Source organism: Novosphingobium sp. GW835-FHT14H07 (genome assembly GCF_058793515.1).
Genome location: NZ_JBXAFX010000001.1, coordinates 1 through 111,857, shown reverse-complemented (window position 1 = coordinate 111,857; position 111,857 = coordinate 1). Strand labels below are relative to the sequence as shown.

Genomic DNA, 111,857 nt, shown 5'->3' with positions numbered 1-111,857 from the left:
GAAAGCGGAATCTGCATGCGTCGCATCAATTGCCCGAATCGCGCCTGCGCCGCGAGCAGGTTCATTCCGCGCGCGGCAAGATCGGGATCGCGCGAAGCGATGATGTCTTGAAGCAGGGGGGTAAGCACAGGATCCAGTCCGAGCCTGCCCTGCATCTTCTCCGTGAGTTGCCACTCCACGGCCAGCATGTGCAGATGATTCAACAGGGCCTGGTTGCCGGCGAGCATATCCGCCAGGCCATCGCTCGCCTCCCGCGCCCAAGCGGCAGAATTGTCATGACCCGCAGCCTGGCCGACCGCTTGCACAAGCTGCCGGGCAAGATCGGACAGCATGCCCCGGACCCGGGCAATGATCTCGTCGCTGAAGATCGAGTTATCGTCGTTCCGGAGAAGATGCTGAAGGATCGGCCCCATGTGAATCATGACCTGATCGGCATGAGCGAGGTCATCGCGCAGAAGCGCCTCGATCGCGCCGGGATCGGGGGTGAAAGGTACGGTCAGTGCCATAAGTCGCTCTTACGGCCGACTGGTTAACTGCGAGTTAGGCGATCTCTCGGTTGCTGGCGATCTTCCGAGCTGAAGCAACAGTAGGCAGGTGCCGAGGAGCGCCAGAACGGCAAGTCCGATCGTCGCATCGAATGGCAGCGCCACGCTGACGATGGCGAGCAACAAGCCAAACACCAATCGATCTTCCAGCCAGGCGGAACGGGGGAAACGCGGCAAGGCAAGGCGCACAAGGCGCGCTCCGCCGACAAGCAGGATCGGGGTGAACCAGTTGAGTCCAAATGGAATCGCGCTGGTGTAGGGCAACTCGCTGCGCCACGCGGCCAACGTCACCAGTCCAGCGTCGACAATGAGATGGAACAGGGCCACGGCCTTGCGTTCAAGACCCGACGCCAGGAGCGAATCACGCTCCACCTGCCCCATGAGGCTGGCCACGCGCTCCACCAGCCAGGATAACCCGACAAGCAGGAACCCGGTGGCGGCGTTGCCAAGCCAGCCAAGGCCCAGACCGAGCAGCCCCAGTATCCCGGCAGCAAGTCCGATCAACGCAGGCCGGGTTCCTGCATGAAGCATGGCTGGACCGAACCTGCGGACGAAGGCCATGGCCAGCAGCACCCCCGGAGACCCCTCCGCCGCGTCACCGGTAGCCGTATGCAGCCGCAGCCACTGGCGTTCTGCGGCATGGGCTTCTGGCTCGCTGCGGACCATGGTCCAGCGGCCATCTCCCAGCATGGCGGCAGATACACCGCGCAAAGGCAAGCGGGCCTGAACGGCGAGGCGCAGCAGCGCCGATTGCGCGTTCCATTCGGGCGGCAGGTCCGCGAGGCCTGCAGCGATCCGTCCCGGAAAGCGCATTGCTCCGGCAAATGCGTGGTTGATGTCGATGCGCTCGAACCCGAGCGGCAAGGCGCTTTCCGCTGGAAGAGTGAGGACACCCGGCCCTGCCTCGATCAGATCCCGAAACACATCGGGCATGGCGATCAATCCATCACCCACGACGATCACGTCGTCTTCGGGCGCGAGCAATGGCACGAGTGCGCGTGCGGTCGCTACGACATGAAACTGCGCTCCGCCTGCCTCGACAACATGCTGAAGCGCAACCAGCTCGCCACTGATCCCCTCGGCCATGACCACAAGGCGTTTGGCGCCCAGCGAGAGGGCCAGTCCGATCTGGTGGCGTAATAGCGAGCGTCCGCCTATTGGCAGATACCCGCGCAGCCCCGAAGGCGTCGTCGCCGACGCACCCGCAGCCTGCGCCGGATGGGAAGTTTCAATCAGGGAAAGAACCGCGACCCGCAACAATTGCCTCCTGTCGCACCATCGTAGGGACTGGCGACGGTCGTGCCAAGGCGGACCGCAGTCGTGTCGGGGATTAAGGTTCTATCGCCAAGTCGGCCAGCATCTGGCGAAGGCGACGAAGAATCGCCGGATCGCCGGGGGCGCCGTCCAGCGCCTCCTCTGCAAGGTCGATCAGGCCTTCGGCGTGGAAGCTTGCCGCAAGGCCTTTCAAACGCAAGGCAGCAACGTGCCAGTTGCCATCGCAGCGGGCCCGACCAAGCAGATCTACCTGCCGCTCGGCACTTTCGATGAATGCCGCGCGCAATTCGCGCACGAGTTCGGGATCGTGCCCGGCAGCAGCGGCGAGGTTTGCGTCAAGGGAGGCGCCTTCGTAGGCCATGTGAAAGCGCTACGGGCCGAAGCGTTAAGGCGGGGTTTATGGATGGGTCGAAATCGTGATATGACAGCGTCATGAACGGGGGAAGACGGATCATTCCGATCGATGGCGTCAATGAGGACGCCGGTGAGGCAACCATGGCCGGGCCAACTGCGCCCGACGATCCCGGTCTGGCATATGCGCCTCCAGCTTTCCTTGAAAAAGCGTCTGCAAGCGATTGGGATAGCTCTGAAATGCCTCCGCCTGACAAGGCTTGGCCGGTGCTCCTGCTGGCCGGTGGGGTGATCGCGGGTTGGACGGCCTTCTTCGTATGGGCCGTGATCCTTGCGCAGCCGGCACCCGCGTCCGCACAGCAATGGGCATGGTGGTCAACGCAATGGAGCGTGCCTGTCCTGCTTGTGCTCGTCCTGCTCCTGGTGGTCATGCGTACAAGCCGGCGGGAAGCGGCCCGCTTCGCCGATGCGGCGCGTCTGCTTTCGAACGAATCGGCCGACCTTGAAAGGCGCCTCGTCTCGATCAACACCGAACTCGCGCTGGCCCGCGACTTCATGGCCGCGCAAGGCCGCGACCTCGATTCGCTGGGACGGATTGCGGTCGATCGCCTTTCGGGCAGCGCCTCACAGCTTGATGGGCTGATCAGCAGGAACGGTACGCAGATCGACAGGATCGCCGAAGTTTCAGCAGCCGCTCTCGACAACATGGAGAAGCTGCGTGGACAGCTGCCGGTCATTGCCAATGCCGCCAAGGACGTAACCAACAACATCGGCAATGCCGGACGCACCGCGCATCTGCAGCTTGAAGAACTGGTCTCGGGCTTTCAGCGCCTCAACGAGTTCGGCCTTGCGAGCGAACGGCAGGTCATGTCGTTTCGCGACCGGGTCGACAGTGCTCTTGAAGGCTTTGCCAAGGCTTCCGAAGACCTCGGCCTTCTTGCCGAGAATCGCTTCGATGCGCTGACGCAGCGCAGCGCCGATCAGGCAGCCCTGGCAGCCGATGCGGAGCAGGCTGCCCTTGCGGCTTGGCGGGAGCGGAGCGATGCGCATGCGGCATCCCTCAAGGAAACTCTCGCCCAACTCGGCGAGGCGCACGAGGGACTCATCGCGGACTCGGCCGGACGTCTGGCACGCTTCGAGGAGGCCGCGCGTTCGCTCACCGCAATGCTCGAAATCCAGGGCCGCGACCTTGACGAACAGCTGGCGCGAAGGCGGGCATCTGCCGAAGCCGGCGCTGCGGAACAACGCGTGGCTCTCGAAAAGCGTCTGGCGGAAATTGACGAAGCCGTTGCCGAGCGCCGCTCTGCGATGGAGCGAGCCGCCGCTTCTGCTGCCGAAGCTTTGGCGTCCAAGCTGGCCGAGCTTGACCAAGCGATCGAGGCACAGCGCAGGACCCAACTTGTCGAGGCGGAGAATCTCGCCTCCAGATGCGAGGAAATCGGAAGCAAGGTCAGTGCTTTCTCCGAAGTACTTCGCAACTCTGGTGAACAAGGCGCGCAGACAGCGTCCCAGGTCGACCAAGCAATGGGTGACCTTAATGCGCGGTTGGGTGAAATGCGCCACGCGCTTTCGGGCACGGACCTGCAGATCGGTGAATTGACCGACTCCGCCGTAAGGCTTCTCGAACTGATCCAAGCCGGTGGCGACCACACGCGCACCCAGATTCCGGAAGCCCTGCGCAGCACCGAGGCCGGGCTCAAGGGTCTGGAGGACCGCGTGTTCACTTTGCGCGATACCTTGCGCGAGGCAGGCGACGGTGGGCGCAGCCTGGCCGAAACCGTTGGGTCTGCTCGCAATGAAGTTTCCAGCACGATCAAGGAATTGCAGAAGGCGCAGAAGACACTGTCCGAGCAAGCGGCCGAGCGCGAGAAGCAACTCGATGCGTTGCGAGAGGTGCTGGCAGGGGTGCGCGCGGAAAGCGATGCGCTTTCGCGTGACATCGAGAGCCGGCTTTCGGGAGCAATTGGCAGCTTGAACGAGGCTGCGGCCAAGGCTGGCGAAGACCTGCGCGCCAGCACTGCGGGTGAAATCGAAGGCTTGGCCGAAAGGCTTGGCGAACAGAGCAGCGCTGCCATTGCGCGCGTGCTTCAGGGGCGCGCGGCCGAACTTGTCGGTCGCCTGGAGGAAGCCATCGATGCTGCCGCGGCAGCAAGTCGGGACACCGCAATCCAGATGCGTGACCAGTTGGCCAAGGTTGATGAACTGGCCGGCAATCTGGAGGCGCGGGTCGATCGGGTTCGCGAAAAGGCAGAGGAAAAGGTCGATAACGACTTTGCCCGTCGTGCCGCCTTGATCACGGAATCGCTGAATTCGTCAGCCATCGACATCGCCAAGGCGCTTTCGACGGATGTCTCGGAAACCGCTTGGGCATCGTACCTGCGCGGGGACCGCGGCATCTTTACGCGCCGCGCCGTTTCGCTGCTGGAGAGTGCCGAAGCAAAGGCGGTTCAGGCGCATTATGAAGCCGAAAGCGAATTCCGCGAACACGTGAACCGCTACATACACGACTTCGAATCCATGTTGCGCCAGTTGCTTTCCACGCGTGACGGTAACGCTCTGGGCGTTACGCTGCTCTCGTCCGACATGGGCAAGCTCTATGTCGCACTGGCGCAGGGGATTGAGCGCCTGCGTACCTGAGTTTGCGCCTCTAATGAAAATCGCGTGACTTGGGGATGATCCTCACGTCACGCGGGTGCGTGCGGGCACCGGGTCCGGCTCTTTCAGGGATCGGCCTGTTGCACTCGTCCGCGCGCGCAATCGGCGGCAGCAGCCTGTCGGCATCTGACAGCGCATCTAGGCTGGCGCTGGCGTCGGTCAAGTTCATGGCGATGACATGGATGACCTCGTCGTCGTACTCCACCCGCCCACGCACTTCCATCAGCCGTGCGCCCATGATGACCTTGCGCTGCTTCTCCATAAGGTCAGGCCAGATCACCAGATTGACCACGCCGGTCTCGTCCTCGAGCGTGATGAAGCAGACGCCCTTGGCGCTGCCGGGGCGCTGGCGCACCAGAACTACGCCGGCCACCAGCACCGTGGCGCGATACTTGTGGCTCCTGAGGTCTGCCGCCCGCACGAAGCCACGCTCGCCCAGCATCGGTCTCAGGAAAGCCAGTGGGTGCGCCTTCAGCGACAGGCGATGCGTCTGGTAATCAGCCACGACCTCTTCCGACAGCGGCATCATCGGCAGCACGGCGCGGGTACGCTCCTCGCCTTCCGAACGTGACGTCATGGCGGCAAACAGCGGCAGTTCCTTGGGCGCGACAAGGCTGCGGGCATCCCACAGCGCCTGCCTGCGCGACAGGCCAAGCGAGCCCAGCGCATCGGCTGCGGCAAGCCGCTCAACCACTGCCGGAGACAGCCCGGCCCGTTCCTTGAGGCTGGCCGCATCGGTGAAGGCCCCGCCCGCGCCCCTCGCCGCGACGAGCATGGCAGCCGCATGTTCGGGAAAGCCATCGATCTGCCTGAAGCCAAGGCGGAGCGCGCCTCCCCCCTGCTCCAGCGTACAGTCCCAGTCCGAGTGGTTCACATCGACCGGCAGCACCGGCACGCCATGCCGGGCCGCATCGCCCACGATCTGTGCGGGCGCGTAGAAACCCATCGGCTGCGAATTGAGCAGGGCACAGGCAAAGGCCGCCGGATAGTGGCACTTGAACCATGATGAAACGTAGACGAGGTGGGCGAAGCTGGCGGCGTGGCTTTCGGGAAAGCCGTACTCGCCGAAGCCCTTGATCTGGTTGAAACAGCGTTCGGCAAAATCGGGATCATAGCCGCGCTCAACCATGCGGCCGACCATCATGTCTTCAAGTTCGTGCACCATCCCTCGCGAACGGAAGGTGGCCATGGCCTTGCGCAGGCGATTGGCTTCAAGGCTCGAGAACTTCGCTGCATCGAGCGCAATCTTCATGGCCTGCTCCTGGAAGATCGGGACGCCTAGGGTGCGGTTGAGAATCGAACTCAGTTCATCTGCAGGGCCATGTTCTGGGCCGGGCGCAGGTATCTCCACCTTCTCCTCGCCCCGCCTGCGCTTGAGATAGGGGTGGACCATGTCGCCCTGGATCGGCCCCGGGCGGACAATGGCAACCTGGATCACGAGATCGTAGAACTGCCGCGGCCGCAAGCGCGGCAGCATGTTCATCTGCGCACGGCTTTCCACCTGGAACACGCCAAGGGAATCCCCCTTGCACAACATGTCGTAGACCGCCGGATCTTCGCGCGGGACTGTGGCCAGCGTCAGATCACGGCCGTGGTGCGCACCCAGCAGATCAAGGCACTTGCGAATGCAGGTGAGCATGCCGAGCGCGAGCACATCGACCTTGAGGATGCCAAGCGCGTCGATGTCATCCTTGTCCCATTCGATGAAGCTGCGATCGGCCATCGCGCCATTGCCGATCGGCACTGTTTCCGTCAGTGGTCCTTGTGTCAGGATGAAGCCGCCAACATGCTGGGAAAGATGGCGCGGCATTCCAATCATTTGCTGGGCTATGCTGATCACGCGCCTGAGGTAGGGATCGGTACCGTCCAACCCGCTTTCGTTGACGTTCTTCTCGCCCACTTCGGTACCCCAGCTGCCCCAGACAGTGCGAGCGAGCGCGCCGGTCACGTCTTCGGAAAGGCCCATGGCCTTGCCCACCTCGCGGATCGCCATGCGCGGCCGGTAGTGAATGACCGTGGCGCAGAGGCCTGCTCGGGTGCGACCGAAACGGCGGTAGATATACTGGATGACCTCTTCGCGTCGCTCATGCTCGAAATCGACGTCGATATCAGGCGGCTCCTTGCGCTCTTCGGAGATGAAGCGATCGAACAGCAACGCATGCTTGGCGGGATCAACGGCAGTGATGCCGAGGCAGTAACAGACCGCGGAATTGGCAGCTGAACCACGCCCTTGGCACAGGATGGGTGGATCACAATTACGGGCAAAATCAACAATATCCTTGATGGTCAGAAAGTAGGTTGCGAGGTTCAGCTTGCCGATGAGGTCAAGTTCGCGACGCAAGGTTTCACCCACGCCATCGGGCACGCCTTCGGGATAGCGTCCGCGTGCCCCTTCCCAGGTTTGCATCTCCAGCCAGGATTGCGGATCGTGGCCCTCCGGGCAGATCTCCTCGGGGTATTCGTAGCGCAACTCCCTGAGATTGAACTGGCAGGAGTCCGCCAGATTGCGCGTCGCTGCGATCGCATCGGGCCAGCGTTCGAACAGGCGCACCATATCCTGCGGAGATTTCAGGTGCCGTTCGGCATTGGGTTGGAGCAAGTGCCCGGCCTTGGCAACGGTGGTCTTGTGGCGGATTGCCGTCATCACGTCTTGAAGCGGACGGCGGTTTGGTGTCGCGTAGAGCACTTCGTTGGTAGCCAGCAGGCCGAGGCCATTGCTCCGTGCCAGACCGTTCAACCTTTCGATCCGGGCGATGTCGTCGCCGACGTAAAGGTAGCTTGCAGCCAGATGGCGCATGGTCGGCAAGCTGTGGACAAGCCGGGGGAGAAAGTCGGGAAAAGGCAGGGAAAGGCTGTTCCTGACCTGTGGAAGAGCTGGGGACTCTGCTCCCGGAAAAGCATAGACATTGCTTTCGCTTTCCACCGTAAACATCTGATCCAGATCAGCAGGCGGCACGAGGATCAGGTGGATGCCCTCGGCATGGGCTGCCAGCATGGGCAGATCGATCTCGCAGGTGTCTTTCGCCTGCCACTCTCCGGTGAGCGTGCGCATTCGCCCTTCGGAGATGAGCCGACACAGCCGGCCGTACGCGGCGCGGTCCTGCGGATAGGCCAGAAAGACAAGGTCTTCGACGGTTTCGATCCGGCAACCGATAACCGGACGTAGCCGCGCAGCCTCGGCCTCGGTATGCAGGCGCACCACGCCAGCCATGGTATTGGCGTCGGCAATGCCAAGAGCATCGTATCCCAAGGCACGTGCCGTGGTGACGAGATCGATCGCGTCCGACGCGCCACGCAGGAACGAAAAGCAGGTCGCCAGGCCCAGTTCCACGAACGGTGCCGGCGGCAGGTCGCCCTCGTCCACCGGTTCGACATGGCGGCGGCGCGGTGTCAGCGGCTGTTCGGGCATGATTTATGCCGATAGTTCCGAAAGCCTCTGCGCTACCTTGCGCAAGTCTTTGGCAAACTTTGCCTCTTCCTCGGCACGACCGTGATCGTGCAGACGCAGCAGATAGCTGGGGTGCGTGGTGATCCACAGCTCGCTGCCATCTGCCAGCGCCTGAGGTTCGCCTCGCACTTTTTGCACGCTGACTGTTTTGCCGAGAAGGCTGCGTGCCGCGCTTGCGCCCAAGGCGAGAATGAGCCGGGGCTGGACCAGCGCGCGCTCGCCATCAAGCCACCAGCGGCAGATGTCGATTTCCTTGGCGGTGGGATTCTGGTGGAGGCGGCGTTTGCCGCGGGGGACAAACTTGAAGTGTTTGACCGCGTTGGTGACGTAAGTGCGTTCGTCCGAAATGCCTGCTTCTTCGAGATGCGAACGCAGCAGGCGGCCGGCCGGACCGATGAACGGACGGCCCTGCTCCTCTTCGGTATCGCCCGGCTGCTCGCCCACGATCATGAGTGCGGCGGATGAGGGCCCTTCGCCCATGACTGCCCGGGTGCCGTTGCAGCCGATCTCGCAGCGGCGGCAGCCGAGGATCGCTTCGCCAATCGCGCCAAGGCTTTGCGGCCGTTCGCCGAAGTCCTGTTCGCCCGCCTTCACCATCTGTGCCTCGCGTGCCTGCGCTCCGGCGATCAACTCGGGGATGAGCGCCGCCTCCGGCATGTTCTTCCAGTACTTGCGGGGCATTTCCTTGAGCATGGCCCCGACCTTCAAACGCGCAGGATTGAAGATCGACGCATAATACTTCCGCCACAGGGCCTCGACCGGATCGCCAGAGGGAGCATCGGCCCGGGTAGCCGGCGGGCCTTCCTGCAGCGCCTCGCCATCCCAGTGCAGGGTACCGCGCGGGGTGAGGATCGACCAGCGCATGGTGGTGAAGCGGCGCACGAAGAACCCGGCGTTGGCGCGCAGGATATGATGCTCGGGCTCGAACCAGGCGACATAGCGCTCGCTCCCCTCACCCTCGACGCTGCGGAAGCGGACGAAGGCGCGCATCTTGTGGATGTCGCGCCGGACCTGCCGCGCCAGATCCTCCATCGAGCGGACGTCGGGGTCCGCCTTGTCCTCCATCAGGCGCGGGCGGGACTGCAGGCGCCACAGCACGCGATAGAGCAGGGAAAAACGCGTGGAATCAGAATGAAGGATCGCGCTTTGGGCAAGTTGCAGGAAGTCTCGTGAAACGCGCGGTTGCGGGGCATCGGCAGGGGGCGACGGCAGGCGACGGTCCCCTTGGGCGAACAGGTCCGCTCCCGGATCGGCCGGCGATTCCCAGGTGATCCGGTCTGGCGGCACATCAGCGCGGACCATGCGACGGGCAGCATCACGCCAGCCTTCGAAATCATCGGGCGCGGCAAGCTGGATCCGGAACGCTTCGGCCAGGCGCATGTCGCGGAACGGCTTCATGCGAAGAGTTCCATCTGGGCAGGCTTGGTCGCGGGTACCAGAAGGCTGTGCAGATCTGCCCGGTCGGTCAGCATGACCGGCCGCCAATCCTCGGTGACGATGAACGGACGCACTTTGGCAATGGAGACGGTAAGCTTGCCGACATCGGCGAGACGCAGGCGGCGTTGGCGGCGCGCGGCGACGAGCGCGTTGACGGCTTTCACGCCCAAGCCCGGCACGCGCAGCAGCTTCTCGCGCGGGGCACGGTTGACGTCGACCGGGAAATCTCCGCGAAAGCGCAAGGCCCAGGCGAGCTTGGGGTCGATGTCGAGCGGAAGCATGCCATCGTTGCCGGCGGCCTGCTGCACCTCGTGCGGGGCAAAGCCGTAGAAGCGCATCAGCCAGTCGGACTGATAGAGCCGATGTTCGCGCATCAAGGGCGGACGCTTCAGCGGCAGGACTGCGCTGGCGTCGGGGATCGGGCTGAAGGCTGAGTAATAGACGCGGCGCAGGCGGAAGCGATCATAAAGCGTGCTGGCGCGGCCGACGATATCGGCATCGGTCGCGGCATCGGCACCGACGATCATCTGGGTGGACTGGCCGGCGGGGGCGAATTTCGGCGCATGGCGGAAGCGCTTGCGGGCGTCCTTGGCCTCGACAATCGCTTCCTTCAGCGACCCCATGGCCCCTTCGATCTGCGGTGCGGACTTGTCGGGCGCGAGGCGGGTCAGGCCGGCTACCGTTGGCAACTCGACGTTGATCGAGACGCGATCGGCATAGAGCCCGGCCTGGGCGACCAGCTCGGGATCGGCTTCGGGAATCGTCTTGAGGTGGATATAACCCCGAAAATCGTGTTCTTCGCGAAGGATACGGGCGACTTCTATCAACTGCTCCATGGTGTGGCTGGAGCTTTTGACGATGCCGGAGGAAAGAAACAGGCCTTCGATATAGTTGCGGCGGTAGAACGACAGGGTCAGGTCCACCACCTCCTGCGGGGTAAAGCGCGCGCGGCGGGTGTTCGAACTCTTGCGGTTCACGCAGTAATGGCAATCGAACACACAGTGATTGGTCAGCAGGATCTTGAGCAGCGAGATGCAGCGACCATCGGGCGCATAGGCGTGGCAGATGCCCATGCCCTCGGTCGACCCGATGCCTTTTCCGCCCTTGCTGTTGCGCTTGGTGGTGCCCGACGAGGCGCAGGAGGCATCGTACTTTGCGGCATCGGCCAGGATTTCGAGGCGTTCGAGAACGGTAAGCTGCGACATTCGTTCCTTATATGTTCTTTCAGCCTCCAGTGCCAGCCCGTACCTGTGGGCAGACGGGCATCGGAACGCGAAACGGGACGAGCCGTTCAGGCACCACACGGGCGGGGCCTGAGGAGACAGTTTGATGCCGATGATCGAGACCCGGGATGGGACCCGCCTTTATGCCAAGTCGTGGGGCGATGGGCCGCCGGTGGTGCTGATCCATGGCTGGCCACTCTCTGGCGACAGCTGGGACCCGGTGAGCAACGCACTGGCCGATGAAGGCTTCCGTGCGATTGCCTATGACCGGCGCGGGTTCGGACGGTCGGACCAGCCTTCGGATGGCTATGACTACGATACCTTTGCCGACGATCTGGCTGACGTCATGGCAGCAATGAATGCCAATAACGGCGCGGCTCTGGTCGGATTCTCGATGGGCGGTGGCGAGATCGCGCGCTACATGTCGCGCTATGGCGGGCAGGGCGTTTCGCGCGTGGCGCTGGTGTCATCGGTCGTGCCCTACATGCTCCAGACCGACGACAATCCCGAGGGCGTGCCGCAATCGACGTTCGATGAGATGACCGAAGGCATGCTGGAGGACCGTGCGAAATTCTTCACCGGCTTCTTCCGCGATTTCTATGGCGTGGGCATGCTGAGCAAGCCGGTCAGCGACGAGACGCTGAAGCTGTCCTGGGCGACCGCCATGCAGGCAGGCCTGAGGCCCACGCTGCTTTCGGCGAAGGCTTTTGCCACCACCGATTTCCGGGGTGACCTGCCCTCGTTCAGCGTGCCGACGCTGGTGATCCACGGGACTTCGGACGCCACTGTACCGATCGAGGCAACCGGACGTGCCGTGGCCAGGGCCGTACCACACGCGACGCTGATCGAGTACGACGGCGAGCCGCATGGCCTCTTTGCAACGCAGACCGAGCGTCTGACCAAGGACCTGCTCGATTTTGTTTCCGGCCGTCCGGCAGAGACCATGCCGCAGGAAGTGATCGATACCTTGACGGCGCAAACGATCGTTGCGCCATCGATCTGATGCTTCAGGCAAAGAGCCCCTGGATGAACCATTCGGGGGCTCCACCGCGGCCATCGCCGATCACGCCGTGGCGATAGATCCAGTAACGGCGGCCGACTTCGTCCTCGATCCGGTAGTAATCGCGCAAGCGCACGGTAGAGCGTTCACGCCACCATTCGGGGGCAATGCGTTCAGGCCCCTCGGCGCGGACGACCTTGTGCAGCTGGCCGCGCCATTGGAACTGGCGAGGTAGACCGTCCGGAGTTTCATAAATAACCGAAACTGATTCCGGTTTATCCAATATTTTCAGTGGCCTGCGATGAAAACGCAATTCTTCCTGTGAAGATGACATATCTGCCAGTGGAGGCTGCCAGCGCTGGGCGCGTTCAGGCACATGGCTGCCATGAACGACCGGGCGGCGCACCGCTTCTGGCCCGAGCCGTACGGTCAGGCGATCGATACAGGCGGCAAGGCTGGTACCATGGCGCTCAGCCGCGGCATCGAGATCGGCCTGGGACAGATTCAGGGGTTCGGCCCATGGCACGCGCAGGCGCACGAGTTCTATCCCGAACCCGGCATCGAGATCATCGAGCCGCGCGGCAAACAGGCGGCAGATATGGGCCGGATCGCGCGAGGCGGCGGCCATCTCGAGCCGCCGCACCATGACCTCGCCATCGACCTTCCACATTCCGAGCTCGAGGCGACGTGCGCCCTGCCCCAGTCCTTCGAGCAAGCGCGCCAAGTCGGCAGCGAGGTCCTCGACCACGCGATCGAGCAGAGTGCGGTGGCGGATCGGTTCCATCAGACGGCGCTGAACCATCGGGGCGGGCACGCCCACGACAGGCAGCAGCGGTTCGGGCCGCAAACCGAAGATCTGATCAAGCCGCAACAGCGGGTTCGCTGCAGCCGATCGGTGGTTGCGGAAGCGACGGGCGAGGTTCTCACGCGTCAGGCCTTCGATCTGACCCAATCGCTTGAGGCCGAGCCGGCGCAGCAGCAGGATCACATCGGCATCAAGACGCAAGGCGGCTACAGGCAGATCGGCAAGGAATGTGCGTGGGTCTGCCTCTGGGGGCTGGATTGCAGCCACAGGTCCGTGCCGCGCAAGCGCCCAAGCCGCGCCTGCAGTGGGGGCGAGCGCAGCACGGGCCGTCAAACCACGCTTGTTCAGCAGGGCCAACGTGTCAGCGATCAGGGCTTGCTCGCCGCCGAACAGGTGAGCCACGCCGCTGGTGTCGACGAGCAGGCCATCGGGGGGATCAAGCGCGCTCCATGGCCCCCAGCGTTGCGCCCACAGGGCAAGGTTTTCAAGAAAGGCGAGGTCGCCCGCAGCATCAGCGGGGCGCACGGCGAGCGCGGGACAGAGCGTACGCGCATCGGTGAGGCGCATTGACGGCACAGCCCCCGCGGCATGGGCAGCAGCGTTGGCGGCAGCAATGCGCGGGCCGTGGGCGGTATCTTCGATCAGAGCGAGCGGGGTGGCGTCGAGCCCTTCTCCGTGAGCCAGCCCCTCAACCAGTCGCCAGCGATCGATCGCCAGATTCGTGCACCAGATCGCCATGATCCGGCGTGAAGGGTTCGGCGACGAGGAGAGCGTCGTCATCGCGCAAGATCCATTGTCCGGGGTGGAAGGTGTGGGCACGAAACAGATCGGCCCGCCATGTGGCGATGCCCGGCGCATGGGCATTCCAGCGCGGGCGTGGCGAAGGCGCGGGCGCAATCTCCCAGCGCATTCGCGCTGCGCCGAGATCGCGCCTGGCATCGAGCCGGACCAGCCATAACGGCACGCCATGCTTTTCCGCCGCGAGGCTGAGGCGGCGCGACGCGGTGAAATCGAGGGCGCGAGGATTGCCTGCAATCTCGCCAATCACGAAAGCCATATCGTGGCAGCGCAAGCCCTCTTCCAGCGCGAAGAGGGCATCTTCGGGCGTGGCGGCGGCAACGTGGACAAGGCGATGGCGCAAGTCGGCCGCCAGACCGGGCAGGTAAGGCCTGCCGGAAAGACGCAGCGCCGCCTTGTCCTGCACCCACAGGAAGGGGCGGCGATCGTGCAGCTCTGCGGCGCGCTGCTGGCGCAAGGCATCGCGGGCCAGTGCCAGCGCCATTCCTGCCCCGCAGGCATCGCGGGCCCGCGCGAACAGTTCGACATGGGGGCAATCGAGGGCCAATCCCGGTGTCCAACGATGCGTCCGGTCCGACGCGCCGATACCGCGCACAAGGCCTGGAGCAAGAGTGCCGAGGGCTGCGACTGGATCGCGGATAGGGGCGTGTTCGATCATGCGATTCGTTCCTTTGTTCTTATTATGTTCTATTTTGAGGAACGCGCAATCCATGCATCCTTTCCCTTTTGTGCACAGCCTTGGGGAAAAACCTGGGGGGAACCTCACCCGCCTCGTCCCGTTCATCAGGCAACTGCCGACAAGCAAAGGACATTCCAGCGATGAAGTACGATCAGGGCAATCCCGAAGAGCTGCGCGAAAAATTCTGGAAGGCGATGTCGTCGTCGCCATATGTCATGCTCCAGCTCGACAACGATCCGGATTCGGCCGCGCCCATGACCGCGCAGCTCGACAAGGACGCCAACAGTGCGATCTGGTTCTTCACGAGCCGTGACAATCGCTTCGCCAAGATGGGCGGCGCCACCGCCACGTTCTCTTCAAAGGGACACGACGTGTTCGCCCGCTTCCACGGCATGCTGGTCGAGGAAACCGATCGCGCCGTACTGGAGAAGCACTGGAACAACTTTGTCGAGGCCTGGTTTCCCGGCGGGCCGGATTCGCCCAACCTGCTGTTCATGCGCATGAACCTGGGAGATGCATCGATCTGGGCTGGCGAAATGGGCCTGATCGGAACCGCAAAGATGGCGCTGGGCATGGACGTCACCAACGACGTCAAGGGCGGCTACACCGACACCCAACTCTAAGTCGTTCCATCGACAAAACGAAAAGGGCCGCCCCGGAAGGAGCGGCCCTTGTCATTTGCTCGAAGCAAAGGATCAGTCGATCGGCGGCACCGGCTGCGGCGGTGCGTCAGCGTCAGCTTCGTGCACTTCGACCGAACCGCGGCCCACGTGGCTGCGGCTGCGGCTGTAAGCATAATAGACCACCAGCCCGACCGCAGCCCAGATTACGAACAGCAGCTGGCTCTTCGCGTCGAGCTTGTAAAACAGGTAAAGGCAACCTGCGAACGCCAGCGGCGAAGTCAGGTAGATCGCCGGAGTACGGAACGGCCGATGACGGCCCGGTTCGCGGCGACGGATCACCAGAACCGCGATGGACACGGCGGCAAAGGCGAACAGCGTGCCCGAGTTCGAAATGTTGGCGAGCAGCCCGACCGGGAAGAACGCCGCGAACAGCGCCACGAAAACGCCAGTAATGATCGTGATCACGTGTGGCGTGTTGTAACGCGGATGAATCTTCGAGAACGAAGCAGGCAGCAGACCGTCGCGGCTCATCACGAAGAAGATGCGGGTCTGGCCGAACATCATCATCAGGATGACCGACGGCAAGGCAAGACCAGCGGCAAGGCCAATCAGGTTGCCGATCTGAGGCCAACCGATTTCACGCAGCGTCCATGCCAGCGCTTCCTTCGAGCAGACGACAGCCTGATCGCCCATGGCCATGCACTGCGCAGCAAGTTCCCGGCTCCCCGGCTCCATACCAAGACCGTTGGCGTCAAGCACAGGCTGTGCGCCGACCGAACCGATCACGCCCGCTGCAACCAGCAAGTAGAACACGGTGCAGATTGCAAGGCTACCGATCAGGCCGATCGGCATGTTGCGTTGCGGGTTCTTCGTCTCCTCCGCCGCTGTCGAGACAGCGTCGAAGCCAACGTAGGCGAAAAAGATCGAGGCCGCAGCCGCGCCGATCCCACTGAAGCCGAGCGGTGCGAAGGGCTCGAAGTTTTCCATCTTCATCACAGGCACGGCCAGAATGATGAACAGGGTGAGCGCCGAAACCTTGATCGCCACCAGCACCGCGTTGACCGAGGCGCTTTCCTTGGTGCCGATCACCAGCAGCCAGGTGACGAGCCCGGCAATCAGCATCGCGGGAAGGTTCACCACGCCGCCATCATAGGGCCCGCGCACCAGAAGGTCAGGTATGTCTATGCTGAAGGCGTTCTCGATCAGCCCGACGACATAGCCAGACCAGCCCACGCTGACCGCACCTGCCGCCACGGCATACTCGAGAATAAGTGCCCAACCTACCATCCACGCGATAAGTTCACCCATCACGGCGTAGCTGTAAGTGTAGGCAGAGCCCGAAACCGGGACCATCGACGCCATCTCGGCGTAACACAATGCCGCTACGGCGCAGACGAAGCCGGCGATGATGAAGCTGATCATCATCCCGGGGCCAGCCTTCTGCGCGGCCTCGGCCGTCAGCACGAAGATCCCGGTGCCGATGACAGCACCAACGCCGAGCATGGTAAGCTGGAAGGCTCCCAGCGAGCGATGCAACGATTTCTTTTCAGCAGTTGCTAGAATGGCGTCGAGCGGTTTGACGCGACCGAACATGAAATTCTCCCGCCTTGGTCCGGCACCTGAAACCAAAACGGTTGCGCCGGAAACCAGGTTATGGCGCGCAACGCTAGCGGGAACGTCCTTTCGCGCAAGCCATTTTTCCCCAGACTTGCATCAAAGATGTGCCACACATCGGGCCACCTTGCGGGTTTTCGACAAGCAAGTAGAAGCATCTGCCCGCTTCAGAGGATGCGCAACGATGTCCACGACCTTCCAGCTCGACACCGCCACCAGCCGCGCGAACCCTACGCCCGCACCGATGAAACGGCTGACGATCCCGGCGATCCGCCAGCGCAAGAAGGATGGCGTGACGAAGGAACCGGTCGTCATGCTCACCGCCTATACCGCGCGGCAGGCGCAGCTGCTCGACGCTCATTGCGACCTGCTGCTGGTGGGGGATTCGCTGGGCCAGGTGATCTATGGCTTGCCCTCCTCGGTGCCGGTCACGCTCGACATGATGGCCGCCCACGGCGCAGCGGTGGTGCGCGGATCCTACCATGCCGCTGTCGTGGTCGACATGCCGTTCGGTTCCTACGAAGCCTCGCCGCAGCAGGCATTCGAAAGCGCCTCAAGGCTCCTCAAGGAGACCGGTTGTGCCGCGGTCAAGCTCGAGGGCGGGGAAGCCATGGCCGAAACCGTCGCCTTCCTGACCAGACGCGGCATCCCGGTGATGGGTCACGTTGGCCTGACCCCGCAGGCGGTCAACGTGCTCGGCGGCTACAACGCGCGTGGTCGCAGCGAAGCCGAAGCCGCCAAGATCGTCGGCGATGCGCAGGCGCTGGCCGAAGCCGGCGCCTTTGCCATCGTGATCGAGGGCGTGGTCGAACCCATCGCCATCGCCATCACGCAGGCCGTGCCCTGCCCCACCATCGGCATCGGCGCATCGGCGCAGTGTGACGGACAGGTGCTGGTGACCGAGGACATGCTCGGCATGTTCGAGCGGGTGCCGCGCTTCGTGAAGATCTACGAGAATATCGCCGAGACCATCTCCGGCGCAGCCGCCCGCTATGCTGCCGAAGTGCGCTCTCGCGCGTTCCCCGGTATTGAACAGACCTATCAGCCGAAGTAACGCGCCGCGACACGCCAACAAGGGAATTCCGCTTGCTCCGCTTCTACAAGGGTTCGATCCTTTTCACGCTGGTCTGCCTGGCATTGGCCGTCGCCTATGGCTGGATGCAGACCGGCACCGCCAGTGGCACCATGTCCCTGCTATGGATCGTGTTCGTCCTTTCCATCCTCGAAATCTCGCTGTCGTTCGACAACGCGGTGGTCAACGCGGCCGTGCTCGAGGAAATGGACGAAATCTGGCAGAAGCGCTTCCTGACCTGGGGCATGATCATCGCCGTGTTCGGCATGCGCATCGTATTTCCGCTGGCCATCGTGGCGATTGCAGCGGGATTGGGGCCGGTAGAGGCCTTGAACCTCTCCCTGAACGATCCCAAGCGCTATGAAGAGATCGTCAGCAGCGCGCACGTTGGCATTGCCGGTTTTGGCGGCGCGTTCCTTGCAATGGTTGGCCTGAGCTTCTTCTTCGATGGCGAAAAGGAAGTGCACTGGATCCGCTGGGTCGAGGAAAAGCTCGCCGTCGTCTCCAACGTCAAGGCTGCCGAGATCGCGCTGCTGCTGCTCGGAATTTATGGCATCTCCCTGATGCTGCCTGAAGCCGAAGCCCTGACATTCATCGTCTCGGGCGTGCTTGGCCTGGTGACTTTCATCGCCGTCGAGGCGCTGGGCACCATCCTCGAGATGCGCGACGAGGCACAAAAGGCCGCAGGCGTGGTGGTGCGCTCGGGCCTTGGCGGTTTCCTCTACCTCAACGTGCTTGACGCATCATTCAGTTTCGACGGCGTGATCGGCGCATTCGCCCTGTCCAACAACATGGTCATCATCGCGCTCGGCCTGTCGATCGGCGCAATGTTCGTCCGTTCGATGACGATCATGCTGGTAAAGAAGGGCACCCTCTCGGAATACCGCTACCTCGAGCATGGCGCGTTCTGGGCGATCATCGCGCTCGGAGCGATCATGCTGCTGTCCGCGAAGTTCCATATTCCCGAAACGATCACCGGCCTGATCGGCGCAGCCCTTATCGGACTGTCGCTGTGGTGGTCGGTCCGCCACAAGCGCAAGTACCCGGACAGCGAGATCGACGCCGCCATCCGGGCAGACTGACCTCTCAGCCCCGCCCGGCCAGTGAGGGCTTGGGCGCGGGCGTACCGAGGAAACGCGGCGCCGGCGCAGGCATGACCATCCCCTCGTCTTCGACGAACGTCTCGCGCGCGGTGTTGTGGGGATGCTTTGGAGCCTCGCGCAAGCTGAGAACCGGAGCGAAGCAGATGTCGGTGCCATCCATGATCGCGCACCAGTCGTCTCGCGTCTTGGTCAGGAACAACGCGGCAAGTCGCGCCTTCAGGTCCGGCCAGACGCGCGGGTCCATCTGCGGGGCAAAAGCGGGATCGTCCTTCAGGCCGGTCTTTTCCAGCAGCAGGGCATAGAACTGTGGCTCGATCGAACCGATCGAGATCCACTTGCCGTCGCTCGTTTCATAGGTGTCATAGAAGTGCGCGCCGCCATCCAGCAGGTTGACGCCGCGCTCGTCTTTCCACCGGCCAAGCCCCAGGAAAGTATAGGTCATGGCCGAAAGGATCGCCGCGCCATCCACCATGGCGCAATCCACCACTTGCCCCTTGCCAGTGCGCTGCGCCGAGAACACGGCCGCCATCACGCCGAACGCCATCAGCATGCCGCCCCCGCCGAAGTCTCCGACAAGGTTGACGGGGAACTGCGGCTTTCCGCCCGCCTGACCGAAGCTGTGAAGTGCGCCGGCCAGCGCGATATAATTGATGTCATGCCCGGCAAGCGGAGCCATCGGCCCTTCCTGCCCCCACCCGGTCATGCGCCCGTAGACCAGCCTGGGATTGTCGGTGAGCAACACATCCGGTCCCAGGCCAAGCCGCTCCATCACACCGGGGCGATAGCCTTCGACTATGGCATCGGCGTCCTTCGCCATTTCGCGGATCCGGGGGATCGCGTCGGGGGCCTTGAGGTCAAGCTCGATCCGTTCGCGATTGCGGTTCAGGATATCGCGGTTGCCGCTGTCCCCAACACGGTCGCCCTTTGCGGGTCGGTCGATGCGGATGACGCGCGCACCATGGTCCGCCAGCATCATGCAGGCAAACGGTCCAGGGCCGATCCCTGCGAATTCGAGTACCGTCAGCCCTTCGAGCGCGCCTGCCATGATCCGTCTCCGCATTTAATCGTTCGATTGAATTCGGATTAAGGTCATGGCGCTCCTCTGTCGAGGACAGAGTTCATGACGGATTGCGCAATGCTCGCTGCTGCAGGATGCCCTCGATCGCGTCCTGCCCGGAATTGTCACCCAATGCAGCGCGTCCCGCAGACAGCAGCTTCAGGGCCTGCGGACTGCGAGGGTTCTGCCGCAAGTAGCGGGCGAGAACGCCGTTTGCTTCCACGGGCTTACCAATTGCACGCAAGGCGTAGTCTATTCTCTGCAGTGTCGGCAGGTTGAAGCGAATGACCGCTGCCCGACCGTACTGGTCAAGCGCCCCGGCTTGATCCCCAGCCATGAGCCGGGCATCGCCTGCCAGCAGCCACGCCTCAGCTGCGCCGGGATTGGCAAGCCGGAGACGGTCCGCAACCGACACAGCCTGACCAGCATTGCCGCTCGCGATCAGTCCGCGGATGTAGGGCACGGCGTTCGCCGCAAAGTTTGGCGCATCGCCATACGCCAACGCGAGCACAGGCAATGGCTGATCTGCGGAAATAACCGTCGCAGTGCGTTGGCCAGTTGCCTTCGATCGTTCCCGGTAGGACGCGGCGGCGAGCTTGTTCCCAAGACCCGCCTCGGCATCGCCAGCGAGCACCAGCAGATAAGGCGTGGCAAAGTCCTGCTTCGCCCAGGCAGACGCAATCTCGCTCGCCTGCTGATGAAGGCCCTGTCGTTCCAGAGCCCGCACCAACAGCATTCGCGCCTGCAGGTTATCGGGCTGCACGCGCAGCAGCCGGTCGAAATGGCCGACGGCAAGGTTGGCGTTGCCGGCGCGATATTCGAGAATGCCGTTGAGCAGCATAGCCGCAGGCATGTCGCGCAAGGCAGTGCCAGTCTGCAGCAGGATCTTGCGGGCCAGATCGGTCTGCCCTGCCCTAGCCGCCAGGACCGCCTGAAGATAGAGCGCGCGGACGTTGCCGGGATCGACCTTGGCCAGCTTGCGGCAGACGACCAGCATGGCTCGGTATTGCCCCATGTCGCCAAGCGTTGCAGCATATTCGCCCAGCAGCCCCACGTCATTGGGCGCAGCGCGAAGCCCTGCCTCGAACCAGGGCAATGCAGCCTGCAGGCCAAACTGTTCGCGTATCAGCAACCCCCGCAATTCAAGCGCGCGTGGGTCTTGGGGCGCCAACTCTACCGCACGCTCTGCCGCCTCGATCGCCTGGGCCTGCTCGCCGCCGCTGAAACGCAGCCGTGCAATGTCGACCCACAACGAAGCATTGTCCGGCGAGAGGCGATAGGACTGGTCCAGCGCCTGCCCGGCCGCTGCCAGCCGGCCGTCCATTAGCTCGATGCGTCCGCGCAGTTGCCAGCCATGCGCAGCGCTTTCGGCCCGGAAGTCACCGCCGTAAAGCACCTTGCGCGCCTCGCGCCGGTCCCCTTGCAGGAGCAGTGCCTCGCCGAGTTCCGCCCGCACGTCATCGGGGGACGCTCCCTGCCGAATCGCCGCCCGTAACGGCGCCTCGGCTGCGATGCCGTCGCGCTTCGCGATGGCATCGCGCGCCTTGGCGAGCAGGTCCGCTGGCACGTCGCCCCGCACCGGTCCGCCAAGGACCAGTGCAATCAGCGCGGCTGCGATGAACCTAGTTATGGAGATCGTACTGCTTGAGCAGGTCATAAAGCGTGGGCCTGCTGATGCCAAGCAGCCGCGCGGTGCTGGAGATGTTGCCCTCGCTTCGCGCAAGGGCATGGCGAATGACCTTGCGATCGGTCACTTCACGCGCAGTCTTGAGATTGAGAGGTGAGGCCTCCTGCGACTCGCCCGTCGGCAGATCGAGGTCGGCCGCAGAGACGAGCTTCCCGTCGGCCATGATTACCGCGCGCTTTACCCGGTTCTCAAGCTCGCGCACGTTACCCGGCCAGTTCCACCCATCGATGGCGGCCAGCGCATCGGGCGCGAAGCCCTTGACCGAAGGATTCATCTCCTTGGCAAAGCGCAGCAGGAATGACTTGGCGAGAAGCGTCGCATCGCCCGGACGCTCGGCCAGCCCCGGAATGCGCACCACGATCTCGGCCAGGCGATAGTAAAGGTCCTCGCGGAAGCGGCCGTCAGCGATCATTGCCTCGAGGTTCTGGTGCGTTGCGCAGACGATGCGCGTGTCGACCTCGATCGAACGTCGCCCACCGATCCGCTCGATGGTTCGCTCCTGCAGGAAGCGAAGCAGCTTCACCTGCAACTGCAGCGGGATGTCGCCGACCTCGTCGAGGAACAGCGTGCCGCCGCTCGCCAGTTCGATCTTGCCCTCGGTCGTCTTTACCGCGCCGGTGAACGCACCCTTTTCATGCCCGAACAGTTCGCTTTCCAGCAGGTTTTCGGGGATGGCCGCGCAATTGATCGCGACGAACGCGCCCTGTGCCCGGCCCGAGCAATCGTGCAGACCGCGTGCAAGAAGCTCCTTGCCGGTACCGCTGGCACCCAGCAGCATGACCGAGACATTGGTGTTGGCCACGCGCTCGATCGTACGCGCCACCTTGATCATCTCCGGTGCAGCCGTGATCATGCGACCAAGCACCTTGTTGTCCGACGAGGCCCGCGTCGCCAGGACACGGTTTTCCGCTTCGATCTGGGACAAATGCAGTGCGCGCCGCACGATCAGGCCCAGCGCGTCGATGTCCACTGGCTTCTGGTAGAAATCGTAGGCGCCCTTCTCGATCGCCTTCAGGGCCGATTCCCGCGCACCGTGCCCGCTGGCAACAATCACCTTGGTCTGGGGACGCAGCGCCATGATCTCGTCAAGCACGGCAAACCCCTCGGTCGTTCCATCCGGATCGGGCGGAAGGCCGAGATCGAGGGTCACGACAGCGGGCTCTTCCGACCTAAGCAGCGTCAACGCCGTTGCCCGGTCGCCGGCGATGACGACCTCGAAGTCCTCGTAGGCCCATTTGAGCTGAGCCTGCAGACCCGGATCGTCCTCGACGATCAGCAGCACCGGTCGCTGTCCGGACTTTGCGTCACTCATCATGCCACCTTTTTCCCATGGGGGGTGCTTTCCCCCTCAATCGAACTGATCAGCCCCTGCGCTGCCGCCAGCGGCAGGCGCACCGTAAAGCGGCTGCCCAGCCCTTCGCGGCTTTCAACCTCAAGCTTGCCGCGCATTGCCCGCACCATTTCGCGCGCTTCGTAGGCACCGATGCCGAACCCGCCTTGCTTGGTCGATACGAATGGCCGGAACAGCCGATTGCGGATGAATTCAGCGCTCATTCCGCAACCGGTGTCGATGACTTCGATCGTGCCGTAGAGCCCGTCGACGTTGCATTGCAGGAAAACCGCCATGCCCTCGGCGCTGGCGTCGATCGCGTTCTGCACCAGATGCAGGACCACCTGCTCGAGCACTTCACGGTTGGCCAGGACACGGCACGGCGCATCATGCGTGACGTGGACCTGCAACTGCCCCGGCGCATTGTAGCGATTGGCCACTGCGCGGATCACTTCGCTCGCATCGATGTCTTCGACGCGCTCTGCAGCATTGCCACCATAGCGCGAAAGCCTGGCCAGAAGAGCGTTCAGCTTGTCGGCGGAATTGCGCAGCGTGATCAGCATGTCCGCCCGGAATGCCGGATTTTCCGCATGCTTCTCGGCATTGCGCGAAAGCAGGCTCAACTGGCTGGCAAGGTTCTTGATGTCATGCATGACAAACGCCATGCGACGGTTGAATTCCTCGAACCGGCTCGCCTCGAGCAGCGCCGACTGGCCCGCATGCTCGGCGAGGTAGCTGGCCAGCTGCATGCCGACGACGCGCAGCAGGTCGAAATCCTCCCAATCGAGCTTTCGCGCCACTTGCGGGCGCCCGAGCACCACCAGACCGACGAGACGATCAAAGTGAAGCAGCGGCACCAGAGCCCAGGCGGAATGCTCTTCCACCAGCCACTGGGGCACGGCAGCATCCTCGCCCTGATGGTTCACGCCGGCACGCAGTTCGTCGAGGTCGACAATGAACCCCCGTTTCTCGAAAAAGTCGACCCGGTCGATCGACAGCGCCTCGGCAGGAACGTCGGCAGTCGGCCATTGCCAGCGCGCGGAAAGCACCATCTCGCCATTCTCGCCCTGGCACAGAAGCAGGCCCGCTGAACTGTCGGTGATGTCGGCGACCGCCTGGACCACGCGCTCATGCAATGACGGCGCATGCGTGCCACCGCGGCCGATCGTTCGGGTGAAGCGCAGCCACTCCGAGCGATAGTCGTAGCGGTGCTGGAAGAAGTGCTTGGCGAGCATGACCTTCATCCAGCCACGCAGGCGCCCCGAGGGCAGAATGGCCAGCACGAGCACGCTGGTCACGAACACGAAGCCCAGCTGCGCAAGCTGCCCGGCGTCGCCGCCGAGCCAGGTCAGCGATTGGGCTGCGCCAACCATCAGGATCATGTAGGCGCCGATCACCAGCAGCGAGAGCGACTGGAACGCCACCGCGCGCGACGGTGAGAAGCGCAGCGCCGACCGTCCTCGCACCGCACCAATGGCAAGCAACAGGGCGACGCCGATCTGCGCCACGCCGCGCATGGCTTCGAGTTCGACCGGCAAGGTCCGCGCGAGATAAGCAATCGTGTAAAGGTTGAGGTCGTATCCCCAAACCGTTGCCATCGCGATGCAGCTCCAGCGCAGCGCCACGCGCTGTTGCGCCATGGCCCCGGCATAGAGGTTATGCACCAGCACCAGCGCGCCCGTTGCAACCAGCAGCCGGAACAGCATCGAGATCTGGAAGATCATCGCCTGCGCCGCAGCGTTGCCGCCATAACGCACATTCAGCATGAGCAGGATGAACTGCAGTGTTTCGACGAAGATCAGCGCCGCCATGACCGGCCTGATCGGCGCCACACTCGTATGGCGCCCATCGCGGGAAAACAGCACGAACGCGAGGCTGAGCCAGGCGAAAGTGCGGAAGCTTTCGAATACCTGCGCGACCAGCGTCGCATATCCGGTGCCTGCGACCACAAGCGCCCAGGCACCGCTTACGATGAAGGCACCAAGCTCTGCCCGGGCAGACCCCTCCTGCGCGTTACGCCGGCGCTCCCAGCGCCAGCCTGTCAGCATCAGGAAGCAGAACGCGGCAATGAGAAATGCCCATTGCCCGAAGCCCTGCCATGACAAGGGGGTCTGCATCACGGCGCCTCCTTACCTAGCGCCCTCGTGCCAGAGCACGACGCGCAGAGTCTGAAGAAGGATCAGCAGGTCCAGGAAAGGGGTGTAGTTCTTGGCGTAGTAAAGGTCGTACTCGAGCTTGTGCCGCGAATCCTCGATCGATGCACCATAGGGATAATTGATCTGCGCCCAGCCCGTGATGCCGGGCTTCACCATATGTCGCTCGGCGTAATACGGCAGCTTTTCCTCAAGATCCGATACGAACTCGGGCCTCTCGGGACGGGGGCCGACAAAGCTCATCTCGCCTTTCAAAACCGACCATGTCTGTGGCAGTTCATCGATGCGGACCTTGCGGATGAAGCGGCCGATCCGGGTCACGCGGGGGTCGTTCTCCTGCGCAAACTGCGCACCGTTCACCTCGGCATCGGTACGCATCGAGCGCAGTTTGATCACATCGAACGGCTCGCCATAGAGGCCGACGCGGCGTTGGCGGAAGAACGCCGGCCCCTTGCTGTCGATCTTCACCAACAACGCAAACAGCACGATCACCGGCAGGGTCAGGACCAGCAGCAACAGGCTCGCCGTGATATCGAAGATACGCTTGGCCGCACTCGACAGGGCGCGGCCCGACGAAAACCCGTCCGAGAAGATCAGCCAGCTGGGGTTGACCGTGTCGAGATCGACCCTGCCCGTCTCGCGTTCCATAAACGTCGAGAAATCGTTGACGTGCACCCCCGTGGTCTTGATCCGCAGCAGATCCTTCAGCGGCAGCGCATTTCGGCGCTCTTCCAGCGCCAGCACGACTTCGCTTACACCCAGATTCTCCACATAGCGCGTGAGGTTATTGATCGCGTCGCGGTGTATCGCTTCCTCGACAACCGGTGCGGCGCTGCTCATGCCGATGTACCCGACAATGGCGAAGCCTGCCTCGGGCCGCTCGCCCAGCTTGCGCAGGCGATCCGCTCGCGCTCCGGCGCCCAGCACCAGCACGCGCCGACGGAATGCCGATGTCCCGAGAAGTCCTCCCAGCAGCAGACGGATTAGGACCAGGAAGGCCATGGCGATGAACATTGCGTAGAACAGGTTCGATCGCCACAGCGTGCGCCCCGGCAGCATGAAGTAGACGACGGAAAGGGCTATGATCCCGAGGCTCACCGCCACCAGCAGGCGGGCCGTAGCGTAGCGCATCGAACGCAGCGCGTCCGAGCCATAGACACCGACTGCGATCATCGCGGTCTGCACCAGCACCGCAAACAGCAGCAATGGCGTCAACCGCATGGGCACCATGCCCGGGTCGATGCCGATCTGGTGCGCGCGCAGTTGCCACCCCAGTTCGCCGGCGCCGATCAACAGGACAAAGTCCAGCAAGCCCAGCAGCAGGACGGAATGCGGTATGTAATGCTTGAACAGGCGGATCATTTGCCCGGCACTCGTCACCCCACTCGGGCACGGAATGGCCCAGTGGGGCGGTCTTACACCGCAAAGGGTAAAGCGTCGGTTACTCTGACACCGGCAAGCTCATAATCCGGAGTTCACATCTATCTGAAATATATAGAGAAAACTCCGCCCACAAAAACAATCTGTCGGCGGAGTTTACATTCTTGGCTGATCCGAGCGGATCTATTTGCCGTCGGCAACGTCCTTCGCCGCGTCTCCAATGTCCTTGGCCGCGCTCCCTACGTTATCGGCGGCACGCTCGATCGCAGTGTCGCGGCTCGCGCGGCTGTCCGCCATCTGCATGATGAAATAGCCACCAACGACCAGCGCGATCAAAAGGATAATGGCAACCAGCCAGCCACTGCCGCCGCTGCGCGGGCGTTCGTCATAGACTGTCGTATGCGTGTGTGCGGACCCGTCAGGTTCACGCACTTCTACCGTACGTTGCTCGACCATGGTTTCGTCCCTTCTGATGAAGCTTTTCCGTCCAACGCGCAGGCAAACATGACGTTCCTTTCATCCACATCCGCGCCTTCTCGCCAAAGCCTCTGGTTCGCGACGCGCTGGCGTGCCAATGTGCCTCAATGCGGCAGAAGGAACTGCGTCTCGCCCTCATCTGCTACGGCGGCATCAGCCTTGCCGTGTACATGCATGGAGTAACGAAGGAACTCTGGCACGCCACGCGCGCAAGCCGGGCATTCCACTGCCCGCATGAACCGAGCCCCGGTGGTGTCGAGGCGGTTTACCTGAGATTGTTCGAAGAGATTGCCCTGACCCGTGATCTGCGGCTGCGTCTTCTGCCCGATATCGTCTCCGGGGCCAGTGCCGGCGGGATAAACGGCGTGTTTCTGGCGCAGGCCATTGCCACGGGGCAAAGCCTGGAACCTCTCACGGCAATGTGGCTTGAACGCGCCGATATCGACGTCCTGCTCGATCCCGACGCAAAGCCGTGGAGCCGGTTCGCCAAGTTCTGGGCGCAACCTCTTGTCTGGTTCGTGCTGAAGCGGCCGGGAAATGTCGTCAGCAGTACTGTCGCGCCCGAGACTCGCTCCGAAGTGCGCCGCAAGGTCTCACGCCTGATCCGTGCGCGCTGGTTCGCTCCGCCTTTCAGCGGCATCGGCTTTTCCCGAATGATCGCCGATGCGCTCGACGCCATGGCAGCCACGCCGATGGGCGATCCGCTTTTGCCCGAAGGCCATCCCATGGACCTGCTGGTAACGGCGACCGACTTCAACGGCCATCTCGAAGAACTGCGCCTAAACAGCCCCGAAACGGTGGTCGAGAGCGAGCACCGCCTCTCGATAGGTTTCCGTCGATCGACCAGCAGGCATGGCAATCGGGACCTCGCACCATGCCCCGAACTGGTGCTTGCCGCCCGATCCACAGCCAGTTTCCCCGGTGCATTTCCGCCCCTAGTCATCGATGAGATCGATCAGCTCGTCGCCGAACGTGGCGCCACTTGGCCGGGACGCTCGCAGTTTCTCCAGCGCATCATGCCCAGCCATTGGAAGCGCGGCGACCTTGGCAGCGTGGCGCTCGTCGATGGCGCGGTGCTCGTCAATCGTCCCTTCGCGCAAGCCATCGGCGTCCTTCGTGACAGACCCGCGCGTCGTGAGGTCGATCGACGCTTCGTATATGTCGATCCCAGTCCCGATCACATGCGCATCGCGCCGAAGGGCGGGCGCACGATCGGCTTCTTTTCGGCCATCTTCGGCTCGCTATCCTCGATCCCGCGCGAACAGCCGATCCGCGACAACCTGGAATCGCTCGAGCGGCAATCACGACAACGGCAACGCCTTAGAACCATCGTCGATGCCCTTCGCCCCGAGATCGAGGAGACCGTGGAAGGGCTATTCGGCCGAACCCTGTTTTTCGATCACCCCAACCAGCGACGGCTCACCGCATGGCGCAACAAGGCCCAGCAAGCTGCTGCCGAGCGTGCGGGATATGCCTTCCACGGCTATGCGCAAACCAAGCTGGCCGGAATCGTCACCGATCTTGCGGCGCTGATCCACGAAGCCGCGCCAGCTGCAGCCTCGCTTGACAAGGTCGAGGCTGCCTTGTGGGATCACCTTGCCAGTACGGGGCTCGACCGCCTGTCGGCCTTGCGGGGGGGCGCAACCGACAAGGCCATTGTCTTCTTCCGCACCCACGATCTTTCTTTTCGTATCCGCCGCCTCAAGCTGCTCGCCCGCCGCCTGACGCACGATTGGGAGGAAGGTGAGAACGTCAGCATTATCGACCGCGAGGCCGCGCGAGATGCTGTCTACCGTGCCCAGGCGCTCTACCAGGGTCGAGAGACTTTCGAGGGTCTCGGCCCGGGCTTTGCCGAAACAGCTGCCTTGGTCACGGTCGATCCCGGCGCGGTTCTCAACGCAATCGCCACGCGGCGCGATCTCGTCGGGCTGGACCTACAGGTCGATTCCATGCTCGTGGCCGCACTTGAAAAGATGGACAAGTCGCTCCGCCGCCGCTTCCTCCACGCCTATCTGGGCTTTCCGTTCTACGACACCGCCACTCTGCCCCTGCTGCAGGGTGAGGGGATGGGCGAGTTCGATCCGGTAAAGGTCGATCGCATTTCACCAGATGATGCCACGTCCATCCGCAAGGGCGGCACGTTCGCGTGTCTGCGCGGGGTCGAATTCTTCAACTTCGGCGCGTTCTTCAGCCGCGCCTACCGCGAGAACGACTATCTGTGGGGCCGCCTCCACGGCGCCGAGCGCATGATCGACCTGATCTGCTCCACGGTAGAGAACCCGCTACCACACGAAGTGATCGCAGCCTTCAAGCGCGACGCCTTCCTGGCGATTCTGGAGGAGGAGCAGGGGCGGTTGATGGCCGAGCCGGGACTGGTGGACCGGGTCCGCACCGAAGTCCTTGCCGCATTTCAGTGAGCTGAACTGCGCCCCCGCGCAGGCGGGGGCCTCAGTCGGTTCAAGCAGCCGGTCTGTAACAGCGCCCAGGTCCCCGCCTGCGCGGGGACGCGGCAAGCTTACTCCGTCAGATCCGTCCAGGCATCCTTGATGCGCTCGAAGAAGCCCCTTGACTGCGGGCATTCCTCACCGGTCTCGGTCGCCTGGAATTCGCGGAGAATTTCCTTCTGGCGCGCCGAAAGCTTGGTCGGGGTCTCGACGTGGATTTCGACGACAAGATCGCCGATGCCGCGGCCCTGCAGCACGGGCATCCCGCCGCCACGTTTGCGCAACTGCTTGCCCGACTGGATGCCGGCCGGAATTTCAATCGTGTGGACCTTGCCGTCGAGGCCCGGAATCTCGATCTCGCCGCCCAGCGCTGCGGTCGTGAAGCTGATCGGGCAGCGTGTCAGCAGCGTCGTGCCCTCGCGCTCGAACACTTTGTGGCGCTGGATATGCAGGAACAAGTAGAGGTCACCCGGAGGCGCGCCGAACGGCCCAGCCTCGCCCTTGCCGGCAAGGCGGATGCGCGTGCCATTGTCGACGCCCGCCGGAATGTTCACCTGCAACCGCTGCTCGGCATCTACCCGGCCTTCGCCGCGACAGGCCTTGCACGGGCTCTCGATCACTTCGCCGCGGCCATGGCAGTTCGGGCAGGCCCGCTCCACCATGAAGAAGCCCTGCTGCGCCCGCACCTTGCCGTGCCCGCCGCAAAGGTTGCAGCGTCGCGCCGAAGTGCCCGGTGTTGCGCCAGAACCACCGCAAGGATCGCACTTCTGCGAAACCTCGACCGCGATCTCGGTCTCCTTGCCGTGGAATGCGTCCTCAAGGCTGATTTCCATGTCGTAGCGCAGGTCCGCGCCGCGCCGCGCCTGCTGACGGCCACCGCCGCCAAACGCACCGCCGAAGATCGTCTCGAAGATATCGCCAATATCGCCGAAGTCTCCGCCACCGAAGCCACCTTGGCCGCCACCTGCGCCCTGCTGGAACGCGGCGTGACCATAGCGGTCATAGGCTGCCCGCTTCTGCGGGTCGGAGAGGCAGGCATAGGCCTCGTTGATCTGCTTGAACTTGGCCTCGCTCTCTGCACAGCCCGGATTCTTGTCCGGGTGGAACTTCATGGCGAGTTTTCGGTATGCAGACTTCAGGACCTTCTCGTCCACAGTCCGCTCAACTTCGAGCAATTCGTAGAAATCGATCTCGGCCGACATTGCGCTTCCCTAACGCGAAGACCCGCCGCCAGCGCATTCGCGCGAGCGGCGGGCCGGTTTCATCGCAACATCACTTGTTATCGTCGACTTCCGAGAACTCGGCGTCGACCACGTCGTCATCAGCCTTCGGAGCCTCGGCGCCCGGAGAAGCCGCAGCAGCCTGCTCCTTCTCGTAGATCGCCTGGCCCATCTTCATGGCCTTTTCAGTGAGCGCCTGGGTCTTGGCGGTCATCTCTTCCGAGTTACCACTTTCGACAGCCGTCTTGGCCTCGGCGATGGCGGCTTCGATCTCTGCCTTCAGCGATGCGTCGATCTTGTCGCCGTTCTCTTCAAGCTGGCGCTCGGTCGCGTGGATGAGGCTTTCGGCGTTGTTCTTGGCTTCCGCCTCGGCACGACGCTTCTTGTCCTCTTCGGCGAACTTCTCGGCATCGCGGACCATCTGGTCGATGTCCGCATCCGACAGACCACCAGACGCCTGAATGCGGATCTGCTGCTCCTTGCCGGTGCCCTTGTCCTTCGCGCTCACGTTCACGATGCCGTTGGCGTCGATGTCGAACGTCACCTCGATCTGCGGCACGCCGCGCCGGGCTGGCGGAATGCCGACTAGGTCGAACTGGCCGAGGAGCTTGTTGTCCTGCGCCATTTCGCGCTCGCCCTGGAAGACCCGGATCGTCACCGCCTGCTGATTGTCCTCGGCAGTCGAATAGACCTGGCTCTTCTTGGTCGGGATCGTGGTGTTGCGGTCGATCATCTTGGTCATGATGCCGCCCAGCGTCTCGATACCCAGCGAAAGCGGGGTCACGTCGAGCAGCAGCACGTCCTTGACGTCACCCTGCAGAACGCCAGCCTGGATTGCGGCACCCATGGCGACGACTTCGTCCGGGTTCACGCCGGTGTGCGGATCCTTGCCGAAGAAGTCCTTCACCACTTCGCGGACCTTGGGCATGCGGGTCATGCCGCCGACGAGAACGACGTCATCGATGTCCTTGGCCGAAAGACCGGCGTCAGCCAGAGCCTTCTTGCAGGGGTCGAGCGTGCGCTGGATCAGGCCTGCGACCAGCTTTTCAAGATCGGCGCGGGTGATCGTCTCCACCAGATGGAGCGGGGTGGTGCTGCCACCTTCCATGCGGGCGGTGATGAACGGCAGGTTGATTTCGGTCGTCTGGGCAGACGACAGCTCGATCTTGGCCTTTTCCGCGGCTTCCTTCAGGCGCTGCAGGGCAAGCTTGTCGCCGCGCAGGTCCATGTTTTCCTTCGACTTGAACTTGTCGGCAAGGAATTCCACCAGCGCCGTATCGAAGTCCTCACCACCCAGGAACGTGTCGCCATTGGTCGACTTTACTTCGAACACGCCATCGCCGATCTCGAGGATCGAGATGTCGAAGGTCCCGCCACCGAGGTCATAGACCGCGATCGTCTTGCCGTCCTGCTTGTCGAGGCCATAGGCCAGCGCCGCAGCCGTCGGCTCGTTGATGATGCGCAGCACTTCGAGACCCGCAATCTGCCCGGCGTCCTTGGTCGCCTGGCGCTGTGCGTCGTTGAAGTAGGCCGGCACGGTGATCACCGCCTGCGTCACGGTCTCGCCGAGATAGGCCTCGGCGGTTTCCTTCATCTTCTGCAGGGTGAAGGCCGAGATCTGCGACGGGCTGTAGTCCTGGCCACCGGCCTTGACCCAGGCATCGCCGTTCTTGCCCTTGGTGATAGTGTAGGGGACGAGTTCCGTGTCCTTCTGGGTCAGCGGATCGTCAAAGCGGCGGCCGATCAGGCGCTTCACCGCGAAAATCGTGTTGTCGGGGTTGGTCACCGCCTGGCGCTTGGCCGGCTGGCCGATCAGGCGCTCGCCATCCTTGGTGAATGCGACGATCGACGGCGTGGTGCGCGCACCTTCCGAGTTTTCAATGACCTTGGGCGTGCCCCCGTCCATAACAGCAACGCAGCTGTTGGTCGTGCCAAGGTCGATGCCAATAACTTTAGCCATGAGTTCCCCAGTTCCTTCCATTCAAGACACCGCGTGGGAAAGCGATCCCCCTGCCGGGCAGACCGCCATGTGCGGCTCGATTGTCCGCGATATAGGTGCGCTTCTTCTTGGCACAAGGCCCCCACGCGCTTACCTCGGGACACATATTGGCAACAGGAGTCGCCCTTCATGCGCAAGCTTGCAATCATTGGACTTTCCGCCCTCGCCCTGTCGCTCGGCGCCTGCGGCCAGAAGGCAGAAGATCCGACGGATCAGGCCAGCAGCAGCGCCGCAGCCGGTCCCGAAAGCGCACCCGGCGTCACGGTGACCGACGCGATGGTCCGCCTGCCCGCAGTGCCGGGCACGCCGGGCGCTGCCTACTTCACCGTCTCGCAGGGCAGTGGCGCTCCGCGCAAGATCGCCTCGGTCTATGTCGAAGGCGCGCAGCGCGCCGAGATGCACGAAACCGTCACGAAGAACGGCATCTCCTCAATGCAGCAGGTCAAGGACGTGCCGATCGAAGCGGGCAAGAGCGCGGAGTTCAAGCCGGGCGGTCTTCACGTGATGCTGTTTGACGTGGCTGACAGCCTCAAGGCCGGCGGCACCACGGAACTCACGATCACGCTCGACAATGGCGACAAGGTCAGCGTTCCCGCCAAGGTCGAAGCGCTCGGCGGTGGCAGCGACGCCGACGCGATGGAAGGCATGGACCATTCCGGCCACGACATGAGCAAGATGTGAGAAAAGCCGACGCTCCCTGCCCGCCTGGCGGGGAGCGCCGCCTCACGCCAGGCGAATGCGCGCTGGTTTTCGAAGTGTTTGGCGCCGCCGTAGACACCCGCCCCGTCCGCATCCGCCGCCGCCGCTGGTTTCCCTTCCAGCCGGCGGCCACGGTCATGGCCCCGATGGGGCACCTCCACTTCGCTGCCGCCAGCCCGCACTACGAGCACGACTTCGCAGACGCACCGCTTCCGGCCCAAGGGATGTTCATCCATGAAATGGTCCACGTCTGGCAGGCCCAGACGCGCGGCCGATGGTGGCTCCCGCTGATGCGCCACCCGTTCTGTCGCTACAGCTACACCTATGATCCCGGCCGCCCGTTCGAACGCTACGGCATCGAACAGCAGGCTGAGCTTGTCCGCCACTGGTTCATGGCAAGACGGGGCGCACCGTCACCGGCCGCCCCGCCATTGCAAGCGCTCGACGCGCTTGTTCCGTTCAATCCAGGCTGATCAGCAGCGCACTTCGTATTCCCGGCCATAGCGATCGACCTGATAGCAGCGATTGTCACGCTTGCGGATCTGCGAACCGCCAACCGCGCCAACTGCGCCACCGATGGCCGCACCCTGCACAACGTCGCCGCCAGTCGCTGCGCCGATTCCTGCACCAACCGCGGCGCCCACAGCAGCACCCTCGCCTGCATAGTTCCTCGCGCAGCCGCCCAAAGTGACGGCCGAACCCATGATAAGCGAAGCAATGATGATCTTGCGCATAATATATCTCCGTTTCCCGGAGACGACGCGCCGACCTTCTTCGCGTTCCATGCCTTGCGATGAAGCGTTTTATCCAGCGTTTCTCCTGCCGAAACCGCGAAAGCCTGTTGAGGACAGTCGGCATGCGAACAGGCAAGATGGCCGGCAGCAGGAGATCTGACCGCCATGCCTCATGCCGTTGACCATCGCGCCATCCTTGCCCGCTTCGCCCCCACGCGCGGTGGTGATGGCAATATCTTCCAAGATATCGAACCCGCGCGGCTCGCCCATATCGTCGTCGACATGCAGAACGGCTTCATGGAGGAAGGCGCGCCGGTAGAAGTGCCGATGGCCCGCACCATCGTCGACAATATCAACCGCATCAGCGCCGCAATTCGTGCCAGCGGCGGCCACAACGTGTTTCTCCGCTACACCACACCGCCCGATGGCGGCCCGAGCTGGTCGAATTTCATGGTTCGCATGGGGAGCAAGGCGCAAGGGCACCAGGAGGCCTTCACCCCGGGCGCGCATTACTGGCAGCTCTGGCCAACGCTCGAAGTAGCCGCGAACGATACGGTGATCGACAAGCACCGCTTCAGCGGTTTCACGCCCGGAACCTGCATGCTCCACGCCGTCCTGCAGGATCGCGGCATAGATACGGTGCTGATTACGGGCACCCTCACCAACTGCTGCTGCGAAAGCACTGCCCGCGACGCGATGCAGCACAACTACCGCGTGCTGATGGCGGGCGATGCCATGGCCGCACTGTCAGACGAGGAACACGCTGCGACGCTCCACAACATGGCCTTCGTATTCGCCGATCTCTATTCGACGGATGAAATTGTCGGATTGCTCGGAGGGTAAAAAGCTCTGCGCCCCTGCGAAGGCGGGGGCCTCGGTGGTTTCACGAACCATCAAAGCAAACCGGCTGAGGTCCCCGTCTCCGCGGGGACGCATCAGCGTGCGATAAAATCAGTCCGGCTTCTTGGCCACTGCCACCATTGCCGGTCGCAGCAGACGGTCCTTGATCATATAGCCTGCCTGCAGCTCCGAGATCACCGTGCCCGGTTCGGCATCGGCCGAGGGCATCTCGATCATCGCCTGGTGCTGGTGTGGATCGAGCGGGAGGCCCATTGCGGCGATGCGGGTGATGCCGTGGCTGCCGAACACCTTCTCGATCTCGCGCCCCGTGGCTTCAAGCCCGGCGACGAGGTTCTTGAACTTCTCGTCCTCGCGCAGGTCAGCCGGGATCGATTCCAGGGCGCGCGCCAGATTGTCCGCTACCGAAAGGATATCGCGGGCAAAGCCGGTCGCGGCATAGGCGCGGGCGTCGGCGATGTCCTTCTCCATGCGACGGCGCACGTTCTGCGTTTCGGCCTTGGCATAGAGCACGTCCTGCTTGGCCGCCTCAAGCTCCTCGCGCAGCCTGGCCGCTTCATCGCCTAAAGAGGAATCCTTGGCGGAAGACTGGTCGATCATGTCCTCGGGCACACCCTTCAGTTCCGCCTCGACTTCAGCGTCAGTGGGGCGCGTCTCGTTATCGCTCATTTTCTCGAAAATCCGTCTTGTCCGATGAATCTGCCCAGCGTCTGGGCGGTGAAATCAACCATGGGGACGACGCGCGCATAATTCAACCGCGTTGGGCCGATCACGCCGACCACGCCGACCACCCGCCCCTCGCTGTCGCGCCATGGTGAGGCAATGACCGACGACCCCGAAAGCGAGAACAGGCGGTTCTCGCTCCCGATGAAAATACGCGTCGCTTGCGCCTCGCGCGCGGCATCCAGCACCCGCGCGATCGCCTCGGCGCTCTCCAGTTCGTCAAGTAGCTGGCGGACGCGTTCGATATCGCTCAGCGCCGCTTCGTCGAGCAGGTTGGCCTGCCCGCGCACGACCATCACTGGTCGCGCCGCGGCATCCTGCGTCCACACCACCAGCCCGCGCTGCACCAGATCGGCACTGGCTGCATCCAGCGCCGAACGTCCCCCATCGATCTCCGCTCGCACCACGCCAGACGCTTCGCCAAGCGTGCGACCCTGCAACCGGCTCGTCAGATAATTGCCAGCCTGCTCAAGCACCGCAGCACCCACCGGCTCGGGCAAGTCTATCACCCGGTTCTCGATCCCGCCGTCCTCGCTGACCAGCACGGCGAGCGCCCGCACGGGCGAGAGCGGCACGAACGAAATCTGCACCAGCCGGGGCTCGCGCTTGGGCACCATGACCACCGCAGCCCCCGCTGACAGTTCGGACAGCGCCGAGCTGGCCGCTGCCAGTGCATTCTCGATGGTTCCGCCATGAGCGAGCCCGCGCTCGATCTGCGCCCGCTCGGCCACGGTGGGCTCGGCCACCTGCATGATGCCGTCGACGAAGAGCCTCAGGCCCACCTCCGTCGGCATCCGTCCTGCACTGGTATGCGGCGCAGCAAGAAGCCCGGCGTCCTGCAGTTCCTGCAATACAGAGCGGATCGAAGCGGGCGACAAGTTCACGCCCCCCGGCCCCGCCAGTGCCTTGGAGCCCATCGGCTGTCCACTAGCGATATAACCCTCCACGACGAGACGGAAAATCTCGCGTGCGCGGTCGGTCAGATCGGAGAGCGTTGGGCCGTGCATGGTGACAATCTAATCCACGCTCTTGCAGGCTCAAGCCCGATGCGCCAGAGGCTGGCCAAACTTTTGAGGGAAAATCCATGCGACCTTCCGGCCGTGCGCCCGATGAAATGCGCCCCATCATCATTGAAACCGCCTTCACCAAGCACGCCGAAGGCTCGGTCCTGATCTGCTTCGGCGATACCAAGGTGCTCGTCACCGCCTCGGTGGAAGAGCGCGTGCCGCCATTCCTGCGCGGCAAGGGCGAAGGCTGGGTCACGGCGGAATACTCGATGCTTCCCCGCGCCACCCACACCCGCGGCAGCCGCGAGGCGGCGAAGGGCAAGCAGTCCGGCCGCACGCAGGAAATCCAGCGCCTGATCGGCCGGAGCTTGCGCGCCGTCACCGATCTCAAGAAGCTGGGCGAGCGCCAGATCACGCTCGACTGCGACGTGATCCAGGCCGACGGCGGCACCCGCACCGCCTCGATCTCCGGCGCTTGGGTCGCCCTGCGTCTCGCCGTACAGAAGCTGCTTGATAGCGGCGCGATCAAGGAAGACCCGCTGACCGAAAAGGTCGCCGCGATCTCCTGCGGCATCGTCAATGGCCAGCCGGTGCTCGACCTTGATTACATTGAAGATTCCTCGGCAGATGCCGACGCCAACTTCGTCCTGATCGAAGGCGGCAAGATCGCCGAGGCGCAGGCCACGGCCGAAGGCGCGACCTACGACGAAGAAGGCCTCCTGCGCCTCCTCCGCCTCGCCCGCATCGGCTGCAACGAGATCTTCGCGGCGCAGGAAAAGGCGGTTCGCGGCTGATGTCTTCGCCCCGTCTCGGCACCGGCAAGCTAGTTATCGCCACGCACAACGCCGGAAAGCTCAAGGAAATTCAGGCCCTTCTCGCGCCCTACGGGATCGAGTGCCTGTCCGCCGGCGCACTCGGCCTGCCGGAGCCTGCCGAGACGGGCACGACCTTCGTCGAGAACGCGCTGATCAAGGCGCGGGCAGCGGCGGAGGCTTCGCAGATCCCCGCCCTTGCCGACGACTCCGGCCTCTGCGTCGACGCCCTCGGAGGAGCACCGGGGGTCTACACCGCGGATTGGGCCGAGGCGGACGTGTTCGAGGGAGGGCCCGGTCGCGACTGGTACATGGCGATGGGCAAGGTTGAGGGAAAGCTCGCGGGAGTTGAGGCCGAGTTCGCGAGAGTTGCGGCAGAGTCCGGGGAGAGTGCCCCAGAGTTGGAAAGAGGCTGCCACTTTGCCTGCGTGCTCGCCATCGCCTGGCCAGAAGGCTCCCACGCGGTCTACGAAGGCCGGGCGCATGGCACTCTCACCTGGCCTCCGCGCGGAACAATGGGCTTCGGCTATGACCCGGTGTTCGTGCCCGTGGGCGACACTCGCACCTTCGCAGAACTCGATCCGGCCGAAAAGCACGCGATCAGCCACCGCGCCGACGCCTTCGCCAAGCTGGTAGCGGACCAGTTTTCGGCCTAAGGCTCTGGCCATGGCCCTAGCGCTCTACATCCACTGGCCGTTCTGCCTCGCAAAGTGCCCCTATTGCGACTTCAACAGCCACGTCCGTGATCGGACGGACATGGCGGCTTGGGCCAAGGCGCTGCTGGCGGACATGCGCCATGAAGCGCAGTTGACGCCGGGCCGGAAGCTTACCTCGATCTTCTTCGGCGGGGGCACGCCTTCGCTCATGCCGCCAGCGCTGGTCGAAACGCTGCTGCGTGAGGCACAAGGCCTGTGGGGCTTTGCCCCCGGTATCGAGATCACGCTTGAGGCCAACCCGAGCTCGGTCGAGGCTGCCAATTTCGCTGCGCTGGCAAGCGCTGGGATCAACCGCGTTTCGCTCGGTCTGCAGGCGCTCGACGACAAGACGCTGAAGTTTCTCGGCCGACTGCATGGCGTCACGGAGAGCCTTGCCGCGCTGAACCTGGCGCAGTCCCACTTCAGCCGCGTCAGCTTCGATCTGATCTATGCCCGCCCTGAACAGACGCCAGCGCAATGGCAGGCAGAGCTGCAGCGCGCGCTGGCCTTCGGAACCGGCCATCTCAGTCTTTACCAGCTGACCATCGAACCCGGCACCCGCTTCGCCACGCTGGTGCGCGAAGGCCATCTCACACCACTCGACGACGATCAGGCCGCCGACTTGTTCACGCTCACCCGCGAACTGACTGCCACTGCCGGCCTCCCCGCCTACGAAACCAGCAACCACGCCCGCCCAGGCGAGGAAAGCCGCCATAACCTCACCTACTGGCGCTATCAGGACTACGTAGGCATCGGCCCCGGTGCACATGGGCGCAGGCTCGGCGCGGCGACTGTGCGGCACAAGAAGCCCGAGAACTTCCTGCGCGCGGTAAGTGAGCAGAAGCACGGCATTGCCGAGGAGCGGCATCTGATCCCCTCGGATCAGGCAATGGAAGCGGTGCTGATGGGCCTGCGACTGGCCGAGGGTATCGAGCCGGTGCCCCTCGCTGCGCGGTTCGGCTTCACTGCGAATGATCTTATCGACCCGGCAAAACGCGATTTCTACGTGCGGCTGGGCCATCTTGCCGAGGACCGCGGACGCCTGAGCGTGACCGAACAGGGCGCGCCGCTGCTTGAGGCCCTGCTCGCGGAACTCGTGCCGGCGGCGCTGGTCGGCGCATGACCACGGCGGACTTTCTCGAGGCTTGGCACAATCACTTGGCTCTCGGCCGCCGTCGCTCACCCCATACCGTGCGCGCCTATACCGCAACCGTCGCGCGCCTGCTTCATGCCTTGCCCGAAGGCCAAAGCTGGTCAACGCTCGCGCGGATCGACGCTACAACCTTGCGCAATCATATGGCCGAGCGCCGCGCCGATGGCCTGGGCAATGTTTCTGCGGCGCGCGAACTTTCGGCGCTCAAGTCCTTCATCGCCTTCGCCCGCGAGCAGGCTGGAGAGGCTGACACCAGCCGCCCACGATTGCGCGGCCCGCGCGTAAAGAAGGGCTTGCCGCGCCCCGTCACGCCAGACGAAGCGGTCAATCTTGCCGAAATGGTCGCCGACGATGCGGGGGTACCATGGATCGCCGCGCGCGACCGTGCCGTCCTGCTTCTGCTTTATGGTGCCGGAATGCGCATTGCCGAAGCGCTGGCGCTGCCAGCCTCAACCTTGCCGCTGGGCGAAACTGTCGTGATTACCGGCAAGGGTGGCCGCCAACGCGTCGTTCCCCTGCTGCCGATCGTGAGCGAGGGTGTTTCCGACTATGTGGCGCAATGTCCTTGGCCGCTTGCCAAGGACGAACCGCTGTTTCGCGGCGCGAAGGGCGGTCCCTTGGCGCAGGGCATGGTGCAACGTGCTGTGGCAAGGGCGCGCACCGCGCTGGGTTTGCCGGCCACGGCGACGCCGCACGCCCTGCGTCACTCCTTTGCCACGCACCTGCTAAGCGCCGGGGCTGACTTGCGCTCCCTGCAGGAACTGCTCGGCCACGCGAGCCTGTCGTCAACCCAGATCTATACCCGGGTCGATGCGGCAACGCTGCTGGACGTCTACCGGAATGCCCATCCGCGGGCGTGATCACTGTTTGGCAGTGGCACTCCGTGGCAATCGCAGCACCGACAGCAACCCGCCGAGGTCTTCACTTTCCCTGAGTTCGACGCTGCCGCCGTAGATTTCTGCAACATCCCGCACGATAGCGAGGCCAAGGCCGGTTCCGGGCTTTCCGGTATCGAGCCTGGCGCCACGATCGAAGATGCGCTCGCGGGACTCCTCGGGAATGCCGATGCCATCGTCCTCGACCCAGATTTCGCAGAACTTCGGATCGGCGGGTGCAGCGTCGATGGTAATGAAGACCGATCCGCCGCCGTACTTGGCCGCATTCTCGATCAAGTTGCCAAGGATCTCGTCGAGGTCCTGACGCTCGATCGATACCTCGGCGGTGCGGTTGCCGTCCATGTCGAAGCGCACGTTCGGGTAGAGGCGGACAACAGCCCGTTCCACTGCTTCGGCGCTTTCCCACACCTGGGCGCGTGACATGCCCACCGCGCGGCGACCGACTGCGCGCGCGCGCGCGAGGTGATGGTCGACTTGACGGCGCATGACCGCAGCTTCGCGGATCACCGTATCGGCAAGATCATCGGCCTTGGCGGTTGCCGCATTCATCACCACGGTGAGCGGGGTCTTGAGGGCGTGGGCAAGATTGCCTGCATGGGTGCGCGCCTCTTCGGCCTGGCGCTCGGAGTGTTCGAGCAGGGCGTTGAGTTCGACCACGAGTGGCTGGACTTCGAGGGGCAAGGGCTCGGTGACGCGGCTTGCCCCGCCCTCGCGCATGCGGGCTATCGCCAGCCTCACACGACGCAAGGGGCCAAGGCCGTAGAACGTCTGCAGTCCCGCCATGGTGAACAGCCCGAGGCCGAGTGCGAGGAAAGACCAGATCAGGATCGAGCGGATGCGCCGGATCTGTGCGTCGATCTCGCCACGGCTGGCGGCGACCTGAAATTCCCACAGCGTGTTGGCACCCGGCAGGATCACAGAGCGCTTTATGATACGCAGGCGCTCACCCTCGAACTGGTCGCTGTCGTCGATCTTCGGGTCGACATAGTTCTGATCGGGATCGGTGCGGAGCGAACGGTCCCACAGCGAGCGCGAAGGGAAGTCCTCGTGCCCTTGCCCGGAGATTTGCCAGTAGAGGCCGCTGTTGGGCTCAAGGAAGCGCTGGTCGCCGAGGGGGCGGTTGAAGAAGACTTCACCGTCCGGCCCGATCTCGGCCGAGGCGACCATTGCGGTCAGCATATAGCCGAGTTGTTCATCGAAATTGCGGGTGACCAGCCCAGTCAGCGTCTGGTCGAGCGCCAGACCACCGCCGAGCAGGAGGACGCTGATCCATCCTGCCGCGATAAGCAGCATTCGCCGCGCCAGCGAGCCGGTATGCGGCGCTGGCTGCGGCGTGTCGTTGCTGCCCTTCTCCGGCACCTATTGCCTGCGCGGATTACCCACGACCGGGTTCGGCCGGATCATCGAGGCTGTACCCAAGACCGCGGATCGTGGTAATCACATCGGGGCCCAGCTTCTTGCGGATACGAGTGACGAAGACTTCGATCGTGTTGGAATCGCGGTCGAAATCCTGATCGTAGATGTGTTCGATCAGTTCGGTCCGGCTGACCACCTTGCCCTTGTGGTGGAGTAGATAGGACAGGAGCTTGTATTCCTGCGCTGTCAGCTTGACCGGTTCGCCGTTAAGCGTGACGCGGCCTGAACGCGTATCGAGGCGCACGTCGCCAGCGGTGAGTTCGGATGAGGAATTGCCGGAGGCGCGGCGGATCAGCGCACGCAGGCGGGCGATCAGTTCCTCGGTCTGGAAGGGTTTGGCAAGATAATCGTCAGCACCGGCATCGAGCCCGGCAACTTTGTCGGACCAGCTGTCGCGCGCGGTGAGAACGAGGACCGGGAACTTGCGCCCCTCCTTGCGCCACATGCCGAGCACGGTCAGGCCGTCGATCTCGGGCAGGCCGAGGTCAAGGATGACGGCGTCATACTCTTCGGTAGAGCCCATGAAATGCCCGTCTTCGCCATCGACCGAAAGATCGACGGCATATCCGTTCTGTTCGAGCGTGTTCTTGAGCTGCTTGCCGAGAGTGGGTTCGTCCTCGACGATCAGAATGCGCATCATTTGCCCCTTACTGCACGCCGCACGGGCGCGAACACTTGCAGGGCTAGATGGGGCGCGAAACCTGAACGGTCAAGGAACTGGCGCGAAAGCCACCGTTCACCAACAGGCTCTCATCGACTTTCGCCGAGAACCTGACCGGTGCGGGCGTCAACATCCACGAACATGACCCGGCCATCACGGATGAACTTCAGGCGATAGACCATCGCAGACGGATCGTACTCAGGGCCGAGATACTGCATTCCCGGTTTGGTCGGCAGCACGCGGCGTTCGATATCGCGGAGCGAACGCACGTTGCCGGCGCGCAGGTCGCGGCGGGCCTCGTTCTGCTCGTCGGGCCGCTGCTGGGCGTGCGACGTTACGGGCAGGAGAGCCAGTGATGCGGCAAGAAGGGCAATGGCACGGTTCATGATGTGCGCATGCATAAGCCGAGGGCATTGAACAAGCGGTGAATGCGAAGCCGCGTTATCGTTCAGCGTCGGGCGTTGCGCGAGGGCAACGCTGCGGCTAAGCGGCAGGCCATGGCGGCACCGATACTCAGCTGGGAGGGCCTCGGCCTCGTCCAGGGCAATGGCTGGCTCTTTCAGGATCTCGACATCCATATCCAGCAGCGCGACCGGCTCGCGCTGATCGGGCGCAATGGCGCAGGCAAGACAACCCTGCTCAAGCTGTTGGGCGGGCAGGTGGATGCGGACAAGGGCACGCGCTCGATCCAGCCGGGGACAAAGATCGTCACGCTGGAGCAGGACCCGTTCTTCACCGGCTTCGATACGCTGATGGACTTTGCGCTATCCGGCAAGGACGCCCCTCCCCGTCACGAAGTCGAATCCATTGCCGGGCAGCTCGGCATCGACATGAACCGCAAGGCCGATAGCGCCAGCGGTGGCGAGCGGCGCCGCGCCGCCCTTGCCCGTGCGCTGGCTAGCGAGCCGGACCTCCTGCTGCTCGACGAGCCGACCAACCACCTTGATCTTGCCGCGATCGACTGGCTGGAAGACTGGCTGCAGCGCTATCGCGGGGCGTTCGTGGTCATCAGCCATGACCGCACCTTCCTAGAACGGCTGACCAAGGCGACGCTCTGGCTCGATCGTGGCTCGCTGCGCCGGAAGGATATCGGCTTCGGCGGATACGAGGCGTGGATGGAACAGGTCTATGCCGAGGAAGCACGCGCCGCCGACAAGCTTGATGCCAAGCTGAAGATCGAGGCGCACTGGCTCGAGCGGGGGGTTACCGCGCGGCGCAAGCGCAACATGGGACGGCTGGAAAAGCTCTACGAGATGCGCGCGCAAAGAGCGGCCATGCTCTCTCCGCAGGGCACTGCGAAGCTGGCCATCGCCAGTGACGATGCCAAGAGCAAGGCAGTGATCGTTGCGGATCACGTCAACAAGTCGTTCGGCGATCGCCCCATCGTCAAGGACTTCACCCTGCGCATCACGCGCAAGGACCGCATCGGCGTGGTCGGCTCGAATGGCGCGGGCAAGACCACCTTGCTCAAGCTGCTGACCGGTGAACTGGAGCCGGACAGCGGGACGATCACCCTTGCCAAGACGCTGCAGGGGATCATGATCGATCAGCAGCGCAGCCTGATGGCGCCCGACAAGCGCGTGCGCGACGTGCTGGCCGATGGCAGCGACTGGATCGACGTGCGCGGTGTCCGCAAGCATATCCAGGGCTATCTCAAGGACTTCCTGTTCGATCCGGGGCTGGTCGAAGCACGCATCGGCACGCTTTCTGGCGGTGAGCGCTCGCGCCTGCTGCTGGCACGCGAGTTTGCGCGCTTTTCAAACCTGCTGGTCCTCGACGAGCCGACCAATGACCTCGACCTCGAAACGCTCGATCTCTTGCAGGAAGTGATCTCGGACTACGACGGCACGGTACTGATCGTCAGCCATGATCGTGACTTCCTCGATCGCACGGTGACCATCACGCTGGGAATGGACGGCTCGGGCAAGGTCGACATCGTCGCGGGCGGGTACGCTGATTGGGAGAAGATCCGCAAGCAGAGGCAAGCAGGCAAGCCAGTTGCCCGGTCTGCAGGGGCGGACAAGCCAGAAGCGGCAGTGGCAGCGCCCGTCCAGCCTGCAAAAAAGGGCAAGCTTTCATACAAGGATCAGCGCGACTACGAATTGCTGCCCAAGCGGATCGAGGAACTCGACGCTGCGATTGCACGCGGCGAGGCTCAGCTGGCCGATCCCGATCTCTATGCCAAGGACCCCAGGAAGTTCGATGCCTTGATGGCTGCGCTGGAAAAGGTCAGGGCCGAAAAGGACGCCGCTGAAGAGCGTTGGCTGGAACTGGCGGAGATGGTCGAAGGCTGAGGTCCCGCCGCGCAAAGCCCTTGCTTCGGCCTGCAATTTGTAGGTAAGCAAAAAATCACCGTTACGGTTAAGACGGTCACGAACAGGGGTCGCGCGCATGATCAATCGAATCCGCGATATACGCCGCCAGAAGGGCATGACGCTGGCCGATGTGGCTGCGCGCTGCGATCCGCCGACCACCGCGCAGACGATCGGCAGGCTTGAAACCGGCACGCGCAGCCTGTCGCTGACGTGGATGAACCGTATCGGCGCTGCGCTCGGGGTTGAGCCGCAATTGCTGGTCAAGGCCGAGGAGGATACCCCTACCCACCTCGTTGCCCGGCTCGGACCGAACGGCGCCGAGGCTCTTGCCAAGCCGATGGATGCCATCCTCCCCGTGGCCCTTGACGGTTCTGCCCGCCTCCTCGCGCTGGCCGTTGAGGCAAGCGCTGGCGAGTATCGCGCAGGCGATCAGGTATGGTTGCGCCAGATCGATCCGGAGGACTTCGCCCGCGCCTTCAACCGTGATGTCCTTGCTCCACGCACTGCCGGTCGCTTTGCTTTCGGCCGCTTGATCGATCAGCGTGACGGGCGCGTTGCGCTGCTTCCGCCGGGGCCTGGCCAGAGACAGGTGGTGATCGATCGGCCGGCATGGCTGGGCGTCGCCGAAATGCTCGTGCGCAAACTTTGACGTGAAGCGCCTCCTCTCGATCTCCACGCTTTATCCCGCAACAGGTCGTCCCGGCTTCGGCCGCTTCGTCAGCCGCCAGATGCAAGCCCTTGCCGAACGGGGGGACTGGGACGTGACGGTCGTCAATCCGATCGGCATTCCACCGGTGCCAATGAAGCGCTACGCCACGCTCAAAGGTGTGCCGGACGTTCAGGAACAAGGCGCGGTGACAATCCATCACCCGCGTTTTCTCCTGATTCCCGGTCTATCCGGACCGATCAACCCGGCACTGATTGCCCACGCGATCCTGCCGCTGGCAAAACGGCTTCATGCCGAGCGGCCGTTCGACATGATCGATGCGCAGTTCTTCTATCCTGACGGACCTGCCGCGGCCAAGGTCGCGCGCGCGCTTGAAGTGCCGCTGGCAATAAAGGCGCGCGGGTCGGACATCCATCTGTGGGGGCAGCGGTCATGGCCGCGCCACCAGATGATCGAAGCCGCGCGCCAATCGGCCCTTCTGCTTTCCGTTTCCCAAGCGCTGGCAAACGACATGATAGCGCTGGGCATGCCCGCTGACCGGATCAAGGTTCACTACACTGGACTCGACCGATCGCGCTTCCGCCCGCTCGAGCGCCAAGCAGCGCGACAGTTGGTATCAGCTTTGCCGTCACTTCAGATCTGGCCCGAGGGCCGTCTGCTGCTGTGCGTTGGCGCGTTGATTGCGATCAAGGGGCAGGCGCTGGCAATCCGCGCAATGACGCTGCTGCCGGACGATGTCCGGCTCGCCATTGCAGGCACCGGCGCGGATGAAACCGGTTTGAAGCGGCTGGTCCAGCAGCTTGGCCTGGAATCGCGAGTCCACTTCTTGGGTTCGGTGGAACACGACATCCTTCCGCATTTGCTCTGCGCGGCGGATGTCATGGTTCTGCCCTCTGAACGCGAAGGGCTTGCCAATGCCTGGATCGAATCGCTCGCCTGCGGGACGCCGGTCGTGATCCCCGACATCGGCGGCGCGCGTGAGGTGGTGGCCGATGTAAGCGCCGGGCGGATCGCGGAGCGCACACCTGAAGCCATCGCTGAGGCCGTGAGCGAACTGCTCCAATCACCCCCGACGCAGGATGCGGTTGCGGTAAACGCCGCACGGTTCAGCTGGGAAGCCAATGCCAGTGCGCTCGCCGCCATGTACGAAGAAGCGGCAACGAAGCGTTAGACTTCGCCGCCGCCAATCGGTTTGCCTACGCGGGATCAAACGCCTTCGCGTGCAATCCGCTCCTGCTTTTCGAGTGCCGTCTCGGTCGGCACGAAGCTGTTCGGGTTTACCTTCAGCCAGATCAGGATGGGCGCCGCCATGTAGATCGAACTGTAGGTACCGACGAAGATGCCGAGCGTGATGGCCGCAGTGAAGCCGAAGATCACGTCAGGCCCCAGCAGCAGCAAGGCCACCAGCGTGATAAGCATCGACAGCGAGGTCACGATCGTCCGGTGCAGCGTCTCATTGACCGAGAGGTCGAGCAGTTCCGGCATCGGCATCCGGCGATACTTCTTCATGTTCTCGCGGATGCGGTCATAAACGACAATGGTGTCGTTCAGCGAATACCCGATAAGCGTGAGCAGCGCGGCCACGATGTTCAAGTCGAACTCCATGCCGGTGACGGCAAAGAGGCCTAACGTCAGGGTCACGTCGTGCACCAGCGCGAATAGCGCGCCCACGCCAAACTGCCATTCGAACCGCAACCAGATGTAGGCCGCAACCGCCAGAGACGCGAGGCCGAGCGCCTTGAACGCATCCCAGCCCAGTTCCTTGGAGACCTTGCCCGATACCGAATCGACGCCGTCGATTCGCGCGTCGGCATGGTTCTTCTTGATGTCTGCGGTGATGGTGCGGGCCATCTTGTCGGCAAGAGCCGCTTCCTGGCCTGCGCCTTCCGGCAGCTTCATGCGGATCGAGATTTCGTTGGGCTTGCCATAGCGCTGGATGATCGGTTCGCCGTAGCCAAGCTTGCCGACTTCTTCGCGCAATTCACCGACTGGCGCTTCGGCGCTGCGTTCGAACGTCACGCGGATCATCTGACCGCCGATGAAATCGACGCCCAGGTTGAGGCCCTTGGTCAGCACCAGTCCCCAGGAGGCCGCCATCAGGATGATGCTGATGACGTAGAACGGCACACGCCACTTGAGGAAGTGGATGTTGGTGTTGTCGGGTACGAGCTTGAGGAGTTTCATCGGTCTGTCCTCCTCTTAAAGGGCAATGTCGGTGGGGCGGGCACGGCGAAGCCACTGTGCGACCCACATGCGCGTCAGGGTGACGGCGGTGAACACCGACGTCGCGATGCCGATCATGAGAACCACGGCAAAGCCCTTCACCGGTCCCGAGCCGAAGGCGAACATCAGCACGGCGGCAATGACGTTGGTGATATTCGCATCGAAAATAGCGCGGCTGGCTTCCTTGTAGCCAAGCTCCACCGCCTGGACGACCTTGCGGCCGCGGTGTCGCTCCTCGCGGATGCGCTCGTTGATAAGCACGTTGGCGTCAACCGCCGCGCCGATTGTCAGCACGAAGCCGGCGATGCCCGGCAGCGTCAGCGTGGTGCCGATTATGCCCATGATGCCAAGGATCATGATCACGTTGATGATCACGGCGAGGTTCGCGTAGACGCCAAAGCGGCCATAAGTGACGAGAATGAACACCGCGAGGGCCAGCGTGCCGACGCCCATCGCGATCACACCCTTGCGGATCGAGTCTGCACCAAGGTCAGGCCCAACGGTGCGCTCTTCCACGACCTTCAGATCCACGGGCAGCGCGCCCGAACGCAGCGAGATCGCCAGCGCGTTGGCGCTTTCCGTGGTAAAGCGGCCAGAAATGATCGCGCTGCCGCCAAGGATGGGCTCGTTGATCGTCGGGGCGGAAAGGACCTTGCCGTCGAGAATGATGGCGAATTGCTTGCCGACATTCTGCGTGGTCAACTTCGCGAACTTCGCGCCACCGTCGGTGTTGAAGGTGATGTTGACGACCGGCTCGTTAGTCTGCTGGTTGTTTGTCTGCTGGGCGTTGGTCAGCTGATCACCACGGATGCCACCAAGTCGCTTGACTGCGATCGACGGTACGCCGCCGCCTTCTGCAGGGCTGACGAAGGGCACGATCTCGCTGCCCGGGGGCGCGATGCCTTTCGCCACGTCAGAAGGCAGTGCCGAAGTATCGACGAGCTTGAACTCGAGCTTGGCGGTCTGACCAAGCAGGTTCTTGAGCGCCTGCGGGTCCTGCAGGCCGGGAACCTGCACGACGATGCGCGTCGGCCCCGAACGGATGATCGTTGGCTCCTTCGTGCCGAGTGCGTCGATGCGCTTGCGCACGACTTCGACCGCCGTGTCCATCGCTTGGGTAACGGCCTGCTGGATACCGGCGTCGGTCGGCTTCAGGACGAAGCGGTTGCCATCGACGACATTGATGTCCCAATCACGTTGGCCGGTGAGCCCTGCCCCGTTGGTCAGCGGCAGCACCGCTTCGCGCACTGCATCGACTTGCGAGGCATCGGCGACAACGAAAGTCAGCGCACCATCGCGGTTGGAAATATCGCTGATGCGGATGTCTTTGCCATCCTGCTTCAGCTTGTTGCGAACCGATTCCTCCATGCCTTCGATGCGCTGCTGGCGCACCTGCGAGGGATCGGCTTCAAGCAGGATGTGGCTGCCGCCTGCAAGATCGAGGCCGAGGTTGACCTTGGGCTCGGGCAGTGCACTCGGCCAACCAAGACCCATGGTTGCAGTGAGCGACGGGATGGCGGCTGCAACGCAAACCAGCGTTATCAGCCAAAGCCAGATCACCTTCCAGCGCGGAAATTCGAGCATGGGCGTTCAGCCTTCAGGAAAGTGAGATCAGTCGTTCGCAGGCGAAGAGCCGACAGGCGGCACGATGTCGCCAATTGTGGCGCGCACGGCCTTGACCTTGACGTTCGGGCCGAGTTCCAGTTCGACGTAGTGATCGTCGAGCTTGATCACCTTGCCGATCAGTCCGCCGGCAGTGACGACCATGTCGCCCTTCTTCATGCCTGCGATCTTTGCCTTGTGCTCCTTCTGCTGGCGCATCTGCGGCCGCAGGATCAGGAACCAGAAGATGAAACCCATCGCCACCAGCGGCATGAAAGTCATCCAGGCAGGCGGCTGGCCGGCATTTGCTGCGGCGGCGGAAAGAGTGCTGAGCATCATGGGTCCGTTTCTGGGATCGCAAGGCAAGGATTACAACCGGGCCGACTGCGGTTATCCCGCATTTACCGGCCCCGGCATGGACAAGCGGCGCGGTTAGCAGTTTGAACTGCGCAAGGCAATCTGACGCGCTGGCCGAGAGGCGGGGCACGCCGCAGCCGATCCCGCAAACCTTTCGCCAATCTCGCGCTTGCCATCCTCAAAAGTGCTGCCTATAGGCGCGCTTCCGGTCGGGACGTAGCGCAGCCTGGTAGCGCATCACACTGGGGGTGTGGGGGTCGGAGGTTCGAATCCTCTCGTCCCGACCAATTCAAAAGGCTCGCGAAGCGCATTGTGCTCGCGGGCCTTTTTGCTGTCTTCGTTTTCCTACACCGCGTCTTGTGGTTATATGCACCCGCGTCCCGCAACCTGGAAGGACGCAAGCATGGCAAACTCCGAAGCCCTGATTTCATCGGTTTCTGCGATTATCGACAAGATCATCCCCGATGCTGCCTCACGCGATCAGGCAAAGCTCGAACTGCTTCGCCTTGAGAGCGCACGAGAATTGAAGCCGCTGAAGGCGCGCATCTCGGCGACCCTCGCCGAATCCCGCGCTGACGATCCGTGGACTCGCCGGGCGCGCCCTGCCTTTCTCTATGTGATGTACGCCGTGATCCTGTGGGCCTTGCCCATGGGCCTGCTGGCCGGGCTCGATCCGGCTGCTGCGCGGGCGATCATGACCGCGACGAGCGCCTATCTCAACGGCTTGCCCGAACCGCTCTATGCCTTGTTCGGCACCGGCTACCTTGGCTATACTGCGGCACGGCAGTGGGGAAAGGCCCGAGGAACGGACCGCTGAATGCGCAACGCCTTGGTTAGTTTCTGGTAACCTCCGCCTGATATGAAAGCAGGCATGAGAACGAGGTCGGACCGCTTTTTGATGCCTTTGCTGGCCGCAGGCAGGCGCGCGCCGCTTGTAGCCAGCCTTGCTCCGCTTGGCTTGATCCTTGCGCTCGGCGGCTGCGGATCCTCCGACAACGAAAAGCTCGAAGCGCGGATCGCAGCGCTGGAGGCGAAGGCAGACGCGGCCGACAAGCGCTCGCGGCAAGCGTTGAGCATGGCGGCCACCAGCAACCCCGCGCCAGTTGTCGAGAGCGGCACCACCGACAGCTTCGGCGAGCCCTCGCTGTCGGATGAAGTCACCGACGGATCCGCCGACAGCGCGATATATGAAAACACGATCGAGGCACCTGCGGGTCCCCCCATCGCCCCCGGCTTTTGATAATCACCTCCCTCTTGCCCTTGCGACTTTGCCCGCATTGTCTATCACGACAGGCATTCGCGATCGGGGGATCTGATGACACAAGCTTCCGGCCAGGGCACGACCGTCTATGTGCTCAATGGCCCCAACCTCAACCTGCTCGGCCTGCGCGAACCGGAAATCTACGGTTCGCAGACGCTCGACGACATCGCCGGCATGCTCGAAGATCGCGGCCGTGAACTGGGTCTCGAGATCGACATGCGCCAGTCCAACCATGAAGGCCATCTGATAGACTGGCTCCATGAGGCGCAGGCCGAGGGCGTAAAGGCCGTGCTGCTCAACGCCGGTGCCTACACCCACACCTCGGTGGCGATCCACGATGCGATCAAGTCGATCAAGGTGCCGGTGATCGAGGTTCACCTGTCGAACCCGCACAAACGCGAGGCTTTCCGCCACCATTCCTATGTCGGCATGGCCGCGCTTGGCACTGTCTGCGGCTTCGGCGCAAACAGCTACCTTGCGGCATTGGACGCCGTTTCGCGCCTTTGAAACAGGCGTTTTTCCACTTTCACTGATCGCTGCCACTTGCCAGTCCATCGCGTTGGGGGCATGGCGCGCGGTCAGAATTCATACCCCGCGAGGAAATTCAAATGGGTCACGAACGCGGCGACAAGGCCGAAAACATGGCGATCGACGGCAAGCTTGTACGCGAACTGGCAGAGCTTCTTGCCGAAACCGGGCTGTCTGAAATCGAGGTCGAGGATGGCGAGCGCAAGATCCGCGTAGCCCGTCAGCTGACTGCTGCGCCGGTCGCTCAGGTTGCGGTTGCAGCCCCGGCCCCGGTCGCTGCACCTGCCGCGACGGCAGCACCTGCTGCGCCTGCCGCTGCTCCTGCAGAAGACCATTCCAACGCCGTGAAGTCACCCATGGTCGGGACCTGCTACCTCGCCGCCGAACCGGGCGCTGCCAACTTCGTCACCGTCGGCCAGAGCGTGAAGGCGGGCGAAACCCTGCTGATCATCGAAGCGATGAAGGTGATGAACCCGATCACCGCGCCTGCCGCAGGCGTGGTAAAGGCGATCCTGGTCGAGAACGCGCAGCCGGTCGAATTCGACCAGCCGCTGGTCGTGATCGCGTAAAGGTCCGCTGATGGCCATCAAGCGCCTGCTTATCGCCAACCGCGGCGAAATCGCGCTGCGCATCCACCGCGCCGCGCACGAAATGGGCATTGAGACGGTCGCGGTGCACTCCACCGCCGATGCCGACGCGATGCACGTGCGCCTCGCCGATCATGCGGTGTGCATCGGTCCGCCCGCAGCGAAGGATAGCTACCTTAACGTCGCGGCGATCATTTCGGCAGCCGAGATCACTCACGCTGACGCGATCCACCCGGGCTACGGCTTCCTTTCGGAGAATGCCAAGTTCGCCGAGATCGTCGAAGCCCACGACATCACCTGGATCGGCCCCAAGCCCGAACACATCCGCACGATGGGCGACAAGATCGAGGCCAAGCGCACCGCTGGCGCACTCGGCCTGCCGCTGGTGCCGGGTTCGGACGGCGCGGTTTCGGATCTCGAGGAAGCCAAGGCCATTGCCGAAAAGGCCGGCTATCCGGTCATCATCAAGGCAGCATCGGGCGGCGGCGGTCGCGGGATGAAGGTCTGCAACAGCCCTGAACAGCTTGAAACCCTGATTCAGCAGGCTGGCAGCGAAGCCAAGGCCGCCTTCGGCGACGCGACGGTCTACATCGAGAAGTACCTCGGCAACCCGCGCCACATCGAATTCCAGATCTTCGGCGACGGCAATGGCAATGCCATCCACCTCGGCGAACGCGACTGTTCGCTGCAGCGCCGACACCAGAAGGTGCTTGAAGAAGCGCCCTCGCCGGTGATCTCGACCGAAGAGCGCAACCGCATGGGCGGCATTGTCGCCAAGGCCATGGCTGACATGGGCTATCGCGGTGCGGGTACGATCGAGTTCCTGTGGGAAAACGGCGAGTTCTACTTTATCGAGATGAACACCCGCCTGCAGGTGGAGCATCCTGTTACCGAAGCAATCACCGGCGTCGATCTGGTGCGCGAACAGATCCGCATTGCCGATGGCAAGCCCCTGTCGGTCAGCCAGGACGAGATCGAGTTCAAGGGGCACGCGATCGAGTGCCGCATCAATGCGGAAGATCCGTTCACCTTTGCCCCTTCGCCCGGCCTGGTTAAGAGCTATCACGCCGCGGGCGGCATGCACGTACGGGTCGATTCCGGGCTCTATGCCGGGTACAAGATCCCGCCGTACTATGACTCGATGATCGCCAAGCTGATCGTCTACGGCCGTACACGCGAAGGGTGCATCATGCGCCTCAAGCGCGCGCTTCAGGAAATGGTGATCGAAGGACCCAAGACCTCGATTCCGCTTCACCAGCGCCTTTTGAACGAGCCTGATTTCCTCTCTGGCGACTACACCATCAAGTGGCTGGAAGAGTGGCTGGCCAAGGACGCCTGATCCGCCATCTTCCCAAACAAAAAGCCCCCGCATTGCGGGGGCTTTTCCGTTCTGCTCAGTCCATGACCGGCAATCTTGCACGAATGGCCCGCCAAGCCGGCTCGGGCCGGTCGTTCTTCACCAGGATCGCTTCCACCTCGTCGAATTCCTCGAGTTCGAGCGCCTCTGTCACGCTGAGCGGAAAATAGACATTCTCGTCGTTGTCCATCCGCACGGCATAGGCGCCGCGCCCTTCCTCGCTTTTCGTAACGATGCACATCGCCTTCACTGCCATGGACAATACCTTTTATTTCGTAGCGTTACATAAGACCGCCAATCCGGCAGGCTTCGAGACAAAGCCCGCAAGGCGCCGCATAGTCAACCCTAGCGCTCGCGCGGCTTCCACGTAAGTACGCGCCAGACATAGCCGATAAGCACGATGACCAGCGTCGCAGTCGCGATCGGCCCGGTGTACTTCTCGATCTCTCCAAAGTTGCGCCCGAGGTAATAGCCCGCGCCACTCAGGATCGCATTCCAGATTGCAGCGCCAGCGAAGGTGAACAGTAGAAACCGTACATGCCCCATGTGCGTAAGACCGGCTGGCAATGAGATCATCGTGCGCATGAACGGGGCAAACCGCACAGCGAAGACTACCCACTGGCCATGCCGCCGAAAGAACCGGACTATTGCCTCTACGTCCTCCCATTCGACGGTAAGCCAGCGCCCGAAGCGACCGACAAAGGGGCGCAGTCTCTGATAGCCCAACGTCCGGCCGAGGAGATACCAGCAATAGTTGCCCAACGTCGATCCGACAGTGCCTGCCAGCATCAGCGGCCAGAATTCCATTCGGCCCCGCGCCACGGCGATCCCGCCCAGCCCCATGATAAGCTCGGATGGAATTGGCGGAAACACGTTTTCGATGACCATCAGGAACGCGATGCCCCAATAGCCACCGCCTTCGATCAGGTGGACGATCCAGTCATTCATGAGAAGGGTAACGATTCCAAACGGCCAAAAGCTCCTGCTTCCGATGGAGGAGCCCGGATGCCCTTACAGCCGCCGCTCGATCGCGTCCCAGATCATCCCCGGCGTATCGGTGCCGTTGAACTTGTCGATCGCGACAATCCCGGTCGGCGAAGTTACGTTGATCTCGGTCAGGTACTTGCCGCCGATCACGTCGATGCCAACGAAGATCAGGCCAAGACGCTTCAGCTGCGGCCCGAGCGCTGCACAGATTTCCTGCTCTTCCGCCGTCAGTTCCGTCTTTTCGGCATAGCCGCCGACCGCAAGGTTCGAGCGGAACTCGCCCTCACCCGGCTTGCGGTTGATGGCGCCGGCGATCTCGCCATCGACCAGCACGATACGCTTGTCGCCCTTGGCGACCTCGGGAAGAAACGCCTGCACCATGTGCGGCTCGGGCCAGGTCTGGTTGAACACCTCAAACAGCGCGCCAAGGTTTTCGCCTTCGGGCCCGACGCGGAAAATAGCCTTGCCGCCATTGCCGTGGATGGGCTTCACGACGATCGCGCCATGCTTCTTCTGGAACAGCCGCACTTCCTCGACCGAGCGGGTGACGATCGTTGGCGGCATGAAGCGCCGATAATCAAGCACCATGACCTTTTCAGGCGCATTGCGAACGCTCCGGGGATTGTTGACGACCAGCGCTTCACCCTCGATCCGCTCGAGCAGATGGGTGGCCGTGATGTAGCCCATGTGGAACGGAGGGTCCTGCCGCATGAGGATCACGTCGATATCGCGCCCAAGGTCGAGCCGGCGCACGTCGCCTGTCTTGTAGTGGTCGCCCTCCACGCGCTGCACCGTCACCGGACGGGCATGAGCGATCAGCCGGTCATCCTCGTCCAGCGTCAGCGAACCTACGTCGTAATGGTAAACCTCGTGCCCGCGCTCCTGCGCCGAAAGCATGAGTGCGAAGCTGGAATCTCCAGCGATATTAATCGAGTGGAGCGGGTCCATCTGGACCGCAACGCGAAGAGTCATGCTTGCACAGATCCTCAGGGGTTTATCTCAGGTGCGCCTTAAAGCCGATTTGTAGCTTGTGCGACCATTTTCAGATCGCGCCTCGAAGGCGCCCCCCAAATCCAAGGAGCCATTGATGCGCAAGCTGTTCACCGTTGCCGCTGCCGGAATCGCCGTTCTCGGCTGGTCGTCACAGGGCGTTGCCAACCCCGACCCGCACCCCACCAGCGCCCCGAAGGACGATCACAAGGGCGACAAGAAGGACGAGCATCACGACGAGCACAAGGACGGCGAACACAAGGAAGAGCACAAGCCCGCCCACTAAGCGTCGGTCAGGTGCCGGGTTGCCAGGCGTTGGCAATCCGGTACGGCCACTTTCCCTGTGCCATCAGGATAACGTCAATTCGGACGTCATCGCCAGGCCTTGCATACTTTCCGGCAAGCATTTCCGCCGCCCTTGCGACGCGTCGCAGGCGGTGAGCGTCAATCGCGGCGCCCAGTTGCCGGGCATCCTTCCGCCATTTCACTTCGATGAACGCAACCGTTCGCCCTTTTCGCGCGATCAGGTCGACCTCGCCTGCCATGAGCTTCACCCGCTGCGCCAGAATGCGCCAGCCCTGAAGCCGCAGCCACCACGCTGCCAGCCATTCGGCCCGCCGTCCTTGCTGCTCAGCCTCGGCACGCCTCATTCCTTGAGTGCCATGGCCCGTGCGTAAAGCACCTTGCGATCCAGCCCAAGCGCCTTTGCCACCTTGCCTGCCGCTTGCGATGTAGACATCTCGGCCAGCGCCGCGCGCAGTTCCGCGTCGATGACGTCGTCCTCGGGCGCTTCGGCCTCTCCGGGTGGCGCAATGAGAAGCACGATCTCACCTTTCGGCGGCTGCGCCGAGTAGTGCGCCGCAAGTTCCGCTGCAGAGCCGGAACGACACTCCTCGTGCAACTTGGTCAGCTCACGCGCAACCGCGACCTCGCGTCCGGGCAAACGCTCGGCGATTGCTTCCAGCGAAGCCACAAGGCGGGGCCCCGTTTCATAGAATGCCAGCGTGGCCGGGACGCCGGATAGTTCGGTCAGGACATCGCCCCGCGCCTTCTCCTTGTTCGGCAGGAACCCCGCAAACAGGAACCGATCCGTCGGCAACCCCGCCATCGACAAGGCGGTCACGACCGCGCTCGCACCGGGCAACGACGTGACCGATATCCCCCGCGCCCGCGCCTCTCGCACCAACCTGTAACCCGGATCGGAGATCAGCGGCGTTCCGGCATCCGATACCAGTGCAACCGCCTTGACCGCCATTTCTGCCAGCAGCGCTTCCCTCGCGCCGTCGCTGGCATGATCGTCATACCGTCGCATCGGCTTGTGAAGGCCCAGCAGATTCAGCAATTTCCCTGTCACCCGCGTATCCTCGCAGGCTACCAGATCGCAGCGCCCAAGCGTGTCTGTGGCGCGACGGGTCATGTCACCAAGATTGCCAATAGGCGTGGCAACAATATAGAGACCGGGTGCAAGAGGCGACGTATCCATGGCTTTTCCATGGACCGGCGATGACAGAGCGACAAGAGGGTGTGCAGGGAATGATCGAGGGACAATCGGGCGACTGGCGCGAAACTGGCTTGCGCCGCTCCCGCAGATGGGTTGTCACCGGCACGCTGACCCTTCTGGCAGGTTGCACCGTCATCCCCAAGGGCACTGGCCCGATCGCAGAACCGACCGAAAAGGCTCCTGACGCAAACGTCCTGCCAACCGATGCCGGCCGCCATCGTGTCGCGCTGCTGGTGCCAATGACAGGGCCAAACGCATCGGTTGGTCAATCGATAGCCAATGCTGCAACGATGGCCGTGCTCGATACCAGCGCGGCAAACCTGCGCATCACAACATATGACACAGCAACGGGCGCTGGCAGCGCGGCCGCCCGCGCCATTGCCGACGGCAACAAGCTGATCCTCGGCCCCCTGCTGTCCGATGATGTCGTTCTGGTCTCAAATGTTGCGCGCCCGGCCAAAGTCCCGATGATTACCTATTCGAACGACAGTGCCGTCGCTTCGCGAGATGTCTTTGTCATGGGTCAGGCCCCCGGCCAATCGATCACGCGCGTTCTCGGCTTCGCCAAGTCGCGTGGGATCAAGTCCGTTGCCGCAATCATCCCGACCGGTGATTACGGGCAGCGGGCGACCGCAGGGTTGACCGAGGCCGCGCGGGCCAATGGCGTCGCCGTCACCGCCATCGAAACCTATGATCGCGGCAATACGTCGGTTGCCAGCGCAGTACGCCGCGTCAAGGACAAGGGCCGTTTCGACGCGCTGCTGATCGCGGATGGCAGCCGCATCGCGCTTCAGGCGGGTCCGCTGGCGGGCAAAGGCGTCAAGCTTCTGGGAACCGAACTGTGGAGCGGTGAAGGCGCGATCGCGAAATCTGTCGCCATGCGCGGCGCATGGTTCGCTGCCGTCTCCGATCAGCGCTTCGGTCAATTTGAAAAGAGCTACGCCACACGTTTCGGCGCGACGCCATCGCGGCTTGCAACGCTGGGCTACGACAGCGTCCTGCTGACGCTCAACATTGCCCGAACATGGAAGCCGGGCACCACCTTCCCAACGGCGAAGCTCTACGATCCGCAGGGCTTCATCGGCCTTGATGGCGTCTTCCGCTTCACGGCAAGCGGCATGGCCGAACGGGCGATGGAGGTGCGTGAAGTTGGCACCGGCACCTTCACCACCGTATCGCCCGCTCCGGCAAAATTCTGATAGGCCGAAAGCGGGGGATTTCGCAGGATAAGGCGGCATCCCCGCTTGCGCCGGGATTCCCGTGTTCTATACCCGTTCGCATGTCCGACGACCTTTTCGACAAGCTCCCCGCCACCAGCGCAGCCGAGGCCTATGACGGCTCCGCCATCGAAGTTCTCGAGGGCCTCGAACCGGTCCGCCGCCGCCCCGGCATGTACATCGGCGGCACGGACGAGCGCGCGCTGCACCACCTCGCCGCCGAAGTGCTCGACAATGCGATGGACGAGGCGGTCGCCGGCCACGCCAACCGCATCGAGGTCATGCTGGAGGAAGGCAATCGGCTGACCATTTCGGACAATGGCCGGGGTATCCCCGTTGACGAACATCCGAAATACCCCGGCAAGTCGGCGCTGGAAGTCATCCTCACAACGCTTCACTCCGGCGGCAAGTTCTCCGGAAAAGCCTACGCAACCAGTGGCGGTCTGCACGGCGTCGGCGTTTCGGTGGTCAACGCGCTTTCCTCACTCACCCGGATCGAGGTGGCGCGAAACAAGGAGCTATACGCGCAGGAGTTTTCGCACGGAAATCCGACGACCAAGCTGTTGAAGATCGGCAATGCCCCCAATCGGCGCGGCACGCAGGTCACGTTCATCCCCGATCTCGAGATATTTGGAGAAGACGCGAAGTTCAAGCCTGCCCGCCTGTTCCGGCTGGTCCGATCCAAGGCCTATCTCTTCGCAGGCGTCGAAATCCGCTGGAAGTGCGCTGCCTCGCTTGCCAGCGAGGAAGTGCCGGCGGAAGCCGTCTTCCAGTTCCCCGGCGGCCTTGCCGATCATCTCGCGGAACAGGTCTCGGGCCGCGAATGCGTCACCTCCGTGCCTTTCGCCGGCCGACAGGACTTCCCGCTCGGCCCCAATGGCGAAGAGAACGGCCGCGTAGAATGGGCTATCGCCTGGCCACTGTGGTCCGATGGTTCCTATTCGTGGTACTGCAACACCATCCCCACGCCCGATGGCGGCACCCACGAACAGGGCCTGCGTGCCGCACTGACCAAGGGCATCCGCGCCTTTGCCGAACTGATCGGCCAGAAGAAGGCCAAGGACATCGCGCCAGAGGACATGATCACCGGCAGCGAGATCATGCTTTCGGTCTTCATCCGCGATCCGCAGTTCCAGAGCCAGACCAAGGACCGCCTGACTTCGCCAGAGGCAGCGCGCATGGTTGAAGCTGCGGTGCGCGACCATTTCGACCACTATCTCACCGACAACATGGAGCGCGGCAAGGCGTTGCTCGGCGCGGTGATGGAGCGCATGGACGAACGCCTGCGCCGCAAGGCGGAGCGCGAGGTCAAGCGCAAGACCGCCACCAACGCCCGCAAGCTGCGCCTTCCCGGCAAGCTCACCGATTGCTCGGGCGAAGGTGAAGGCGAGACCGAACTGTTCATCGTCGAAGGCGATTCCGCAGGCGGCAGCGCCAAGCAGGCGCGTGACCGCAAGACGCAGGCAATCCTGCCAATCCGCGGCAAGATCCTCAACGTCGCCAGCGCCACGGCCGACAAGATCCGCGCCAACCAGGAAATCGCGGACCTCGCACTCGCGCTCGGCTGCGGCATGCGCAAGGACTGCAACCCGGACGCGCTGCGCTATGATCGGGTAATCATCATGACCGACGCCGACGTCGATGGCGCACACATCGCCACGCTGCTGATGACGTTCTTTTTCCAGGAGATGCCCGAGCTGGTCCGGCGCGGCCACCTCTACCTCGCCCAGCCTCCGCTCTATCGCCTGACCAGCGGAAGCACCTCCGCCTACGCCAAGGACGACGCCCACCGTGCCGAGCTGGAAGCGACCAAGTTCAAGGGCAAGAAGGTTGAAGTCGGTCGGTTCAAGGGCCTTGGCGAAATGAACCCGCAACAGCTGCGCGAAACCACGATGGCGCCTGCCACCCGCAGCCTCATCCGCATCACCCTGCCGCCTGAATACGAGGGCCGAGCGGCGGTGAAGGAACTCGTCGACCGCTTGATGGGCCGCGATCCCGCCCAGCGCTTCATGTTCATCCAGAACCGCGCGAGCGAGATCGATCCGGAGTTGATTGACGCGTAACCTCCCGGAAGGCGTCGTCGGCGTCATCCAAGCAGCCACTACAGAAAATGGCTGCTTACCGATCGATACGCCTAAACAAACGCGCCAGCGCTAGCCATGCTTGTCCTGCGCGGGTTTGGCAGGTTGGACAGTCCATTCAGGGGGCGTATCGTTCGGCTCATCGGCTTCGGCTGCCTCCTTCGTAGGATGCACGCGCGATGCGGCATGGTGGACAGGCGCGTAAATCGTATAGAGCTGGATAGGCTCGTCGCCGATGTTCGTGACGTTGTGCCAGGTGCCAGCGGGCACCAAAACGCACCAGCCATCCGACACTTGCCGCTCGAACGTCAGCTCATGCTCGGTTGGCCCCATCTGCACCAGGCCTTTTCCCGCGTCGAGCCGTAGGAACTGGTCCGTCTCGGGATGTGCTTCCAACCCGATGTCTCCGCCGACAGGAATCGACATGAGCGTTACCTGCAAATAGCGCCCCGTCCAGGCGACCGAGCGATAGTCGCCATTGGTCTTGGTCGCCACTTCGATATCGAAGGCTAGGGGTTGCGGGCCGATATCCTGAATGCGTTCTCCACTACTTGCCATGAAACGATCCCTTCGCAGTTTACAGTGATCGTTACCCGCCAGGGGGACTATGTTTCCGCACCACTTCCCATTCGGGTTTAGCCAGCAACTTGACGATCAGGATCGCCCTTTTTCGCTCGGAAATCAAACCGTATCCGCACCCACTCCCCGATCTGAGGCTTTCCATTGACCCTGGGTGGTCGCACCAAAAACTGCCAGCTCGCCTGCCGGATCGCGCGGGCAAGGCCTGATCCCGGCGGGCTTTCGCCAAGTTCCTGGCAATCCTCGACGTGGTACTTCTCCACCGTCCTGCACGCGATCATCGCCCAGTCCCCCTGCATCCGGCGCTGGGGCAGGTAGGGGCCGATCTCGGCATCGGTGGGTTCGCGATACCATTGCGCGGCAAAGAGCCGCACGCCGCCCGGTCCTTGCCCTACGCTGGCGGAATCGCCCGGACTGCCCGCGCCCACCTGTTGCGCCCCGCCGGACTCTGCCCGCTTCATGTTGCTGATGTCGGTCGCGCGGTAGTCGTTGCGCGACAGCTCGATGAATCCTTCGGGCCATTCGACCTTGCCAGGCACTGGCACTTGAGGCGGCGCAGCCACCGGCTGGCTCACAGCGGCTTCGGCGGATTCCGCCTGCTTCTGCCGCTTCTGCTCCTGCTTTTGCGCCTTCTCTTCGTCCTGCCCCTGAGCGGATAGGTCGATCGCGGTCAGGTGCGTGCCCTTCCCATCGCCGAAGCCGGTAACCGCGCCCATTCGCCACATGATCAGGAACACCAACAAGGTTGTGACTGCGGCAAACGCCATTGCTCCGGCCCGCTCGCGCGGCGATGCCTGATAGCCTTGCTTCGCCATGACATTGCGGGGTGCGACCATTTCCGCGTCGCTACACGGCGGTTTCGGGCACTTCAATCGCCGAGACGGCCAAGCATAAGTTAGCGACAGTTTGACACGACATACATGACGGATGCGTCACCAACCGAGTTCAAAAATGACGCGTGCGTCATCAACATGCTCCGAAACTGACACGTGCGTCTAACTTTGAGTTCGAAGATGAAGCGGCCGTCAGTTCAGCAACCCCCTTGCGCCGCACTCTCCGCCGCCTTATCGCTTAACCGAACGATTAAGCACACAGGAAACGCCGATGCGCTTTGAAGGCACCAGCAATTACGTCGCTACCGAAGATCTCAAGGTCGCCGTCAACGCAGCCGTCCTGCTGCGCCGCCCTCTTCTGGTAAAGGGAGAACCCGGCACCGGCAAGACCGTGCTCGCTCATGAAATCGCGAAGGCGGTGAACGCGCCGCTTATCGAATGGAACGTGAAATCCACCACCAAGGCTCAGCAAGGCCTTTACGAATACGACGCAGTCGCCCGCCTGCGCGACGGCCAGCTCGGCGATGAGCGGGTCCACAACATTCGCAACTACATCAAGAAAGGCAAGCTGTGGGAGGCCTTCACCAGTCCCACCCTTCCCGTTCTGCTGATTGACGAGATCGACAAGGCGGACATCGAGTTTCCGAACGACCTCCTGCAGGAGCTCGATCGCATGAGCTTCGACGTATACGAGACGCAGGAGCGCATCGAGGCGCGTGAACGCCCGATCGTCGTGATCACCTCGAACAACGAGAAGGAACTGCCCGACGCCTTCCTGCGCCGCTGTTTCTTCCACTACATCAAGTTCCCGGACCGCGACACGATGCAGGCAATCATCGACGTCCACTTCCCCGGTATCCAGAAGACCCTGGTGAGCAAGGCGATGGAGGTGTTTTACGAGATCCGCGAAGTGCCCGGCCTCAAGAAGAAGCCCAGCACTTCCGAACTGCTCGACTGGCTCAAGCTCCTGCTGAACGAGGACATGCCATTGGACGTCCTCCAGAACCGCGATCCGACCAAGGCGATCCCGCCGCTTCACGGCGCGCTGCTCAAGAACGAGCAGGACATCATGCTGTTCGAGCGCCTGGCCTTCATGGCCCGGCGTCCGGGGAACTGAGGAAGATTGCCATGCCCCATGTCGGCGGATGCCTTTGCGGCGCGGTTCGCTACACAATCTCCGCCGACCCACTGGGCGCCCGCATGTGCTGGTGCCGAGATTGCCAACGCATCGCCAGCGGATCGGCTACGGTGAACGTGCTTTTCCCGGAAGCCGCCGTGGCGATCGAAGGCAAACTCGGAACCTTCGTGATGATTGCCGACAGCGGCAACACAGTCGAACGTGGCTTTTGCAATGTCTGTGGCGCGCAAATCTACAGTCGCACCGTCACGCCGACAGGCCTGCCGATGCGCGTTCGCGCGGGAACACTCGACGACCCCGAACTCGCGCCGCCAACGGCAGTCATCTGGGCGGACAGTGCGCCGAGCTGGGCTCCGCTACCCGGACATCTCCCGCGCCATCCCAAAGGTCCGCCGCCCGCCAGTTGAGCGTGCGGACCTTGCCGATGCAAGGGCGTCTCACTCCCGCGGCCCAAGCTTTTCCAGCTCTACCTGCGCGAACATCGCCTTTACCGCCGGCCGCTCGTTGATCTGTTCGATCCAGCGCACCAGGTGAGGCGTGTCCTCCTTGTTCACCAATTCCTTGAAGCCGAACGGCATGCCGTTGGCGATGGCGAAGTTGCAGATGTCGGCCAGGGTGTACTGCCCCGGCACCAGCCATTCATGGTCGGCAAGGTGGTCGTCCAGCTTTCGCACTGAGTAGCCGATCTTGCGCATTTCCTCGTCGAGCATGTCCTGCGGGAAGCCTTCGCGGGCGCGCCGCCACTTCACCTGCTGCTCGACCACCGGGATCGCTTTCACCTTTTCCTCGAACTCGGCGTCAGTAAGGCCCTTGACCATGTTGCCGACATAGCGATGCCAGCCAATGGTCGAGACGCACCAGCAGAAGTATTCGTCCACCCACTTCGTCCAGATGCGCATCTGTGCGCGCCCGAAGCTGTCGGCTGGGCGGAGCGAGACTTCCGTCGGGTATTCGTCCTCGAGATACTCGCAGATCACGGTTGATTCAGTGATGACCTTGTCGCCGTCCACCCCAGAGTCGACCAGCGCCGGCACCTGACCGCGCGGATTGATCGCCTTGAACCAATCGGTGTGATGCTCGAACTTTGCAGGATCCAGCCGATGCTTCTCGACATCGAGGCCCTTTTCGAACACCGTCAGCAGCGGTTTCATCGAGTTGGCAGCCGGTCCGAAACTGTAGAGCTTGAGTGTCATGGCGTTATCCTCTCCAAGTGGCAGCACCATAGACAATTGTATGTAACACTAACAATACCCAATTACTGAAAGCCTGAAGGAAGCTTTTTGCCATGCCCTATTCCGGTCAATGTGCTTGCGGTTCCGTCCACCTCGAGATCGCCGGGGAGCCAATTGCGACTCGCCAGTGCTGGTGCCGCCAGTGTCAGCAGATTGCGGCCGGTGGCCCGACCAATAACGCAATCTTCAAGGCGGAAGACGTCAACATCACCGGCACCCTGGCCCATTCCGAATGGACGGCGGCCAGTGGCAACACCCTGACGTTCCACTTCTGCCCCGCCTGCGGCACGCAGATCTTCGCGCAGAGTTCTGCACGCCTTCACCTGAAGACAGTGCGCTTCGGTGCCCTTGACGCAGGCCACGGCCTGCGCCCCGAAGCGATCATCTGGACCGAGGATGCACCGCCCTGGGCTCAGTTCCATCCTTCTCTCGAAAGCTGGCCGCAACAGCCCCCTGCCCCGCCGCCCGTCAGCTAAGGCATGAGCGACCTTGCGCCGAGGCCCACCGCCCATACGCGGTTTGCCGCCATTCGCGCGCGGCTGGAGGCCATCGATCCAGCGCCGGGGCCAACGGCGTGGATCTACGAATTCCTGCTGTTCGGCTTCAAACAGGGGTGGGCCTGCCTGTTCGGTGGCCTGATGTTGGCGATGCTGTTGGGTACGCACCTGTTCTGGCCGACGGACGCACCGATCGCCCGCTATGACGCGCTGACGATCGGTGCACTCGCGATCCAGATCGCCATGCTGCTGCTCCGGCTTGAGACTCTGACGGAGGCCAGGGTCATCCTCGCCTTCCACGCGGTCGGCACGATCATGGAACTTTTCAAGACCGCCTACGGGTCATGGACCTACCCGGAACCAAGCCTGCTGCGGATCGGCGGCGTGCCGCTGTTCTCCGGATTCATGTACGCCTGCGTCGGAAGCTATATCGCCCGTGTCTGGCGCATCTTCGATTTCCGCTTTCCGCATTATCCGCCTGCCGCGTGGAGCTACGCACTGGCAGTTGCTGTCTACGTGAACTTCTTTGCGCATCACTGGCTGCCGGACGTTCGCCTGCTTCTCTTCGCGGCGATGGGCCTGCTCTTCTGGCGCACCCGCGTGATCTTCCGCGTGTGGCGGGAAAACCGTTCCATGCCGTTGCTGCTTGGCTGGTTCCTCGTGGCGCTGTTCATCTGGTTCGCGGAGAACATCGCCACTTTCTCACGCGCGTGGATCTATCCCAGCCAGGAGGCGGGCTGGACCCTTGTCTCCCCTGCAAAGCTCGGCGCTTGGTACCTTCTGATGTACATCTCGTTCGTGCTGGTTGCGGCCGTGCACCGGGTCAGATCACGTTGAAACAGTCCTGCCCCGAACGCTTCAGCACGCCGCACAGCGCATGGGCGCCGGGGGCGCTGGCGCGCAACCGCCAATAGCGGCGCTGGCCGACCACCGCAGGGACAACGGCCTTCTGGAAACTCGCCAGTTCCGGGTACATCACGACCGCACCCTGCCAATGCGCCTCCGCTTCGGCAGGGCTCAGCGCCGCAGCAAGCTGGATCGTCTGGACCGACGTCGCGGCAGCCATCCCAACGCGGGGACCTGCTTCCGGCACTGCAGCCGGCGCTTGCGAATTGAGCGCCAGAGTCACCGCCCCCTGCTCTGAACGGAGCGGAGCATTCGTCACCACAACTGTCGTCCGGTCTGCCTTCGTCAGGTCGAATAGCGCCTTGGCAAAACTGCGCGGCAAGCGGATGCAGCCGTGGGAGGCCGGATATCCCGGGACATACCCGGCATGGATTGCAATGCCGCGCCAGGTCAGCCTCTGCATGTAGGGCATCGGGGCGTTGCTGTAGATATTGGAACGATGGAACACCCGCTTCTGCAGGATCGGGAATACACCGGCCGGGGTCGAATGTCTGCGCTTGCCTGTAGAGACCGGCGAGGAACCCCAATGCGAGCCATCCTTGAACACGTGCATCCGTTGCGACGCCTTGCTAACCACGACCAGCACACCCGATTGCAGAACGTCCGCAACCGGCGGGGGCAATTGTGGGCGGACAGGCTGCGCGACTAGCGGGGCGACCTGAGGGGCAACCGGCGGGGGCGCGATCTGCTGGATCACCGCATCCTGCACATCTGCCCGCGCCTCCCGCGCCGGCAGCGCCAAGCCGAGGCCCGCCAAACCCAGCAGAAGCCCAACGATCGCAAGCAAAACCGTAGCGCGACTCATGGTAAACTGCCCTTAACCATGTTTCCTCATGGCTTAACCGTTTGTCGCTTCCGCTCAACCGCCTATCGCGTAACAGCCCTTGCCGATCGCAGCGGCAGCGCTTAATCACTCGGTTAAGTCAGAGGAGCCGCAGCCCGTGTTTTTCAATTTCGTCGACGAGTTGCGTGCCGCAGGCATTCAAGCCAGCTTCAAGGAGCACCTTGTCCTGCTCGAAGCGCTGGACAAGGACGTGATCGAGCAGACACCGGAAGCATTCTACTACCTTAGCCGCGCGACCTTCGTGAAGGATGAAGGTCTGCTCGACCGCTTCGACCAGGTGTTCAACAAGGTCTTCAAGGGCCTGCTCACCGATTACGGCCAGCGCCCGGTCGACATCCCCGAGGACTGGCTCAAGGCCGTGGCCGAAAAGTTCCTGTCCGAAGAAGAGATGGAGAAGATCAAGTCCCTCGGCTCGTGGGAGGAGATCATGGAGACGCTCAAGAAGCGTCTCGAAGAGCAGGAGAAGCGCCATCAGGGCGGCAACAAGTGGATCGGCACGGGCGGCACCAGCCCGTTCGGCAATTCCGGCTACAACCCGGAAGGCGTCCGCATCGGCGGCGAGAGCAAGCACAAGCGCGCGGTAAAGGTCTGGGAAAAGCGCGAATTCGCAAATCTCGACAACACTCGCGAACTCGGCACGCGCAACATCAAGATCGCCTTGCGCCGCCTGCGCCGCTTCGCCCGCGAAGGGGCAGCAGACGAGCTCGATCTCGACGGCACGATCGAAGGCACGGCGCGCCAAGGCTGGCTGGACATCCGGATGCGGCCGGAAAAGCGCAACGCGGTCAAGCTCTTGCTGTTCCTCGATGTCGGCGGATCGATGGACCCGTTCATCAAGCTGGTCGAGGAACTGTTCAGCGCGGCAACCGCAGAATTCAAGAACATGGAGTTCTTCTACTTCCACAATTGCCTGTATGAAGGCGTGTGGAAGGACAACAAGCGCCGCTGGTCGGAACGCACCAAGACCTGGGACATCCTCCACAAGTTCGGCCACGATTACAAAGTGGTGTTCGTTGGCGACGCGGCAATGAGCCCCTACGAGATCAGCCATCCCGGCGGCAGCGTCGAGCATTTCAACGAGGAATCGGGCGCGGTGTGGATGCATCGCGTGGCGCAGACCTACCCCGCCACGGTCTGGCTCAATCCGGTGCCGGAAAAGCAGTGGACGTATTCGCAGTCGACCAAGATGATCAAGGACCTGATCGGCGGCAGCATGTACCCCCTGACTCTCGAGGGACTCGACGGGGCCATGCGCGAACTCACTCGCAAGAAACACTGACTCCGGGGGGCAGGCAATGGGCAAGACGATCCTCGCGCAACGGACGGCAGAGGGTCGACACGACCTGCTGCTGAATCGACCTGACAAGTTCAATGCCCTGTCGCAGGCCGTCCTCGCCGAACTGCTGGCCGAACTTTCGGACATCGCGAGCGACAATGAAGCGCGCGTCGTGGTCCTTGCCGGAGCGGGAAAGGCCTTCTGTGCCGGACATGATCTTGCCGAGATGCAGGCTGACCGCAATCTCGACGCCTACCACAGGCTTTTTGCTGCCTGTACCGACGTGATGGAGGCGATTGCTGCTCTCCCTGTTCCCGTCATTGCCAAGGTCCATGGCGTTGCCACCGCCGCAGGTTGCCAATTGGTCGGCGCCTGCGACCTTGCCGTCGCTTCCGAAGACGCGCGCTTTGCTGTTTCAGGAATCAACGTCGGCTTGTTCTGCTCAACCCCTGCCGTGGAGCTCAGTCGGAATGTGCCTGCAAAGCGTGCTTTCGAGATGCTGGTGACCGGGAAATTCATCGATGCCCGCACCGCCGCCGACTGGGGCCTTGTCAATACCGTCGCTCCGGCCGAGGCGCTTGATGCCGCAACCGATGATCTCGTCGCCACGATACTCGCCAAGAACCCCGATGCGATCCGCCGTGGCAAAAAGCTTTTCAACACCCAGCGCGAGTGCTCCCGCTCCGAAGCATATGCTCTCGCTTGCGAAGTCATGGCGCAGAACATGATGGACGAAAACACCGACGAGGGGATCAATGCCTTTCTGGAAAGGCGTGCTCCAGTCTGGCGGACGGCCTGACGGATAGAAACAGTTCATATTCTCGGCAATTAGTATTGTCCGTTCCAGAAACCCCGCTAGTCATCAGCTGACGTTGGGGGGATTGCCATGAATTTGAAGAATGCTCTTGCCGGGCTCACGGCTATATCGCTTGTGCTGCAGCCCATCACAGCATTCGCAGCAGACCAACCGACACCAGCTCCAACTGCTCCAGTTCCTGCTGCCCCAATTCCTAATGGCAAAGCTCCCGCCGGTCCATCGGCCTTTGTCCGCTGCGACGGCTTCCCGAACAAGGCCTCTACCTTGGGCACGGTTGCCCGGCTTGTGGCGATCACTGCCGTGATCGGTCTGCTCCTTCCTCCGCGCGAAGGCTATGATCCCAAGAAACGCGCCAACGGTGTGGACGGCATCAAGGCTTGTGACGAAGCCCTTTCCGGTCCCGAGCCTGCAAAGGACGGCGGTCGGCGCATCGAGCTGATCTTCGGTCGTGCAATTCACCGGATGGAAATGCAGGACTGGGACCGCGCCATTGCCGACATCCGCTCGGTCACGACGGACCAGCCCGATCTCACTGCCACGCTTGCCTACAAGCAAAGCCTGGGCCTCACCGCGATCGAGCTGCAGGCCATGGCGCTGACCGGCAAGGGCGATTACGCAGGCGCCCACGCACTCGGCCTTGAGCTGGCCAATCAGGCGCCCTTCGATATCAAGGCCCAACTCTCCGCGATGCAATATCTCGCGATCGCCAGGGCTTACGGTAGTGCCGAAGCGGCTGTTTTCGATCAGGCGGTGCGTGTCTACCCGCTCGCCGTGCTCGAACGCGCTGCAGCACGGGCCGTCGATGGACGTTTTCTTGAAGCAGCGTCCGACTACAAGGCCTTTGCCGATCTTCTCGGCACCGTTCCCAAGGTACGCGGCTATTCCTCGCTGGCACGCGCCGCTGTCGCGTACCGTCTCGGCGGGAACGTGGCAGAGGGCGATCGACTGATGAAACTGGCACTCGCCGCAGCAGAAGCCGACACGGCCCAGGGCAAGACTGACTCACCGGTAACTGCAACAAACGAAGCCAATGACCTCTACGCCATCGTTGTGGCGCTCGATTCCGGACAGGGCATGCGCGCCCGCACGCTGTTTTCCGCGCGTTCGCGCTGGCCGACGATCAACGCCGGGCTGGTTGCCGGAGTGGCCCGAAAGCTGGAGACGGTGGGCACACCTGCGGAACGCGCCAACACGCCAATTCCGACAGCCAAGGAGGTTCTGGCAGCGGAGGAGACACGCATCGCCGCCCAGATAAACAATACCGGCGATGACAATTCCGATCGGTTCGACACTTTCCGTCCTGCCTTCGCCCAGACCGAATTCGCCAAGTTCGCCGCGAACGTATGGAAGACGGACAAATCGAAATACGTGACCACGCCGAAGACCGACATCGAGTATGGCGAGTTTGTCGACACTTCGCGCAATGGCACCGGTACACCCGGCACCTATGCCTTGCTCCTGCATCTTGCACTGCTGACCAAAGCCCGGGGGCATAGCCACTTCATGCTCATGCCTGCCCAGACCTCGCTCTATCGCGCCAGATTCCGCACCGGCACGCCAGGTGACGGAAAAGTCTTTGCGGAAATGGCATTCGAGCCCGAGGCGGTCATTGCCTCGCTGGCGCCGCTGATCCCTCAGCCCCTCAAGAAGTGACGGCCTGAGGAAGCGAGAGCTTTGACATCGAGGGCGGGACCTACCATCTGACCCTCGCGCAAATCGCGTATTGCGCGACAGGTCGAGGGCAGCCCAGTGTCCGGCAAGAGGTTCGGATCTTCCGGAGACAAAGGACCAATGCCCTTGAAGTTTGCAGCAGTCTGTCTGGCGGTTTCGGCACTATCGCCCACAATCGTGGCGTCGCCAGTGCTCGCCGCCGAGAACGGCAAGGCCCAGCTGCCCCTCGTTCCCGCCGAGTTCGGCGTGCCTACCCTCGTCGAAGCGCCAGACTTCAAGCTGGTTCCGCTTGGTCCCGAACTCGTGAAAATCGACTATGATGCCTACATGTCGTCGATCGACCATTTGCAGAAGACCTTCACGCGCAGCACGTCGTGGCCTCATGCCGGGATAACCGACGCCGAGGCGATGGCCGACATGCAGACCGAGCAGGCCCGTTTTGCCCAGCGCAAATCATTTGCCTATGCCGTGTTGACGCCTGACGGCAAGCGCGAGCGGGGCTGTGTCTATGTGCAGCCAAGCCCGGTCGCAGGTTACGATGCCGTGGTCCTGATGTGGGTAACCAAGGCAGAGCATGACGCCGGCTTCGACAAGGAGCTGCAGGCGTGGGTAATGCAGTGGATTGCCAGCGAATGGCCGTTCAGGAAGGTAGCCTACCCCGGTCGCACCATCGGCTGGGACAAATGGGACGCGCTTGTTCCTACAAAGGCACATTAGGGCCGCCAGCGAAATTCTTGACTCCCACCCCGCATCTGCCAGCCTTGCGCGGGTGTTCGATCAACGGGGGCGATCGTGTCAGGGCATACCGTGGAAGAGCGCAAGCTAGCCCGACGCGCAGTGATTGCCGCCACAACCGGCAATGCGCTGGAATTCTACGATTTCATCACCTTCAGCTTTTTCGCGATCCAGATCGGCAAGGTATTCTTCCCTTCGGAAGATCCGTTTGTCAGCCTGATGGCCTCGTTGGCGACTTTCGGCGTCGGCTTTATTGGTCGCCCGCTTGGCGCATGGGCGATCGGCGCATGGGCAGATCGGCACGGACGCAAGCCGGCGATGCTCATGAGTATGACCCTGATGGGCGTATCGGTCGCGGTCCTCGCGCTCACGCCGTCCTATGCCGCCATCGGTGCCGTTGCGCCAGTGGTCGTGGTGCTGGCGCGCCTGCTGCAGGGTTTTGCTTTGGGCGGCGAAGTGGGCTCGGCCACGACCTACATGCTCGAAACCGCGCAGGATCATCGGCGTGGCTGGTCGATCAGTTGGCAAGGGGCGAGCCAGGCCATCGCATCATCGGCCGGATCGCTGGTCGGCCTCTGCCTCAGCCTTGCCCTCACGCCTGACCAGTTGACTGCCTGGGGCTGGCGAGTGGCCCTGCTGCTGGGCACGGTGATAGTGCCGTTCTCGCTGTGGATCCGCCGGTCCCTGCCTGAAACGATCCATGCGCCGGACCACCTGCCCACCGGTCACGTTCCTGCCGGAGTCTGGCGCACCGTCATTCTCGGGATGATGATGATCTCGGGCGCGACCATCGCCACCTACCTGTTCAACTACATGGCGACCTATGGCCAGAACACTCTGGGCTATTCTGCCAGCATCTCGCTGGGCAGCACGCTGGCGGTAAATGTCGCGCGGTTCTTCGCGATCCTGCTCGGCGGCTGGATGAGCGACCGGTTCGGGCGGCGACCGCTGATGATCTGGCCGACATTGGCGTTCACGCTGGCGATCGTGCCAGCTTACATAACTCTGACCAATGCGCATGATCGGGCGATGTTCCTCGCGGTCAACGGCTTGCTTGCATTCGTCTCGACCCTGCCGAGCGGTGCCGTCTATGCCGCAATTGCCGAAAGCCTGCCCAAGGCAAGCCGCGCCCGCACCTTCGCACTGGTATATGCCCTGCCCGTCACGTTCCTGGGCGGATCGACGCAGTTGGTGATCACCTGGCTGCTGAAGATCACCGGAAATCCGATGGCCGTCGCCTGGTACATGGTCTCGGCCGCCGCCGTGGCCCTTCTGGCAATGGCCTTGATGCACGAAAGCGCCCCGCGGCGGACACAGGCAGCCTCAGCCTGAGGTTCGTCAGTAAAGCAGGAAGCGCGCCCGCTCTTCGATCCACGCCGTCTCATCGGCTCTCGCCAAGGTGTCGAGATCGTCCGCAGTGCTGGCCGCATCGTCCACCCACTCGCGCAGCGCAGTGCCGCCGTTGATCACGTCGATCGCCAGCTTGTCGAAAACGTACTCGTAAGGAAAATCGCGCCAGATCGGGTAATCCGGATAGAGCCTGCGGATGGCCTTGAAGGCCAGCGCCTGCAGCCGCCACGGACGGAACGCGTGGTGGTCGTAAAACGCGCCCTCGGCATGGATCATCAGCGCATTGCAAAGTGTTTTCGCATGCTTGTGGAAGGTCGGCTCGAACCAGCATTCGCGGATGGCGCATCCCTCCATCCATTGCGGCGCGAAGCTGCGCATTTCGGCAAGGACAGCCTTGGCGTCAACGTCGGGCGCCCCGAACAGCACTTCCAGCGGGCGCGTCGTGCCACGCCCTTCGGACAAGGTCGCGCCCTCGATCATCACGGTCCCGGCATAGGCTCGCGCCATGTTGAGACTGGCGGCGTTGGGCGAAGGGTTTATCCAGATCCTCCTCTGCGGCCAACCGAAGCCGGGCCCTTCAGGCTCCCAGCCCTCCATGCTGATCACGCGGTAGTCGACGTCGAGCTTGAAGTGCTCCACGAACCATGCGCCCATCTCGCCCAGCGTCATTCCATGCCGCATCGGCATCGGGCCTGCACCAACGAAGCTCTCCCAGCCCGGCAGCAGCGTGGTGCCTTCGACAGGGCGGCCCGCGGGATTGGGCCGGTCAAGCACCCATACCGCCTTGCCGGTTCCGCCATTCCTGTTGGACTCGGACGCGGCCTCAAGCAGATAGAGCAGCGTGGTAACGAAGGTGTAGATGCGGCAGCCGAGGTCCTGCAGGTCGAACAGGAACACCTCCGCAGTGTCCATCATTGCTGCGGTCGGCCGGCGCACCTCGCCATATAGGCTGAACACGGGGATGCCGTAGATCGGGTCCAGCTCGTCGGCGGTCTCGACCATGTTGTCCTGCTTGTCGCCCTTGAGGCCATGCTGCGGGCCAAGGGCGGACGTGATGTTGATGCCGCCGGCGATCAGCGCATCGAGCGAATGGACCAGGCCTTCGGTGACCGAGGCCGGATGGGCCACCAGCGCGACGCGCTTTCCTTCGAGTGGCTTCCTCAGGGCGGGGTCGGCAAGCAGCCGGTCGATACCGAATTTCATGGCTGGTGCGGTGCCTCAAGGCGGCTCGCGAAGCAAGACTCGTGATGGAAGTCTGGCCGGTCTTCACGGTGGGCCATCGCCCAGTATGACTTGTGCCCGCCCTCTTCCTCGATCACCGCAGTCAACCCGTACACGAAAGGAAGCGCGGGCAAGGCCGCCGTGGGCAGCGCGACGTCGAAGATCAGCACTGACTGCCCCCGGCGCGGCGTGCAGACCGGTGGACGAGGCATCGCACGCTCAACCATCCCCTCGCGATAGCCGCAAAAATCATAGGCCGCCCATGCCTGCGAGGGCGAGAAGTTGAACTCGACATAGTCGTCGCGATGCCGAGGCCTCACGAAGAGCTCGAAGCACGTCGTCTGCCAAAGGCCATCAGCCCGGACCTTGCCTGCAAACGGTGGCAACACGATGCGCCCTGCGCCCTCCACCCGCCAGCGCAAGCTCAACCACCGCGGCTCGAACGCAAGTATCCGCGCGCAAAGTCCGGTAACGCCAAGCGGCGGCGTCGTGGGGTGATGCACAAGCTCGAACGTTTCCAAGCGCTGTTCTCCGTGCTAGGCGCGCCGCCACAGGAAAGAAGGCTCCGATGACCCAGTACCAATCCACCCTCCTCCGCCTGCTTGACGAGCGCGGCTACATTCATCAGCTGACCGATGCCGAAGGGCTCGACAAGCTGGCCAGCGAGGGCGTGGTGCCGGGCTATATCGGCTTTGACGCCACTGCGCCATCGCTCCACGTCGGCAGCCTCGTGCAGATCATGATGCTGCGCCGCCTCCAGCAGGCCGGGCACAAGCCGGTGGTGCTGATGGGCGGCGGCACGACCCGTATCGGCGACCCGACGGGACGGGACGAGAGCCGCAAGATGCTGTCGGACCAGACGATCGAGGACAACATTGCCTCGATCTTCACGGTGTTCTCAAAGCTCCTGAAGTTCGGCGATGGACCTACCGACGCCGTGATGGTCAACAATCACGATTGGCTGGGCAAGCTGGGCTACATCGAGTTGCTCCAGGAAGTCGGCACGCACTTCACGGTCAATCGCATGCTCACGTTCGATTCGGTCAAGCTGCGGCTCGAGCGCGAACAGCCGATGACCTTCCTCGAATTCAACTACATGATCCTGCAGGGCTACGATTTCCGCCATCTCAACAAGGCGATGGGCGTGCGCCTGCAGATGGGCGGCTCGGACCAGTGGGGCAATATCGTCAACGGCATCGAACTCACCCGCCGCAAGGATGGCAAGGAAGTCTTCGGTCTGACGACGCTGCTGCTCACCACCGCCGATGGCAAGAAGATGGGCAAGACTGCGGCCGGCGCGGTGTGGCTCAACGAGGACGCGCTGCCCGCGTGGGATTTCTGGCAGTTCTGGCGCAACACGGATGACCGCGATGTCGGCAAGTTCCTGCGCCTGTTCACAGATCTCCCTCTCGACGAGATCAAGCGGCTCGAGGCCCTGGAAGGTAGCGAGATCAATGCCGCGAAAGTCGTTCTGGCCAACGAGGTAACCCGGCTTGTGCGTGGCGAAGAAGCCGCCAAGGCGGCCGAAGCCACCGCCTCGGCGACCTTCGCTGGCGGCGGGCTCGGTCAGGACCTGCCCGTTTTCGAATCAGCCGAAGGCAGCATCGGAATCATCGACGCGCTTGTCGGGCTTGGCTTTGCAGCCAGTAGAGGGGAAGCGAAGCGCCTTGTGGCCGGCGGCGGAGCAAAAGTTGCGGGCGAACCGGTCACCGACGAAAGCTTTCGCATTGCCCTGTCCTCCGAAGAGATCCGCATCTCGTCGGGCAAGAAGAAGCACGGCATCCTTCGGCGCGCCTGACATGCGTGCTCTCGTCAATCTTACGTGATCCATAACGGCAGAGGCCTGCCGGTTCCGGCAAGCCTCTGCCGCAGCTTTACGAATTGTTCGCCATTTCGGTCCTATATCCTTCGGCATAGTCACTCATGCGCCAGGAGGAACGATGCGCGGCGGAGCCCAGCTTTCAGTCACCGATCTGCGTCGTTCCACCCGGCACCCGGTCAATTTGCCCGTGATCGGGGAACATCGCGCACGGGGCGACATCATGCTGCAGTTCGCCAATATCTCGACAACCGGGTTCATGGCCAATGGCTGCGGCGATCTTGGCCGAGGAGAACGCGTTACAGTGCGGCTGCCGGTCATCGGACGCATTGAGGCCTTTCTCGTGTGGACCGACGGCGATCGTGCCGGTTTCCAGTTCGAGCGAATCATCCGCCTTGATGATTTCAACAAGCTCATCCGCGCCATCCAGCCCGGACCCCGGTCGCGCAGTCAGGGCTGACGCTCCGCGCATGGTCCTTGCCGCAGCCCAGTTGCTGCGCCAGCCCCAAATTTTGCTTTCTTGGCATCGTCCCGGTCGGCTGGCATTGCACCGGCCGTGACCACAGCTCCTCCTGATTCCCCGACTTCGGCTTCGCCCTCCTCGCCTCTTGCCATTCCCGATTACCGGCGATTCTGGATCGCCCGCTTTTTTTCGGTGCTTGCGACATCGGGAATGGTAGTGATCCTCGGGTACCAGCTTTATGACGTTGCCCGCGGACAATACGGGATGTCGATCGCCGAGGCCGCATTCCAGCTTGGCTTGCTCGGCCTTGCGCAGTTTCTGCCGCTGTTTCTGCTTACTCCCGTAGCCGGAGTTGTCGCCGACCGGTTCGATCGGCGCAACGTTGCGGGGCTTGCGATGTGCATCGACCTGGTTGTCGCCCTGTCACTCGCGCTCTGCACTTATGCCGAGGCCCTGTCGTTACCTTTGCTGTTCGGGCTTGGCGCTCTCCACGGAACCGCGCGCGTCTTTATCGGCCCTGCGCTATCCTCCATTGCACCCAATGTCGTACCTGCAGAACTGATGCCAAAGGCGGTGGCGATCAATTCGATGGCATGGCAGACCGGCTCGGTCGGCGGCCCGGCCATTGCTGGCCTGCTTTTCGCAGGGCACCCGTCCCTGCCCTATTGGTTGTCGACCGGGTTGCTGGCGCTGGGCGCTTTCTGCATCTTTGGCATCCGCAGGATTCCGCCGCCGGAAGGCAACCGCAACGCGCACCCCTTGCGCCAGATTCTCCAGGGCCTCTCGTTCGTGTGGAACGACCGGTTCCTGCTCGGTTGCGTCACGCTCGATCTATTTGCAGTGCTCCTCGGCGGAGCCACCGCACTGCTGCCGGTTTTCGCCCGCGACATTCTCTTCATCGACGGACGACCGGTCGGCGCCGATGGCCTCGGCTTGATGCGGGCAATGCCGGGCCTCGGTGCTGCGCTTGTCGCGTTCGTCCTGGCTCGCAAGCCGATCACGCAGAATGTCGGCAACAAGATGCTGTTGGGCGTCGTGATCTTCGGCCTCTTCACCATCGGCTTCGGACTATCGACGAACTATTACCTGTCGCTGCTGATGCTGGTCGGCATCGGCGCGGGGGATATGGTTTCGGTATTCATCCGTAGCACGCTCGTGCAGTTGCACACCCCGGATGACGTTCGCGGACGTGTCTCCTCCATCTCCGGCCTGGCCATTTCGGCATCCAACGAACTGGGCGAAATGCAATCGGGCGTGGCCGCGGCCCTGATCGGTGCTGTCGGCGCCGTGATCTTCGGCGGCATCAGCGCCATTGCCGTGACGGCGGCGTGGTTTTTCCTTTTCCCGGAACTGAAGAACGCGCGAACCTTTGCAGCGCGGTACAGATAGTCCTAGGCTGTCCCCCAAGACTCCATCCAATCCCTTCACCAAGAGGAGCCAAGCGACATGAGAGCGGATTCCATCCTCGCCACTATCGGCAACACACCGCACGTTCGCCTGTCCCGCCTGTTTCCCGACCACGAGGTATGGGTGAAGAACGAGCGCGCCAATCCCGGCGGCTCGATCAAGGACAGGATCGGCCTTGCCATGATCGAGGCAGCAGAGGCTGATGGCAGCCTCAAGCCCGGCGGCACGATCATCGAGCCGACCTCGGGCAACACTGGTATCGGTCTTGCCATGGCCGCAGCGGTCAAGGGCTACAAGCTGGTCCTCGTCATGCCCGAATCAATGTCGCTCGAACGCCGCAGGCTGATGCTCGCCTATGGCGCCACCTTCGACCTCACCCCGCGTGAAAAGGGCATGAAGGGCGCCATCGAGCGCGCCCGCGAACTCGTCGAATCGACCGAGGGTGCATGGATGCCCCAGCAGTTCGACAATCCTGCCAACGTCGCCGTCCACGTACGGACGACGGCCCAGGAAATCCTCAAGGATTTCGCCAGCGAACCGATCGACGTGCTGATTACCGGAGTCGGCACCGGCGGCCACCTCACCGGCTGCGCCGAGGAGCTGAAGAAGCACTGGCCCTCGATGAAAGCCTACGCGGTCGAGCCGACGCTTTCGCCGGTCATCTCGGGCGGACAGCCGGCCCCTCACCCGATCCAGGGCATCGGCGCCGGTTTCATTCCCGGCAACCTTCACACCAAGTCTATCGACGGAGCCATTACCGTCGATCCGGCCGATGCCAAGGAAATGGCGCGGCAGTGCGCGGCCAAGGAAGGCATCCTCGTCGGCATTTCCTCTGGAGCGACCTTGGCGGCGATTGCCCAGAAGCTTGGAACCCTGCCCGCCGGCAGCCGCGTGCTCGGCTTCAACTATGATACCGGCGAGCGCTATCTTTCGGTTCCGGACTTCCTGCCGGAGTAAGCGCGATGGCGGTCGAACAGGTCGATTACGCAGACGGTGACTTGGCCCTCACCGGCTTTCTGGTGAAGCCTGAGGGGCCGCCCCGCGCAGCCGTGCTGGTCCTGCCGACGATCGCCAACTGCAATGCCCCGATGATCCGCCGCGCCCACATGCTGGCGCAGGCGGGTTGTCTGGCGATGGTCGCCGATTTCTACGGCGTACAGGTCCGCGATTTCGACCACGCGCGTGAACTGGCGGGGCCATTGCGCGCAAGCGTGGAAAGCTACCGCCAGCGCCTGCACGCCGCCCTTGCTGCTCTGACCGGGCGAGCGGAAGCGCAAGGTCTGCCCGTTGCCGCGATCGGCTACTGCATGGGCGGACAGGCCGCACTCGAGTTGGCGCGCGACGGGGCGGAACTCGTCCTGGCCGCCAGCTTCCACGGCCTGCTCGACACGCAGGCCCCCGCCGCACCCGGCGCCGTGAAAGCCCGAATCCTGGTCTGCCATGGCGACGCCGACCCGATGGTTCCGCGCGCGCAAGTCATGGCATTCTGGGAAGAAATGGACGCTGCCGGGGCCAACTGGCACTTCCACAGCTACAGCGGCGTGCGCCACGGCTTCACCGATCCGGGCAGCGACGAGCGGGGCATGGCCGCCATCGGCTATGACGCCAGCGCCGACCGACAGAGCTGGGCTGCGTTGATGGAACTGCTTGACGAAGTCCTGGGCTAGGCCAGACCCCAGTCCCGCACCGCTGCAATGTTGCGCTCGGCAAGGGTTAGCAGCAACCGATCGCCGTGATCGCTCTCCGGCATGGCAAGGATCGCGCCCACCGTGAACTGCAAGGGGACCGGCAAGGCCGTCGCATATTCGGCCCGCGCCTGTTCGAGTCCCCACTCGGGTGCAACCTCCGCCATCGCTGCAACGTGGCGTTCAATCAACGCGGCCTCGCAAGCCCGGCGATCCACAGGCGAAAGTGAACCCGACAAGAAATAGGCAAGGTCGAACATCGGACTGCCGCGCGCGGCAAATTGCCAATCGATCAGCCAGGCGCGTGGGCCCTCTGGCGTATCCTCGAACAGGACATTGTCGACGCGGGGCTCGCCGTGAATTAGCGCGTCCCCCTTCGCCGCAGCTTCGATATGCCCGCGAATGCGCGGCACGAAACTCTCTATTGCGTCGATCAGCGCGGGCTCTGCCCTTCCGGCAAAGCGCCGCTTCCATTCCGTCACAGCGAGCGCGAACCCCTCGGCAGACCGCCCTGCAAGCGCCGCGCGATCAAACAGCCAATCGGCTGCATCCAAGCGCGGATCACCCCAGGTTGCCGAATGCAGCGCTGCGAGTTCGCGCGCCACCGCCCCTGCTTCGGCCACGCTGCAGCCGGCGATCTGGTCTCCCGGACGGGCTCGCTCAGACAGGTCCTCGAGCACGAGATTGATCGTGCGACCGTCTGCGCCGGTCCTGGCCCAATAAGCGCGCGGCGTAGCGAGCGGCGGCACAGTCCCAAGGAACCGGTAGACCTCGCACTCCCGGTGATAGACGCCAAAATCGCCCGCCACGGACACGGCCTGCGGAATGCCCGATGTGATCTTGCAGATGACGGACCCAACCGCATCCGCCGCATTCGCATTGTAGGTTACCGCCGCCCGGATCGTCTGCGACAGATTGCCGTGTCCGATGGGCTTTGTGGCAACGAGGCTCACCCTCGGCGCAGGCACATCTCCATGCTGGAACACCGCCTGCAGCCATGCGGGCGTGATCCCGTCCATCGTGGCAACAAGCGCAGGTTCGGGCAGGTCCTGCGGCACCGAGGCGTCGCCTTCACGCCCCCAGCGACCGGCAACGTAGCTCGAATTCCAGCAGTCGGTGAACTTGCCGTCGACCGCCTTGAACACTTCGATGCCGCAGAGTTCGATCCGCTCACCCTTGCGGGTGTGCATGTTCCAGACCGAGGTTACATAGGTATCGTCGGCATGCAGCACTTCGTGCTCGAAGTACGGCTCAGCCTTTTCGCTCTGCTGACGCACCCGCGCAATCTGGTCCTCGAGCGAAAGCGCCGACACACTGCCGGGATCGTGACGAACAATCGGATCGGCACAGAGCTCTCGAATGAGTTCGGCGTTGCGGTTGTTCCAGACTTCCGTCCAGTAGAGCTCGATAAGCTCCTTGGGGCTGCGCCTGATCATGCCTGTCTCCCATTATCGGCAGAACTAGGCCTCAGCGAGGCGCAGCCCGTCAAGCGAGCCGACTTGTCAGATCACCGCATCAGGCGATGGCGAGCTGCTCCGGCGTCAACGCCATGATCGTATCGCCACCGGCCTCCACCTGGCGGCGCAGCGCCCCGGCTTCGGTGGTATAGCGCGTTGCCCAATGGCGGGCGCAGGTCAGCTTGGCCTCGTAGAACGCCTTGTCTTCGGTGCCATCTGCCAGGGCAGCAGCCGCAACCTTTGCCATGCGCAGCCACATCAGGCCGAGGGACACGATGCCCGTCAACGTCATGTAGGCATAGGCGCCGGCGCCAAGGTTGTTCGGGTTGGCCATGGCGTTCTGCATGAACCACATCGTCGCGGCCTTCAGTTCGCCGTTGGCCTTGGCGAGACGTTCGCCGACGAGCTTTACCGTCTCATCCGAGGACTCTTCGGCACACTCGGCATCGATCAGCGCAAAGAACGCCTGGATCGCGCGCCCGCCGTTCAGCGCCAGCTTGCGCCCGACAAGGTCCATCGCCTGAACGCCATTGGTGCCTTCGTAGATCATCGCAATGCGCGCATCGCGGACAAACTGGTCCATGCCATTCTCGGCAATATAGCCGTGACCGCCCCAGACCTGCTGCATGTCGGTGGCCACCTTGTAGCCCATGTCGGTGCCATAGCCCTTGATCACCGGGGTGAGCAGGCTGATCAGGTCGTCAGCCATCTGGCGCTCCTCTGCCGTCGCCGCCTTGTGCGACAGGTCGACCTGCAGCGCGCCCCACAGGCACAACGCGCGCATGCCCTCGATGAAGGTCTTGGCGTCCATCAGCATGCGGCGCACGTCGGGGTGGACGATGATCGGATCAGCCTTGGCCTGCGGATCCGCCGGCCCCGTCAGAGCGCGGCCCTGGCGTCGGTCAAGCGCATAGGCAAGGCCGTTCTGATAGGCGACTTCGGCCTGCGCCAGCCCTTGCATGCCCACGCCAAGGCGCGCGGCGTTCATCATGATGAACATGGCGGCAAGGCCCTTGTTCTCCTCGCCGACCATCCAGCCCTTCGCCCCGTCATAATTCATGACGCAGGTGGCGTTGCCGTGAATGCCCATCTTTTCCTCGATGGACCCGACCGAGACGCCGTTCTTCTCGCCCAGCGAACCGTCGTCATTGACGATGAACTTTGGGACAATGAACAGTGAAATACCCTTGCTCGATTCCGGGGCACCCGGCGTCTTGGCGAGAACGAGGTGGATGATGTTCTCGGTCAGGTCATGATCGCCCGCCGAGATGAATATCTTGGTGCCGGTGATGGCGTAGGAACCATCGGCCTGCGGTTCGGCGCGGGTGCGGATCATGCCGAGGTCGGTGCCGCAATGCGGCTCGGTCAGGTTCATGGTTCCGAGCCATTCGCCGGTGACCATCTTGGGCAGGTACTTGGCCTGCTGCTCGGGCGAGCCTTTGGCGATGATTGCCGAGATCGCGCCATTGGCAAGGCCGGGGTACATCGCAAATGCCTGGTTGGCCGTGGCAAGGTACTTTTCCATGATGAAGCCCATCACGTGGGGGAGCCCCTGACCGCCGTAGGCTTCGGGCGCGGAGAGCGTCCCCCAACCCCCTTCGACATACTGGCGATAGGCGTCCTTGAAGCCGGTCGGCGTGGTCACGCTGCCGTCGGGATGGCGAGTGCAACCTTCCCTGTCCCCGGAAAGGTTGAGCGGAGCGATGACCTCGGAAACGAAGCGTCCTGCTTCCTCGATGATCGCATCGGTCATATCCGGCGTTGCGCTCTCGAAGCCCGGCAGGTTGCCATAGCTTTCAAGGCGGATCAGTTCGTTGACGACGAAACGGGTGTCGCGGGTCGGCGCGTTGTAGATCGGCATTTGGTCCTGTCCCTTTAAGCGTTCGGCCTTCAGACCGTTGGATCGCGGCCTTCAGACCGCTCCTTGGCGATGACGAGATCGACAAAGCTGGTCAGCTCGTCGATGGTCGCAGCAATGTCCGCCTGTTGGCGACGCAGGTTCTCGATCCGCTCACGACACTTGGCAATCGTGACTCGGCGCTGCTCGGCGCGCCCGTCACCCATGTCGTAAAGATCGATCATGTCGCGAATCTCGGCGAGGCTGAAACCCACGTTCTTGGCGCGCATGATCCAGGCGAGACGCGCGCGGTCCCGCTTGGAATAGATGCGTGACAGCCCGATCCGTTCGGGCGCGATCAGCCCTTCGTCTTCATAGAAGCGCAGTGCACGGGCCGTCACCCCGAACTCGTTGGAAAGATCGGAAATGGTGAACTGGTCACGCTTGAGCGCATCGGGCTGATCGAGATGCCCGGTGTGCTCGTTCTGTGCAGACGGATCGCGAGTCGCTGTGGCGGCATGCTGTGACATGTCGCCAAGCTAACTAACCTTTACGTAAGCGTCAATCGACGATGCGTTGCAACGAGCCTTCCGGAGTAATGCGACGATAGAAGCAGGTCGGCGCCAGCGTGTGACACGCTGGACCCCCCGGTTCGACCCGAAGTTCCAGCGCGTCCTGATCGCAATCCACCCTGATCTCGACGATCTTTAGCACGTGGCCTGAGCTTTCACCCTTCATCCACAGCTTGCCGCGCGAACGTGAGAAGAAGTGCGCAAAGCCGGTCTCGAGCGTCCGCTCCAGCGCCTCGCTATTCATGTGCGCCAGCATCAGTAGAGCCCCGCTCGCATGATCGACGGCGACAGCGGTGAGCAGGCCGTTCGAATCGAATTTCGGCATGAGTTGGTTGCCCTGCTCGCGCAGCCCGGCATCGCATGAAGATGACAAAGTGGGGGTTGCCTTCCTGAAGGTCACTGTGTGTGGCGGTTTTGTTGCACGATAACCACACAATGCTGCAAAAGCCATGGCCGCAGAACAATCTGCTTCCGTCCAAAGCATGAATGGGTGATGAAGACGCAGCGGTTTGAGGGAACCGTCAACTGAACCGCCAGCCCGCAACCGGGCGGCAGTGGACGTAGCGCCAATGTTCAGGGACACTTGATGAGGGGCCGGTTGGCTGCCTCGCAGCAGGCCCAAAGGGGCCGCGCGAAGCGAGACCGGATGGTGAGGGTAAAAGCGGGACGGTCAGGGGGCCGTCGGTATCGCGGTCAACGCGGACGCCGCAAGATTTTCGTCACGAGGGCGCCCGGAACTTCGGTTCCGGGCGTTTCCTTTTGTCGTCGGCATCAGCCCTGCACATCCGGCTCCGGGAGAGCGCGCAGACCATCAAGGGCTTCGTCGAGAACCCGCGAAAAGCAGGCAATCTTCACCTCGGCCACCTTGGCCTTGCGCAGTGCCACCATGCAGGCATCCGTCGTCGCGCCGCTGGTCATTACGTCATCGACCAGCAAGACGCGCGCTCCTGACAAGCGCGAAGCGAGGCGCGGATTGGGCTGGATCGCACCGGTAAGCGCGCGAGCTCGAGCCTTGCGGTTCAGACCGCCAAGTGACGGCGTCGCCCGCGGGCGAAGCAGCCCATCAACCATGAGTCGCTGGCCGGTCAATCTCGCAAGTTCCCGCGCCAGAAGAGCCGACTGGTTGAATCCGCGCCGCATCAGCCGCCAGCGGTGGAGCGGCACCGGCACAACAAGCCATTCTCCTTCAAGTCCGGCGAGCCTTGGCAGAATCATCCGGGCCATCATCGGCACAAGCCCGATTCGCCGTCCATGCTTGAGAGCCAGCACCAGCGCGCGGGACGGCTCGTTATAGAGCGTCGCAGCGGCGATACCGGTGTGCCTGGGTGGCTCTGCCATGCACGGCGCGCAGAGCAGGTCGGCCTCTGCCCCGTGCTGTTCCCCCATCGGGCGTTGACACAGCTTGCAGCAAGTGCCCGACGGGACGACGATCTTGCCCCAGCAGCCCAGGCAAAGCCCCCCATGCGCCGCCACGGGACTGCCACACAGCGGGCAGCGGGGCGGGAACACGAAGTCGACGATCGGCGTCAACACGGCGGAGAACTGCACAGCATACAAAGGCATTGCCGCATCGTCGCACGATTGCCCCTCTTGGCAAGACCGGCGGACACGGGCACTGCCCGGAAATGGCCAGCACTCCCCCCGTTATTTTTGCTCGAAATCGGCGGAATGCCGTCCGCCGCCGCATGGCGCATCTGCAAACGGCTCCGGACGCGCCGCGCTATATCGTCGATGACATGGTCGAGGACGTGATCGAGCGCCTGTCCTTCCTCCGCCACGAACCCCGGCGGGCTCTGGTCATCGGCGACTGGACCGAAGCGATTGGTGCGGCGTTAGGGGCCTCAGGCGCAACTGTTGACCGCCGCGATCCTGCATTGGGAGACGCGCTGGTCGACGAAGAGGCGCCCTACCCTGCCCCTGCCGGGTACGACTTCATCGCCAGCCTCGGCACACTCGATACCGTCAATGATCTGCCCGGCGCGCTGGTGCACCTGCGCCGCGCTCTGGCCGATAGTGGGTTGATGATTGCGTGTTTCCTCGGGGCGGGGTCGCTACCGGCGTTGCGCGCGATCATGCTCGAAGCCGATGGTGACCGCCCTTCCCCGCGCATCCATCCTCAAGTCGACGTGCGCGCTGGCGGGCAGCTGTTGCAGCGGGCTGGTTTCGCCGACCCGGTGATCGACAGCCATCACGTCGACGTACGGTTCAGCTCGTTCGCCGGGATGATCGCTGACTTGCGTGGACAAGGTCTTAGCAACTGCCTTGCCCGACCCGGCGCACCGTTGGGGAAAGCCGCGCTGGCCCGCGCACATGCAGCTTTCGACGCTCGCCGGGATTCCGACGGCAAGGTTAACGAAAGGTTCGAGATTCTGACGCTCAGCGGCTGGGCGAAGGCCCTGCGCCCGCCCAAGTTCTGAGCCGCCCACAAGGCAAGTTCGACGCACCAACGTGGAGTGTTTCCCCGGGGAAACACTCCAGATAGGTTATCAACCCAAAGCCGCCTGGGCCGCCGCGAGCCGTGCAATCGGCACGCGATAGGGGCTTGCCGAGACGTAATCGAGGCCGGTCTTCTCGCAGAACGCGATGGAAGCCGGATCGCCACCATGCTCGCCACAGATACCGAGCTTGATGTCCGGGCGCGTCTTGCGGCCACGTTCTGCTGCCAATTCGACGAGTTGGCCGACGCCTTCAATGTCGAGACTCACGAACGGATCGCGCGGGTAGATGCCCTGGTCGACGTAGGGGTTTAGGAACCGCGCTGCGTCGTCACGGCTGACGCCGAGCGTGGTCTGGGTGAGATCGTTGGTACCGAACGAGAAGAACTTGGCTTCCTCGGCAATCTCGCCTGCCATCAGTGCGGCGCGCGGCAGCTCGATCATGGTGCCGACCATGTATTCCAGCGTCCGCCCCTTCTCGGTGAAAACCTCGAGCGCGACCCGGTCGACCAGTGCGCGCAGGATTTCGAGTTCCTTGCGCGTGGCGACCAGCGGGATCATCACTTCGGGAATCGGTGCATCGCCGCTCCTCTCGGCAACGTCGCAGGCCGCCTCGAAGATGGCGCGGGCCTGCATCTCGTAGATTTCCGGGAAGGTAATGCCGAGGCGGCAACCGCGGTGGCCCAGCATCGGGTTGAATTCGTGGAGTTCGCCCGCGCGGCGCTTGAGATGCTCGACGCCAAGCCCGGTGGCTTCGGCGAGTTCGGCAAACTCGGCATCGGCGTGGGGCAGGAATTCGTGCAGTGGCGGGTCGAGCAGGCGGATCGTGACGGGCAGGCCGGCCATGACCTCGAAGATCGACTGGAAGTCGCTGCGCTGTTCGGGCAGCAGCTTGGCAAGGGCAGCGCGGCGGCCCTTCTCGTCCTCGGCAAGGATCATCTGGCGCACGGCGCTGATGCGGCCTGCTTCGAAGAACATGTGCTCGGTGCGGCACAGACCGATGCCTTCGGCCCCGAACTGGCGCGCGACCTGGCAATCGAGCGGCGTTTCGGCGTTGGTGCGCACCTTCATGCGGCGGTGCTTGTCGGCCCAGGTCATCAGCGTGCCGAAATCACCAACGAGTTCCGGCTCCACCGTCGGCACGAGGCCGGCCATGACATCGCCGTTCGAGCCATCGAGAGTGATGACATCGCCCTCCTTGACCTCGCAATTGCCGATCTTCGCTGTCCGGCTGGCCATGTCAATCGACACGCCCGACGCGCCCGAGACGCAAGGGCGGCCCATGCCACGCGCGACCACGGCGGCGTGGCTGGTCATCCCGCCGCGTGCGGTGAGAATGCCCTTGGCAGCGTGCATGCCGTGGATGTCTTCGGGCGAAGTCTCGACGCGGACGAGGATCACCGCGTCACCACGCTCGGCGCGGGCTTGCGCGGTATCGGCGTCGAACACGACCGCGCCCGAAGCCGCGCCCGGTGATGCCGGCAGGCCCTTGGTCAGCACGTCGCGCTGCGCCTTGGGATCGAGCGTGGGGTGCAGAAGCTGATCGAGCGCCATCGGATCGATGCGCTTGATTGCGGTGGCTTCATCGATGAGGCCTTCGGCTACCATGTCGACCGCCATCTTGAGCGCGGCCTTGGCGGTGCGCTTGCCCGAGCGGGTTTGCAGCATCCACAGCTTGCCCTGCTCGACGGTGAATTCGATATCCTGCATGTCACGATAGTGCTTTTCGAGCAGCTCGAACACGGCGGCGAGCTCGGCATAGGCGCCGGGCATCGCCTCTTCCATCGACAGCGGCTTGGCGCCTGCCCGCTCACGTGCGGCGCGCGTCAGGTACTGCGGCGTGCGGATGCCGGCGACGACGTCTTCGCCCTGGGCATTGACCAGCCATTCGCCGTAATAGGCCTTCTCGCCGGTCGCCGGGTCGCGGGTGAAAGCAACGCCGGTGGCCGAAGTATCGCCCATGTTGCCGAAGACCATCGCCTGCACGTTGACGGCGGTGCCCCAGTCATGCGGAATGTCGTTGAGCTTGCGGTAGACCTTGGCGCGATCGGACTCCCAGCTGTCGAACACGGCGCCGATGGCGCCCCACAGCTGTTCGTGCACGTCCTGCGGAAACGGGCGGCCGAGCTGGTCTTCAACGATAGCCTTGTATTCGCCGACGAGCGCCTGCCAGTGTTGAGCACCAAGCTCAACATCGTTGAAGAAGCCGTTGTCTTCCTTGATGATTTCCAGTGCGTCCTCGAAGCGGTGATGGTCGAGGCCAAGCACCACGTCGGAATACATCTGTATGAAACGGCGGTAGCTGTCCCAAGCGAAACGTGGATCGCCCGAACCGGCGGCGAGACCTTCAACGGTCTGGTCATTGAGGCCGAGGTTGAGGACGGTGTCCATCATGCCCGGCATCGAGACGCGCGCGCCCGAGCGGACCGAAACGAGCAGCGGGTTCGACGCATCGCCGAAGGTGCGGCCGGTGGCCTTCTCGATATGCGCAACGCCGTTGGCGACACCTGCTCGCAAGGCATCGTCAAAGGTCTTGCCGCTGGCGTTGTAGGCGGTGCACACTTCGGTGCTGATGGTGAAACCCGGGGGCACCGGCAGGCCGATCCCGGCCATTTCCGCAAGGTTCGATCCCTTGCCGCCGACGATGGTCTTGTCCTTGGCCCGCGCGTCCGAAGACGATGCGCCGCCGCCGAAGTGGAATACGTATGCGCTCATGCCGCCAACGAGGCTCCCTGCGTAAGTCTGTTCTTGCCGGAACGGGCCCGGAGTCGGCCCGCTCTTAGCCTTCTATGCGTGAAAAGTCCGCAACTTTGTGCACTGCAGCACGGAAGCGGTCAAGCAAAGCCAAGCGACTGGAACGCTTGTTAGCGTCCGCATCATTGACCGTAACCTGATCAAAAAACGCATCGATGGGCGCGCGCAGGCTGGCCAATGCCGCCATAGCCGCGGTAAAGTCTTCGGCCGCAACGGCGCCTGCTGCCTGCGGTTCCGCAGAATTGAGCGCATCGACCAGCGCCTGTTCGGCAGGTTCGCGGGTGTAGTTGCATTCGGGGTGCGAGAACTGCGCAGCGACGCCCTTGAGCGCGGGGTCGTCAACCAGCACAAGCGGGTCTTCCTCGCCGGTCGGCGGGACGACGCCCTCGCCTTCGGACCCGGCGTTGGGGTTGGTGGCGAAGCCTTCCTTCTTGAGGATGTTGGCCGCGCGCTTGTAGCCCGCGAGCAGGTTGGTGCCGTCCTCGGTGCCGACGAAGGACTGCAGCGCGTGGACGCGGGCGAGCAGGCGGACAAGATCGTCCTCGCCGCCGAGGGCGAAGACCGCGTCGATCAGGTCATGGCGAACGCCTGCTTCGCGTTGCTGGACCTTGAGGCGGTCGGCGAAGAAGGCGAGGAGTTCGCTATCGATTGTTGAAGACCGAGCAATGGATTCAGCCTCGAATTCACTTCTTTCCGCTTCAATCGTATCAGCAACGGCAAACTCATCCGTAACTCCAGCCAAGTCCGCGACAGCCACCTCAAATGCGCGACGGAGGTCTCCAATACGAGGGTTTTCCAAACCTATGACCGCTTCAAAGGCTGTTTGGCTAAGGCTAAATCGCAAAGAATTGCGTTCAATCAGCGCGATCACCGCCAACGATGCGCGGCGCAGAGCAAAAGGATCTTTTGAGCCTGAGGGCCGAAGGTCATGTGCGAAAAAGCCAACCAGCGTATCCAGCTTGTCCGCCAGCGCAACGGCCACAGTCACCGGCGCAATCGGCACGTCATCGCCCTGCCCGACCGGTTTGTAGTGATCGCGGATGGCGTCGGCCACGGCATCAGGCAGGCCTTCGGCGCGCGCGTAGTAGCCGCCCATCAGGCCCTGGAGTTCGGGGAATTCGCCGACCATCTCGGTGACAAGATCGGCCTTGCACAGCCGGGCGGCGAGTTCGGCCTGGTCTGCCAACTCTTGCTGCGTCCCCGCGAAGGCGGGGACCTCGTGAGGTTGTGCGCTGCTGCCCGAGGCCCCCGCCTTCGCGGGGGAGCCGGTGTTTCCTTGTGGCGTTACTATGCCTTCTTCCACCAGCCAGCGGGCCAGCTTGGCGACGCGTTCGACCTTGTCGGCCACCGTCCCCAGTTTTTCGTGGAAGGTGATGCGCGACAGCTTCTGCGCCTGCTCGGCCAGCGGCTTCTTCTTGTCCTGCTCCCAGAAGAAGCGGGCATCGGAGAGACGCGCAGCCAGCACCTTGCGGTTGCCGTCGACGATGGCGGTGCCGCCGTCCTTGGCCTCGATATTGGCGGTGCAGACGAAGGCGTTGGCGAGCTTGCCAGCAGCGTCGCGGCAGATGAAGTACTTCTGGTTGACGCGCGCGGTGAGCTGGATGACTTCGGGCGGCACGTCGAGGAACGCCTCGTCGAAGCGGCCGAGCAGCGGGACCGGCCATTCGGTGAGGCCGGCGTTCTCGATCACCAGACCTTCGTCCTCGACCAGCACGAGACCGGCGGCCTCAGCTGCGGCCTTGGCCTTTTCGCGCACCATCGCCTCGCGCTCGACATGGTCGACGATGACGTGGCAGGCGCGCAGCTTTTCGGCGTAGTCACTCGCGCCACCAATGGTAATCTCGCCAGCGTGGTGGAAGCGGTGGCCAAGCGTCGCGTAGCCCGACTTCACCCCGCCGATCTCGCACTCGACCAGATCCTCACCCAGGATGGCAACGATGCCGGAGAGCGGGCGCACCCAGCGCAAGCTTTCGGTGGAGAGCGAGGCTGCGCCCCAGCGCTGGCTCTTGGGCCAGGGGAAGGCGCGGATGATGGCGGGGATGGCTTCGGCGAGCACGTCCCTGGTGGCGCGGCCGGGCTTTTCGGTGATGGCGAACCAGACGCCATCGCGCTCGGTCAACTGGCCACGGGTGAGGCCGGTCTTGCGCAGGAAGCCTTCGAGGGCCTGTTCGGGGGCGGAAGTCTTCGGGCCCTTGGTTTCCTCGAACACGGCCTCGGTTGCCAGCGGCAGGTCGCGGGCGATGAGGGCGAGACGGCGCGGGGTGGACCAGACGGTGATCTCGCCAGCCTTGAGGCCGGCAGCGTCAAGCTGCTTGCGGAACAGCTTTTCGAGATCGGCGCGGGCGCCTGCCTGCATGCGGGCCGGGATTTCTTCCGAGCGCAGTTCGAGGAGGAAATCGCTCACTTGCTCCACTCCGGATACTTGGCCGCCCACTGATCGGCGTTCTTTTCCATGTAGGCCTCGCAGGAACCACGCGCGAGATCGCGGACGCGGCCCATGTAGCTGGCGCGCTCCTGCACCGAGATCACGCCGCGTGCCTGCAGCAGGTTGAACAGGTGGCTAGCCTCGATCGCCTGCTCGTAGGCGGCGATGGGCACGCCGGCCTCGAGGCTGCGGAGGCATTCGGCCTCGGCACGGCGGAACCCTTCAAACAGGCTGTCGGTATCGGCGACCTCGAAGTTCCACTTCGACATCTGCTTCTCGTTCTCGAGAAACACCTCGCCATAGGTGACGCCGTGGCTGTTGAACTTCAGGTCATAGACGTTGTCGACGCCCTGGATGTACATGGCGAGGCGTTCCAGGCCGTAGGTCAGTTCGCCGGCGACGGGCTTGCAATCAAAGCCGCCCATCTGCTGGAAGTAGGTGAACTGGGTGACTTCCATGCCATCACACCAGACTTCCCAGCCGAGGCCCCAAGCGCCCAATGTGGGAGATTCCCAGTCGTCTTCCACGAAGCGGATATCGTGGACCAGCGGGTCGATGCCGATCTCGACGAGGCTCTGCAGGTAGAGTTCCTGCAGGTTTTCGGGGCTTGGCTTCAGGATAACTTGATACTGGTAATAGTGCTGCAGGCGATTGGGGTTCTCGCCATAGCGTCCGTCAGTCGGGCGGCGGCAGGGCTGCACGAAAGCGGCGTTCCACGGTTCCGGCCCAAGCGCGCGCAGTGTGGTGGCGGTGTGGAAGGTCCCTGCCCCCATCCGCATGTCATAAGGCTGGAGGATCAGGCAGCCCTGTTCGCTCCAGAAAGCATGAAGGCGCAGGATCATGTCCTGCAGGCTGAGGGGCGTTGTAGCAGTATCGGCCATGGTCGCGCGGCTTTGGCCGATGCGCCCGGCAAATTCAACCGGCAAGCGCGGTTTTCGCCACCATGTCAGGTATTCTTGACATAGTCAGAAAATCGCGACATATTGTCAGCATAACCTGACATATGGACAGGTCCGCATGACATGAACAACCGATTGAGAGTTTTGCGCGCCGAGCGACAGTGGAGCCAGGCCGATCTTGCCCTGAAACTCGACGTGTCCCGCCAAGCGGTGAACGCGATCGAGACGGGCAAGCACGATCCTTCGCTTCCCCTCGCCTTTCGCATCGCGCGCCTGTTCCAGCTTCGTATCGAGGAGATCTTCGATGATGGTTTCCAACATGACTGACGACCAGCCCGCCATGAGCCTCGGCAAGCTTGCCTTGCACATGTTTGGCGCGACGATGGCGGCGGTGTTCTTCTCCGGCGCTGCGGCGGGCCTTATTGGTGCGCTTGGCAAGGAAGAACAGGTCAAGCCGATCGGATGGGTCATCATGGGCGTGTTTGCTGCCCTGACGCTCGCCGCATTATGGTTCGCATGGGTCAGCGCGCGCCGTTACTAGCGCGAGAACGGTCCGCTTTCGCCCCGTGCCCGCCGCGCCACGATCAGCGCTGTGGTCGCAGGCGGACTCGGCCTCGTCATGGGGGCGTGGATGAGTATTGCCGGCGACGCACCGGGACAGCCGTTCGACGTGGCCAATGCCCCCCTTCCCGCAGGCGTTGCCGCCGCACTTATCGCGGTCATCGTGCTCGTCATCACACCCGTCACGTGGTTCTGGCATCGCAATATCGACGAGCACGAAGAGCAATCCTACCGTACCGGGGCCTTGGTCGGGCTCTACTTCTATAGCGCAGTGGCGCCGATCTGGTGGCTGGGCCATCGCGGCGGGTTTCTGCCGGCAGTTGACGGCATGACGGTCTACCTTGCCACGATGGCGGTATGGGGCGTGGTCTGGTTCCGCCAGCGCCACCTCTGACGCCACCCCTTCAAACCTTCATTCCCCTGCAACCTGTTTGCGGGCACAAGGAGCCTGATGATGAAACGCGCCTATCGTACATTCGCCGCCACGGTTGCCCTGGCCGTCTTCGCCTTTGCCGGAGCGGTCCACGCCGAGGCGCCTGCTGCCAAGCCTGCTGCGGAGGCACCCGCGCCGAGGCAGTTGAAGCCTGCGCTGTGGAAGGTGGCGGACGCCGACACGACGATCTACCTGTTCGGCACGATCCATGCGTTGCCAAAGGGTCTTGTCTGGCTTGACGGGCCAGTGGGACAGGCGCTCAACGGGTCAGCCGAACTCATTACCGAGATTCCGGAAGTGCCGGCGGCAGAGCAGCAGAAAACGGTGATGGCTGTCGGCCTGCTCAAGGGCGAGACGCTGCGTTCGCTGATGCCTGATGCAGATCGCGTAGCTTATGAGGCGCTGCTGGCGAAGCTCAAGATTCCGGCGGAGGCGTTCGATCCGCTCGAACCTTGGCTGGCCGGAATCACCTTGGGCGTCATGCCCTATGCCATGGCCGGATATGGGGCCGACAGCGGCGTGGAAGCAGTCCTGCGCAAGGCCGCTTTGGCCAAGGGCAAGAAGCTCGGCGCACTGGAGACGGTCGAATACCAGCTGGGCCTGTTCGACCAGTTGCCGCGCGAGGCGCAGCTCAAGTTCCTTGGTGAAGCGGTGCGGGATTTCGACAAGAGCTTTGCCATCATCGGCACGATGACTGATGAATGGGGTTCGGGCGATCCGGATGGGCTCGGCAAGCTGATCAACGAGAACATGGACGATCCGGAACTGGCCGAGACACTGCTCTACCAGCGCAACCGCAACTGGGCTGCTTGGATCGCCCGGCGGCTCGACCAGCCCGGCACGGTGTTCATCGCGGTGGGCGCAGGGCATCTGGCCGGCGTGAAGAGCGTGCAGGATATGCTCAAGGCCCAGGGTCTGACGGCGACGCGGGTGCAATGAAGCAGCTGACTCGCTTCCTGCCGCGCCTGTTGTGGGCCGTGGTCCCGGCATTGCTGCTGGGCATGGCCATGGCTTGGCTGGAGCGCGGGAAACCTGCGCCGCTGCCGGATACGCGCGTGGCGCTATGGCAGATCGAGGACAGGACCGGGGCGGTGCGCGGCTACATGTTCGGCACCGTCCATGCACTGCCGCCTGATACGCAGTGGTTGCGGCCCGCCATTGGTGAGGCTTTGGCGCAGGCAGACCGCCTGGTGCTGGAGATCGCCGAGCCGCTGAACCAGAAGGTGGCGGGGGAGGCCCTGGCGGAACTGGCCGGGACCGAGGGCCTGCCGCCGCCCTCGCAGCGGCTTGCGCCTGCCTATCGAGCCAAGCTGGCCGAGGTCTATCGCAAGCTCGGTCTTTCCGATGCGGACTTTGCCGATACCGAAAGCTGGGCAGTGGCGCTGCAGCTTGCGGCAATTGCCGGGCAGAAGGCGGGAGCCGATCCTGACAGCGGGGCAGAGCCTGCCCTGCGCAAGCTGGCAGTGGGCAAGCCGGTCGCGGGGTTCGAGACGATCCACAGCCAGTTCGGCGTGTTCGACGCCCTCCCTGCGCGCCAGCAACAGGTGCTGCTGCAGGAAGTGACGGTGGAGGCCGCGAGCGACAAGGATGAAGAGGCCGACATGGTCGCGCTCTGGCTCAAGGGCGATGACCTTGGCATAGCGCGTGAGGCGAACGAGGGGTTTCTGGCCGATGCTGGGCTGCATCAAGCGCTACTGACGGACCGGAACCGGGCTTGGGCGGATCAGCTGGACGCGATGCTGAAGCAGGGCGCGAAACCGTTCGTGGCCGTGGGCGCCGCGCATCTGGCAGGGTCCGACAGCCTGCAGCGCCTGATGATGGCGCGGGGGTGGACAATCAAGCGAGTGCCTTGAGAGCGCCCACTGATTTCTTGCATTTCCCGGCAAACCCGCTAAGGGCCGCCGCTTCCCTGTCATGGTCATCCCTGGAGGCGTGGCGGAGGAAGCGTGATTTAACTTAGCTGAAGGTACTGACACATGAGCGAGACGCTTACGCTGTCGGCCGAGACGCGCGATCGGGCAGGCAAGGGAGCCTCCCGTGCACTGCGTCGCGAAGGCCGCACCCCCGCCGTGATCTATGGCGGCAACGAAGAACCCATCGCGATCCACCTTGAAGAAAAGGCGCTGAACAAGGCGCTGGGCACCGGCCACTTCTTCAACTCGGTCGTCGAGCTCACTGTCGGTGGCCAGACCATCCGCACCCTGCCCAAGGACGTCGCCTTCCACCCGGTGACCGACCGTCCGCAGCACGCAGACTTCCTGCGCGTTTCGAAGGACTCGGTCGTCCACGTCGACGTGCCGGTGGCCTTCATCAACGAAGAGAAGTCGCCGGGCCTCAAGAAGGGCGGCATCCTCAACATCGTTCGTCATGAACTCGAGCTGATCTGCCAGCCTGACGCGATCCCCGACGACATCATCGTCGACGTTGCCGGCTACGAAGTCGGCGATTCGATCCACATCAGCGCCGTCACCCTGCCCGCAGGCGTGAAGCCCGCGATCTCGGACCGCGACTTCACCATCGCGACGATCGTGGCCCCCTCCTCGCTGAAGAGCGAAGAAGGCGACACCACCAAGGAAGGCTGATAGCCCGACTTGGCCCTGCTCAGGCAGGCGCGCTTACAAGACACCCCTTCCGCTATGTGCGGGAGGGGTTCTTTTTTTGCACCGTGTTATCTGGCAAGGCGCAGGGCCTCGCAACCAAGGACTTTCCGCACATGCAACTCTGGGTCGGCCTCGGAAATCCCGGACCGCAATATGCGCTTCACAGGCACAACGTCGGCTTCATGGCGCTCGACACGATTGCCGAGGTCCACAACTTCGGGCCAGTGCAGAAGAAGTTCCAAGGCTGGCTGCAGGAAGGCCGGATCGGCAATCAGAAGGTCCTGCTGCTCAAGCCTGCGACTTTCATGAACGAGAGTGGGCGTTCCGTCGGCGAAGCGATGCGCTTCTACAAGCTGGGCATGGACGCGCTGACGGTCTTTCATGATGAGCTCGACCTCGCGCCATTCAAGGTAAAGGTGAAGCAAGTCGGCGGTACTGCCGGCCACAATGGCCTGCGCTCGATCGATCAGCATCTTGGGGCCGATTTCCGGCGTGTCAGGCTTGGCATAGGGCATCCGGGCCACAAGGATCGTGTCACGGGCCATGTCCTGGGCGCATTCGCCAAGGCAGAGCAGGACGACCTGATCGATATGCTGGGAGCAATCGCTTCAGAGGCGGGCTGGCTTGCTTCGAAAGATGACGTTCGTTTCATGAACGATGTTGCCTTGCGGCAGAATGGCTGACGTTCTGGAAACGAACGGGAAACACTATTCGTCGCCTTGCTTTACAGCGCCCTTTGCGTCGGCGAAGGTTAACCACGTAACGCCCTGTAATTTCACAGTTGGCACCGGTTTTGCTTAGCCAGGGGCAGACTGAGATTAACCAACGGGGGTTAACATGAACATTCGCTCGATCTTCCTCGCCATGGCAGCAACTGCGGGCCTGTCAGCTGCTTCGCCAGCCAACGCAACCTGGTGGCTGACTCACAAGCACTACTGCAACTGCGGACACAGCGGCGGTTCGTCGCTCTGCGGGGGTACTACGTCTTCAGGTGGGACGACCACCACTTCGGGCGGCACCACGACCACTTCGGGTGGCACTACCACCACTTCGGGCGGCACGACAACGACGTCCGGTGGCACGACGACCACTTCGGGCGGCACGGCTGTGCCGGAGCCGGGCATGCTGGGCATGATGGCTCTCGGGCTTCTCGGCATTGGCTTCGCACGCTCACGCAAGACCAAGCCCCGCGCCTGACGCAATCCCGCTATCAGGCGCCCGTCTGCGCCTGATAGCGGGCCAGAGTGTTGCGAAACACCGCGTTCGTCGGTTCGGCCGAGCTCGCCTTGCGGAGAAGGGTGATTGCAGTCGGCAGGTCCGTTCCCGTCCGGGCGCGAACCAGACCGGCCATGTACAACGTATCAGGATCTTCGGGGCGCAGTGCGCGAGCCTTGTCGGCTGCCCTGATCGCCTCTTCGCCCTTCCCGGCATGGCTAAGCGCAAGCGCCAGTCGCTTGAGGACCTCAGGGTCATCTCCTGACTGCGCAAGTTGTGCATAGGCCTGTGCCGCAGCGCTCCAGTCTTCGCGTGCCAGGGCGGCCTGGCCTTCGGCCGCCAGTGATTGAGCCTGTCCTGCCTGAGCGGCACGCAGCCGCCCGCGCAACGGCGTTGCATCGGGCAGACCCGCGGCGTCGGCAGCCTTTACCGCCAACTCAAGCTCCCGCGGGCCAGCCAACCGGCTGGCTGCAAGGGGTTTTACCGTGCCGAAAGCGGAGAGGGAGTCCCCGGTCGCCAATTGTGCTTCAGCCAACATGATACGCGCAAACGGATTGTTCGGTGAGCGCGTGAGCGCCCTTTGGAACATGGCTCTAGCCTGCTCGGGATGTCCGGTCCGCAACATCGCCTCGGCATAGCTGAGCCCATTTGCCGACAGGGGATCAAGATCGCGCTCCTGCCTGGCCAACAACGATCGGACCTTATCCCATTCGCCCTTCATCGACGCAAATTGCACCTGCAGATCCCGAACGCGCGGATCATCTGGCGCGACCGCTGCGGCCCGCGATGTCATTGCCAAGGCATCGTCAAGCTTGCCCTGGAGATCGAAGGCATTCGCCCTTGCCAGCCATGGGTCAGGCACGCGCGGGTACTTCGCGGCCATCTGCTCAAGTACTGCATGCGCTTCGGCGAACTGCCCCCGCCTCACTGCGATATCCGCGGCAATCAGCGCAGCGTCGAATTTTCCGGCCGGAAGTCGCGACAGGGCTTCAACCTGCCTTGATGCCGCATCGAGATCCTGCGCCGCTATGAGGAACCGCGCGTAGTCGCGAAGGAGGAGCGGATCGCCTCCTGATGCTGCGCCCCGCTGCAGAGCTGCGAAGGCACCCGCTGTGTCTCCCTTGGCGGACAGCGCGGCGGCCCTGACCCGCTCTGCAGCAGGCGAGGCATCCTGCCCCAGAAGTGCCAGCGCCTGGTCCGAGTTGCCCCGCAGGACGGCCGCCTCGGCACGGATCAACGCCAATTCGGCTTGTGATCCGCCCGAGCGTTCAAGCCGGGAAGCCGTGGCGGCTGCACCATCGCCATCGCCCAACCGGAGCTGCACCGCTGCAAGCATGCGAAGAATTGCCGGATCATCACCCGCGTCGGCCAGAGCTGCAGTGAGGTCGACCTTGGCCGCGCCCAATTCCATCCCGGCAATTTCACGCTCGGCGCGAGCAACACGCTCGGCGGCATCGTCACCACAACCTGTCAGGGCAAGAAGAAGGGCTAGTGCAAGACGGGATGTCATGGGCACTGGATGCCACGTACGCCTGAATCATTGGTGAAAGCGGAGCAACTTCGTCTGCGAGCATGTCGAGAAATCTTACGACCTCAACATTATTAATCATTACAAATGGCTGAAATCCGTAATTGGCACAGGGGTTGCTTACCTAACAATTAACCGACTTTCGGTTCAGGGGAGCAGTTTCGATGACCTTCAGAAAAGTTCTCGCGGGCCTCGCTGCCAGTGCAGCAATGATGGCAGCAGCACCTGCCTTTGCCGATTCCGTCACGCTCGGCTCGGGCGATATCGGCAGCAGCTTCACGCTGAACTATGACGGCTTCTCGGGCGGAACGTCTATCGGCGGGCTGACCGGCTCGACCACGTTCAAGCTGACCGGCATTTCCGGCAATGACTACACGTTCGACTACAGCGTTTCCAACACCAGCTCCGCGCCGGTTACGGATTCGCGTATCTCAAGCTTTGCGTTCAACACCGATCCCACCATCTCGTCGGCCACGAGCACCGGTGCATTTTCGTACACCACGCTGAATTCAAACTATCCGAACGGCATTGGCACCGTGGACGTGTGCTTCAAGGATGCCCAGACCGGGAGCTGTGCAGGAGGCGGAAGCGGCGGCCTGACACTTGGCGAAACCGGCACCGGTTCGTTCACGCTGAGCTTTTCGCAGCCGGTCAGTTCGCTGACGCTCAGCGACTTCTATGTGCGCTACCAGTCGATCAGCGGCGTGCCGGGCATCAGCTCTGCCAGCGGTTCGGGCACGATCAGCAGCACTGGCGGGTCAACTGGCGGTACGCCTGTCCCGGAACCGGGCATGCTCGGGCTGTTCGGTATCGGTCTTGTCGGCCTTGCCCTGGCGCGCCGCCGTCAGACTGCGCCGCGTCGCCTGGCTCTCGCAGCCTGATCAAACCGGAAATTCGAGGAAGGGAGCCTGCACCCGTGGGCTCCCTTTTTCCTTGCGCTCAGCCCTTTTCGGCGCTGCGCAAGTGCCCTGCGATCGTCGCATTGCCGGGGGCCTTGGCGGCAGCTTCGCGCAGCAAGGTTAGGCCGCGCGACCGGTCCTTGCCGCTTTCGACGAGAAGCCAGCCAAGCGTATCAAGCACCGAAGCGTTTGTCGGGGCGGCCTTGTATGCATTCTCGGCAAATTCCAGTGCCTTGGCCTTGTTGCCAACCATTCCCTGGGCATAGGCCATGTTATTGAGAACCAGCGGGTTCTTTCCGTCAGTCACGGCAAGCAAACGCTCATAGGCGGCAATGGCATTGCCCCAGTTGGACTGCTTCATTGCCGTGTCGGCCTGAGCCAGCGTAGCCGCCAGCGCCTGCGCTGACGGGAATTTCGCCTTCTCTGCCAGCCTCGCCGCTTCGGGATCGCCCGAAGCCTCTGCAGCCTTTGCCAGAAGGCGCAGATCCTCGGCATCGGCTGTCTGGACCTCGGCGAACGGGCGCATCGTCTCGACTGCACCGCGCGCATCGCCAGCGGCGAGCTGCGCCCTGGCAAGTTCGCGGCGGAGCGTTGCACTGCCGGGGTTACGGGTAAGCAGAGGCTGGAGCTTGGCCCGAGCTTGCTCAGGCTGCTTCAACGCTACGAGTGCCTGCGCATAGAGAACCGTCGCCTCATCCTTGTCGGTCAGTTGCGCTTCGTTTGTCTGGAGGACGCTTCGAACGGTAGCCCAATCGCCACGCGCTGCGGCAGCACGCGCCTGAAGATAGGCGACCTGCCCCCCGCCCTTCACTTCTGCAAGCGATTCAAGGACCTTGTCCATCTCCTTGGTCCGTCCGAGATCGCCGAGCACGGCGGCCTTGCCGGCCAAGGCGGCCAGATTGCCAGGGTAGGACTTTGCCGCCGCATCGTATGCCAACAGGGCTTCGGCAAGGCGGCCTTCGGCGGTCGCGACTTCGGCATCGGCCAGCAGCGCATCGATCATCGCCGCGTCTGCCGCCTTCGCCCGGTCGGCCAGAATACGGGCCTGCGTTATATCACCACGCATGAGACTGAAACGCGCATAGTCGGCCAGCAAGCGCGCATCGGCCCTCCCGGCAGCACCAGCGGCAAAGGCCTTTGCGGCCCCTTCGCGATCGTCCTTGGCAAGCAGGGCAAGAGCGCGGATGCGGTGAGCCGCGGCTGACGTGTCCGTGCCCAAAGCCGAAATTGCATCTTCCGGCAGGCCACGCAGCAGCAGCGCTTCTGCCGAAAGCTGTGCGAAGTCGGCCGGTCGCCGACCTTCGGGAAGCTTCGCCAGGGATGCACCTGCGGCAATGCCGTCTCCCATGGCAAGGGCATTGCGGGCATGGAGTTCAAGCAGCGCGGGATCCTGCGGGTTGGCCTCCAGCGCAGCGGCCAGATCCACCTGAGCGGCGCGATAGTCGTGCGCAGCGAAAGCTTTGCGAGCCCGATCGGCGCGCTCCTGCGGGCTGTCGGTACAAGCCGCCAGCAGCAGCGGCAAGGTCAGGAAGGCCAGCTTCTTCATCGCAATCTCTCCACGGATGAAGCACTTAGTGCCTTCAATCCCTGAAATTTCCGTGAAGGTTTCCAAATGCTGCACGCCCGGCTAGAGGCGCGGCCAGCCAAGGAGTTTGAAGATGGGTTTTCGTTGCGGGATCGTCGGCCTTCCCAACGTCGGCAAGTCGACGCTGTTCAACGCGCTGACCGAGACACAGGCGGCGCAGGCGGCGAACTATCCGTTCTGCACGATCGAGCCGAATGTCGGCAATGTCGGCGTCCCGGACCCGCGTCTCGACACTCTCGCCAAGATCGCGGGCAGCCAGAAGATCATCCCGACCCAGCTTGGCTTCGTCGACATTGCCGGGCTCGTCCGCGGCGCGTCGAAAGGCGAAGGCCTTGGCAACCAGTTCCTCGGCAACATCCGCGAAGTTGACGCCATCGTCCATGTGCTGCGCTGCTTCGAGAACGATGACATTCAGCATGTCGACAACAAGGTCGATCCGATCTCGGACGCCGAAACGGTCGAAACGGAGCTGATGCTCTCGGACCTTGAGAGCCTGGAAAAGCGCGTGCCGGCCGCCGAGAAGAAGGCCAAGGCGGGCGACAAGGAATCGAAGGTCATTGCCTCGGTGCTTGGCCAGGCTCTGGAACTGCTTCGCGAGGGCAAGCCTGCGCGCCTGACCCAGCCGAAGGATGACGAGGAAGCGCGCGTGTTCAGGCAGGCCCAGTTGCTGACCGCGAAGCCCGTGCTTTATGTCTGCAACGTCGAGGAAGAGAGCGCAGCGGAGGGCAACGCCTTTTCGGCCCGCGTGTTCGCAAAGGCCAAGGCCGAGGGCGCCAATGCGGTGATCGTTTCGGCGGCGATCGAATCCGAACTGGTCGGCATGGATCCGGAGGAGCGTTCGGTTTTCCTTGAGGAAATGGGCCTGCATGAGACCGGCCTCGCCCGCGTGATCCGCGCCGGTTATGACCTGCTGCATCTCATCACTTTCTTCACCGTCGGCCCAAAGGAGGCGCGCGCCTGGACCGTGCATCTTGGCGCAAAGGCTCCGGAAGCGGCGGGTGAAATTCACTCCGACATGCAGCGCGGCTTCATTCGCGCCGAGACCATCGCCTATGACGATTTCGTCAGCCTCGGAGGCGAAAGCGCAGCGCGCGATGCGGGCAAGCTGCGGCAGGAAGGCAAGGAATACGTGGTGAAGGACGGCGACGTCCTCCACTTCAAGTTCAACGTCTGAGCCTCAGTTCTCGAAGGCGGCGATGATCGGACACGGTCCGGCGTCGCCTTTTGCACATTCTCGGGCAAGCTTGCGAAGCGATTGTCGCGCCGTCTCAAGGCGCGCGATCTCCTGATCGATCGCCTCCAGACGTGCTTTTGCCATCTGTCGGGCGCGCGGTCGGTCATGCCCGGCATCGAGTGCGAGCAATTCGGCGATTTCCGAAAGAGTGAAGCCGGCGCCTTGGGCGCTGCGCACAAAGCGCAGACGCCGCAAATCATCGGGGCCATAGTGCCTGCGCCCCTCCCTTCCGCTGCGGGCTGGCCGGGGATCATCCAACAGGCCTTTGCGTTGATAGAAGCGCACCGTCTCGACCCCGACGGCTGCGCTTCTGGCGAGTTCGGAAATCGTCATCGCCATATCGCTTGACTCCGTACCATGGTACGCAAGTTATAGGCAGCTTCATGACAAAAGCATACACCCCGAATCGAACCGCCGTGCTGCATCGCATGGTCATGCCAACGCACATCTGTCCTTACGGCGTGAAGGTGAAACATCTTCTCGAACGCCAAGGCTATGAGGTCGAAGACCACTGGCTCCGCACCCGAGAAGAGACCGATGCCTTCAAGCAGGCTCATGACGTCAAGACTACGCCGCAAGTGTTCATCAACGGACAACGCATTGGCGGGCATGACGATACGCGGCGCTTCCTTGGCCTGAAAGTCGCCGATCCTGATGCCACGAGCTACGTTCCTGTTCTGGCCGTTTTCGCGATCGCCGGAGCGCTGGCGCTCGCGATAAGCTTTGCGACGTTTGGCACGCCGTTCACTGGAAGGGCGATCGAATGGTTCATCGCCTTCGCCATGGCGCTTCTGGCCATGCTCAAGCTGCAGGACGTCGACCGGTTTGCGACCATGTTCCTTGGCTACGACCTGCTCGCGAGGCGCTGGGTTCCCTATGCCTATCTCTATCCATTCGGCGAGGCCTTGGCCGGCGTGTTGATGGCAGCGAGGGCACTGCCTTGGCTATCCATCCCGATTGCCCTGTTCATCGGCACCATCGGCGGCATCTCGGTCTTCTACGCAGTCTATGTCCAGAAGCGCGAGCTCAAGTGTGCCTGCGTGGGTGGATCGGGGCGCGTCCCGCTCGGTTTTGTGTCACTCACCGAGAATGTCGTCATGGTCGGCATGGCCCTGTGGATGCTTTTCATGCCGACAATGAACTGACCGGCCCGGCACCGGTTGGCCTCCGGCGCGTTCCATGCCCGAACTGGAAAGAGGAACGCGCTGGTGGTCGACAAGTCGGAGAAAGTGGTGTGGCTGGCGCGAGTGGGATTTGCCGCACGCGGCCTTGTCTATGTCCTGCTTGGATACCTTGCCCTGACTGCGGGAAAGTCTGACATTGACGATGGTGCCGGCGACATCTTCCGCGTCCTGAATGCCATTCCGGGTGGACCGGTGGTCCTTTATGTCGCATCCGCAGGTCTGGTCGGTTACGCACTCTATCGCCTTTCCGCAGCCCTGTTCGATATCGAACGCAAGGGCACATCCTGGAAGGGGCGCGCATCGAGAGTGGGTTATCTCGCCAGCGCCATGATCCATCTGGGCCTTGCCTGGACAGCCGCACGGATAGCCAGCGGCGCCCGTGGTGCAGGTGAAGATTCGTCCGCCGAGATGGCTAGTGGTGTGCTTGATTTCCCCTTTGGCAGCACTCTTCTGGGGATTATTGGCGTAGCTATCCTGATTGCAGCAATATTCCAGGCACGCAGCGCCGTTACGGCGGGCTTCATGCGCCATATTTCTTCGCGAGCGCCTCGCTTCACGTGCTGGATCGGCCGTGCCGGCCATGCTGCACGGGCTGTGGTGATGGCCCTGATCGGGTGGTCACTGCTCCGCACCGCATGGTTCGGCGAGAGCGAAGAGGTCGTCTCGCTGGGCAAAGCCATCAACAATTTGCGAGACATGGAGACTGGCTTCCAGTTCGTGGCAGCAGGGCTTCTGCTCTTCGGCGTGTTCAGCATCATCACTGCGCGGTACCGGATCATTCCGGACCCTACCCCGCCAGCCAAGGGTTTGCGGGCAATCAGCATTTAATCGCGCGATTGACTTTATGGCTAGACGCAGCGAACCTGACCGAATGATGTACTTCGAAGATATCGAGCCTGGCGCGATCCAGCGGTTCGGAAGCTATGCCGTCAGCCGAGAGGAAGTGATCGATTTTGCGTCAAAGTACGACCCGCAACCGTTCCACCTGAGCGACGAGGCGGCGGCGCAGACCCATTTCGGTCGGCTGTCTGCCAGCGGCTGGCATACTTGCGCGATGACCATGGCGATGCTGGTGGAGAATTTGAAGGAACGAAAGCAGGCTGGGCTCGGGTCACCCGGGCTTGACGAGATACGCTGGTTGAAGCCCGTCTATCCAGGTGACACGCTTTCGGTCGAAACGGAGATTGTCGACAAGAAGCGAAGCGCGTCACGTCCGGAGATGGGGAGCTTCCGCTCGAACGTGCGCGTCTATAATCAGGACAGCGTGGTCGTGATGACCATGAAATCCATCGGACTGATCCGCGTACGGGACCAGAAGGCTGCTACCTGACGGGTCAGATCGCCTTGCATTGAACGTCACCAGTCGCTTCATAGACCGGGCGCTCGAACGCGTCGGTCACGATCATCCTGCCCTTGAACTGTTCGGTCGTGCCTACGGGTGTGACCGGGCCGTCAGCCGTCAATGTGACCGCATTTTCCTTGCCGGTATAACGCGAAAAGCTGCCCTTCGGCATCCTTGCAGAACCCGCATCAGGCGCAAGAACCTGGATGTGGTCGCCATATTTGATAACTCCGCGCTTGTCCTGCGCCAACAGGACTGCGCCAAGGCCGCCGCCTTCGGCGACGAATGCACAGCCGGTGCCGTGGAGCTTGTTCTGGCTGATATCCGGGTAGAGGATCGGCTGCAGCGCCAATGGCTTGACCGGTGGCTTGCCGTCCTGCGCTGCCTCCACTGCGGCGACAGCTTCGGCGTCGGTTGGCTCCTTGTCTGAACAAGAGGAAAGTCCGAGAACCATGGCGGACAACACGGCAATCTGCGCCTTGGCGTGCAGCATCACTTTCTCCCGAACAGCTTTTCTATGTCGGCATGGGCCAGCTTGACCCACGTTGGACGGCCATGGTTGCACTGCCCCGAGCGGGGTGTCACTTCCATTTCGCGCAAGAGGGCATTCATCTCCACGACGGACAATGTCCGCCCTGCCCGCACCGAACCGTGGCAGGCCATCGTCGCCAGGACGAGATCGAGCTTTTCTCCCAGGAGCAAGGCATCGCCATGGTGCGCTAGGTCATCTGCCACATCCGCCACGAGTTGTGCCGGATCCCCCTTGGCCAAGGCCGCAGGGACGGATCGTACCAGCATCGCGCCAGGCCCGAAGCGCTCCAGCGCGAGACCGAACTCGGCAAGCTTGGGCGACGCTTCTTCCAGCCGGTCACACGCGACTTCTTCAAGCTCGACAACTTCCGGGATCAGCAACGCCTGAGCGGGCGCAGTGCCCTGCCCTGCCCCGGCAGCACGCAGCCGTTCGAGGACGAGACGTTCATGCGCCGCATGCTGATCGACAATCACGAGACCGTCTTCCGCTTCTGCAACGATATAGGTGTTGGAGATCTGTCCACGGGCAACGCCAAGGGGATGCCGTGCAGATTCAGTGACCGGTTCGACGGCGACTTCGGCTCGCGCCTGAGGCGGCGCCAGCACGGATTGCTCGTAGCCACGCCACGCTTGCCCAGCCTCGCTCACGCGCGGCTCGGGGCGCCATTGCTGCGAGAACATGCTTCCCTGCGCACCGGGCGAGGGTGACGGCACGATCGGCTCTGCCTGCCAAGCCGCCATTGCGCTTGCCGAAGGAGCTTGCGCACTGCGCTGATCGCCTGTGGACAGCGCATGGCGCAGGCCAGAGACAACCATGCCGCGCACGAGGGCCGGATCGCGGAAACGGACTTCGGACTTGGCGGGATGGACATTGACGTCAACTTCGCTCGCCGGGACCTGCAGGAACAGGGCAAGGACTGCATGGCGATCGCGTGCCAGCATATCGGCATAGGCACCACGCACCGCACCGATCAGCAGGCGATCCTTCACAGGGCGCCCATTCACGAAGAGATATTGGTGATCGGCAACGCCGCGATTGTAGGTTGGCAATCCGGCTATCCCGGTGAGGTGATAATCACCCCGGTAGAGGTCCACCTCGACGGAATTTCCGGCCAGTTCACGGGCAACGAGCTGAGCGACCCGCGCCTCGAGCGTGTCTCCGGCCTGCACATGAAGCGCGCGGCGGCCATCATGTTCCAGGGTGAAGCCTATGTCAGGCCGGGCCATGGCGAGGCGGCGAACGACGTCGGAAGCGGCCGCCCATTCCGAACGCGGGCTGCGCAGGAACTTGCGGCGCGCGGGGATCTTCTCGAACAGTTGTTCCACCCGGACGCGCGTCCCCGGGGGAAGCGCAGCAGGTCCTTCTGACACGAGAACACCGTTATCGACCACGCGCTTCCAGCCATCGGCGGTGCCTTGCGGTCGGGATTCGATGGTGATGCGAGCGACGGAGGCGATTGATGGCAGGGCTTCTCCACGGAAGCCGAGGGTTTCGACCATCTCGATCGCCTCGTCTGGGAGCTTGGACGTGGCATGACGTTCGAGCGCGAGCTCGATCTCGTCGGGCCGCATGCCGCACCCGTCGTCCGACACCTCGATCATCGCCAGCCCACCTTCGGACAGGCGCACGTGTAGGTGGCTTGCGCCGGCGTCGATGGCGTTTTCAACCAACTCCTTGAGCGCGCTTGCAGGGCGCTCGACCACCTCTCCGGCGGCGATGCGGTTGATGAGCGTTTCGGGAAGGCGGCGGATGACTCGCATGGTCCTGACACGACTAGCGCCGAAGCCGATTTATTTCGAGACAAGTGGTGAAGTTATCCGTCCAATCCCGCACAAACCCATGGGCTTTGCGCCAAGCGCCTGCTAGGAAGCCGCCTTCCCGGGCGCACTTTCTGGAGGGGTCTGGCGCGTGCCCGTGCGCCAAACCGCAGATTATCACGGATTCTTAGATGGCTTCGATCTTTTCCCGATTCTTCAAGTTCGGTTCCCAGAACATCGCGATCGACCTCGGCACGGCCAACACGCTGGTTTATGTGCAGGATCGCGGCATCGTTCTGAACGAACCTTCCGTCGTCGCCATCGAGACGATCAACGGGATCAAGCGGGTCAAGGCCGTGGGCGACGATGCCAAGATGATGATGGGCAAGACACCTGACAACATCGAGGCGATCCGCCCGCTTCGCGACGGCGTGATTGCCGATATCGAAGTGGCCGAGGAAATGATCAAGCACTTCATCCGCAAGGTTCACGGATCGAAGAGCCTCCTGCGCTATCCCGAAATCGTAATCTGCGTGCCCTCGGGTTCCACCAGCGTCGAGCGCCGCGCCATTCGCGACGCGGCCAGCAATGCGGGCGCCAGCCAGGTCTACCTCATTCTTGAACCGATGGCTGCGGCGATCGGCGCCGACATGCCGGTCACCGAACCGGTCGGTTCAATGGTGGTCGACATCGGTGGCGGTACGACCGAGGTTGCCGTCCTTTCGCTGCGCGGCCTTGCCTACACCACCTCGGTGCGCGTGGGTGGTGACAAGATGGACGAAGCGATCGTCTCCTATGTCCGCCGTCATCATAACCTGCTGATCGGTGAAGCCACGGCGGAGCGTATCAAGAAGGACTACGGTATTGCCACGGCCCCGGCCGACGGCATCGGCGAGACGATCCACATCAAGGGACGTGACCTGGTCAACGGGGTGCCGAAGGAAATCACGATCACGCAAGCAAACATTGCTGAAGCCCTGTCCGAACCGATCGGCGCGATCGTTGAAGGCGTACGCATCGCGCTTGAAAACACGGCGCCTGAACTTGCTGCCGACATTGTCGACCAGGGCATCGTGCTGACCGGTGGTGGCGCGCTGATCCGCGGTCTCGACGAGCATCTGCGCGAGGAAACCGGCCTGCCTGTCAGCGTCGCCGAAGATCCGCTGTCGTGCGTGGCGCTCGGCACTGGTCGCGCCATGGAAGACCAAATTTACCGCGGCGTGCTGATGACCGCCTGAGGCATTTCGAGTATTGCTGAGGCACACGGGTTGCATCGCGGCGCGGTTCCATGCGTCGGATTGAAGGGGTTGAACGGATGGCGCGGTCGCAGGACCGGCGCCCGGGCTATTCGCGCAGGGCGCAGTACGGAATCTTCACCGGCTACGTTGTCGCCATTCTGGGCGTCGTGGCCGGTGTTGCCGTGCTCATCACTTCGCTCGTAAATCCGGATGCATTCTCTTTTGCGCGAAGCGCGGCTGCCGAAGTCGCCCGACCGGTCGGACGGGCCGGCGCGACCGGGCGGACTACCGGCCAAGGCGTGTTCGCTGCGATCGGAGCCTACTTCAATGCCGGCCGCCAGAATGCCGAGCTTCGCCGGGAGGTAGAGGCGGCACGTGCCAACGCGGTGTCGATGCAATCGCTGCAGAATGAGAACCGCAGGCTCAAGGCCCTGCTCGGTATCGTAGATCTGCAACGCAAGCCGATCGCCACTGTGCGACTGATCGGATCGACCGCTGCCAGTACGCGGCGCTATGCGATCATCGATGCCGGAACATCGAGCGGTGTCCGGCCAGGACTTCCCGTGCGGGCGGCGTCGGGCCTGATCGGCCGCGTTGTGGAAGCAGGTCCGGGCACGGCACGCGTGCTGCTCGTCACAGATCCCGAGAACGTCGTTCCCGTAAAGCGGGCCCGCGATGGGTTGACGGCGTTTGTCCAAGGGGCCTCCAACGGGCGCATAGACATCCGCCTGATCAACCAAGGCATCAATCCGGTAAAGGCTGGCGATGTGTTCGTAACGTCAGGATCAGGCGGGCTCTATCCGCCCGGCATCCCCGTGGCGGTGGCAACTGACCCGCATCGCGACGGCGCCATCGGCCATCTCGCCGCAGATCCCGCGGACAACGAATTCGTCATCGTCGAGCCCGCCTACAGCGCGGCAGCTCGTACAGAGATGGAGGCAATCGAGGAACGTGGCGCCAAAACCGCCGCAGGGGAGCCGTAATGCTCGGCCCGCTGCGCGGAACGCCGGAAGAGATCGCGCGAAAGCGGATCAATCGCGAGCCTTGGCCAGTCCTTGCAATCGGTCTTCCATGGGCCACGATCATGCTGGCATCGATGGCGAGTTTCTCACCGGTGATAGCCTCTGCCCCGGTGATGCCGCCATTCGCCTACATGATGCTGCTTGCCTGGCGCATGATGCGCCCCGGCATGTTGCCGCTATGGGCCGGCCTGCCGCTGGGACTGTTCGATGATCTTTACTCGGGCATGCCGTTCGGATCGGGCATCGTTCTGTGGTCTGCGACGATGCTCATCATGGAACTGATCGACGAAAAGTTCCTGTGGCGGGGCTTCGTTCAGGACTGGCTGGCAGCCAGCACGCTGATTGCTGCCTATCTTTTCCTCACATCCACACTGGCGGGGCTCGCGGTGGCTTATCCCCTACCCACGGTGATCGTGCCGCAGTTGCTGATTTCGGTTGTGCTCTATCCGGTCAATACGCGACTGGTGGCTCTGCTCGACCGTATCCGCCTGCTTCCGCTGAAGAGGATCTGACCATGCGGCAAAGGCTGCCGGTCACCTCGGCGATCCTGACCAATCGGTTCGAGAGACGCAGCTTCGTGCTGGGTGCGCTTCAGGGCGGCGTGGGCCTGCTTTTAGCAACGCGGCTTGGCTATCTTGCCGTAGCGCAGAACGAGAAGTACCAGGCCGCATCCGAGAGCAACCGCGTGAACCTCACGCTCATTCCACCGCGCCGGGGTTGGGTGCTGGATCGATTTGGCAAGGCGCTTGCCGCAAATCGCGCTGATTTTCGCGTCGATCTTATTCCTGACCGGGTCGACGATCCGGACAGGACAATGGCCACCTTGGCAGGCTTGCTGTCACTTGCCCCCGACAAGGTGCGCGATATCCGCGACAAGCTCGACAAGGCACGGGGGTTTCAGCCCGTTGAAGTCGCCTCGAGTCTGGACTGGGACAAGTTCGCAGCGATTTCGGTCCGTCTGCCGGAACTGCCCGGCGTCATCCCGCAACGAGGCTATTCTCGGTACTATCCAGCCGGCGCGTCGGTAGGACATCTTGTGGGCTATGTGGGTGCGGCATCAGCCGAAGACTACGAGAAGGAGCGCAATCCACTCCTGATCACCCCCGGCTTCAAGATCGGCAAGGACGGGCTGGAGAAGCACTTCGAGGCTCGGCTGCGCGGGGTGCCCGGAGCCCGCCGTGTCGAAGCGACCGCCTCTGGGCGTATCGTTCGCGATCTCGGCACTCGCGAAGACGTGCCGGGCAAACCGATTGCCCTGACGATCAACGCGGGGCTTCAGGACTATGCTGCCCGGCGCATCGGGCTGGAATCAGGCTCCGTCGTGGTCATGGACTGCGAGACCGGCGACATTCTTGCCATGGCATCGATGCCGAGCTTCGATCCCAACAGCTTCTCCGACGGCATTGGCCGTGTCGAGTGGAAGATGCTGTCCGAGGATGACCACGTGCCGCTGCGCAACAAGGTGCTACGAGGATTGTATCCGCCGGGATCGACCGTCAAGCCGATGGTGGCACTATCGTTCCTTGAGGCCGGGCTCGATCCCAATGCGAGCGTTGGGTGCGGTGGCGGCCTGCGTGTTGGCAATCGCGTGTTCCACTGCTGGAACCGGCGCGGCCACGGCACGGTCGACATGGCCAAGGGAATTTACCAGTCCTGCGACGTGTATTTCTACCATTTCGCGCAGCAGATCGGGATGGACAAGATCGCTGCGATGGCGCGCAGGCTGGGGCTTGGGCAGGAATTCCCGATGCCCTACCCCGGCCAATCCTATGGCACGGTTCCCGATCCGGCGTGGAAGCTTCGCAAATACAAGAAGGAGTGGGCCCTTTACGACACCGTGAACGCAACGATTGGCCAAGGGTACATGCTGGTCAATCCGCTTCAGCAGGCTGTCATGGCTTCGCGCATCGCATCAGGGCGTGAAGTCATGCCGCGACTGCTGCTGGATCGTAATGCTCCGCCTGTGAAGTCGATGGGTTTCTCGCAGGAACACCTTGATTACATTCATGCGGCCATGAGCGAGGTGGTCAATGGCCGTGGCACGGCCGGCAGGGCACGGTTGCCGGTGGACAACGTGCTGCTTGCCGGCAAGACCGGTACCGCGCAAGTGGTCGGTCTCAACATTGCCAACGGCAAGAGCGGGGCCTGGAAGTACCGCGACCATGGGCACTTCATCTGCTTCGCACCGTTCGACAAGCCGAAATACGCTTGCGCGGTGGTGATCGAACACGGCGGCGGTTCGGCAGCCGCCTATCCGATCGCGCGCGATGTCATGACCTACATCTTTGCTCCGGACAAAGCTATGGCTGTGCTCGAGGAGTTCGAGAAGCAGTGGGGCGGCAACGTGCAGCAGCGCATGTCTTCACGATACAACGCTTTTGCCGCCAAGTATGGGGAGACCGCCCCGAAGACCGTGCCGGACGACGAATCGTTGACCGAACGGGTAGAGGATGGCCGGAAGACAGCGGAAGAACCAGCAACCGCACAAACTGACGCTGCGGCGCCCCGGCCTGAACCTGAACAACCGCCGCCCGTTGTCGTCCTGCAACCGACTGCGCCGAATACTGCGCCTTCCGTATCCGCGGGTGTGCAATAATGCCGCGCGCCTACGTACCGGCGGCGATAGCCAGACAGCCTTGGAGCGTCCTGCTTCCTCTTATCGCGCTGGTTGCCTTTGGTGCGGCGGTGCTGGATTCGGCTGCGGGTGGGCGCTTCGAAATCTGGTCGATGTCGCATTTGCTGCGCTTTGCGGTTTTCCTGGTGATGGCGATGGTCATTGCCCGTCTGCCACAGGAATTGTTCAGGCGCATGGCCATGCCGGTTTACGTGGTTCTATGTCTGCTGCTGGTCCTCGTCGAGTTGATCGGCGGCGTCGGTGGTGGCAGTCAGCGCTGGTTGAACCTCGGCTTTATGACGCTGCAACCTTCGGAACTGATGAAGCCCGGCATCGTGCTCGTGCTGGCGTGGTTCTACTCCGTACTTCCCATCGGCGAGACCCAGGGCTGGCGTGGACTCGTGCCCGCAGTCATACTGCTTGCCGTTCCGGCAGGTCTGGTCATGCTGCAGCCCGATCTGGGCACGGGCCTTGCGATCAGTTTCGGCGCGGTGATGGTGATGTTTCTTGCAGGCCTGCCGTTGCGTTGGTTTCTTGGCGCGGGTGCCGCTGGCCTGATCGCTGCGCCCCTCGCCTTCTTTTTTCTGCTGCACGATTATCAACGTAATCGCGTGCTGGTGTTCCTCGATCCGGAAAGCGACCCGCTTGGCACCGGATACCACATCACGCAGTCGAAAATCGCAATCGGTTCGGGCGGGATCATTGGCAAGGGGTTCGGCAACGGATCGCAGAGCCACCTGAACTATCTGCCCGAAGCGCACACGGATTTCGTGTTTGCCACGATGGCAGAAGAGTGGGGCATGGTGGGCGGCCTCTTCGTGCTGATCGTGTTTGGCCTGATCTTCCGCTGGGGCCTGAAGGTCGCCAACCGGGCACCGGATCGATTTTCGCGCCTGCTGGCAGCGGGCATGACCATGACGATCTTCTTCTACATGTGTATCAACCTGATGATGGTCATGGGCCTCGCACCGGTGGTCGGTATTCCCTTGCCCTGGATGAGCCATGGCGGGTCCTCCATGATGACAAACATGATCTGCATCGGATCGATCATGGCCGTGGAGCGCTGGAGCCGGTCAGGCCAACGAAGCCTGTCCTGAAAAACGCAAATTTGGGGCTTGGCAGGGCCGATAAAATCGCTATTGGGGCGGCTCCCGAACGGGAATGCCTGATGGCATGGACGCATAGCTCAGTTGGTAGAGCAGCTGACTCTTAATCAGCGGGTCCTAGGTTCGAGCCCTAGTGCGTCCACCACCATCGCCTTCCCCTCGCCGCCACCAAGCGGCCCCTTGCCGGGTACGGACGCATAGCTCAGTTGGTAGAGCAGCTGACTCTTAATCAGCGGGTCCTTGGTTCGAGCCCAAGTGCGTCCACCATTTTTCCTCTATATATCAAAGCCTTGAACCGCTTCTTCAGAAGTGGCTCAAGCTGTTCTCCATCGCTAGGTAGCTTTCTAGGTAGCAGGCAAGATTGTCGCATTTTCTGAGAACCTGATCCGAAAGTTGTTGAGCAATACCAGCATGTTGTGATTCACGCCTCTTTGCGAAGAGATGGAGTGAATG

General features: G+C 63.0%; 107 protein-coding genes and 3 tRNA genes (1 of these 110 running past the window's edge). 60 read left to right on the top strand and 50 right to left on the bottom strand.

From position 1 onward, the window contains the following. The 3 genes from AC1Q5P_RS00550 to AC1Q5P_RS00540 all read right to left on the bottom strand — a co-directional run. A protein-coding gene (locus AC1Q5P_RS00550; protein ID WP_492517860.1) for a hypothetical protein crosses the window boundary here: on the bottom strand, window positions 1–506 show its 5' portion. It extends 469 nt beyond the left edge of the window; the window shows 506 of its 975 coding nt (coding positions 1–506); it begins with the start codon at window positions 504–506; the stop codon falls past the left edge of the window. A 9-nt stretch (window positions 507–515) separates the two neighbouring features. Then, entirely contained in the window at window positions 516–1,802 is a 1,287-nt protein-coding gene (locus tag AC1Q5P_RS00545) for a glycosyltransferase family protein (RefSeq protein WP_039331054.1), read from the bottom strand. Between the two features lie 73 nt (window positions 1,803–1,875). Further along, on the bottom strand, window positions 1,876–2,181 hold the full coding sequence (locus AC1Q5P_RS00540) for a hypothetical protein (protein WP_039331057.1): 306 nt from the start codon (window positions 2,179–2,181) through the stop codon (window positions 1,876–1,878). Between the two features lie 71 nt (window positions 2,182–2,252). Here AC1Q5P_RS00540 and AC1Q5P_RS00535 point away from each other — a divergent pair, with 71 nt between their 5' ends. Next, on the top strand, window positions 2,253–4,808 hold the full coding sequence (locus AC1Q5P_RS00535; protein WP_492517859.1) for a coiled-coil domain-containing protein: 2,556 nt from the start codon (window positions 2,253–2,255) through the stop codon (window positions 4,806–4,808). Between the two features lie 10 nt (window positions 4,809–4,818). On the opposite strand, the gene AC1Q5P_RS00530 is transcribed toward AC1Q5P_RS00535, so the two are convergent. The 3 genes from AC1Q5P_RS00530 to AC1Q5P_RS00520 are packed head-to-tail and all read right to left on the bottom strand — an operon-like array spanning window position 4,819 to window position 10,916. Next, window positions 4,819–8,235, bottom strand: a complete 3,417-nt coding sequence (locus AC1Q5P_RS00530; RefSeq protein ID WP_492517858.1) for an error-prone DNA polymerase — start codon at window positions 8,233–8,235, stop codon at window positions 4,819–4,821. Window positions 8,236–8,238: 3 nt separating this feature from the next. Next, window positions 8,239–9,672: a UdgX family uracil-DNA binding protein gene (locus AC1Q5P_RS00525; RefSeq protein WP_492517857.1), complete on the bottom strand. Its 1,434-nt coding sequence runs from the start codon at window positions 9,670–9,672 to the stop codon at window positions 8,239–8,241. Beyond that, window positions 9,669–10,916 carry a putative DNA modification/repair radical SAM protein gene (locus tag AC1Q5P_RS00520; RefSeq protein ID WP_039331064.1) on the bottom strand — a complete coding sequence of 416 codons (1,248 nt, stop codon included), beginning with the start codon at window positions 10,914–10,916 and terminating at the stop codon, window positions 9,669–9,671. Before AC1Q5P_RS00520 ends, AC1Q5P_RS00525 begins: the two co-directional genes overlap by 4 nt. A gap of 124 nt (window positions 10,917–11,040) precedes the next feature. Here AC1Q5P_RS00520 and AC1Q5P_RS00515 point away from each other — a divergent pair, with 124 nt between their 5' ends. Then, window positions 11,041–11,937: an alpha/beta fold hydrolase gene (locus AC1Q5P_RS00515; protein WP_039331066.1), complete on the top strand. Its 897-nt coding sequence runs from the start codon at window positions 11,041–11,043 to the stop codon at window positions 11,935–11,937. Between the two features lie 4 nt (window positions 11,938–11,941). On the opposite strand, the gene AC1Q5P_RS00510 is transcribed toward AC1Q5P_RS00515, so the two are convergent. After that, window positions 11,942–13,519 (bottom strand): DUF6504 family protein, encoded by a 1,578-nt coding sequence (locus AC1Q5P_RS00510; RefSeq protein ID WP_492517856.1) that lies wholly within the window; start codon window positions 13,517–13,519, stop codon window positions 11,942–11,944. Continuing rightward, on the bottom strand, window positions 13,428–14,195 hold the full coding sequence (locus AC1Q5P_RS00505; protein ID WP_492517855.1) for a hypothetical protein: 768 nt from the start codon (window positions 14,193–14,195) through the stop codon (window positions 13,428–13,430). The genes AC1Q5P_RS00510 and AC1Q5P_RS00505 overlap by 92 nt, the downstream gene beginning before the upstream one ends. 161 nt (window positions 14,196–14,356) lie before the next feature. On the opposite strand from AC1Q5P_RS00505, the gene AC1Q5P_RS00500 reads away from it, so the two are divergent. Further along, window positions 14,357–14,839 carry a pyridoxamine 5'-phosphate oxidase family protein gene (locus AC1Q5P_RS00500; RefSeq protein ID WP_039331070.1) on the top strand — a complete coding sequence of 161 codons (483 nt, stop codon included), beginning with the start codon at window positions 14,357–14,359 and terminating at the stop codon, window positions 14,837–14,839. A 72-nt stretch (window positions 14,840–14,911) separates the two neighbouring features. Here the strand turns inward: AC1Q5P_RS00500 and AC1Q5P_RS00495 are convergent, their stop codons facing one another. After that, window positions 14,912–16,432: an amino acid permease gene (locus AC1Q5P_RS00495; RefSeq protein WP_039331072.1), complete on the bottom strand. Its 1,521-nt coding sequence runs from the start codon at window positions 16,430–16,432 to the stop codon at window positions 14,912–14,914. Window positions 16,433–16,637: 205 nt separating this feature from the next. Between AC1Q5P_RS00495 and panB the strand changes: the two genes are divergently transcribed. Next, window positions 16,638–17,507 carry a 3-methyl-2-oxobutanoate hydroxymethyltransferase gene (panB, locus tag AC1Q5P_RS00490; RefSeq protein ID WP_039331074.1) on the top strand — a complete coding sequence of 290 codons (870 nt, stop codon included), beginning with the start codon at window positions 16,638–16,640 and terminating at the stop codon, window positions 17,505–17,507. A 32-nt stretch (window positions 17,508–17,539) separates the two neighbouring features. Further along, window positions 17,540–18,607 (top strand): DUF475 domain-containing protein, encoded by a 1,068-nt coding sequence (locus AC1Q5P_RS00485; protein WP_062344439.1) that lies wholly within the window; start codon window positions 17,540–17,542, stop codon window positions 18,605–18,607. A gap of 4 nt (window positions 18,608–18,611) precedes the next feature. On the opposite strand, the gene AC1Q5P_RS00480 is transcribed toward AC1Q5P_RS00485, so the two are convergent. From AC1Q5P_RS00480 to AC1Q5P_RS00455, 6 genes are all read right to left on the bottom strand, one after another. Continuing rightward, a complete protein-coding gene (locus tag AC1Q5P_RS00480) occupies window positions 18,612–19,673 on the bottom strand; it encodes a CaiB/BaiF CoA transferase family protein (protein WP_492517854.1) in 1,062 nt (353 codons plus the stop codon). A gap of 73 nt (window positions 19,674–19,746) precedes the next feature. Beyond that, window positions 19,747–21,342 (bottom strand): tetratricopeptide repeat protein, encoded by a 1,596-nt coding sequence (locus AC1Q5P_RS00475; protein ID WP_492517853.1) that lies wholly within the window; start codon window positions 21,340–21,342, stop codon window positions 19,747–19,749. Further along, window positions 21,308–22,684 carry a PEP-CTERM-box response regulator transcription factor gene (gene prsR, locus AC1Q5P_RS00470; RefSeq protein ID WP_492476372.1) on the bottom strand — a complete coding sequence of 459 codons (1,377 nt, stop codon included), beginning with the start codon at window positions 22,682–22,684 and terminating at the stop codon, window positions 21,308–21,310. The genes AC1Q5P_RS00475 and prsR overlap by 35 nt, the downstream gene beginning before the upstream one ends. Next, window positions 22,684–24,819, bottom strand: a complete 2,136-nt coding sequence (gene prsK / locus AC1Q5P_RS00465) for an XrtA/PEP-CTERM system histidine kinase PrsK (protein ID WP_039331080.1) — start codon at window positions 24,817–24,819, stop codon at window positions 22,684–22,686. The genes prsR and prsK overlap by 1 nt, the downstream gene beginning before the upstream one ends. Before the next feature lie 12 nt (window positions 24,820–24,831). Beyond that, complete coding sequence (locus AC1Q5P_RS00460; protein WP_039331082.1) at window positions 24,832–26,217, bottom strand: TIGR03013 family XrtA/PEP-CTERM system glycosyltransferase; 1,386 nt, start codon at window positions 26,215–26,217, stop codon at window positions 24,832–24,834. A 201-nt stretch (window positions 26,218–26,418) separates the two neighbouring features. After that, window positions 26,419–26,691: a hypothetical protein gene (locus AC1Q5P_RS00455; protein ID WP_230487827.1), complete on the bottom strand. Its 273-nt coding sequence runs from the start codon at window positions 26,689–26,691 to the stop codon at window positions 26,419–26,421. Between the two features lie 128 nt (window positions 26,692–26,819). Here AC1Q5P_RS00455 and AC1Q5P_RS00450 point away from each other — a divergent pair, with 128 nt between their 5' ends. Further along, the gene (locus AC1Q5P_RS00450) at window positions 26,820–29,129 is read left to right on the top strand and encodes a patatin-like protein (RefSeq protein ID WP_492517852.1); all 2,310 of its coding nucleotides are present in this window, start codon (window positions 26,820–26,822) and stop codon (window positions 29,127–29,129) included. A gap of 98 nt (window positions 29,130–29,227) precedes the next feature. Here AC1Q5P_RS00450 and dnaJ read toward each other — a convergent pair whose 3' ends face one another. Then, window positions 29,228–30,358: a molecular chaperone DnaJ gene (dnaJ, locus tag AC1Q5P_RS00445; RefSeq protein WP_492517851.1), complete on the bottom strand. Its 1,131-nt coding sequence runs from the start codon at window positions 30,356–30,358 to the stop codon at window positions 29,228–29,230. Window positions 30,359–30,428: 70 nt separating this feature from the next. Next, window positions 30,429–32,336, bottom strand: a complete 1,908-nt coding sequence (gene dnaK, locus AC1Q5P_RS00440; protein WP_193828176.1) for a molecular chaperone DnaK — start codon at window positions 32,334–32,336, stop codon at window positions 30,429–30,431. Window positions 32,337–32,504: 168 nt separating this feature from the next. On the opposite strand from dnaK, the gene AC1Q5P_RS00435 reads away from it, so the two are divergent. Together AC1Q5P_RS00435 and AC1Q5P_RS00430 are read left to right on the top strand one after the other, a co-directional pair. After that, on the top strand, window positions 32,505–33,056 hold the full coding sequence (locus AC1Q5P_RS00435; protein WP_193828175.1) for a copper chaperone PCu(A)C: 552 nt from the start codon (window positions 32,505–32,507) through the stop codon (window positions 33,054–33,056). Beyond that, the gene (locus tag AC1Q5P_RS00430; protein ID WP_492517850.1) at window positions 33,053–33,547 is read left to right on the top strand and encodes a vgr related protein; all 495 of its coding nucleotides are present in this window, start codon (window positions 33,053–33,055) and stop codon (window positions 33,545–33,547) included. Before AC1Q5P_RS00435 ends, AC1Q5P_RS00430 begins: the two co-directional genes overlap by 4 nt. Here AC1Q5P_RS00430 and AC1Q5P_RS00425 read toward each other — a convergent pair whose 3' ends face one another. Next, window positions 33,548–33,808 (bottom strand): YMGG-like glycine zipper-containing protein, encoded by a 261-nt coding sequence (locus tag AC1Q5P_RS00425; RefSeq protein WP_039331092.1) that lies wholly within the window; start codon window positions 33,806–33,808, stop codon window positions 33,548–33,550. It lies immediately after the preceding gene. Between the two features lie 165 nt (window positions 33,809–33,973). Between AC1Q5P_RS00425 and AC1Q5P_RS00420 the strand changes: the two genes are divergently transcribed. After that, window positions 33,974–34,651: a cysteine hydrolase family protein gene (locus AC1Q5P_RS00420; protein ID WP_193828173.1), complete on the top strand. Its 678-nt coding sequence runs from the start codon at window positions 33,974–33,976 to the stop codon at window positions 34,649–34,651. Between the two features lie 108 nt (window positions 34,652–34,759). On the opposite strand, the gene AC1Q5P_RS00415 is transcribed toward AC1Q5P_RS00420, so the two are convergent. After that, window positions 34,760–35,335 carry a nucleotide exchange factor GrpE gene (locus AC1Q5P_RS00415; protein ID WP_492517849.1) on the bottom strand — a complete coding sequence of 192 codons (576 nt, stop codon included), beginning with the start codon at window positions 35,333–35,335 and terminating at the stop codon, window positions 34,760–34,762. Beyond that, entirely contained in the window at window positions 35,332–36,396 is a 1,065-nt protein-coding gene (gene hrcA, locus AC1Q5P_RS00410; RefSeq protein ID WP_193828171.1) for a heat-inducible transcriptional repressor HrcA, read from the bottom strand. Before hrcA ends, AC1Q5P_RS00415 begins: the two co-directional genes overlap by 4 nt. A gap of 77 nt (window positions 36,397–36,473) precedes the next feature. Between hrcA and rph the strand changes: the two genes are divergently transcribed. The 4 genes from rph to AC1Q5P_RS00390 are packed head-to-tail and all read left to right on the top strand — an operon-like array spanning window position 36,474 to window position 39,916. Next, the gene (rph, locus tag AC1Q5P_RS00405) at window positions 36,474–37,190 is read left to right on the top strand and encodes a ribonuclease PH (RefSeq protein ID WP_039331100.1); all 717 of its coding nucleotides are present in this window, start codon (window positions 36,474–36,476) and stop codon (window positions 37,188–37,190) included. Then, window positions 37,190–37,864: an RdgB/HAM1 family non-canonical purine NTP pyrophosphatase gene (gene rdgB / locus AC1Q5P_RS00400; protein ID WP_492517848.1), complete on the top strand. Its 675-nt coding sequence runs from the start codon at window positions 37,190–37,192 to the stop codon at window positions 37,862–37,864. The genes rph and rdgB overlap by 1 nt, the downstream gene beginning before the upstream one ends. 10 nt (window positions 37,865–37,874) lie before the next feature. Continuing rightward, window positions 37,875–39,026 (top strand): radical SAM family heme chaperone HemW, encoded by a 1,152-nt coding sequence (gene hemW / locus AC1Q5P_RS00395; protein WP_492517847.1) that lies wholly within the window; start codon window positions 37,875–37,877, stop codon window positions 39,024–39,026. Next, a complete protein-coding gene (locus AC1Q5P_RS00390; protein ID WP_492517846.1) occupies window positions 39,023–39,916 on the top strand; it encodes a tyrosine recombinase XerC in 894 nt (297 codons plus the stop codon). Before hemW ends, AC1Q5P_RS00390 begins: the two co-directional genes overlap by 4 nt. Here the strand turns inward: AC1Q5P_RS00390 and AC1Q5P_RS00385 are convergent, their stop codons facing one another. The 3 genes from AC1Q5P_RS00385 to AC1Q5P_RS00375 form a co-directional block, all read right to left on the bottom strand. Next, on the bottom strand, window positions 39,917–41,245 hold the full coding sequence (locus AC1Q5P_RS00385) for a sensor histidine kinase (RefSeq protein ID WP_230487846.1): 1,329 nt from the start codon (window positions 41,243–41,245) through the stop codon (window positions 39,917–39,919). It abuts the gene before it with no gap. 82 nt (window positions 41,246–41,327) lie between these two features. Continuing rightward, window positions 41,328–42,005, bottom strand: coding sequence for a response regulator transcription factor (locus AC1Q5P_RS00380; protein WP_039331476.1), 678 nt, complete (start codon window positions 42,003–42,005; stop codon window positions 41,328–41,330). Window positions 42,006–42,118: 113 nt separating this feature from the next. Beyond that, entirely contained in the window at window positions 42,119–42,415 is a 297-nt protein-coding gene (locus AC1Q5P_RS00375; protein ID WP_039331477.1) for a PepSY domain-containing protein, read from the bottom strand. Between the two features lie 111 nt (window positions 42,416–42,526). On the opposite strand from AC1Q5P_RS00375, the gene AC1Q5P_RS00370 reads away from it, so the two are divergent. From AC1Q5P_RS00370 to AC1Q5P_RS00360, 3 genes are all read left to right on the top strand, one after another. Continuing rightward, complete coding sequence (locus AC1Q5P_RS00370; RefSeq protein ID WP_492517845.1) at window positions 42,527–44,323, top strand: ABC-F family ATP-binding cassette domain-containing protein; 1,797 nt, start codon at window positions 42,527–42,529, stop codon at window positions 44,321–44,323. A gap of 97 nt (window positions 44,324–44,420) precedes the next feature. After that, window positions 44,421–44,993 (top strand): helix-turn-helix domain-containing protein, encoded by a 573-nt coding sequence (locus tag AC1Q5P_RS00365; RefSeq protein WP_039331111.1) that lies wholly within the window; start codon window positions 44,421–44,423, stop codon window positions 44,991–44,993. Window position 44,994: 1 nt separating this feature from the next. Further along, complete coding sequence (locus AC1Q5P_RS00360; protein ID WP_492517844.1) at window positions 44,995–46,182, top strand: glycosyltransferase; 1,188 nt, start codon at window positions 44,995–44,997, stop codon at window positions 46,180–46,182. A gap of 35 nt (window positions 46,183–46,217) precedes the next feature. Here the strand turns inward: AC1Q5P_RS00360 and secF are convergent, their stop codons facing one another. The 3 genes from secF to yajC are packed head-to-tail and all read right to left on the bottom strand — an operon-like array spanning window position 46,218 to window position 49,175. Beyond that, entirely contained in the window at window positions 46,218–47,195 is a 978-nt protein-coding gene (gene secF / locus AC1Q5P_RS00355) for a protein translocase subunit SecF (RefSeq protein WP_039331115.1), read from the bottom strand. 15 nt (window positions 47,196–47,210) lie between these two features. After that, window positions 47,211–48,818 (bottom strand): protein translocase subunit SecD, encoded by a 1,608-nt coding sequence (gene secD / locus AC1Q5P_RS00350; RefSeq protein WP_193828167.1) that lies wholly within the window; start codon window positions 48,816–48,818, stop codon window positions 47,211–47,213. A gap of 27 nt (window positions 48,819–48,845) precedes the next feature. Continuing rightward, a complete protein-coding gene (gene yajC / locus AC1Q5P_RS00345) occupies window positions 48,846–49,175 on the bottom strand; it encodes a preprotein translocase subunit YajC (protein ID WP_039331119.1) in 330 nt (109 codons plus the stop codon). A gap of 228 nt (window positions 49,176–49,403) precedes the next feature. On the opposite strand from yajC, the gene AC1Q5P_RS00340 reads away from it, so the two are divergent. The 6 genes from AC1Q5P_RS00340 to accC all read left to right on the top strand — a co-directional run bounded on the left by AC1Q5P_RS00340 (window position 49,404) and on the right by accC (window position 52,908). Beyond that, window positions 49,404–49,480, top strand: a tRNA-Pro gene (locus AC1Q5P_RS00340). 116 nt (window positions 49,481–49,596) lie between these two features. Further along, complete coding sequence (locus tag AC1Q5P_RS00335; protein ID WP_039331479.1) at window positions 49,597–50,010, top strand: holin family protein; 414 nt, start codon at window positions 49,597–49,599, stop codon at window positions 50,008–50,010. A gap of 54 nt (window positions 50,011–50,064) precedes the next feature. Beyond that, entirely contained in the window at window positions 50,065–50,433 is a 369-nt protein-coding gene (locus AC1Q5P_RS00330; protein WP_156484039.1) for a hypothetical protein, read from the top strand. A 75-nt stretch (window positions 50,434–50,508) separates the two neighbouring features. Then, window positions 50,509–50,961, top strand: a complete 453-nt coding sequence (aroQ, locus tag AC1Q5P_RS00325) for a type II 3-dehydroquinate dehydratase (protein WP_039331122.1) — start codon at window positions 50,509–50,511, stop codon at window positions 50,959–50,961. A gap of 101 nt (window positions 50,962–51,062) precedes the next feature. Further along, window positions 51,063–51,551: an acetyl-CoA carboxylase biotin carboxyl carrier protein gene (accB, locus tag AC1Q5P_RS00320; protein WP_039331124.1), complete on the top strand. Its 489-nt coding sequence runs from the start codon at window positions 51,063–51,065 to the stop codon at window positions 51,549–51,551. Window positions 51,552–51,561: 10 nt separating this feature from the next. Then, window positions 51,562–52,908, top strand: coding sequence for an acetyl-CoA carboxylase biotin carboxylase subunit (accC, locus tag AC1Q5P_RS00315; RefSeq protein WP_492476385.1), 1,347 nt, complete (start codon window positions 51,562–51,564; stop codon window positions 52,906–52,908). A gap of 55 nt (window positions 52,909–52,963) precedes the next feature. Here accC and AC1Q5P_RS00310 read toward each other — a convergent pair whose 3' ends face one another. From AC1Q5P_RS00310 to gshB, 3 genes are all read right to left on the bottom strand, one after another. Beyond that, complete coding sequence (locus tag AC1Q5P_RS00310) at window positions 52,964–53,182, bottom strand: hypothetical protein (protein WP_039331128.1); 219 nt, start codon at window positions 53,180–53,182, stop codon at window positions 52,964–52,966. 89 nt (window positions 53,183–53,271) lie between these two features. Further along, the gene (locus AC1Q5P_RS00305; RefSeq protein WP_039331130.1) at window positions 53,272–53,874 is read right to left on the bottom strand and encodes a DedA family protein; all 603 of its coding nucleotides are present in this window, start codon (window positions 53,872–53,874) and stop codon (window positions 53,272–53,274) included. 63 nt (window positions 53,875–53,937) lie between these two features. Continuing rightward, window positions 53,938–54,885, bottom strand: coding sequence for a glutathione synthase (gshB, locus tag AC1Q5P_RS00300; protein WP_039331133.1), 948 nt, complete (start codon window positions 54,883–54,885; stop codon window positions 53,938–53,940). 115 nt (window positions 54,886–55,000) lie between these two features. Here gshB and AC1Q5P_RS00295 point away from each other — a divergent pair, with 115 nt between their 5' ends. Next, the gene (locus AC1Q5P_RS00295) at window positions 55,001–55,189 is read left to right on the top strand and encodes a hypothetical protein (RefSeq protein WP_039331135.1); all 189 of its coding nucleotides are present in this window, start codon (window positions 55,001–55,003) and stop codon (window positions 55,187–55,189) included. Between the two features lie 7 nt (window positions 55,190–55,196). On the opposite strand, the gene AC1Q5P_RS00290 is transcribed toward AC1Q5P_RS00295, so the two are convergent. Then, on the bottom strand, window positions 55,197–55,553 hold the full coding sequence (locus AC1Q5P_RS00290; protein ID WP_039331137.1) for a YraN family protein: 357 nt from the start codon (window positions 55,551–55,553) through the stop codon (window positions 55,197–55,199). Continuing rightward, window positions 55,550–56,386, bottom strand: a complete 837-nt coding sequence (gene rsmI / locus AC1Q5P_RS00285; protein WP_052241864.1) for a 16S rRNA (cytidine(1402)-2'-O)-methyltransferase — start codon at window positions 56,384–56,386, stop codon at window positions 55,550–55,552. The genes AC1Q5P_RS00290 and rsmI overlap by 4 nt, the downstream gene beginning before the upstream one ends. 20 nt (window positions 56,387–56,406) lie before the next feature. On the opposite strand from rsmI, the gene AC1Q5P_RS00280 reads away from it, so the two are divergent. Next, on the top strand, window positions 56,407–57,603 hold the full coding sequence (locus AC1Q5P_RS00280; RefSeq protein ID WP_492517843.1) for a penicillin-binding protein activator: 1,197 nt from the start codon (window positions 56,407–56,409) through the stop codon (window positions 57,601–57,603). Window positions 57,604–57,683: 80 nt separating this feature from the next. Further along, a complete protein-coding gene (gene parE / locus AC1Q5P_RS00275) occupies window positions 57,684–59,684 on the top strand; it encodes a DNA topoisomerase IV subunit B (protein WP_492517842.1) in 2,001 nt (666 codons plus the stop codon). 90 nt (window positions 59,685–59,774) lie between these two features. Here parE and AC1Q5P_RS00270 read toward each other — a convergent pair whose 3' ends face one another. Further along, a complete protein-coding gene (locus AC1Q5P_RS00270; RefSeq protein WP_193828162.1) occupies window positions 59,775–60,260 on the bottom strand; it encodes a cupin domain-containing protein in 486 nt (161 codons plus the stop codon). 77 nt (window positions 60,261–60,337) lie between these two features. After that, window positions 60,338–61,117, bottom strand: coding sequence for a hypothetical protein (locus AC1Q5P_RS00265; protein WP_193828161.1), 780 nt, complete (start codon window positions 61,115–61,117; stop codon window positions 60,338–60,340). Window positions 61,118–61,385: 268 nt separating this feature from the next. Between AC1Q5P_RS00265 and AC1Q5P_RS00260 the strand changes: the two genes are divergently transcribed. Then, complete coding sequence (locus AC1Q5P_RS00260) at window positions 61,386–62,231, top strand: AAA family ATPase (RefSeq protein WP_492517841.1); 846 nt, start codon at window positions 61,386–61,388, stop codon at window positions 62,229–62,231. A gap of 11 nt (window positions 62,232–62,242) precedes the next feature. Further along, window positions 62,243–62,659, top strand: coding sequence for a GFA family protein (locus tag AC1Q5P_RS00255; RefSeq protein WP_039331147.1), 417 nt, complete (start codon window positions 62,243–62,245; stop codon window positions 62,657–62,659). 30 nt (window positions 62,660–62,689) lie between these two features. Here AC1Q5P_RS00255 and AC1Q5P_RS00250 read toward each other — a convergent pair whose 3' ends face one another. Beyond that, window positions 62,690–63,445: a glutathione S-transferase family protein gene (locus AC1Q5P_RS00250; protein ID WP_039331482.1), complete on the bottom strand. Its 756-nt coding sequence runs from the start codon at window positions 63,443–63,445 to the stop codon at window positions 62,690–62,692. A 92-nt stretch (window positions 63,446–63,537) separates the two neighbouring features. On the opposite strand from AC1Q5P_RS00250, the gene AC1Q5P_RS00245 reads away from it, so the two are divergent. Both AC1Q5P_RS00245 and AC1Q5P_RS00240 read left to right on the top strand, forming a co-directional pair. Beyond that, window positions 63,538–63,960 (top strand): GFA family protein, encoded by a 423-nt coding sequence (locus tag AC1Q5P_RS00245; RefSeq protein WP_492476394.1) that lies wholly within the window; start codon window positions 63,538–63,540, stop codon window positions 63,958–63,960. 3 nt (window positions 63,961–63,963) lie between these two features. Next, window positions 63,964–64,818: a DUF817 domain-containing protein gene (locus AC1Q5P_RS00240; RefSeq protein WP_492517840.1), complete on the top strand. Its 855-nt coding sequence runs from the start codon at window positions 63,964–63,966 to the stop codon at window positions 64,816–64,818. On the opposite strand, the gene AC1Q5P_RS00235 is transcribed toward AC1Q5P_RS00240, so the two are convergent. Further along, window positions 64,805–65,692, bottom strand: a complete 888-nt coding sequence (locus tag AC1Q5P_RS00235; protein ID WP_492517839.1) for a L,D-transpeptidase family protein — start codon at window positions 65,690–65,692, stop codon at window positions 64,805–64,807. The two genes, AC1Q5P_RS00240 and AC1Q5P_RS00235, sit on opposite strands and share 14 nt — an antisense overlap. 136 nt (window positions 65,693–65,828) lie before the next feature. Here AC1Q5P_RS00235 and AC1Q5P_RS00230 point away from each other — a divergent pair, with 136 nt between their 5' ends. The 5 genes from AC1Q5P_RS00230 to AC1Q5P_RS00210 all read left to right on the top strand — a co-directional run bounded on the left by AC1Q5P_RS00230 (window position 65,829) and on the right by AC1Q5P_RS00210 (window position 71,562). Continuing rightward, on the top strand, window positions 65,829–67,010 hold the full coding sequence (locus AC1Q5P_RS00230) for a vWA domain-containing protein (protein ID WP_427464952.1): 1,182 nt from the start codon (window positions 65,829–65,831) through the stop codon (window positions 67,008–67,010). 16 nt (window positions 67,011–67,026) lie between these two features. Next, complete coding sequence (locus tag AC1Q5P_RS00225; RefSeq protein WP_039331156.1) at window positions 67,027–67,806, top strand: enoyl-CoA hydratase; 780 nt, start codon at window positions 67,027–67,029, stop codon at window positions 67,804–67,806. Between the two features lie 282 nt (window positions 67,807–68,088). Then, window positions 68,089–69,477 (top strand): tetratricopeptide repeat protein, encoded by a 1,389-nt coding sequence (locus tag AC1Q5P_RS00220; protein WP_039331157.1) that lies wholly within the window; start codon window positions 68,089–68,091, stop codon window positions 69,475–69,477. 138 nt (window positions 69,478–69,615) lie between these two features. After that, window positions 69,616–70,212, top strand: a complete 597-nt coding sequence (locus AC1Q5P_RS00215; protein WP_492517838.1) for a twin-arginine translocation pathway signal protein — start codon at window positions 69,616–69,618, stop codon at window positions 70,210–70,212. A gap of 75 nt (window positions 70,213–70,287) precedes the next feature. Next, window positions 70,288–71,562 carry an MFS transporter gene (locus AC1Q5P_RS00210; RefSeq protein WP_492517837.1) on the top strand — a complete coding sequence of 425 codons (1,275 nt, stop codon included), beginning with the start codon at window positions 70,288–70,290 and terminating at the stop codon, window positions 71,560–71,562. Between the two features lie 6 nt (window positions 71,563–71,568). Here AC1Q5P_RS00210 and AC1Q5P_RS00205 read toward each other — a convergent pair whose 3' ends face one another. Both AC1Q5P_RS00205 and AC1Q5P_RS00200 read right to left on the bottom strand, forming a co-directional pair. Beyond that, on the bottom strand, window positions 71,569–72,783 hold the full coding sequence (locus AC1Q5P_RS00205; RefSeq protein ID WP_492517836.1) for an exo-beta-N-acetylmuramidase NamZ family protein: 1,215 nt from the start codon (window positions 72,781–72,783) through the stop codon (window positions 71,569–71,571). Beyond that, window positions 72,780–73,322 (bottom strand): DOMON-like domain-containing protein, encoded by a 543-nt coding sequence (locus AC1Q5P_RS00200; RefSeq protein WP_492517835.1) that lies wholly within the window; start codon window positions 73,320–73,322, stop codon window positions 72,780–72,782. The genes AC1Q5P_RS00205 and AC1Q5P_RS00200 overlap by 4 nt, the downstream gene beginning before the upstream one ends. Window positions 73,323–73,369: 47 nt before the next feature. Between AC1Q5P_RS00200 and tyrS the strand changes: the two genes are divergently transcribed. From tyrS to AC1Q5P_RS00175, 5 genes are all read left to right on the top strand, one after another. Continuing rightward, window positions 73,370–74,599, top strand: a complete 1,230-nt coding sequence (gene tyrS, locus AC1Q5P_RS00195) for a tyrosine--tRNA ligase (RefSeq protein WP_492517834.1) — start codon at window positions 73,370–73,372, stop codon at window positions 74,597–74,599. A gap of 142 nt (window positions 74,600–74,741) precedes the next feature. Further along, complete coding sequence (locus tag AC1Q5P_RS00190; protein ID WP_039331164.1) at window positions 74,742–75,080, top strand: pilus assembly protein PilZ; 339 nt, start codon at window positions 74,742–74,744, stop codon at window positions 75,078–75,080. A 96-nt stretch (window positions 75,081–75,176) separates the two neighbouring features. Continuing rightward, entirely contained in the window at window positions 75,177–76,472 is a 1,296-nt protein-coding gene (locus tag AC1Q5P_RS00185; protein ID WP_492517833.1) for an MFS transporter, read from the top strand. Between the two features lie 57 nt (window positions 76,473–76,529). After that, entirely contained in the window at window positions 76,530–77,447 is a 918-nt protein-coding gene (gene cysK / locus AC1Q5P_RS00180) for a cysteine synthase A (RefSeq protein WP_039331166.1), read from the top strand. Window positions 77,448–77,452: 5 nt separating this feature from the next. Continuing rightward, window positions 77,453–78,157: a dienelactone hydrolase family protein gene (locus AC1Q5P_RS00175; RefSeq protein ID WP_492517832.1), complete on the top strand. Its 705-nt coding sequence runs from the start codon at window positions 77,453–77,455 to the stop codon at window positions 78,155–78,157. On the opposite strand, the gene AC1Q5P_RS00170 is transcribed toward AC1Q5P_RS00175, so the two are convergent. The 5 genes from AC1Q5P_RS00170 to AC1Q5P_RS00150 form a co-directional block, all read right to left on the bottom strand. Next, entirely contained in the window at window positions 78,154–79,611 is a 1,458-nt protein-coding gene (locus tag AC1Q5P_RS00170; RefSeq protein WP_492517831.1) for a phosphotransferase, read from the bottom strand. The two genes, AC1Q5P_RS00175 and AC1Q5P_RS00170, sit on opposite strands and share 4 nt — an antisense overlap. Before the next feature lie 79 nt (window positions 79,612–79,690). After that, a complete protein-coding gene (locus tag AC1Q5P_RS00165) occupies window positions 79,691–81,493 on the bottom strand; it encodes an acyl-CoA dehydrogenase C-terminal domain-containing protein (protein ID WP_062347884.1) in 1,803 nt (600 codons plus the stop codon). A gap of 29 nt (window positions 81,494–81,522) precedes the next feature. Next, on the bottom strand, window positions 81,523–81,999 hold the full coding sequence (locus AC1Q5P_RS00160; RefSeq protein WP_039331172.1) for a MerR family transcriptional regulator: 477 nt from the start codon (window positions 81,997–81,999) through the stop codon (window positions 81,523–81,525). A 31-nt stretch (window positions 82,000–82,030) separates the two neighbouring features. Continuing rightward, window positions 82,031–82,366 (bottom strand): phosphoribosyl-AMP cyclohydrolase, encoded by a 336-nt coding sequence (gene hisI / locus AC1Q5P_RS00155; RefSeq protein ID WP_492517992.1) that lies wholly within the window; start codon window positions 82,364–82,366, stop codon window positions 82,031–82,033. A 446-nt stretch (window positions 82,367–82,812) separates the two neighbouring features. Further along, a complete protein-coding gene (locus tag AC1Q5P_RS00150; RefSeq protein ID WP_492517830.1) occupies window positions 82,813–83,604 on the bottom strand; it encodes a double zinc ribbon domain-containing protein in 792 nt (263 codons plus the stop codon). Between the two features lie 122 nt (window positions 83,605–83,726). Here AC1Q5P_RS00150 and AC1Q5P_RS00145 point away from each other — a divergent pair, with 122 nt between their 5' ends. Beyond that, window positions 83,727–84,458, top strand: a complete 732-nt coding sequence (locus AC1Q5P_RS00145) for a class I SAM-dependent methyltransferase (RefSeq protein WP_492517829.1) — start codon at window positions 83,727–83,729, stop codon at window positions 84,456–84,458. 69 nt (window positions 84,459–84,527) lie between these two features. Here the strand turns inward: AC1Q5P_RS00145 and ppdK are convergent, their stop codons facing one another. The 3 genes from ppdK to AC1Q5P_RS00130 form a co-directional block, all read right to left on the bottom strand. Next, window positions 84,528–87,191, bottom strand: a complete 2,664-nt coding sequence (ppdK, locus tag AC1Q5P_RS00140) for a pyruvate, phosphate dikinase (RefSeq protein ID WP_492517828.1) — start codon at window positions 87,189–87,191, stop codon at window positions 84,528–84,530. A 64-nt stretch (window positions 87,192–87,255) separates the two neighbouring features. Further along, window positions 87,256–89,634 (bottom strand): glycine--tRNA ligase subunit beta, encoded by a 2,379-nt coding sequence (gene glyS / locus AC1Q5P_RS00135; protein WP_492517827.1) that lies wholly within the window; start codon window positions 89,632–89,634, stop codon window positions 87,256–87,258. Then, a complete protein-coding gene (locus AC1Q5P_RS00130; RefSeq protein ID WP_062347963.1) occupies window positions 89,631–90,536 on the bottom strand; it encodes a glycine--tRNA ligase subunit alpha in 906 nt (301 codons plus the stop codon). The genes glyS and AC1Q5P_RS00130 overlap by 4 nt, the downstream gene beginning before the upstream one ends. A gap of 141 nt (window positions 90,537–90,677) precedes the next feature. Between AC1Q5P_RS00130 and AC1Q5P_RS00125 the strand changes: the two genes are divergently transcribed. The 8 genes from AC1Q5P_RS00125 to AC1Q5P_RS00090 all read left to right on the top strand — a co-directional run bounded on the left by AC1Q5P_RS00125 (window position 90,678) and on the right by AC1Q5P_RS00090 (window position 95,345). Beyond that, window positions 90,678–90,881 (top strand): helix-turn-helix transcriptional regulator, encoded by a 204-nt coding sequence (locus tag AC1Q5P_RS00125; RefSeq protein WP_039331181.1) that lies wholly within the window; start codon window positions 90,678–90,680, stop codon window positions 90,879–90,881. Beyond that, on the top strand, window positions 90,859–91,095 hold the full coding sequence (locus tag AC1Q5P_RS00120; RefSeq protein WP_492517826.1) for a hypothetical protein: 237 nt from the start codon (window positions 90,859–90,861) through the stop codon (window positions 91,093–91,095). The genes AC1Q5P_RS00125 and AC1Q5P_RS00120 overlap by 23 nt, the downstream gene beginning before the upstream one ends. Before the next feature lie 90 nt (window positions 91,096–91,185). After that, complete coding sequence (locus AC1Q5P_RS00115) at window positions 91,186–91,509, top strand: hypothetical protein (protein WP_492517825.1); 324 nt, start codon at window positions 91,186–91,188, stop codon at window positions 91,507–91,509. Window positions 91,510–91,569: 60 nt separating this feature from the next. Beyond that, window positions 91,570–92,487: a TraB/GumN family protein gene (locus AC1Q5P_RS00110; protein WP_492517824.1), complete on the top strand. Its 918-nt coding sequence runs from the start codon at window positions 91,570–91,572 to the stop codon at window positions 92,485–92,487. Then, on the top strand, window positions 92,484–93,401 hold the full coding sequence (locus tag AC1Q5P_RS00105; RefSeq protein ID WP_492517823.1) for a TraB/GumN family protein: 918 nt from the start codon (window positions 92,484–92,486) through the stop codon (window positions 93,399–93,401). The genes AC1Q5P_RS00110 and AC1Q5P_RS00105 overlap by 4 nt, the downstream gene beginning before the upstream one ends. 123 nt (window positions 93,402–93,524) lie before the next feature. Further along, window positions 93,525–94,130: a 50S ribosomal protein L25/general stress protein Ctc gene (locus AC1Q5P_RS00100; RefSeq protein ID WP_039331184.1), complete on the top strand. Its 606-nt coding sequence runs from the start codon at window positions 93,525–93,527 to the stop codon at window positions 94,128–94,130. A gap of 131 nt (window positions 94,131–94,261) precedes the next feature. Further along, window positions 94,262–94,831: an aminoacyl-tRNA hydrolase gene (pth, locus tag AC1Q5P_RS00095; protein WP_492517991.1), complete on the top strand. Its 570-nt coding sequence runs from the start codon at window positions 94,262–94,264 to the stop codon at window positions 94,829–94,831. A 154-nt stretch (window positions 94,832–94,985) separates the two neighbouring features. Then, window positions 94,986–95,345: a PEP-CTERM sorting domain-containing protein gene (locus tag AC1Q5P_RS00090; protein ID WP_427464993.1), complete on the top strand. Its 360-nt coding sequence runs from the start codon at window positions 94,986–94,988 to the stop codon at window positions 95,343–95,345. 13 nt (window positions 95,346–95,358) lie between these two features. On the opposite strand, the gene AC1Q5P_RS00085 is transcribed toward AC1Q5P_RS00090, so the two are convergent. After that, a complete protein-coding gene (locus tag AC1Q5P_RS00085; RefSeq protein ID WP_492517822.1) occupies window positions 95,359–96,873 on the bottom strand; it encodes a tetratricopeptide repeat protein in 1,515 nt (504 codons plus the stop codon). A 182-nt stretch (window positions 96,874–97,055) separates the two neighbouring features. Here AC1Q5P_RS00085 and AC1Q5P_RS00080 point away from each other — a divergent pair, with 182 nt between their 5' ends. Continuing rightward, window positions 97,056–97,772, top strand: a complete 717-nt coding sequence (locus tag AC1Q5P_RS00080; protein ID WP_039331189.1) for a cistern family PEP-CTERM protein — start codon at window positions 97,056–97,058, stop codon at window positions 97,770–97,772. Window positions 97,773–97,830: 58 nt separating this feature from the next. Here the strand turns inward: AC1Q5P_RS00080 and AC1Q5P_RS00075 are convergent, their stop codons facing one another. Then, window positions 97,831–99,336 (bottom strand): tetratricopeptide repeat protein, encoded by a 1,506-nt coding sequence (locus AC1Q5P_RS00075; protein WP_492517821.1) that lies wholly within the window; start codon window positions 99,334–99,336, stop codon window positions 97,831–97,833. 112 nt (window positions 99,337–99,448) lie between these two features. Here AC1Q5P_RS00075 and ychF point away from each other — a divergent pair, with 112 nt between their 5' ends. Beyond that, window positions 99,449–100,549 (top strand): redox-regulated ATPase YchF, encoded by a 1,101-nt coding sequence (gene ychF, locus AC1Q5P_RS00070; protein WP_039331193.1) that lies wholly within the window; start codon window positions 99,449–99,451, stop codon window positions 100,547–100,549. 3 nt (window positions 100,550–100,552) lie between these two features. On the opposite strand, the gene AC1Q5P_RS00065 is transcribed toward ychF, so the two are convergent. Beyond that, window positions 100,553–100,948 (bottom strand): MerR family transcriptional regulator, encoded by a 396-nt coding sequence (locus tag AC1Q5P_RS00065; protein ID WP_039331195.1) that lies wholly within the window; start codon window positions 100,946–100,948, stop codon window positions 100,553–100,555. Between the two features lie 44 nt (window positions 100,949–100,992). On the opposite strand from AC1Q5P_RS00065, the gene AC1Q5P_RS00060 reads away from it, so the two are divergent. From AC1Q5P_RS00060 to AC1Q5P_RS00050, 3 genes are all read left to right on the top strand, one after another. Further along, a complete protein-coding gene (locus AC1Q5P_RS00060) occupies window positions 100,993–101,754 on the top strand; it encodes a MauE/DoxX family redox-associated membrane protein (protein WP_039331197.1) in 762 nt (253 codons plus the stop codon). 63 nt (window positions 101,755–101,817) lie between these two features. Beyond that, a complete protein-coding gene (locus tag AC1Q5P_RS00055; RefSeq protein ID WP_492517820.1) occupies window positions 101,818–102,621 on the top strand; it encodes a DUF1206 domain-containing protein in 804 nt (267 codons plus the stop codon). A gap of 43 nt (window positions 102,622–102,664) precedes the next feature. Next, a complete protein-coding gene (locus AC1Q5P_RS00050) occupies window positions 102,665–103,123 on the top strand; it encodes a MaoC family dehydratase (RefSeq protein WP_492517819.1) in 459 nt (152 codons plus the stop codon). A gap of 4 nt (window positions 103,124–103,127) precedes the next feature. Here AC1Q5P_RS00050 and AC1Q5P_RS00045 read toward each other — a convergent pair whose 3' ends face one another. Then, window positions 103,128–103,628, bottom strand: coding sequence for a hypothetical protein (locus AC1Q5P_RS00045; protein WP_492517818.1), 501 nt, complete (start codon window positions 103,626–103,628; stop codon window positions 103,128–103,130). After that, window positions 103,628–105,427, bottom strand: coding sequence for a DNA mismatch repair endonuclease MutL (mutL, locus tag AC1Q5P_RS00040; RefSeq protein ID WP_492517817.1), 1,800 nt, complete (start codon window positions 105,425–105,427; stop codon window positions 103,628–103,630). Before mutL ends, AC1Q5P_RS00045 begins: the two co-directional genes overlap by 1 nt. 188 nt (window positions 105,428–105,615) lie before the next feature. Between mutL and AC1Q5P_RS00035 the strand changes: the two genes are divergently transcribed. The 7 genes from AC1Q5P_RS00035 to AC1Q5P_RS00005 all read left to right on the top strand — a co-directional run bounded on the left by AC1Q5P_RS00035 (window position 105,616) and on the right by AC1Q5P_RS00005 (window position 111,671). Further along, window positions 105,616–106,662: a rod shape-determining protein gene (locus tag AC1Q5P_RS00035; protein WP_039331208.1), complete on the top strand. Its 1,047-nt coding sequence runs from the start codon at window positions 105,616–105,618 to the stop codon at window positions 106,660–106,662. A gap of 77 nt (window positions 106,663–106,739) precedes the next feature. Further along, window positions 106,740–107,645, top strand: a complete 906-nt coding sequence (gene mreC / locus AC1Q5P_RS00030) for a rod shape-determining protein MreC (protein WP_492517816.1) — start codon at window positions 106,740–106,742, stop codon at window positions 107,643–107,645. Then, window positions 107,645–108,196 carry a rod shape-determining protein MreD gene (locus AC1Q5P_RS00025; RefSeq protein ID WP_492517815.1) on the top strand — a complete coding sequence of 184 codons (552 nt, stop codon included), beginning with the start codon at window positions 107,645–107,647 and terminating at the stop codon, window positions 108,194–108,196. The genes mreC and AC1Q5P_RS00025 overlap by 1 nt, the downstream gene beginning before the upstream one ends. A gap of 2 nt (window positions 108,197–108,198) precedes the next feature. Next, a complete protein-coding gene (gene mrdA / locus AC1Q5P_RS00020) occupies window positions 108,199–110,280 on the top strand; it encodes a penicillin-binding protein 2 (RefSeq protein ID WP_492517814.1) in 2,082 nt (693 codons plus the stop codon). Next, window positions 110,280–111,395, top strand: a complete 1,116-nt coding sequence (rodA, locus tag AC1Q5P_RS00015; RefSeq protein WP_039331216.1) for a rod shape-determining protein RodA — start codon at window positions 110,280–110,282, stop codon at window positions 111,393–111,395. The genes mrdA and rodA overlap by 1 nt, the downstream gene beginning before the upstream one ends. Window positions 111,396–111,473: 78 nt before the next feature. Next, window positions 111,474–111,549: transfer RNA gene (locus AC1Q5P_RS00010), tRNA-Lys, on the top strand. Between the two features lie 46 nt (window positions 111,550–111,595). Next, window positions 111,596–111,671: transfer RNA gene (locus AC1Q5P_RS00005), tRNA-Lys, on the top strand. Window positions 111,672–111,857: the final 186 nt, after the last annotated feature.

Bases quoted from the DNA above. Each gene is read 5' to 3' on its own strand.
- hemW (WP_492517847.1), top strand. From the start codon at position 37,875: ATGGCCCTAGCGCTCTACATCCACTGGCCGTTCTGCCTCGCAAAGTGC.
- AC1Q5P_RS00215 (WP_492517838.1), top strand. From the start codon at position 69,616: ATGCCCTTGAAGTTTGCAGCAGTCTGTCTGGCGGTTTCGGCACTATCG.
- prsR (WP_492476372.1), bottom strand. From the start codon at position 22,684: ATGAGTGACGCAAAGTCCGGACAGCGACCGGTGCTGCTGATCGTCGAG.
- panB (WP_039331074.1), top strand. From the start codon at position 16,638: ATGTCCACGACCTTCCAGCTCGACACCGCCACCAGCCGCGCGAACCCT.
- AC1Q5P_RS00520 (WP_039331064.1), bottom strand. From the start codon at position 10,916: ATGTCGCAGCTTACCGTTCTCGAACGCCTCGAAATCCTGGCCGATGCC.
- AC1Q5P_RS00310 (WP_039331128.1), bottom strand. From the start codon at position 53,182: ATGGCAGTGAAGGCGATGTGCATCGTTACGAAAAGCGAGGAAGGGCGC.
- yajC (WP_039331119.1), bottom strand. From the start codon at position 49,175: ATGATGCTCAGCACTCTTTCCGCCGCCGCAGCAAATGCCGGCCAGCCG.
- AC1Q5P_RS00365 (WP_039331111.1), top strand. From the start codon at position 44,421: ATGATCAATCGAATCCGCGATATACGCCGCCAGAAGGGCATGACGCTG.
- AC1Q5P_RS00125 (WP_039331181.1), top strand. From the start codon at position 90,678: ATGAACAACCGATTGAGAGTTTTGCGCGCCGAGCGACAGTGGAGCCAG.
- AC1Q5P_RS00175 (WP_492517832.1), top strand. From the start codon at position 77,453: ATGGCGGTCGAACAGGTCGATTACGCAGACGGTGACTTGGCCCTCACC.
- ppdK (WP_492517828.1), bottom strand. From the start codon at position 87,191: ATGAGCGCATACGTATTCCACTTCGGCGGCGGCGCATCGTCTTCGGAC.
- AC1Q5P_RS00100 (WP_039331184.1), top strand. From the start codon at position 93,525: ATGAGCGAGACGCTTACGCTGTCGGCCGAGACGCGCGATCGGGCAGGC.
- AC1Q5P_RS00505 (WP_492517855.1), bottom strand. From the start codon at position 14,195: ATGATCGAACACGCCCCTATCCGCGATCCAGTCGCAGCCCTCGGCACT.
- AC1Q5P_RS00065 (WP_039331195.1), bottom strand. From the start codon at position 100,948: ATGGCGATGACGATTTCCGAACTCGCCAGAAGCGCAGCCGTCGGGGTC.
- hrcA (WP_193828171.1), bottom strand. From the start codon at position 36,396: ATGCACGGCCCAACGCTCTCCGATCTGACCGACCGCGCACGCGAGATT.
- AC1Q5P_RS00500 (WP_039331070.1), top strand. From the start codon at position 14,357: ATGAAGTACGATCAGGGCAATCCCGAAGAGCTGCGCGAAAAATTCTGG.
- secD (WP_193828167.1), bottom strand. From the start codon at position 48,818: ATGCTCGAATTTCCGCGCTGGAAGGTGATCTGGCTTTGGCTGATAACG.
- aroQ (WP_039331122.1), top strand. From the start codon at position 50,509: ATGACACAAGCTTCCGGCCAGGGCACGACCGTCTATGTGCTCAATGGC.
- AC1Q5P_RS00265 (WP_193828161.1), bottom strand. From the start codon at position 61,117: ATGGTCGCACCCCGCAATGTCATGGCGAAGCAAGGCTATCAGGCATCG.
- parE (WP_492517842.1), top strand. From the start codon at position 57,684: ATGTCCGACGACCTTTTCGACAAGCTCCCCGCCACCAGCGCAGCCGAG.
- rdgB (WP_492517848.1), top strand. From the start codon at position 37,190: ATGTCTTCGCCCCGTCTCGGCACCGGCAAGCTAGTTATCGCCACGCAC.
- AC1Q5P_RS00270 (WP_193828162.1), bottom strand. From the start codon at position 60,260: ATGGCAAGTAGTGGAGAACGCATTCAGGATATCGGCCCGCAACCCCTA.
- secF (WP_039331115.1), bottom strand. From the start codon at position 47,195: ATGAAACTCCTCAAGCTCGTACCCGACAACACCAACATCCACTTCCTC.
- AC1Q5P_RS00305 (WP_039331130.1), bottom strand. From the start codon at position 53,874: ATGAATGACTGGATCGTCCACCTGATCGAAGGCGGTGGCTATTGGGGC.
- AC1Q5P_RS00120 (WP_492517826.1), top strand. From the start codon at position 90,859: ATGATGGTTTCCAACATGACTGACGACCAGCCCGCCATGAGCCTCGGC.
- AC1Q5P_RS00085 (WP_492517822.1), bottom strand. From the start codon at position 96,873: ATGACATCCCGTCTTGCACTAGCCCTTCTTCTTGCCCTGACAGGTTGT.
- AC1Q5P_RS00435 (WP_193828175.1), top strand. From the start codon at position 32,505: ATGCGCAAGCTTGCAATCATTGGACTTTCCGCCCTCGCCCTGTCGCTC.
- AC1Q5P_RS00290 (WP_039331137.1), bottom strand. From the start codon at position 55,553: ATGAGGCGTGCCGAGGCTGAGCAGCAAGGACGGCGGGCCGAATGGCTG.
- AC1Q5P_RS00025 (WP_492517815.1), top strand. From the start codon at position 107,645: ATGCTCGGCCCGCTGCGCGGAACGCCGGAAGAGATCGCGCGAAAGCGG.
- hisI (WP_492517992.1), bottom strand. From the start codon at position 82,366: ATGCCGAAATTCGATTCGAACGGCCTGCTCACCGCTGTCGCCGTCGAT.
- AC1Q5P_RS00225 (WP_039331156.1), top strand. From the start codon at position 67,027: ATGGGCAAGACGATCCTCGCGCAACGGACGGCAGAGGGTCGACACGAC.
- AC1Q5P_RS00480 (WP_492517854.1), bottom strand. From the start codon at position 19,673: ATGGCAGGCGCGCTCGAAGGGCTGACGGTACTCGAATTCGCAGGGATC.
- AC1Q5P_RS00235 (WP_492517839.1), bottom strand. From the start codon at position 65,692: ATGAGTCGCGCTACGGTTTTGCTTGCGATCGTTGGGCTTCTGCTGGGT.
- AC1Q5P_RS00385 (WP_230487846.1), bottom strand. From the start codon at position 41,245: ATGCTGCTTATCGCGGCAGGATGGATCAGCGTCCTCCTGCTCGGCGGT.
- cysK (WP_039331166.1), top strand. From the start codon at position 76,530: ATGAGAGCGGATTCCATCCTCGCCACTATCGGCAACACACCGCACGTT.
- AC1Q5P_RS00455 (WP_230487827.1), bottom strand. From the start codon at position 26,691: ATGGTCGAGCAACGTACGGTAGAAGTGCGTGAACCTGACGGGTCCGCA.
- AC1Q5P_RS00375 (WP_039331477.1), bottom strand. From the start codon at position 42,415: ATGAACCGTGCCATTGCCCTTCTTGCCGCATCACTGGCTCTCCTGCCC.
- accC (WP_492476385.1), top strand. From the start codon at position 51,562: ATGGCCATCAAGCGCCTGCTTATCGCCAACCGCGGCGAAATCGCGCTG.
- pth (WP_492517991.1), top strand. From the start codon at position 94,262: ATGCAACTCTGGGTCGGCCTCGGAAATCCCGGACCGCAATATGCGCTT.
- AC1Q5P_RS00450 (WP_492517852.1), top strand. From the start codon at position 26,820: ATGCGGCAGAAGGAACTGCGTCTCGCCCTCATCTGCTACGGCGGCATC.
- dnaJ (WP_492517851.1), bottom strand. From the start codon at position 30,358: ATGTCGGCCGAGATCGATTTCTACGAATTGCTCGAAGTTGAGCGGACT.
- AC1Q5P_RS00280 (WP_492517843.1), top strand. From the start codon at position 56,407: ATGACAGAGCGACAAGAGGGTGTGCAGGGAATGATCGAGGGACAATCG.
- AC1Q5P_RS00330 (WP_156484039.1), top strand. From the start codon at position 50,065: ATGAGAACGAGGTCGGACCGCTTTTTGATGCCTTTGCTGGCCGCAGGC.
- AC1Q5P_RS00335 (WP_039331479.1), top strand. From the start codon at position 49,597: ATGGCAAACTCCGAAGCCCTGATTTCATCGGTTTCTGCGATTATCGAC.
- AC1Q5P_RS00240 (WP_492517840.1), top strand. From the start codon at position 63,964: ATGAGCGACCTTGCGCCGAGGCCCACCGCCCATACGCGGTTTGCCGCC.
- AC1Q5P_RS00535 (WP_492517859.1), top strand. From the start codon at position 2,253: ATGAACGGGGGAAGACGGATCATTCCGATCGATGGCGTCAATGAGGAC.
- AC1Q5P_RS00475 (WP_492517853.1), bottom strand. From the start codon at position 21,342: ATGACCTGCTCAAGCAGTACGATCTCCATAACTAGGTTCATCGCAGCC.
- AC1Q5P_RS00105 (WP_492517823.1), top strand. From the start codon at position 92,484: ATGAAGCAGCTGACTCGCTTCCTGCCGCGCCTGTTGTGGGCCGTGGTC.
- AC1Q5P_RS00090 (WP_427464993.1), top strand. From the start codon at position 94,986: ATGAACATTCGCTCGATCTTCCTCGCCATGGCAGCAACTGCGGGCCTG.
- rodA (WP_039331216.1), top strand. From the start codon at position 110,280: ATGCCGCGCGCCTACGTACCGGCGGCGATAGCCAGACAGCCTTGGAGC.
- AC1Q5P_RS00190 (WP_039331164.1), top strand. From the start codon at position 74,742: ATGCGCGGCGGAGCCCAGCTTTCAGTCACCGATCTGCGTCGTTCCACC.
- AC1Q5P_RS00525 (WP_492517857.1), bottom strand. From the start codon at position 9,672: ATGAAGCCGTTCCGCGACATGCGCCTGGCCGAAGCGTTCCGGATCCAG.
- AC1Q5P_RS00080 (WP_039331189.1), top strand. From the start codon at position 97,056: ATGACCTTCAGAAAAGTTCTCGCGGGCCTCGCTGCCAGTGCAGCAATG.
- AC1Q5P_RS00390 (WP_492517846.1), top strand. From the start codon at position 39,023: ATGACCACGGCGGACTTTCTCGAGGCTTGGCACAATCACTTGGCTCTC.
- AC1Q5P_RS00160 (WP_039331172.1), bottom strand. From the start codon at position 81,999: ATGTCACAGCATGCCGCCACAGCGACTCGCGATCCGTCTGCACAGAAC.
- AC1Q5P_RS00370 (WP_492517845.1), top strand. From the start codon at position 42,527: ATGGCGGCACCGATACTCAGCTGGGAGGGCCTCGGCCTCGTCCAGGGC.
- AC1Q5P_RS00075 (WP_492517821.1), bottom strand. From the start codon at position 99,336: ATGAAGAAGCTGGCCTTCCTGACCTTGCCGCTGCTGCTGGCGGCTTGT.
- AC1Q5P_RS00295 (WP_039331135.1), top strand. From the start codon at position 55,001: ATGCGCAAGCTGTTCACCGTTGCCGCTGCCGGAATCGCCGTTCTCGGC.
- accB (WP_039331124.1), top strand. From the start codon at position 51,063: ATGGGTCACGAACGCGGCGACAAGGCCGAAAACATGGCGATCGACGGC.
- ychF (WP_039331193.1), top strand. From the start codon at position 99,449: ATGGGTTTTCGTTGCGGGATCGTCGGCCTTCCCAACGTCGGCAAGTCG.
- AC1Q5P_RS00045 (WP_492517818.1), bottom strand. From the start codon at position 103,628: ATGCTGCACGCCAAGGCGCAGATTGCCGTGTTGTCCGCCATGGTTCTC.
- mreC (WP_492517816.1), top strand. From the start codon at position 106,740: ATGGCGCGGTCGCAGGACCGGCGCCCGGGCTATTCGCGCAGGGCGCAG.
- AC1Q5P_RS00130 (WP_062347963.1), bottom strand. From the start codon at position 90,536: ATGGCCGATACTGCTACAACGCCCCTCAGCCTGCAGGACATGATCCTG.
- AC1Q5P_RS00150 (WP_492517830.1), bottom strand. From the start codon at position 83,604: ATGCCTTTGTATGCTGTGCAGTTCTCCGCCGTGTTGACGCCGATCGTC.
- mrdA (WP_492517814.1), top strand. From the start codon at position 108,199: ATGCGGCAAAGGCTGCCGGTCACCTCGGCGATCCTGACCAATCGGTTC.
- AC1Q5P_RS00035 (WP_039331208.1), top strand. From the start codon at position 105,616: ATGGCTTCGATCTTTTCCCGATTCTTCAAGTTCGGTTCCCAGAACATC.
- AC1Q5P_RS00050 (WP_492517819.1), top strand. From the start codon at position 102,665: ATGATGTACTTCGAAGATATCGAGCCTGGCGCGATCCAGCGGTTCGGA.
- AC1Q5P_RS00420 (WP_193828173.1), top strand. From the start codon at position 33,974: ATGCCTCATGCCGTTGACCATCGCGCCATCCTTGCCCGCTTCGCCCCC.
- AC1Q5P_RS00530 (WP_492517858.1), bottom strand. From the start codon at position 8,235: ATGCCCGAACAGCCGCTGACACCGCGCCGCCGCCATGTCGAACCGGTG.
- AC1Q5P_RS00255 (WP_039331147.1), top strand. From the start codon at position 62,243: ATGCCCCATGTCGGCGGATGCCTTTGCGGCGCGGTTCGCTACACAATC.
- mutL (WP_492517817.1), bottom strand. From the start codon at position 105,427: ATGCGAGTCATCCGCCGCCTTCCCGAAACGCTCATCAACCGCATCGCC.
- AC1Q5P_RS00425 (WP_039331092.1), bottom strand. From the start codon at position 33,808: ATGCGCAAGATCATCATTGCTTCGCTTATCATGGGTTCGGCCGTCACT.
- AC1Q5P_RS00495 (WP_039331072.1), bottom strand. From the start codon at position 16,432: ATGTTCGGTCGCGTCAAACCGCTCGACGCCATTCTAGCAACTGCTGAA.
- AC1Q5P_RS00515 (WP_039331066.1), top strand. From the start codon at position 11,041: ATGCCGATGATCGAGACCCGGGATGGGACCCGCCTTTATGCCAAGTCG.
- rph (WP_039331100.1), top strand. From the start codon at position 36,474: ATGCGACCTTCCGGCCGTGCGCCCGATGAAATGCGCCCCATCATCATT.
- AC1Q5P_RS00415 (WP_492517849.1), bottom strand. From the start codon at position 35,335: ATGAGCGATAACGAGACGCGCCCCACTGACGCTGAAGTCGAGGCGGAA.
- tyrS (WP_492517834.1), top strand. From the start codon at position 73,370: ATGACCCAGTACCAATCCACCCTCCTCCGCCTGCTTGACGAGCGCGGC.
- AC1Q5P_RS00510 (WP_492517856.1), bottom strand. From the start codon at position 13,519: ATGACGACGCTCTCCTCGTCGCCGAACCCTTCACGCCGGATCATGGCG.
- AC1Q5P_RS00245 (WP_492476394.1), top strand. From the start codon at position 63,538: ATGCCCTATTCCGGTCAATGTGCTTGCGGTTCCGTCCACCTCGAGATC.
- AC1Q5P_RS00540 (WP_039331057.1), bottom strand. From the start codon at position 2,181: ATGGCCTACGAAGGCGCCTCCCTTGACGCAAACCTCGCCGCTGCTGCC.
- AC1Q5P_RS00060 (WP_039331197.1), top strand. From the start codon at position 100,993: ATGACAAAAGCATACACCCCGAATCGAACCGCCGTGCTGCATCGCATG.
- dnaK (WP_193828176.1), bottom strand. From the start codon at position 32,336: ATGGCTAAAGTTATTGGCATCGACCTTGGCACGACCAACAGCTGCGTT.
- prsK (WP_039331080.1), bottom strand. From the start codon at position 24,819: ATGCAGACCCCCTTGTCATGGCAGGGCTTCGGGCAATGGGCATTTCTC.
- AC1Q5P_RS00170 (WP_492517831.1), bottom strand. From the start codon at position 79,611: ATGATCAGGCGCAGCCCCAAGGAGCTTATCGAGCTCTACTGGACGGAA.
- rsmI (WP_052241864.1), bottom strand. From the start codon at position 56,386: ATGGATACGTCGCCTCTTGCACCCGGTCTCTATATTGTTGCCACGCCT.
- AC1Q5P_RS00260 (WP_492517841.1), top strand. From the start codon at position 61,386: ATGCGCTTTGAAGGCACCAGCAATTACGTCGCTACCGAAGATCTCAAG.
- AC1Q5P_RS00380 (WP_039331476.1), bottom strand. From the start codon at position 42,005: ATGCGCATTCTGATCGTCGAGGACGAACCCACTCTCGGCAAGCAGCTC.
- AC1Q5P_RS00205 (WP_492517836.1), bottom strand. From the start codon at position 72,783: ATGAAATTCGGTATCGACCGGCTGCTTGCCGACCCCGCCCTGAGGAAG.
- AC1Q5P_RS00115 (WP_492517825.1), top strand. From the start codon at position 91,186: ATGAGTATTGCCGGCGACGCACCGGGACAGCCGTTCGACGTGGCCAAT.
- AC1Q5P_RS00165 (WP_062347884.1), bottom strand. From the start codon at position 81,493: ATGCCGATCTACAACGCGCCGACCCGCGACACCCGTTTCGTCGTCAAC.
- AC1Q5P_RS00145 (WP_492517829.1), top strand. From the start codon at position 83,727: ATGGCGCATCTGCAAACGGCTCCGGACGCGCCGCGCTATATCGTCGAT.
- AC1Q5P_RS00250 (WP_039331482.1), bottom strand. From the start codon at position 63,445: ATGACACTCAAGCTCTACAGTTTCGGACCGGCTGCCAACTCGATGAAA.
- AC1Q5P_RS00460 (WP_039331082.1), bottom strand. From the start codon at position 26,217: ATGATCCGCCTGTTCAAGCATTACATACCGCATTCCGTCCTGCTGCTG.
- AC1Q5P_RS00110 (WP_492517824.1), top strand. From the start codon at position 91,570: ATGAAACGCGCCTATCGTACATTCGCCGCCACGGTTGCCCTGGCCGTC.
- gshB (WP_039331133.1), bottom strand. From the start codon at position 54,885: ATGACTCTTCGCGTTGCGGTCCAGATGGACCCGCTCCACTCGATTAAT.